This window comes from Streptomyces sp. NPDC008150 (genome assembly GCF_042956945.1).
Classification (GTDB): Bacteria; Actinomycetota; Actinomycetes; order Streptomycetales; family Streptomycetaceae; genus Streptomyces.
The window spans coordinates 56,742-143,548 of sequence record NZ_JBIBHJ010000019.1 but is presented as its reverse complement, the minus strand read 5'-3'; the positions used below and the strand labels follow the sequence as shown (position 1 = coordinate 143,548).

General features: G+C 70.7%; 61 protein-coding genes and 2 pseudogenes (1 of these 63 only partly in view). 30 read left to right on the top strand and 33 right to left on the bottom strand.

Features of this window, described 5'->3' with window-relative positions; genetic code table 11:
- Positions 1–1,625: acetate--CoA ligase (gene acs, locus ACFZA0_RS34010; RefSeq protein WP_391024166.1), on the bottom strand; the 1,625-nt coding region annotated here is incomplete at its 3' end.
- Between the two features lie 753 nt (positions 1,626–2,378).
- On the opposite strand from acs, the gene ACFZA0_RS34005 reads away from it, so the two are divergent.
- Entirely contained in the window at positions 2,379–3,974 is a 1,596-nt protein-coding gene (locus tag ACFZA0_RS34005) for a cation acetate symporter (protein ID WP_391024164.1), read from the top strand.
- Between the two features lie 328 nt (positions 3,975–4,302).
- Here ACFZA0_RS34005 and ACFZA0_RS34000 read toward each other — a convergent pair whose 3' ends face one another.
- Positions 4,303–5,562, bottom strand: a complete 1,260-nt coding sequence (locus ACFZA0_RS34000) for an acyl-CoA dehydrogenase family protein (protein ID WP_391024162.1) — start codon at positions 5,560–5,562, stop codon at positions 4,303–4,305.
- Between the two features lie 751 nt (positions 5,563–6,313).
- Here ACFZA0_RS34000 and ACFZA0_RS33995 point away from each other — a divergent pair.
- Together ACFZA0_RS33995 and ACFZA0_RS33990 are read left to right on the top strand one after the other, a co-directional pair.
- Positions 6,314–6,835, top strand: coding sequence for a nuclear transport factor 2 family protein (locus ACFZA0_RS33995; RefSeq protein ID WP_391024161.1), 522 nt, complete (start codon positions 6,314–6,316; stop codon positions 6,833–6,835).
- Between the two features lie 347 nt (positions 6,836–7,182).
- A complete protein-coding gene (locus tag ACFZA0_RS33990) occupies positions 7,183–7,878 on the top strand; it encodes a hypothetical protein (RefSeq protein ID WP_391024160.1) in 696 nt (231 codons plus the stop codon).
- 941 nt (positions 7,879–8,819) lie between these two features.
- Here ACFZA0_RS33990 and ACFZA0_RS33985 read toward each other — a convergent pair.
- Positions 8,820–9,530 (bottom strand): TetR family transcriptional regulator, encoded by a 711-nt coding sequence (locus ACFZA0_RS33985; protein ID WP_391024158.1) that lies wholly within the window; start codon positions 9,528–9,530, stop codon positions 8,820–8,822.
- 309 nt (positions 9,531–9,839) lie between these two features.
- Here ACFZA0_RS33985 and ACFZA0_RS33980 point away from each other — a divergent pair, with 309 nt between their 5' ends.
- The 4 genes from ACFZA0_RS33980 (at position 9,840) to ACFZA0_RS33965 (ending at position 16,225) form a co-directional block, all read left to right on the top strand.
- On the top strand, positions 9,840–11,516 hold the full coding sequence (locus tag ACFZA0_RS33980; protein ID WP_391024156.1) for an MFS transporter: 1,677 nt from the start codon (positions 9,840–9,842) through the stop codon (positions 11,514–11,516).
- Positions 11,517–11,641: 125 nt separating this feature from the next.
- Positions 11,642–13,150, top strand: coding sequence for an NAD(P)-binding domain-containing protein (locus ACFZA0_RS33975; RefSeq protein ID WP_391024155.1), 1,509 nt, complete (start codon positions 11,642–11,644; stop codon positions 13,148–13,150).
- On the top strand, positions 13,147–14,352 hold the full coding sequence (locus ACFZA0_RS33970; RefSeq protein ID WP_391024153.1) for a zinc-binding dehydrogenase: 1,206 nt from the start codon (positions 13,147–13,149) through the stop codon (positions 14,350–14,352). The genes ACFZA0_RS33975 and ACFZA0_RS33970 overlap by 4 nt, the downstream gene beginning before the upstream one ends.
- 127 nt (positions 14,353–14,479) lie before the next feature.
- Positions 14,480–16,225, top strand: a complete 1,746-nt coding sequence (locus ACFZA0_RS33965) for a ricin-type beta-trefoil lectin domain protein (RefSeq protein WP_391024151.1) — start codon at positions 14,480–14,482, stop codon at positions 16,223–16,225.
- A 278-nt stretch (positions 16,226–16,503) separates the two neighbouring features.
- On the opposite strand, the gene ACFZA0_RS33960 is transcribed toward ACFZA0_RS33965, so the two are convergent.
- On the bottom strand, positions 16,504–17,193 hold the full coding sequence (locus ACFZA0_RS33960; RefSeq protein ID WP_391024150.1) for a TetR family transcriptional regulator: 690 nt from the start codon (positions 17,191–17,193) through the stop codon (positions 16,504–16,506).
- An 89-nt stretch (positions 17,194–17,282) separates the two neighbouring features.
- On the opposite strand from ACFZA0_RS33960, the gene ACFZA0_RS33955 reads away from it, so the two are divergent.
- The 12 genes from ACFZA0_RS33955 to ACFZA0_RS33900 all read left to right on the top strand — a co-directional run bounded on the left by ACFZA0_RS33955 (position 17,283) and on the right by ACFZA0_RS33900 (position 36,871).
- On the top strand, positions 17,283–17,588 hold the full coding sequence (locus ACFZA0_RS33955) for an antibiotic biosynthesis monooxygenase (RefSeq protein ID WP_391024148.1): 306 nt from the start codon (positions 17,283–17,285) through the stop codon (positions 17,586–17,588).
- Positions 17,589–17,738: 150 nt separating this feature from the next.
- Entirely contained in the window at positions 17,739–18,872 is a 1,134-nt protein-coding gene (locus ACFZA0_RS33950) for an alpha/beta fold hydrolase (protein WP_391024145.1), read from the top strand.
- A gap of 159 nt (positions 18,873–19,031) precedes the next feature.
- Complete coding sequence (locus ACFZA0_RS33945) at positions 19,032–20,201, top strand: FAD-dependent monooxygenase (RefSeq protein ID WP_391024143.1); 1,170 nt, start codon at positions 19,032–19,034, stop codon at positions 20,199–20,201.
- Between the two features lie 1,605 nt (positions 20,202–21,806).
- Positions 21,807–24,881 carry a glycoside hydrolase family 3 C-terminal domain-containing protein gene (locus tag ACFZA0_RS33940; protein ID WP_391024141.1) on the top strand — a complete coding sequence of 1,025 codons (3,075 nt, stop codon included), beginning with the start codon at positions 21,807–21,809 and terminating at the stop codon, positions 24,879–24,881.
- 333 nt (positions 24,882–25,214) lie between these two features.
- Entirely contained in the window at positions 25,215–27,335 is a 2,121-nt protein-coding gene (locus ACFZA0_RS33935; RefSeq protein ID WP_391024139.1) for a glycoside hydrolase family 2 TIM barrel-domain containing protein, read from the top strand.
- 88 nt (positions 27,336–27,423) lie between these two features.
- The gene (locus tag ACFZA0_RS33930) at positions 27,424–30,459 is read left to right on the top strand and encodes a TIM-barrel domain-containing protein (RefSeq protein ID WP_391024137.1); all 3,036 of its coding nucleotides are present in this window, start codon (positions 27,424–27,426) and stop codon (positions 30,457–30,459) included.
- 592 nt (positions 30,460–31,051) lie between these two features.
- Entirely contained in the window at positions 31,052–32,185 is a 1,134-nt protein-coding gene (locus ACFZA0_RS33925) for a GDSL-type esterase/lipase family protein (RefSeq protein ID WP_391024136.1), read from the top strand.
- Positions 32,186–32,240: 55 nt separating this feature from the next.
- Complete coding sequence (locus ACFZA0_RS33920; protein WP_391024134.1) at positions 32,241–32,555, top strand: antibiotic biosynthesis monooxygenase; 315 nt, start codon at positions 32,241–32,243, stop codon at positions 32,553–32,555.
- 160 nt (positions 32,556–32,715) lie between these two features.
- Positions 32,716–33,540, top strand: coding sequence for an SAM-dependent methyltransferase (locus tag ACFZA0_RS33915; RefSeq protein ID WP_391024132.1), 825 nt, complete (start codon positions 32,716–32,718; stop codon positions 33,538–33,540).
- A gap of 135 nt (positions 33,541–33,675) precedes the next feature.
- A complete protein-coding gene (locus ACFZA0_RS33910; RefSeq protein WP_391024131.1) occupies positions 33,676–34,134 on the top strand; it encodes a MarR family transcriptional regulator in 459 nt (152 codons plus the stop codon).
- 91 nt (positions 34,135–34,225) lie between these two features.
- Entirely contained in the window at positions 34,226–34,981 is a 756-nt protein-coding gene (locus tag ACFZA0_RS33905) for an SDR family oxidoreductase (protein ID WP_391024129.1), read from the top strand.
- Between the two features lie 141 nt (positions 34,982–35,122).
- A complete protein-coding gene (locus ACFZA0_RS33900) occupies positions 35,123–36,871 on the top strand; it encodes a cation:proton antiporter (protein WP_391024127.1) in 1,749 nt (582 codons plus the stop codon).
- Positions 36,872–37,135: 264 nt separating this feature from the next.
- Here the strand turns inward: ACFZA0_RS33900 and ACFZA0_RS33895 are convergent, their stop codons facing one another.
- Positions 37,136–37,654 carry a MarR family transcriptional regulator gene (locus tag ACFZA0_RS33895; protein WP_391024125.1) on the bottom strand — a complete coding sequence of 173 codons (519 nt, stop codon included), beginning with the start codon at positions 37,652–37,654 and terminating at the stop codon, positions 37,136–37,138.
- Between the two features lie 67 nt (positions 37,655–37,721).
- Here ACFZA0_RS33895 and ACFZA0_RS33890 point away from each other — a divergent pair, with 67 nt between their 5' ends.
- Positions 37,722–38,789 (top strand): amidohydrolase family protein, encoded by a 1,068-nt coding sequence (locus ACFZA0_RS33890; RefSeq protein WP_391024123.1) that lies wholly within the window; start codon positions 37,722–37,724, stop codon positions 38,787–38,789.
- 649 nt (positions 38,790–39,438) lie between these two features.
- Here the strand turns inward: ACFZA0_RS33890 and ACFZA0_RS33885 are convergent.
- Positions 39,439–40,341: a helix-turn-helix domain-containing protein gene (locus ACFZA0_RS33885; RefSeq protein ID WP_391024121.1), complete on the bottom strand. Its 903-nt coding sequence runs from the start codon at positions 40,339–40,341 to the stop codon at positions 39,439–39,441.
- 216 nt (positions 40,342–40,557) lie between these two features.
- Here ACFZA0_RS33885 and ACFZA0_RS33880 point away from each other — a divergent pair, with 216 nt between their 5' ends.
- The 3 genes and pseudogenes from ACFZA0_RS33880 (at position 40,558) to ACFZA0_RS33870 (ending at position 43,491) form a co-directional block, all read left to right on the top strand.
- Positions 40,558–41,535, top strand: a complete 978-nt coding sequence (locus tag ACFZA0_RS33880) for an aldo/keto reductase (protein WP_391024119.1) — start codon at positions 40,558–40,560, stop codon at positions 41,533–41,535.
- Positions 41,536–41,575: 40 nt separating this feature from the next.
- Entirely contained in the window at positions 41,576–42,604 is a 1,029-nt protein-coding gene (locus tag ACFZA0_RS33875) for a zinc-binding dehydrogenase (RefSeq protein ID WP_391024117.1), read from the top strand.
- Positions 42,605–42,643: 39 nt separating this feature from the next.
- Positions 42,644–43,491 (top strand): annotated as a pseudogene (locus ACFZA0_RS33870) (aldo/keto reductase).
- Positions 43,492–44,373: 882 nt separating this feature from the next.
- Here the strand turns inward: ACFZA0_RS33870 and ACFZA0_RS33865 are convergent.
- A complete protein-coding gene (locus ACFZA0_RS33865; protein ID WP_391024115.1) occupies positions 44,374–46,719 on the bottom strand; it encodes a helix-turn-helix domain-containing protein in 2,346 nt (781 codons plus the stop codon).
- A 572-nt stretch (positions 46,720–47,291) separates the two neighbouring features.
- Here ACFZA0_RS33865 and ACFZA0_RS33860 point away from each other — a divergent pair.
- Positions 47,292–48,323, top strand: a complete 1,032-nt coding sequence (locus tag ACFZA0_RS33860) for a glycosyltransferase 87 family protein (RefSeq protein ID WP_391024113.1) — start codon at positions 47,292–47,294, stop codon at positions 48,321–48,323.
- Between the two features lie 667 nt (positions 48,324–48,990).
- Here ACFZA0_RS33860 and ACFZA0_RS33855 read toward each other — a convergent pair.
- Positions 48,991–50,025, bottom strand: a complete 1,035-nt coding sequence (locus ACFZA0_RS33855; RefSeq protein WP_391024111.1) for an AsnC family transcriptional regulator — start codon at positions 50,023–50,025, stop codon at positions 48,991–48,993.
- A gap of 194 nt (positions 50,026–50,219) precedes the next feature.
- On the opposite strand from ACFZA0_RS33855, the gene ACFZA0_RS33850 reads away from it, so the two are divergent.
- Together ACFZA0_RS33850 and ACFZA0_RS33845 are read left to right on the top strand one after the other, a co-directional pair.
- Entirely contained in the window at positions 50,220–51,626 is a 1,407-nt protein-coding gene (locus ACFZA0_RS33850; protein WP_391024109.1) for an MFS transporter, read from the top strand.
- A 207-nt stretch (positions 51,627–51,833) separates the two neighbouring features.
- Positions 51,834–53,246 (top strand): amidohydrolase, encoded by a 1,413-nt coding sequence (locus ACFZA0_RS33845; protein WP_391024107.1) that lies wholly within the window; start codon positions 51,834–51,836, stop codon positions 53,244–53,246.
- A 348-nt stretch (positions 53,247–53,594) separates the two neighbouring features.
- Here ACFZA0_RS33845 and ACFZA0_RS33840 read toward each other — a convergent pair whose 3' ends face one another.
- Both ACFZA0_RS33840 and ACFZA0_RS33835 read right to left on the bottom strand, forming a co-directional pair.
- Positions 53,595–56,414, bottom strand: coding sequence for an FtsX-like permease family protein (locus tag ACFZA0_RS33840; RefSeq protein ID WP_391024173.1), 2,820 nt, complete (start codon positions 56,412–56,414; stop codon positions 53,595–53,597).
- Between the two features lie 5 nt (positions 56,415–56,419).
- Positions 56,420–57,124, bottom strand: a complete 705-nt coding sequence (locus ACFZA0_RS33835) for an ATP-binding cassette domain-containing protein (protein WP_391024106.1) — start codon at positions 57,122–57,124, stop codon at positions 56,420–56,422.
- A 103-nt stretch (positions 57,125–57,227) separates the two neighbouring features.
- On the opposite strand from ACFZA0_RS33835, the gene ACFZA0_RS33830 reads away from it, so the two are divergent.
- On the top strand, positions 57,228–57,857 hold the full coding sequence (locus tag ACFZA0_RS33830; protein ID WP_391024105.1) for a helix-turn-helix transcriptional regulator: 630 nt from the start codon (positions 57,228–57,230) through the stop codon (positions 57,855–57,857).
- A 204-nt stretch (positions 57,858–58,061) separates the two neighbouring features.
- Here ACFZA0_RS33830 and ACFZA0_RS33825 read toward each other — a convergent pair whose 3' ends face one another.
- From ACFZA0_RS33825 to ACFZA0_RS33805, 5 genes are all read right to left on the bottom strand, one after another.
- Positions 58,062–58,319, bottom strand: a complete 258-nt coding sequence (locus ACFZA0_RS33825; protein ID WP_391024104.1) for a hypothetical protein — start codon at positions 58,317–58,319, stop codon at positions 58,062–58,064.
- 203 nt (positions 58,320–58,522) lie between these two features.
- A complete protein-coding gene (locus ACFZA0_RS33820) occupies positions 58,523–61,879 on the bottom strand; it encodes an AAA family ATPase (RefSeq protein ID WP_391024102.1) in 3,357 nt (1,118 codons plus the stop codon).
- Between the two features lie 103 nt (positions 61,880–61,982).
- The gene (locus ACFZA0_RS33815; RefSeq protein ID WP_391024100.1) at positions 61,983–64,937 is read right to left on the bottom strand and encodes an FG-GAP-like repeat-containing protein; all 2,955 of its coding nucleotides are present in this window, start codon (positions 64,935–64,937) and stop codon (positions 61,983–61,985) included.
- Entirely contained in the window at positions 64,937–67,576 is a 2,640-nt protein-coding gene (locus tag ACFZA0_RS33810) for a S8 family serine peptidase (protein ID WP_391024099.1), read from the bottom strand. Before ACFZA0_RS33810 ends, ACFZA0_RS33815 begins: the two co-directional genes overlap by 1 nt.
- A 262-nt stretch (positions 67,577–67,838) precedes the next feature.
- Positions 67,839–68,480, bottom strand: coding sequence for a TetR family transcriptional regulator (locus ACFZA0_RS33805; RefSeq protein WP_391024097.1), 642 nt, complete (start codon positions 68,478–68,480; stop codon positions 67,839–67,841).
- A gap of 68 nt (positions 68,481–68,548) precedes the next feature.
- On the opposite strand from ACFZA0_RS33805, the gene ACFZA0_RS33800 reads away from it, so the two are divergent.
- Together ACFZA0_RS33800 and ACFZA0_RS33795 are read left to right on the top strand one after the other, a co-directional pair.
- Positions 68,549–69,325 (top strand): MBL fold metallo-hydrolase, encoded by a 777-nt coding sequence (locus tag ACFZA0_RS33800; protein ID WP_391024096.1) that lies wholly within the window; start codon positions 68,549–68,551, stop codon positions 69,323–69,325.
- A gap of 50 nt (positions 69,326–69,375) precedes the next feature.
- Positions 69,376–69,985, top strand: a pseudogene (locus tag ACFZA0_RS33795) (transposase); the annotation flags it as partial.
- Between the two features lie 27 nt (positions 69,986–70,012).
- Here the strand turns inward: ACFZA0_RS33795 and ACFZA0_RS33790 are convergent.
- Positions 70,013–70,897 carry an MOSC N-terminal beta barrel domain-containing protein gene (locus ACFZA0_RS33790; protein WP_391024094.1) on the bottom strand — a complete coding sequence of 295 codons (885 nt, stop codon included), beginning with the start codon at positions 70,895–70,897 and terminating at the stop codon, positions 70,013–70,015.
- Here ACFZA0_RS33790 and ACFZA0_RS33785 point away from each other — a divergent pair.
- Positions 70,866–71,414 (top strand): proline dehydrogenase, encoded by a 549-nt coding sequence (locus tag ACFZA0_RS33785; protein WP_391024092.1) that lies wholly within the window; start codon positions 70,866–70,868, stop codon positions 71,412–71,414. The two genes, ACFZA0_RS33790 and ACFZA0_RS33785, sit on opposite strands and share 32 nt — an antisense overlap.
- A 359-nt stretch (positions 71,415–71,773) precedes the next feature.
- On the opposite strand, the gene ACFZA0_RS33780 is transcribed toward ACFZA0_RS33785, so the two are convergent.
- The 17 genes from ACFZA0_RS33780 to ACFZA0_RS33700 all read right to left on the bottom strand — a co-directional run.
- Positions 71,774–71,908, bottom strand: coding sequence for a hypothetical protein (locus tag ACFZA0_RS33780; RefSeq protein ID WP_391024091.1), 135 nt, complete (start codon positions 71,906–71,908; stop codon positions 71,774–71,776).
- A 111-nt stretch (positions 71,909–72,019) separates the two neighbouring features.
- On the bottom strand, positions 72,020–72,649 hold the full coding sequence (locus ACFZA0_RS33775) for a nuclear transport factor 2 family protein (protein WP_391024089.1): 630 nt from the start codon (positions 72,647–72,649) through the stop codon (positions 72,020–72,022).
- 33 nt (positions 72,650–72,682) lie between these two features.
- Positions 72,683–73,267: an NAD(P)H-dependent oxidoreductase gene (locus tag ACFZA0_RS33770; protein ID WP_391024088.1), complete on the bottom strand. Its 585-nt coding sequence runs from the start codon at positions 73,265–73,267 to the stop codon at positions 72,683–72,685.
- 703 nt (positions 73,268–73,970) lie between these two features.
- The gene (locus tag ACFZA0_RS33765) at positions 73,971–75,176 is read right to left on the bottom strand and encodes an oxidoreductase (RefSeq protein WP_391024086.1); all 1,206 of its coding nucleotides are present in this window, start codon (positions 75,174–75,176) and stop codon (positions 73,971–73,973) included.
- 61 nt (positions 75,177–75,237) lie between these two features.
- Positions 75,238–76,092: an NmrA family NAD(P)-binding protein gene (locus ACFZA0_RS33760; RefSeq protein ID WP_391024171.1), complete on the bottom strand. Its 855-nt coding sequence runs from the start codon at positions 76,090–76,092 to the stop codon at positions 75,238–75,240.
- A 42-nt stretch (positions 76,093–76,134) separates the two neighbouring features.
- Positions 76,135–76,779 carry an NAD(P)H-binding protein gene (locus ACFZA0_RS33755; RefSeq protein WP_391024084.1) on the bottom strand — a complete coding sequence of 215 codons (645 nt, stop codon included), beginning with the start codon at positions 76,777–76,779 and terminating at the stop codon, positions 76,135–76,137.
- Positions 76,780–76,868: 89 nt separating this feature from the next.
- Positions 76,869–77,327, bottom strand: a complete 459-nt coding sequence (locus tag ACFZA0_RS33750; protein ID WP_391024082.1) for a hypothetical protein — start codon at positions 77,325–77,327, stop codon at positions 76,869–76,871.
- Between the two features lie 58 nt (positions 77,328–77,385).
- Positions 77,386–78,249, bottom strand: a complete 864-nt coding sequence (locus ACFZA0_RS33745; protein ID WP_391024081.1) for a fumarylacetoacetate hydrolase family protein — start codon at positions 78,247–78,249, stop codon at positions 77,386–77,388.
- A 70-nt stretch (positions 78,250–78,319) separates the two neighbouring features.
- Positions 78,320–79,177 (bottom strand): NmrA family NAD(P)-binding protein, encoded by an 858-nt coding sequence (locus ACFZA0_RS33740; protein ID WP_391024080.1) that lies wholly within the window; start codon positions 79,175–79,177, stop codon positions 78,320–78,322.
- A gap of 103 nt (positions 79,178–79,280) precedes the next feature.
- A complete protein-coding gene (locus tag ACFZA0_RS33735; RefSeq protein WP_391024078.1) occupies positions 79,281–79,841 on the bottom strand; it encodes a VOC family protein in 561 nt (186 codons plus the stop codon).
- Positions 79,842–79,900: 59 nt separating this feature from the next.
- On the bottom strand, positions 79,901–80,755 hold the full coding sequence (locus ACFZA0_RS33730) for an oxidoreductase (RefSeq protein ID WP_391024077.1): 855 nt from the start codon (positions 80,753–80,755) through the stop codon (positions 79,901–79,903).
- 48 nt (positions 80,756–80,803) lie between these two features.
- Positions 80,804–82,015, bottom strand: coding sequence for a substrate-binding domain-containing protein (locus tag ACFZA0_RS33725; protein WP_391024075.1), 1,212 nt, complete (start codon positions 82,013–82,015; stop codon positions 80,804–80,806).
- 76 nt (positions 82,016–82,091) lie between these two features.
- Positions 82,092–83,147 carry an ABC transporter permease gene (locus tag ACFZA0_RS33720; RefSeq protein ID WP_391024074.1) on the bottom strand — a complete coding sequence of 352 codons (1,056 nt, stop codon included), beginning with the start codon at positions 83,145–83,147 and terminating at the stop codon, positions 82,092–82,094.
- A gap of 43 nt (positions 83,148–83,190) precedes the next feature.
- On the bottom strand, positions 83,191–84,750 hold the full coding sequence (locus ACFZA0_RS33715) for an ATP-binding cassette domain-containing protein (protein ID WP_391024073.1): 1,560 nt from the start codon (positions 84,748–84,750) through the stop codon (positions 83,191–83,193).
- Between the two features lie 147 nt (positions 84,751–84,897).
- A complete protein-coding gene (locus ACFZA0_RS33710; protein ID WP_391024071.1) occupies positions 84,898–86,106 on the bottom strand; it encodes an acyl-CoA dehydrogenase family protein in 1,209 nt (402 codons plus the stop codon).
- 53 nt (positions 86,107–86,159) lie between these two features.
- Entirely contained in the window at positions 86,160–86,699 is a 540-nt protein-coding gene (locus tag ACFZA0_RS33705) for a flavin reductase (protein WP_391024069.1), read from the bottom strand.
- A 53-nt stretch (positions 86,700–86,752) separates the two neighbouring features.
- Positions 86,753–86,807, bottom strand: the 3' end of a protein-coding gene (locus tag ACFZA0_RS33700; protein ID WP_391024067.1) for a dihydrodipicolinate synthase family protein. Its footprint extends 923 nt past the window's final position; only the last 55 of its 978 coding nucleotides appear in the window; the start codon falls outside the window, past its right edge — the gene reads right to left on this strand; the stop codon is at positions 86,753–86,755.

The window sequence follows — 86,807 nt, the reverse complement described above, 5'->3', positions numbered from 1 at the left end:
TCGGTGGTGGAGATGTTGTGCCCGGAGACGAGCATGACGTCGTCGACGCGGCCGAGGAGCCAGATGTCGCCGTCGTCGTCCTTCTTGGCACCGTCCCCGGCGAAGTACTTGCCTTCGAAGCGTGACCAGTACGTGTCGAGGAAGCGCTGGTCGTCGCCCCAGATCGTGCGGAGCATCGAGGGCCAGGGCTCGGTGAGGACGAGGTAGCCGCCGCCGCCGTCGGGGACCTCGTTCGCCTCGTCGTCGACGACGGTCGCGGAGATGCCGGGCAGTGCGCGCTGTGCGGAACCGGGCTTGGTGTCGGTGACGCCGGGCAGCGGCGAGATCATCATGGCGCCGGTCTCGGTCTGCCACCAGGTGTCGACGATCGGTGCCAGGTCGGCGCCGATGTTCTTGCGGTACCAGATCCATGCCTCGGGGTTGATCGGCTCGCCCACCGAGCCCAGCACCCGCAGGCTGCTGAGGTCGAACTTGGCGGGGATGTCGTCGCCCCACTTCATGAAGGTGCGGATCGCGGTGGGCGCGGCGTAGAGGATCGTGACGCCGTACTTCTGCACGATCTCCCAGAAACGCCCCTGGTGCGGGGTGTCGGGAGTGCCTTCGTACATGACCTGGGTGGCGCCGTTGGAGAGCGGCCCGTAGACGATGTAGGAGTGGCCGGTGACCCAGCCGACGTCGGCGGTGCACCAGTAGACGTCGGTCTCCGCCTTGAGGTCGAAGACCGCCCAGTGCGTGTACGAGGCCTGGGTGAGGTAGCCGCCGGACGTGTGCAGGATGCCCTTCGGCTTCCCGGTCGTGCCGGAGGTGTAGAGGATGAACAGCGGGTGCTCGGCGTCGAACGCCTCCGGCGTGTGCTCGGTGGACTGGCGGTCCACCACGTCGTGCCACCAGACGTCACGCGTGTCGTTCCACGCGACCTCCTCACCGGTGCGCCTGACGACGAGCACCTTCTCCACGCCTCCGATACGACTCACCGCCTCGTCGACCGCGGGCTTGAGGGCCGACGCCTTGCCGCGCCGGAAGCCGCCGTCGGCGGTGACGACGACCTTGGCCTTCGCGTCCTCGATGCGACTGGCGATCGCGTCGGCGGAGAAGCCGCCGAAGACCACCGAGTGCGTGGCGCCGATGCGGGCGCAGGCCAGCATCGTTATCGCGGCTTCGGGGATCATCGGCAGGTAGACCGCGACCCGGTCGCCGGCCCGTACACCGAGCCCGGCAAGCGCGTTGGCAGCCCGGCTGACCTCGTCCTTCAGTTCCGCGTAGGTGATCGCGCGGCTGTCGCCGGGCTCGCCCTCGAAGTGGATGGCGACCCGGTCGCCGTTGCCCGCCTCGACGTGCCGGTCGACGCAGTTGTACGCGACGTTCAGCGTGCCGTCCTGGAACCACTTGGCGAACGGCGGGTTCGACCAGTCCAGGGTCTCGGTCGGCTCCTTGGCACAGCTCAGCCGGCGGGCCTGCTCGGCCCAGAAGCCCAGCCGGTCGGCCTCCGCCCGCTCGTACGCCTCCGCCGTGACATTGGCGTGCGCGGCAAGGTCGGCCGGGGGTGCGAACCGTCGCTCTTCCCTGCCCGGACCGACATCCGACGCGGGGGCACCCGCTGTCCCACCGACCTGTGACGCAGACATGTTCGTTCTCCCTCGGATCCGTGCTCGGCGCGTTCCGCCCAAGGACCGCGGTACGCCGCTTTCGGCACAGGCCACATCCCTTGCCTGTTCGGCCGACGGTCCGGCATGTCCACACGCCGGGTGCCGTGCCGTGACACACGTGGCAGGCCGGACTGCCTACAACGGCACGCCCGCACAGGTCTGTTGGACCCACGCGGACGTTTCCGGCGCTCACCCCTGTGTGACATTGCTGTAAATGTAGCCTGTAACCGAGTTCCGGTCCATAGGTGAGTGGCCCCAAGAAGCCGGTATGCCCCGTGCGAGGGCAGGGCGGCAGGTGTCGGAGCCCCGTGCCGGCATACGTCAGGTAACGAATGACCTCCGTCACCGCACGGGTATTGGCAGTGACCTTCGGAGCGGCCATGCTGGCCACCGGTCGGCGCCGGTCGACGGCGCGGCCCCCTCGCGGTTCGGCCAACTGCCCTTCTGGCCAAGCCACTTCGCGGCCCGTAGCCGCTCACCCGCACCGCACTCACCGATCGTCCCTGTCGTCGTCGGCCCTGCCGCGCGCTGTCTGTCGTCCCGAAGGGACCGCCGCCGGCCGGCTCCTCGACGGGCAGAACCAGGAGATTCCATGGAGCAGTTCCGCCGTTCTTCCTCGGACGCGGGGCCCGCGTCCCCACCGTTACCGCGCACCGCCCGCGGACGAGCCGCACCGCGGCCCCCGTGCCACCACGCCACCCACGTCAGCAGCATCAACAGGGGAGCCATGCAGTGACGTACCGCACCGACGAACTCTTCGCCGCGCGCTTCTCGGGCCCCGCGCCCCTGACGGGCTTCCTCCTGGTCGTCTGCCTCTCCGTGTTGCTCTACCTGCTCTACGGAGCGGAGTCCGACAGCACCACGGAGATCTACACGGCGGGCAGGTCGCTGCGGCCGGCCGCCAATGCCCTTGCCCTGACCGGGGACTATGTCTCCGTCACCACCCTGCTGACGGTCACCGGCTCGGTCTCCCTCGCCGGCGGTGACGGCATCGTCCTGGCCGCCGCCGGGGTCGGCACCCTCGTCGTTCTGCTCGTACTCGCCCGACCGTTGCGCGATGCGGGGGGAGTCACCCTCGGCGACACCTGGGGAGCGCTGTTCCCCGGCGGTGCCGTACGTGTGGCCGGAACCGTCGCGACGCTCTGCTTCTGTCTGCCCCTGACCATCGTGCAGTTGGAGGTGGCCGGCGCGGCCGTGGCCTACCTGATGGGACTGTCCGACCTCGGCCCGGCGGCGCAGCTCTGCACGGCCTTCATCGGCGTCATCATGATCTGCGCGGCGTCCCTCAGCGGAATGCGGGGCAACAGCATCCTCCAGGCGATCAAGACCGTGGTGCTGCTCCTCGGCATGACGGTGCTGGCCGGGCAGGTCATGGGCGAGTTCGGCTGGAGTCCGCACCGGCTGCTCGCCGCGGCGGCCGACGGGAGCGCGCGCCCCGGGCGGTTCTACACAGGTGTCCTGCTCGGCGGCGACGGAACCGCCGGGGGAGCGTCACGGCTGTCCGAGCTGGTCACCGTGGCCCTCGGCGCCGGAGTCGCTCCTCACCTGCTGATGCGTCTGCGTGCCTCGGACCGCGGTGCGTCCGCACGGCGTACGGTCCGGCACACCATCGTCCTGGTCACGGTCTTCTCCGGTCTCGGCGTCGTGCTGGGCCTGGGCGCCGCGGGTCTCGTCGGAGGGACAGCCGTCAGGGCGGCGGACCCACAGGGCCTGGCGGCCATGCCGATGCTCGCGCTGCAACTGGCCGACGGGAAGTCCGGCGGCGGCGCCATTCTCGCGTTGACGGTGTCCATGATCTTCCTGACCAGCCTCACCGTGGTCGCTTCGCTGACGCTGTCGTCGGCGGCGTCGGTGGCGCACGACATCTACGCGCTTCGTGCGGCCCGCGGTACGACGACGAGTGAGATCCGGGTGGTGCGCTGGTCCGGCGCGGTGCTCGGGGCACTGGCCGTCGTGCCGGCGGTCGTGCTGGAAGGGCAGAACGTCACCTTTCTCGCCGAGTTCTCCGTCGCGACCGCGGCGTCGGCCATCCTGCCCTCCATGGTGCTCGGGCTGTTCTGGCCGCGCTTCACGAGGCGCGGCATGCTGTGCAGCGTCTACGGCGGGATCGTCTGCTGCGTGGTGCTCCAGCTCTTCGGGCCGGGCGTCTCGGGAAGCACCGGGTCGATCCTGCCCGGCTCCGACTTCGCCTGGTTCCCCCTGGAGACGACGGGGCTCGTGTCCGTGCCGGTGGGCTTCCTCCTCGCCTGGGCGGTGAGCCGGACGCGGCAGCGGCCCGGGTCCGAGCACCGTGCGACGCGGAAGCCCGTGAGCACCACGAGGTACTGACGGCCGAGGGGACGGCGCACCGCTCTCCCCGCCTCGGCCCCCGTCGGCACAAGTCGCCGGCGCGGGGGCCGAGTTCGGCTTCGGGGCAGACCGCTCGGCGAGCAGCGGGCCGAGGGCGCCTTCCCGCTCGACAGCCCGTGGCGGCCCACGCGTGCGCGGACTCTGCAGGCGGACATGCCACGAGGGTGTCCACGGCCGGTGCGTGGACACCGACTGGAACACCTTCGTGGCAGCGCTCTGCGCGCCTGGACCGGCGACGCCTTTCAGGCCTGCGGGCCGACGGCCCGCCCGCCGCCGACGCCGTGACCACCGGGTCCTGCCGCCGCGGTCACGGGCGGGCCGGCGCGAAGCGGTCCAAGGTGCTGATGCCTGCGAACTTGTGCGGCTGGGCGCCGGCCATCAGCCGTCCGTAGTTCTCGGAGAGGGCCTCCAGGTTGAGCGCGCCGTGCAGGGTGATGACGCGCGCGTCGCGCCAACTCCGTTGGATCGGCTCGCTGTCCATGATGGCCGTGGAGCCGGAGTTCCGCTGAAGCAGCTCGATGGCCTCGGCGCACCACTTGGCGGCGTAGGCCGTCTCCACGAGCACCCGCGCGCTGAAGTTCTGCATGTACTGCGGGTCGAGCTCCTCGCCGGCGGCGACGAGGGCGCCGATCCGGTCGGTCTCGTCGGCGTTGGCTCGCGTCATCAGCGTCGCGGACCGCAGTTTGGAATGGACCTCCGACAGCATCAGGTGCGTCATGGGGGCTTCGAGCTGGTTCTTGTACGTCGTGCCGCGGACCGGGCGCCCCGCGGAGCGTTCGAGGAACCTGTCCAGGGCGCCCTGCGCGATGCCGATCGACATGCCGGCCATGAGGCTGAACGCCCACCCCAGCGAGGGCGCCTTCCAGAGAGAACCCTTGAGGCCGTTGTCGAGAGTGCCGCCGACGACATCGCGGAAGTCGACACCGCGGTAGTCCGGCACGAAAAGCTCGTCCTGCGCGAGTGTGATCGAGACGCTTCCCGTCGCACGCATTCCGGCGACCTGCCAGTCGTCGAGGAACCGCAGCTCGGAGCGCGGGACCTGGAGACCCACCAGGTAGGGGCCGTCACCGTCGTCGCTGATGCAGCCGAGGTTGGTGAACGGCGCCCACAGCGCGTCGCTCCCGAAGGTCCACGGACCGCCGGTGACGAGCCATCCGCCGTCCACTCGCTTCGCGCGCCCCCGGGAGGCGGGGAAGTGGCTCGAACCGGCGACACGCGGTCCCACCCAGTCGGCGCCGTAGACCTCCTCGACGACGCGTGCGCCCGAGCCGGCCGTGATCCAGTTGGTCGAGGCCCCCGCCCACACGGTCCATCCGGCGGAACCGTCCCACTTGGACACCGCGGCCACCACGTCCAGCTGCTCGCGCACGCTGAGCTCCAGGCCGCCGAACTCGGCGGGGCTGCCGATGTCGAACACGCCGGTCGCGTCGAGGTCGGCGATCGTCTCGTCGGAGTGCCGGCCTGCCCGTTCCGCTTCGAGCGCCCGCTCGCGCAGGGTCGGCCCCAGGGCGTCGACCCGCTGAAGAAGGGTCGCCACCTCTTCGGACGTTCCGTGGTTCTCGGCCATCGTCGTCATCTCCTGTGGTCGTTCGTGCAGCGGGGCGGAAGGGGAGCAAGGCAGGTGCGGCCGACTCCCGGGCAGGTATCGATGGGGGCGGTCCGCAGCAGATCCGCGACGGTTCCGGTGGGCGCTCCCCGGAAGACGTGACGCCCTCGGGCCGACGGCGCCGTGCGGGTCGGTGGCGACCGCACGACGGGCACGAACCGGAGTTGATCCCGCGCGTGTCGCGGAGAGTTCACCGGGCCACCTCTCCTTGACCGGCAGCGGTGCCTTGTGGGCACCGTAGGAGGAGGCGTCACAAAGTGTCAACATTGATTGGCTTCCCGTTGGTCTCGTTTTGCCGCTTAACGGCTTTGGTCCCGAATCACTCACTCCATGTGCGAGGGAAATCGTCCCGGCGACCGAGCACTTCCCGCAAAGTGTTGACAGGTCTCGGTGGGCGCTCAATGATGACGGCCGTACCCACCGCCCTTCGTCAGGGCCCGGCCGCCCGGACGGCGCGATCGAAGACGGGGTCGGACCGCCGGCCCCGTCGGGTGCGAGCCGTCGGTCCGTCCTTCGGCCGGGAGCCGCGCCGGCTCCCGCAACGTTCGTGAGCGAATACGGCCGGGGCGTGTACCGCGCGCCGGTTGGGGCGATGTTCCGCAGCACCGTCGCCACGCGAGTCTTCGGCGTCAACGGGACGGCGGGTCGCGGGGCGCGTCCCGCACCGGGTGGGAATTGTGCAAACGCAACTTGAGCGTCAGGGAGTGCAATCGTGATTGAGAACGACAAAGCGGCCGTCATCGAGGCTCTGAATCTCTACGGCCTCGCGCTCGACGCTCACCAGTGGGACCTGTTCGACCTCGTCTTCGCGGAGGACGTGACCGCGGAGTTCGGCCCGGCCGGCGCCGCCTGGTCCGGACTCGGGAACTTCAAGCGCTCCTTCGCCGAGTTCCACGAGTCCCTGGACAGCCACCAGCACACGATGATGGGGCACTTGGTGCACGTCGACGGGGACACGGCATACGCGTTCAGCTACGGCAACTGGCTCCTGGTGCGCGAAGGGGCCAAGGGCGGCTCGACGTGGACGGGCACGGGCTGGTACGACGACGTCCTCGTCCGTACCGAGCAGGGCTGGCGTATCCAGCACCGCATCTGCAAGCTGATGTCCTGGACCGGCAACCCGTCGGTGCCGGAGCCGAACGCCGAGCACAACCCGGACATGAAGACGAACGTGCTGCGCGAGCACGTCGAGGCGGGAACGGTCCGGTTCGTCAAGGCCCTCCAGGGCAAGTAGTTCACGCCGACGCGGACGCCTTGGCGGCCAAGTTGCCGCGCGTGCACGGCTGTTGGTCCCGACGGGCGGGGTGCGGCACCAGCGGCGGGTCGCGTGCGGCGGCTGGGCGTCCGGGAGCGTCAGGGGCCGGGAGTTCGAGGAGCGGGCGTCCGCCGCGGCGGCGAGCGCCGAGCCCGCTCGTCCCGGGGGCAGCCGTGCACCCCTTGCCCCCGGTCCCTGTCAACTCTGCGCACCGCACCGGTGCCGACCGCCCGTACCGCCCGTACCGCCACCCGCCACGGGCGGGGTGCTGCTTCTCCCCAACCTCGTGAACGCGAGTTCACCTTCACCTCAGTGGGGTTTCGATCATGTCTGACAAGTCGACGGCCGCAACTCCGGTCGTCACGCTCTCCTCGGGGCCGACCGGCGCCGGAAGCATCGACGACTTCGAACTGTTCTATGCGCGCCGCGCCTTGGGCCGCTTCCGATCGCTGCTGGGACGGCAGAATCTGCTCGACCTGCTGGCGGCGGACATCGAGAAGGGCAATGCCTCCCTGGCCGAATACGCCCGGGCCTCCGGCGGCGACTTCACCGGGGGGACGACGGAACTCGCGACCCGGGGCATGGCGGCCGGCGAGTTCCTGGCCTGGATGGACAAGGCGTTCGCGGACGAAGAGGTGCTCCTCGCGGCGCAGCCCGAGCACTACTCGATGGTCAACCAGGCCGACGGCACGGTGCACGTGGTGGAGAACATCGGCCCCCACGTGTGTTCCTTCTTCCTCGGCGACTGGGCCGCGGAGGCCATGGCGTGGGCCGACGACGCGGACGCCCTCCTCCCCAAGGAGGCGTTTCCCTTCAAGAAGGCCACGAACCTCTTCCTCGCGGACGGCACCGTCGTCGGGCGCGTCATGATCCAGTTCGGTGACACCGAGGAGGGCTTCACCTCGAACCTGACGGTCTATCTGCCGACCGCGTGCCCGAGGGAGGTTCTCGACCATCACCTTCGGCACTTCGCGGTCGAGTTCCGGAACTGGATCGTCGCCGCCGGAGCGGCGCGCGGCTGAGAGGTCCGTGCCACGGGGGAGCCGTTCCTGATCAGGACTCGGGGCCGAGGAACACCGTGTCGGACCGTGCGTCAGGGCCACGCAGGGCAGTTGCGATCGAGGACGCTTCGGGCCCGAGGTCGTACGGCGAACGGGACGGCACGGGCCCGTACGCACGCCGGAAGGATCCAGGGGGCCGATGGGACCTTGCCGCGAGGTCCGAGGGGAGGCCGCGGTCCGGGGCGGGCGCGACGGCATGGACGCCGGGGAGCCGAGCACCTGCCGCGCCGTGATGGGGCGGGCCGTGACCCGCGCGACGGTGTTTCCGGCGGGCGGGTCGCCGGCCATGGTGGCTGCGTCCTGCCGAGGGGGAGCGACGCTCGTCGGGTGTTCCGGTCGAGGCGCGGTACGGGCGCCCGCTGTCCTGTGCCCTTCGTGCGGCAGCCGTCCGGCGCAGACAGCGACGGAAGCGACTGACCGAAGCGACTGACCGAAGCGACTGACGGAAGCGACTGGCGGACGGCGTCCGGAAAGGGCGGCTGTCCCGTCGGCCTCGCGCGAGCCGTGCTTCGCGATGCCGACCTTGCGGATCGGCGGCGAGGAAGTTCCCGCCCGGCCCCTGAGCTGCTGCCCGGACGGGGCCGGAGTTGAACCGGGAGGCAGGGAGGATCCGGGGCGGGCGGAGCGTCGACGACGGCGCGCGGATGACGCCAAGGACGTGACGACGCGTCACGATTCGGATCAGGTGCCGGCGCGCACTTCCGGCCCGCGTCGGCAGGGCGGCCGTCGGTGCGGAACCAGCCTTTTCCCAGGCGGAGTTCTGCCTGTGCCGCAACCCGTCGGCCGATCGGCAGGCCCCGAGGCCCTCGGTGATGAAACCTTGTCGCCCGGCGTGCGGGAAGGCGATGACGCCGCGGCGGTGTGCCCCGCGGAGCCCCGCCGTCGGCGGCGACAGGGCGCGGTCAGAAGCCGCCCCGCCGCTCCAGCAGCGCGAGGGTGAACCCGGTGAGGTGGTCGGCCAGGGTGTCGGGGTCGTCCGTCATCCCCCGCTCCAGCCAGTCGATCAGTATCTCGGTGACGCCGGCCACCAGCCCCAGCAGTACACGGTCGTGGCGCAGTTGTTCGGCCGGCCCGGCGTGCTCGGCCGCGCCGAGTCCGACGAGCCGGCCGAACAGTTCGGCGTCCTTGTGCAGGAGCCCGCGGCGTCGAAGCTCCATCCGGGGTGCGTTGATGTAGATGACCCTCGCGGAGTCCGGGTGGTCGGCGAGCAGATGCACCAGCGCCGTCATCATGGGGCGCAACAGCGCCTCCAGATCATCCGCTTCGCGCGGTGTCGCCGCGGCCACGCCCGCCAGCAGCCAGTCGTTCCGCTCCCGGTGGACGTCGAGCAGCAGGTGCTCGCGGTCGGTGAAGTGCTCGTAGAAGTAGCGCTTGGACACCTTCGCGCGGGCGCACACGTCCGCGACGGTGACGTCGTCGAACGCTCGCGCGGCGAACAGTTCCAGTCCCGCCTCGACCAGCCGTTCGCGCCGGTCGGCGACGCGGGCCTCGCGGGAGCGTCCCGCGTAGTTCTCGCCGCGCGCCCGCTCACCGGTCTCCCGCTCGGCGCCCTCACGTCCGTCGTCGGCCCCGCGTCCGCCGGTCGTCTGGCGTTCCGTCGCCCGTCCGCCCACGCCGTTCCCCTTCCCGCCGGCACGCCCGCGCGCCAACTCGGCGGTCGTCCCCGGCTCACACCCTAGCCATCGCCCCGTCCGACCGGTCGCCGGATCGGGAACTCGTGCGTTCCAGACTCTTGTGCGGCCGATGCCCGCGCTCACATACTGCTTGCCACGCCGCTCTCCCAGCCGCTCCGAGGTGCACCGCGGCGCCGCACGGAGCCCCTGGGGAGCAGCCGTGTGCTGAGTGCGTCCGGCCGCCCAGACGCGATCCCGCCAAGAAACCGCTCCACGTCCCGGTACATCCGCACCCACAGGAGCCGCCGCGTGTCCGCTTCCCCACTCGTCGTGGACGAGACCTCGCCAGGAGCCCTCTCCCGGCTCTGGAACCGTGACCTGAGTGCCTATCCCCGGCCGACCGCCCGGTACGCCAACCTGGCGATCGTCGTCGTCACGACCGTGGTGCTGTACTACCTGCTGTACGTCCAGTACGCCGTGGCCACCTCGATCATGGCCCACTACGGGATGACGTTCGGCTACTTCATCATGTTGTCGGTGGCGGGCAACGCGGTCGGCGCCGTCGCCTCGCTGGTGGCCGGCCTCGCCGACCGGTGGGGCCGCGCCAACATGGTCGTCTACGGAGTCCTGCTGGCCGCCGTCCTCGTCCTGCTCCTGCCGAGCGCGCCGGGCAGGACGACGTACCTGCTGATGCTCTGCGCGCTGTACTTCATCGAGGGCATCGTCCTGGTGGCGACGCCCGCCCTGATCCGTGACTTCTCCCCGCAGCTCGGCCGGGCCACGGCCATGGGGTCGTGGACCATGGGGCCGGTCGTCGGCAGCCTCGTCGTCACGACGGTGACCAGCGCGACGCTCGACACGTCGAGCTGGCAGGACGAACTGCGCTACGCGGGCCTCACGGCGCTGGTGGTCTTCCTCGTCGCCCTGGCGGGACTGCGCGAACTCTCCCCCCGGCTGCGTGACCAGGTGATGGTCAGCCTGCGCGACCGCGCTCTCGTCGAGGCGCGGGCGCGGGGCATCGCAGCCGAGGAGCAGGAGCCGACCGCACGGCACTGGCGGCAGATGGTGCGGCCCGCCGTCCTCGGGCCGGCCTTCGCCATCAGCGTCTACCTGCTCTTCTACTACGCCGCCGTCGGCAACCTCGTCATCTACTACTCGGCCGTCTACGGCTACACCGAGCAGCGGGCGAACGCCCTCGGCAACTGGTACTGGGCCGCCAGCGCCGTCGCGCTCATCGCCGGGGGAGTGCTCTCCGACCGGCTGCGGGTCCGCAAACCCCTGATGATCGTGGGCGGCGTCGGATCGGTGGCGTGCACCGCGGCCTTCGCCGCACTGACGACCCGTCAGGACACCGGCTACTACACGTTCGCCTGGCTCTTCGTGGCCATGGGCCTGTTCAGCGGTCTGACCTACGGCCCGTGGATGGCGGCCTTCACCGAGACCGTCGAGCGGCACAACCCCGCGGCCACCGCGACGGGACTGGCCGTGTGGGGCTGGACCCTGCGGGTCGTGGTCGCGGTGTCCGCCGCCTTCCTGCCCGTCGCGGTGACCTCCGTGACGACGGTCGTCGAGCACGGCCACGAGGTCCAGGCCGCACAGAAGCAGGCCGGCCCGGCCCTGGCCGTGGTCGCCGCCCACCAGGCGCTGTTCGCCGAACTCGCCACGCACCCGCCGGGCCAGGTCCCCGCCGATCTCCAGGCCAGAGCGGTGAAGGAGGTCGGTCCAGCCGACCTGGCCCTGGTGCAGAAGGCACAGCCGCAGCTCAAGGTGCTCCAGCAGTACGGCACCAAGGTGCAGAACGCCGCGGACGAGGGTCCCGAGCAGTGGCGGAACTGGTGGCTGGTCTGCATGGGCGGGCAGATCGTGTTCCTCCCCTTCGCCTTCGCGATGAAGGGCCGGTGGAGCCCGCGCCGGGCACGTGAGGACGCCGAGGCGCACCAGCGGGCGGTGGACCGGGAGATGGACCGGCTGGCTCAGCCCGCCTGACGGAACCTCCGCACCTCTCCACCCGCGACGGACCCGGAACAACGCGCGGCGCGCGACCCTCCGCGGCGGGTGGCGCGCCGGGCACCGCCGCCGGCACGACGACGCACACAGAAAGAGAACGCTCCGTGACCCAGCACACCCAAGTCCTCATCGTGGGCGCAGGCTTCTCGGGCATCGCGCTCGGCCGCGCGCTGCGGAGGTCGAGGTTCACCGACTTCCGCATCCTCGAACGCGGTCCCGACGTCGGCGGGGTGTGGCAGTCCAACACCTATCCCGGCTGCCGCTGCGACGTCCCCTCCCACCTCTACTCCTTCTCCTTCGCCCCGAACCCCGAGTGGACCTCGACCTACTCGCCGCAGCCGGAGATCCGGGACTACCTGCGCCGCTGCCTGGACCGCTTCGGGCTGCGACCCCACCTGCACACCGGGGTGGAGGTCGAGGAGGCGCACTGGGACGAGGACGACTGTCTCTGGCACGTGACGACCGATTCCGGCCACTGGACCGCACAGGTGCTGGTCAGCGCGGTGGGACCGCTCACCGAGCCCCGGCTCCCCGACGTGCCCGGCATCGACCGGTTCCAGGGCAAGGTCATGCACTCGGCGCGCTGGGACCACGACCACGACCTGACCGGCAAGCGGGTCGCCTCGATCGGCACCGGCGCCTCCGCGATCCAGTACGTGCCCGAGATCGCCGACCGGACCGGCAGGCTCTTCGTCTTCCAGCGCAGCGCTCCCTGGATCACCCCGCACGACAAGAGGCCCATCACGGACGCGGAACGGGCCGCGTTCCGCAAGAACCCGCGGCGGCAGCGCGTCGAGCGCGGCAAGGCGTACGCGGCCAAGGAACTGCTGGTGCTCGGCTTCGTCAAACATCCACGGCTGATGCGTCTGCTGCAGGGCGTCGCCTCCCGGCACCTGAGGAACCAGGTGGCCGACCCGGCCCTGCGGCGCGCGCTGACACCGGACTTCACCCTGGGATGCAAACGCATCGTGCCGTCCAACACGTGGTTTCCCGCCCTGCAGAAGCCGAACGTCGAACTCGTCCCGCACGCCCTGCGCGAGATACGCGAGCACAGCGTCGTCGACGCGGCCGGCGTGGAGCGCGAGGTCGACACCATCATCTTCGGCACCGGCTTCCACGTCACCGACATCCCCTTCGCCACCCGGGTGCGCGGCCGCACCGGCGAGCTGATGAGCACCGAGTGGGGTGGCTCGCCGCGCGCCTACCTCGGTGTGTCCGTACCGCGCTTCCCCAATTTCTTCATGTTCCTCGGCCCCAACTCCGGCCTGGGACACAGCTCGATGGTCTTCATGATCGAGGCGCAGGCCGAACACGTGAAGAACGCCGTACGCGCGCTCGACACCTCCGGCTCGGCCACCATCGAGGTCGAGCAGCGGGTGCACGACGCCTACAACGAGGAACTCGACCGCAAGCTCGCCGGGACGGTGTGGGAGACGGGCGGCTGCCAGTCCTTCTACCGTGACGCCAACGGCCGCAACGCCACCCTCTACCCCGACTGGACCTTCGCCTTCCGCCGCCGCGCCGCAAGCTGGAAGCCGGACGCCTACCGGTTGGGCCCACCCTCGGAGCGGGCGGGACGGCAGCCGGCGGCGTCGTCCGGGGACGCCTCGTGAAGGCCGCGGTCACCACCGGGGGCCGCATCGAACTGGCCGACCTGCCGGTGCCGCGGCCGAAGGCCGGCCAGCTACTGGTCGACGTACGACGGTGCGGCATCTGCGGCTCCGACCTGCACGCTCTCACGCACGGCGACGAACTCGCCCAGGCGCTGCAACTGTGCGGCTACCCCCGCTACATGCGCTCCGGGGAACGTGTGGTCATGGGCCACGAGATCTACGGCGAGGTGGCCGGCCACGGCCCCTGGACCTCGGGGCGCCTGCGGCCGGGAACCCCCGTGGTCACCGTCCCGCTGGTCCGGCGCGGCCGACAGGTCGACGGCATCGGCCTGTCCGCCCACGCTCCCGGCGGATACGCGGAACAGGTCGTCGTCCAGGAGGCGTTGACCCTGCCGGTCCCCAACGGCCTCGCCCCCGACCTCGCCGCGCTCACCGAACCGATGGCCGTGGCCTGGCACGCCGTCCAGCGCGGCGAGGTCACCCGCAAGGACACCGCCGTCGTGCTGGGCTGTGGCCCGGTCGGCCTCGCCGTCATCGCCGTGCTCAAGGCCCGCGGCGTCGCCACCGTGATCGCCGCCGACTACTCGCCGCACCGGCGCACCCTCGCAGCCCGCTGCGGAGCCGACGTCACGGTCGACGCCGCCACCGGATCACCATGGGAAGAGACCGCAGACCACGGCTTCGTCACCACGATGCCCGACGAGTACAACGCCGGCATCGACGCGCTGGAGAACCTGCACCGACTCCCCGTGCCGTGGTGGACCACCTGGCGCGCCCTGGACGCCGTCGGCGCGACCCGTCCCAAGCGCCCGGTCGTCTTCGAGTGCGTCGGCGTCCCCGGCGTGCTGGACGGTGTGCTCGCGGCGGCGCCGCTGCACTCGCGGGTGGTCGTCGTCGGCGTCTGCATGGGCGCGGACACGATCCGGCCCGCGCTGGCGGTCAACAAGGAGCTGGACCTGCGATTCGTCGTCGGGTACACCCCGTTGGAGTTCCGCGACACCCTCCACGCGCTCGCCGAAGGCACCCTCGACGCCACCCCGCTGGTCACCGGCCGGGTCGGCCTGCCCGGTGTCCCCGGCGCCTTCGCCGCGCTCTCCGACCCCGGCTCGCACGCCAAGATCCTCATCGACCCCACCGCGGACTCCGAACTGACCACGACGACGCCGCCGCCCCGTGCACGCCGTCCCACGGCCCCGCGCTGATCCAGAAGTGAGTGTATTTGTTCGGCTGAGTGTGTTTGCTCGATGTATTGACACTCGATCGAACACTAGGGCTCAATGCAGAACAGTCCGAACTCCTGACGCGAAGTGCTCGACTCGAAGGAGAGTCATGTCCAAACGCGCGCTCGTAGCGACGGTCGCCCTGGTGTCGTCGCTGTTCTTATCCACCCTGACGGGCTCGACGCCCGCGCAAGCGCAGGACAACGGCGCGTCGCGCACGCCGCCGATGGGGTGGAGCAGTTGGAGCTCCATCAGGAACAACCCCACCGAGGCCAAGATCAAGGCCCAGGCTCAGGCGATGCACGACTCGGGCCTGATGTCGGCGGGTTACAAGTACATCAACCTGGACGACTACTACATCAAGAACCCCGGCACCACCGTCGACCAGTACGGGCGCTGGGTCGTCGACACCGGCAAGTTCCCGAGCGGTATGAAGAACCTGGGCGACTTCGTCCACGGCCTGGGTGAGAAGTTCGGCATGTACGTGACGCCGGGTATCCCGAAGGCGGCGTACGACCAGAACACCCCGATCGAGGGCACGTCGTACCACGCACGGGACATCGTTTCGAGCACGTCGACCTTCGAGTCGAACTACGGCGGGTTCGGCAACGTCATGTACTTCATCGACTACAAGAAGAACCCCACCGCGGCGCAGGCGTTCGTGAACTCGTGGGCGAACCTGTTCGCCTCCTACGGGGTCGACTACATCAAGATCGACGGCGTGCACACCAGCGACCAGGACGACGTCATCGCCTGGTCGAAGGCGCTGAACCAGACCGGTCGCACCATCCACTACGGCCTGTCGAACACGCTGGACATCAACAACATCAAGACCTGGCAGCAGTACGCCAACAGCTGGCGGACGGGAGGTGACATCGAGTGCTACTGCTCGACTCTCACCAACTGGAGCAACGTCGGGCCGCGTTGGGCGAATCTGGCCCAGTGGGGGCAGTACGCCGGTCCGGGTGGCTGGAACGACCCGGACTCGATCGAGGTCGGCAACGGTGACCACAACGGCCTGACCGTGAACGAGCGGCAGAGTGTGATCACCCTGTGGGCGATCACGCGGTCGGTGATGATGCTGGGGAGCGACCTGACCAACCTGGACGCCGGTGACCTCAACATGCTGAAGAACGCCGAGGTGACCAACGTCAACCAGACAGACTCCGTGGTGGCCAGTCAGATCTCGAACAACAACGATCTGCAGGTGTGGGCCACGAGGCAGAAGAACCCGGACGGCAGTTACACGGTGGCGTTGTTCAACCGTTCCGACCGGGCCGGCAACGAGACGGTGACGGCCAACTTCTCCGACCTCGGGTTCAGCGGCTCCGCCACGGTGCGCAACCTCTGGGGCAAGTCGAACGAGACCCTCACCAACTCCGTCAGCCGGAGCCTGGCTCCGCACGAGTCCGCGCTGTTCAAGGTCACCCCGTCCGGCTCGGCGACTCCGGTCGGCGGCACCCTGACCAGCGGCCTCTCCGGCCGCTGCGCCGACGACCCGAACAGCACCCTGGTGAACGGCACCCAACTGGCGGTGTGGGACTGCAACGGCGGTACCAACCAGAAGATCACCTACAGCTCCTCGGCCAAGACGCTGAAGGTGCTGGGCAAGTGCTTCGACGCCCACAACAAGGCCACCACCGCCGGTACGCACGTGGAGATCTACGACTGCAACGGCGGCGCCAACCAGCAGTGGAACGTCAACTCCAACGGCACGATAACCGGCGTTCAGTCCGGGCTCTGCCTCGACGTCACCGGGGCCACCAACCCCAACGGCTCGGGCCTGGAACTCTGGAACTGCAACGGCGGCGCCAACCAGCAGTGGACCCTCGGGTCCGGCGTCAAGGTGTCCTGACGGGCCGAGTCGCGGCCAACGTCGCAACACCGCCTGTCCGCCGGACAGTTCACCGGCGGACAGGCGGTGAACTGGTCTCGGGCGGTAGCAACAGGGGCTTCGCCCGGACGGGCCGGCCGCCACCCCCGACGGTGTGCGGCAAAGCGGAACAAGCATCAGTGCCGGGGTCATGCACACGGGTGGACATGGCTCCGGCCACTGAGGTTCCGGTACACGCCGGTCCGGGCCCGTGTGCGGTGCGTCCTCGGTGTCGTGCCTCCGTTCCCGAAGGGCCGCCCTCAGGAAGCGTGCGAGTGGCCGTTGCCTACTGTTCCGGCGAGGAGGAAGCCGATGCCCGCGAGGAACTGCTGCCGGTCGTCGTGCGACGCCATCTGCTCGGCGACCCTGTGGACGAACGGATACCTGGTGTCGTCATGCTCCCGCGTCCACTGTGCGGTGACATTCGTCAGGAAGGCGGTCCTGTCGGTACCGGGCGGCAGAGTGCGCGCGACCGCCGCCCACTGCCCGGCAACCCCCAGCACGTAGTTCACGAACGAGGACGCGGCGTCGAACTGGGCTTCCTCGGGGACACCGAGGGCGTCGAGGTACCTGCCCGTGTCTTCGAAGATCTGCAGCATCGCCGTCTGCCACGGCTCGCTCGAGAGCGCTGCTCCGACCCATGGGCGGTGGTGAATCACATCGAACAGTCCGAGCATGAGAGTGCGTATCGCCTCGTCCGGCCCTGAGGCGGCTGCCGCCGTGCTGGACACATCCGCGACGATCTCGCTGGTGGCCGCACGCAGCAGCTCGGCCTTGCTCTCGACGTGGTGGTAGATCGCCCCGGGGCCGGTGGCGAGGCGGCCGGCCAGGGTGCGGAAAGTGAGCGCGGACTCGCCGCCCTCGTCGAGAAGCTCGATCGCGACGCGGACGATCTGCCTGGCCGTCAGCGCTTCCCTGCGCCGCCCCGTGGGCGGATCTGTCATCGGCATGCTCTCATTTTGACACAGATGGAACCGTGTTCCATACTCAGATTGGAACGCTGTTCCAAGATCCTGTCTCTTCTCCGAAAGGGCGCGCGATGATCAGCAGCAGCCAACCCGGCACCGTCCTGAAGATGCGAGCAAAGCCCGGAAAGGGTGACGCCCTCTTCGAGCTCACCCGCGACCTCCACCACACCGGCGACCCGGACGGCCCGGTGGACTGGGTACTGGCTCGCGACGACAACGACCCCGACACCCTGTGGGCCTTCGAGTTCTACCGGGACCAGGAATCGTTCGAGCGCCACTTCTCCGACACGGTGATCGACAAGAACCACGAGGACGTCATCGCCCTCCTGGCCGAAGCGCCCCTCCGCGTCAACGTCCACCCCTTCGCATCCAGCTGAAGCCCCCGCGGAACCCGCGTCCCCCGGCCCGATCGCTGCCGCGCCACCTGTGAAGTGCTGCTCGGCGGGCCGGGCCCGGCCGCTTCGCCACGGCCCACCGGACCGCGTGCCCGCGTCGGCCATTCCTCCGATGAAGGAACCACGTACCGAATGAGTTCTTCCTCCACCAAAAAGACCTTCGGGGCCGTCTCGGCTCTCGTCTCCGCCGCTTTCGTCCTGTCGCCCGCCGCGTCCGCCCAGGCGGCGGTGGGCGGCGACCCCGATTCCCTGCAGAGCCGGCACCCGAACGCGACCTGCTCGCAGACGCAGGTGCCGGTTTCCGTGCCGGGCGTCAAGGACGGCCACATATACGGGGAGCTGTGCACGCCCCGCCACCCCAACGCGCACAGCCGCACCGTGAACCTGCTGGTCCCCGGCGCCTCCTACGACCACACCTATTTCGATTTCCCTCTCAAGTCGGACAAGTACTCCTACGTCACGCAGGCACTGAACGCCGGGTACTCCACCTTCGCGGTCGATCGGCTCGGTACCGGCCGCAGCAGCCTCCCGCCGAGCGACCTCGACACCGTTCAGAACCAGACCGAGGCCCTGCACCAGGTGATCACCCGTCTGCGTGCCGGTGACGCCGGCCACCGCGCCCTCGGCACGGCCGACAGGCACACCTTCAGCAAGGTCGTGTGGGTCGGACACTCCCTGGGGTCCGCGATCGCCTGGTACGAAGCGCAGAAGCACCACGATGTCGACGCGTTCGTCCTGACCGGGATGCGGCACGTGCCCGCACAGGCGTCCGGCGACTCGGGCAGCGAACCGCCCCAGGGCTTCATACGGGCCTCGGACGACGCGCGGCTGAAGCTCAAGACCACGGATCCCGGGTACTGGACCACGGCTCCCGGAACGCGGCAGTTCGGCTTCTACTACCAGCCCAACGCGGACCAGGCCGTCATCGACAAGGACGAGAGCCTCAAGGACCTGACGAACAAGTGGGACCTGGCCGAATCCGCCACCCCCGGCCTCCCGGCCGCCCAGTCTCCCTCACGCGCGATCACGGTGCCGACCCTGCTGGCGTTCGGAGACCAGGACATCAGCTTCGGCTGCGCCGCGACCAGCCCGACCCCCTGCACCTCGTCCGCCGTCGAGAAGCTGGAGAAGCCGTTCTACCCCAAGGCCGACCTGAGCGTCATGGTCGTCCCCAACAGCGGCCACGACATCCAACTGCACAAGAACGCACCGCAGACGGACGACGAGATCCTCAACTGGATCAGGAGCGCTGCCCCCTCGCACTGAGTACGCACCGCGGCAGGTGAACGAGCCGCAGAGGTGCCCGGCGCCTCTGCGGCCGTCCCGCGGCGCATCCTCCACCACGTGGCCCGGACGCCACATCGCTGGAACGACGTTCCGTCGTGAGAGTGGAACGTAATCCCCATCTTCGAGCAGGGAGCCAACATGACGGCCACCACGACACCGGTCACGATCATCGGGGCGGGCCTCGGCGGCCTGACCCTCGCGCGCGTGCTGCACATCCACGGCGTCCCCGTGACCGTCTACGAGTCCGACCCCTCGCCCTCGGCCCGCACCCAGGGCGGTCAGCTCGACATCCACGAAGAGGACGGGCAGCAGGCCCTCGCGGACGCAGGCCTCACCGAGAGGTTCCTGTCGATCATCCACGAGGGCGCCGACGCCAGCCGCGTACTCGACAAGGACGGCCGGCTGATCCTCGATGTCCCGAGCGACGACTCGAGCCCGCGTCCAGAGGTCCTGCGCGGCGATCTGCGGCAGATCCTGCTCGACTCCCTGCCCGCGGACATGGTCCGGTGGGGCCGCAAAGTCACCGACGTGCGTTCTCTCGGCGAGGGGCGCCACGAAGTGGTCTTCACCGACGGCACCACCGTCACCAGCCGGCTCCTCGTGGGCGCCGACGGTGCCTGGTCGAAGGTCAGGCCGCTGCTCTCGGACGCCAAGCCCACCTACACCGGCACGACGTTCGTCGAGACCTACCTCCACGACGTCGACGAGCGCCACGCCCGCACCGCCGCCGCGGTCGGCAAGGGCGCCATGTACGCGCTCACCCCCGGCAAGGGCATCGTGGCCCACCGCGAAGCAGGAGGCATCCTGCACACCTACGTCGAGCTGAACCGCCCCGCCGAATGGGTCGCCGGCATCGACTTCGGCGACCCGGCCGCAGCCGGCAGCCGTGTCGCCGCCGAGTTCGAAGGCTGGGCGCCCGAACTCACCGCCCTGATCACCGATGGCGAGACCGCCCCCGTCGCCCGCATGATCTACACGCTCCCCGACGGACACCGCTGGGAACGCACCCCCGGAGTCACCCTCATCGGAGACGCCGCACACCTCATGCCGCCATCCGGCGACGGAGCCAACCTCGCCATGTTCGACGGCGCCGAACTCGCGGTGGCCATCGCCTCGCACCCCGGCGACACCGAAGCGGCCCTCACCGCCTACGAGCAGGACATGTTCCCGCGCAGCGCCCGCTTCTACGAGGACGCCCACGACATCATCGAGCGCTGCCTCGGCGACAACTCACCCGCCAGCTTCACCGAACTCTTCACCGGAGGCCCCGCGACGGACGAAGAGCCGGAAGCCCACGACCGCTCCTGACGCCCTCGACCCGCCGCGACTTCGGCACACGAACCGCCGTACGGCCTCCATGCCCCGCGACCGGGAGCCATCGCCAAATGGAACCGTGGGCGACGAACGGCCGGGCCGCCCGAACTGCTCCTTGCCCGCCGGCCGAAGCGGTGACCGATCCCGGCGCACACTCCTTTCGACAGAGGCCCCGGCCTGTCGGCTGCCCCTCCGGGAGAGAGAAAGGCACCCGCTCGTCGCTCCCGGGGGGTGACCGTGCGCTGAGTGCCGGTGTGCTCGGCCACACGGGCGACGAGGACACCGGAGGCCGAGGAGCCGGGCCCGCCGGAAAGGTCGGCTCTCGCCGTTCCGCGTGCAGGACCGGAGTCAGCCGGGCCCCTGCCGATCTGCCCGTACGCGCCGCGGTGCGGCCAGTGCGGGCACAGCCGTGTCCGGCGCGGTCGACGCGATGGGTTTGACGACTGGCGGCGGCCGCCGAGGGAGATGTGTCCCGTCGGCGCGTTGTCGCGTCGCGGGCGAGGTGGGTCGGCGCAGCGCCGAGCAGTGAAGCGGCGACCCGGCCGTCCCCGGTGGTGGTGCGGCGCAACCGGGTGCGGCGCAGGCGTCGCGTCCGGCGGGATTGCGCGGCCGGGGGCGGGCGTGGGGTGGCGTCGTTGTGGCCCATGGTGTTGATCCTCACCGGCCTGCGGGGGCCGAGGTGTTCGATCCGAGCGGCACTGCGCTGCCCACGACCGGGCCCGACGCGGCCGAAGCCGGCCTCGGCCTGTGAGGGATCGACGGTGGACACAGAGCCTCCACGGCGTGATGGACGGACCTGACGCGCCGGCGCTGGAGCAGCCGACGGAAGGGTTCTCCACGGATGTGGCCCCGGCGTGATTCCAACACAACCCACCAAGTTGCAACGGCGGTGTCGGCAGGCGTAGTTGTACGCCTGCCTTCGCGGGACGTCTATGTGCGCGGCACCAAGGAACCTTGGATTTCATGATGTCCAGGCGGTGGTAGGAGGTCGTGGCCTGCGGTTTCTCGGGCGCGGGGCGTATGCGCGTAGTCCCGCTGTGAACACAGAGACTGATGAACCGTCAGTTACAAGTGCGGTGAACGCGCCGGGAGTTGTGTGTCCACCGTGGGACCGCCGTCCCGCGGCGGATGCCCGGCTTCGAGGGTTGAAGACTCAACTTGGTTTTCTGTTCATTCGTGTGCGAAGTGTTGACGGTGAATTGAACACGACATAACACTGTGCGCCGTGCCCCCTCGGTGGGTGAAGGACGCTTCGCCGCGAGGAAACCGCACCACCGGCACATGAGGGGCGGCGACCGCCGTCCGTCCTGCCGCCAACCAAGCCGTCCCCCTCCTTTCGCAGGGTGTCGACCGGCCGGCGGATACCGCCGACGCGCCTCGGAGCGCGGCGGCGCACGCACGTCTCCGGTCGTCCCGAGCCGCGGACGGCCTCAGGGCCAGTGAGCCGAACGGAGAGGTTCTATGTCACGGAAACGTTGGCCGAGCGCTGTGCTGGGCGGTGTCCTCTTAGCGGCGGGCGTCGCCGGGCAGGCGGTCGCTGCCGCCCCCGCCCCGGCGGGAGCAGCCGCCGCGTGCCCCTGGGTCGGGTCGACCGCACCGGTGCCCGACCGGGTCGCGCAGCTGCTCGACGCGATGTCCCAGGACCAGAAGCTGGCGATGGTGGCCGGCGACGGCAACGCCTACGCGGGAGTCGTCCCGGCCCTGCCGTCCCTGTGCGTGCCCGAACTCGACCTGTCGGACGGCCCGTCCGGCGTCGGGCAGCGTCTGACCGGAGTGACCCAGCTCCCCTCGGCGGTCAGCGCCGCGTCGACGTGGGACACCGCCGCGATGCAGAAGTACGGAGCCGTGGTCGGCAGCGAGCAGGCCGGCAAGGGCTCGGAGGTCGATCTGGGCCCGACGGTGAACCTGGTGCGCGACCCCAGATTCGGGCGGGCCTTCGAAACGCTGGGGGAGGACCCCTATCTCGCCGGTGCCATGGGCGCCTCGGACATCCGCGGCGTGCAGAGCCAGGGCGTCATGGCCCAGCTCAAGCACCTGGCGGTGTACAACCAGGAGACCTACCGCAACTCGCCGGACGACAACGCGATCGTCGACGAGAGGACGTTGCAGGAGCAGTACCTCCCGGCCTTCGAGACCGCTGTCGAGGACGGCGCGCCCTCGTCGGTGATGTGCTCCTACAGCACCGTCAACGGCACCTATGCCTGCCAGAACAAGGAACTGCTGACCACCGTCCTGCGCGACCAGTTCGACTTCCAGGGGTACGTCACCTCCGACTGGGGCGGCACCCACGCGGGCGCGGACTCCGCCAACGCCGGTATGGACATGGAGATGGGCAGCCGGAACTACTACGGCACCCCGCTCAAGAACGCGCTGGCCGACGGTTCCGTCAAGCAGTCGACCCTGGACACGATGGCCGGCCGCATCCTCACGCAGATGTTCACCTTCGGACTGTTCGACAAGGCCCCGACCGGTTCGAAGGCGGCCCAGGTGAGCACCGCGGACCACGTGGCCACCGGACGGCAGGTCGCCGAGCAGGGCTCGGTGCTGCTGAAGAACGCCGACAAGGTCCTGCCGCTGAGCCCCGCGAAGGGCTCCTCCATCGCGGTCCTGGGCAGCTGGCAGAACTCCGGCGGCGGCAGCGCCTCGGTCCACGCGGACTCGGTGGTCAGCCCGCAGCAGGGCATCACCTCCCGGGCCGGCTCGGACGTCGACGTCCAGTACGTGCAGGGCTCGACGTCCTCTTCCGCCCTCGCCACCGTGCCGGCCGGCGTGCTGACCCCGGCCTCGGGCGGCGGCACCGGCCTGACCGGCACGTACTACAACAACACCACGCTGTCCGGTACCCCCGTGCTCACCAAGAACATCTCCACGCTCGACGAGGACTGGAACGGCGGTTCACCGGGCTCCGGGGTGAACTCCACCAACTGGTCGGCGAAGTGGACCGGCACTCTGAAGGCCCCCGCCTCCGGCGTGTACACCTTCGCCACCACCAGCGACGACGGAAGCCGCGTCACCGTCGACGGCAAGAGGATCGTCGACCAGTGGGGCGACCAGCAGGAGACCACCCGCTCGGCGAGCGTCAAGCTCACCGCGGGCCAGTCGGTCCCGGTGGAGATCGACTACTACAACAAGAGCGGTGGCAGCGGCCTCACCTTCTCCTGGACCCCCGCCGACTACAGCACCAGTGCGATCCGCTCCGCCGTGGACCTGGCGAAGAAGTCGTCCGTCGCCGTCGTCTTCGCGAAGGCCGACACGTCCGAGGGTTCCGACCTCAAGGACATCGAACTGCCCGGCGACCAGAACCAGTTGATCGCCCAGGTCGCCGCGGCCAACCCGCACACCGTCGTCGTCCTCAACACCGGCTCCGCCGTCACCATGCCCTGGCTCGACGACGTCGACGGCGTGCTGGAGAGCTGGTACGCGGGCCAGAGCGAGGGCACCGTGATCGCCTCGCTGCTGTTCGGCGACGTCAACCCCTCCGGGAAGCTCCCGGTGACTTTCCCCAAGTCGCTGGCCGACGTCCCCGCGCGGACCGCCGCGCAGTGGCCGGGCCAGGGCGGCAAGGTCCAGTACTCCGAGGGCCTCGCCATGGGCTACCGCTGGTACCAGTCCAAGGGCATCACGCCCCTCTTCCCGTTCGGATACGGCCTCTCTTACACGTCGTTCGCCTACAGCGACCTGCACGTCACCGGTCCGGACGCGCACGGCAACTCGACGGTGACCGCCACCGTGAAGAACACCGGGAGCCGTGCCGGAGCCGACGTGCCGCAGCTCTACGTCACCGCCCCCGCCTCGACCGGTGAGCCCGGCAGGCAGCTCAAGGGATTCCAGCGGATCGACCTCCAGCCCGGCGCGAGCAAGCAGGTCAGCTTCTCCGTGCCGATGCGCGCCCTGTCCACCTGGAACACCGCCGGCGACAAGTGGGCCGCCACCACCGGCACCTACGGGATCGCCGTCGGGAACACCTCGGGCAGCCCTCAGTTGAACGGCAGCCTGACGGTGGCGTCCACCGCCACCGGCAACACGGTCCAGGTCGCCGACCTGGCCGGAATGAGCAGTGAGGTCGGCACCCAGGCGAGCCTGACCCTGCACGCGACGGACTCGGCGTCGGGCCAGAGCCTGCGCTGGAGCGCGGCCGGCCTGCCCGCGGGACTGGCCATCGACGCCGCGACCGGCAGGATCTCCGGCACCGCGACCGCCGCCGGGACCAGCACGGTCACCGCCACCGCGACGGACGGCACCGGCGCGGCCGGAAGGACGACCTTCGTGTGGACCACCACGCCGACGGCCAGGACGGGCCCGGTCGTCTCCGGCCTCTCGTCCTCCCTGTGCCTGGACGACAAGGCGGCCGACACCGCCGACGGCAACCCGATCACGATCTACACCTGCAACGGCAGCGCGGCCCAGCAGTGGACCGTGTCCGGCGACACCCTCCAGGTCCTCGGCAAGTGCCTGGACATCACCGCCGCCGGTACCGCCAACAAGACGCCGGTCCAGCTCTACACCTGCAACGGCACCGGCGCCCAGGTCTGGCAGGCCCGCTCCGACGGCACCCTGCGCAACCCCGCCTCCGGCCGCTGTCTGGACGTCCCGGCCGCCTCCACCACCCCGGGCACCCAGGTCCAGATCTTCGACTGCAACGCGTCCGACGCCCAGAAGTGGAAGCTGCCCTGATCCCGCGTCGCCGCGAGGACATGACGCGCGCCCGGAGGGCGCCGGGCACGAGGGCGGTACGGGTCCCGATCCCGCAACTGGCCCCTGACCGACCTTAGTTGTCATCCACCTCGGGGGCGTCCACGCCCATGGGTGTGCCGCGCCTGCCGGTCCGGCCGGACCGGCAGGCGCGGCACCACATCCGTTGGAACACATATGTGAATAGCGGTCGGTCTGCTGTCGCGGGGGTTGCCCTCACGGGCAGGCTGATCTAACTTCCCCGTGAGTGAGTTCACATGGAAGCTCGCTGTTCATGTACATGACCCGTGACCCCCACCGTCGGGAAGGCACGTCATGAACGACATCCCCAGCCGTCGGCGCATCCTGAGCACCATCGCAGGGGGCGCTCTCGCCACCCTGGCGGCCGGCGGCACCTCGGCAGCCGCCACTCCGGCCGTCCCGCAGACCTACAGCGCGCCCACGCCGCGCACCCGGCTCGACCTCAACTCCGGCTGGCGCTTCCACCGGGGCGACATCACGGGGGCACAGGCGCCCGCCTACGACGACAGCGCGTGGAGCACCCTCGACGTCCCGCACACCTGGAACGCCCAGGACGGCGCCGACGGCGGCGGCAACTACTACCGGGGCGTCGGCTGGTACCGCAGACGCGTCACCGTTCCGGCCGGCCTGGCGGGCAGGATGCTCTTCCTGCAGTTCGCGGGCGTCAACCAGGTCGCCGACGTGTGGATCGACGGCACTCACCTGGGTCAGCACCGAGGCGGCTACGCACGCTTCCGCTTCGGGGTCACCGCCCAGCTCGCACCCGGCCGGGAGAGTGTCCTCGCCGTCAAGGTGAGCAACGCGCACGACCCCGACATCGCGCCGCTGAGCGCCGACTACACCTTCCAGGGCGGCGTCTACCGCAACGTCAGCCTGCACGCGCTCGACAAGCTCGCGGTCCGGATGCTCGACTACGCGGGCCCGGGTGTCTATCTGAGCCAGCGCAGCGTGACCTCCGCCTCCGCCACCGTCGATGTCAGAGCGACGGTCTTCAACAACAACAGCACCAGCCGCTCGCTGGTGGTGCGCGCCGTCATCACCGACGCGGCCGGCACGATCGTGGCCGACCGGAGCAGCACGTCGCAGCGCATCGGTCCCAACTCGGGCCTGGACGTGACGCAGACGCTCACCGTCGCCAACCCCCGCCGGTGGAACGGCCTGGCCGATCCCTACCTGTACAGCGCCCATGTCGAGATCCGCGACGCCGCCGCCGGGACGGTCACCGACGTGGTCACCGAGCCGCTCGGGCTGCGCAGTTTCGGCCTCGACCCGACCTCGGGCTTCACGCTGAACGGCAAGCACGTGAGCCTGCACGGCGTCAACCTGCACCAGGACCGCGCCGACCGCGGCTGGGCAGTCAGCGACGCCGACCACATACAGGACTTCGCCCTCATCAAGGAGGTCGGCGCCACCGCGGTCCGGATGGCGCACTACCAGCACGACCAGAAGGAGTACGACCTCGCGGACGCCGCGGGCCTGGTGGTGTGGTCGGAGATCCCGCTGGTGGACGCCGTCACGGACTCGGCCGCCTTCAGGGACAGCACCGCATACCAACTGCGCGAGCTGATCCGCCAGAACCACAACCACCCGTCGATCGTCTTCTGGGGGATCGGCAACGAGCAGCGCACGGACAACGCCACCACGAACGCCCTGCTCGGCGAACTCGCGTCGATCGTCAGGAGCGAGGACCCGGGGCGCATCAGCACCTACGCGAACAACCTGGGCAACGACGCCGGGGTGGCGGGCCACGCGGACACCACCGCGTACAACAAGTACTTCGGCTGGTACGGCGGTTCGTACGACGACCTGGGCGGCTGGGCCGACGGCCTGCACAAGGCCGAGCCCCAACGCACCTTCGCCGTATCGGAGTTCGGTGCCGGCGCCAACCCGGCGCAGCACGCGCTCAACCCGTCGCAACCCAGCTCCGGCGGCTCGTTCCACCCGGAGGAGTACCAGGCGCTGCTGCACGAGGCGTCCTGGAAGCAACTCTCCGCCCGGCCCTTCGTCTGGGGCTCCTTCGTGTGGAACATGTTCGACTTCGCCTCCGACGGGCGCAACGAGGGCGGCCGGCCCGGCATCAACGACAAGGGACTGGTCACGCGCGACCGGTCGATTCGCAAGGACGCCTTCTACTGGTACAGGGCCAACTGGTCCGCCGCACCGACCCTGTACATGACCAGCCGCCGCTGGACCGCGCGCACCGACGCCGCCACCGAACTGAAGGTCTACTCGAACGCGTCGGAGGTCACCGCCTCGCTCAACGGCGCCTCCCTCGGCAAGCGCGGCAGTACGGATCACATCTTCAGGTGGGACGGCGTGACACTCCGCCCGGGCCCCAACACCCTGACCGTCACCGCCACCATCGCCGGCGCCACGCACACCGACACGGTCACCTGGATTCTCACCGCGTCCTGAGGACACCTCCGGCGGCACGTCGTGCGGCGGTGTCGGCCCGCTCCGGCCCCGACAGGGCGGCCGGAGTCATCAACGCATCGGAGAGACAATGAAGCACGAACCCATCAAACGCAGGACCGTGCTGTCGACGGCCGTCGGGGTCATGGCCGCGGGCGCGGTCACCGCTCTGCCGCAACAACCCGCCCGCGCGGCGGCCGCGGAGCGCGAACAACTCACCGACTACGCCAAGCACACCGTCGACGGCGGCCGGAGCCTCACCATCACCAGCGCGACCGGCCAGCGGCTGCGGCTCACCGCGTACGGCGATCAGATGGTCAGGGTGCGCGCGACCCGCGCGGGCGAGGACTTCTTCGCCGACACCCGCTACGAGATGGTGCAACCGTCGAGCCACACCTCCCTGGGCGGCAGCCTGAGCGTCAGCGCCACCGCGGACACCCTGGAGATCCGTACCGGCGCGACGGACGGACTGCGCGTCGTCCTGCGCAAGAAGCCGCTCCGGCTGGAGTTCTACTCGCGGGCCACGGGCGCCCTGCTGGCCAAGGAGGACAGCGCACACGGCATCACGTGGGACGGCTCGAACCTCACCGTCGCCCGCGAAGTGTTCGCCTCTCCGCAGGACGGCGAACGCTTCCTGAAGGCGGGGCACGGAGCCCTCGGCCGCACACCCCGACTCGACCGCACCGGCGACACGGTCTCCCACAACTACTCCGGCGCGGTGGAGAACCCCGGCAACCAGGCACCGGCGATCGTGCCGTTCTACCTGTCCAACAAGGGGTACGGCGTCTTCTTCAACACCACCTTCGACACCACCTTCAGTTTCGGCGGCAGCACCGGGTACGCGTTCTCCGCGGACGGCCACGATGCCGGGGGAGCCCGCCCCCAGCTCGACTACTTCCTCGTCAACGGCCCGCGGTTCGCGCAACTCCTCGACCGCTACACCCAGCTCACCGGCCGTCCGAGGCTGCCGCAGCGGTCCATCTTCGGGCTCCAGATGTCCGACAAGAACTTCGCCGACGTCAGTGACCAGAACTGGTGGCGGCAGAAGATCACCCAGCACCGCGCCGCGGGCTTCCCGTTCGACCACCAGGTCAACGACAACCGCTGGCGCGAGGGCTCCGGCTCCTGGTCCGGATCGTGGTTCGAGTTCAGCCACGAACGCTGGCCCGACCCGGCCGGATATCAGAAGTGGGCCGCCGCGAACGGCGTCACCGTGACCCTGGACTACAACCGCAACAACACCAACGAGATGGCGGGCTGGAAGGGCGGACCACCCCCTGGCTACAGCTTCGCGGCGGCCGACCTCAAGAACGTGAAGGAGAACGACGCGGTCCCCGACTGGAGCAACCCCGACACCCGCGCCTGGGTGTGGAAGGTCTTCTGGGACAAGGCACTCGACCCGACACTCCGATACCCGGGCGACGCCCTGTGGATCGACGAGGTCGACGACCTCGGGGCCATCCCGTACACGGCGAGGACGGCCGACGGCCGCACCTGGTCCGAGGACCGCAACGCCTACTTCCTCAACGTGCACAGGGCCGTCGGCGAGGAAGGCTGGGACCCCTCGGGGAGCGGGCACATCGGAGCCGCCAAGCGTCCCTGGACGTGGAGCCGCGGAGCCACCGCGGGCCAGCAGCGCTACGGGCACTACTGGTCGGGCGACATCGACTCCACCTACGACGAGATGCGCAACCAGATCCGCGGCATGCAGACGGCCGGGCTCGGGGGATTCCCCTTCGCCAACATCGACGGCGGCGGCTTCGGCCACGGCGAGGTGATATCCGACGCCCTGTACCGCAACTGGCCCGCCGGCTGGTCCAGTCTCGCCCCGATCTGGCGCCCGCACGGCACCGCCTCGACCAAGGACAAGGGCAAGCGTGCCTCCCGCTGGCCGCTCGACCAGAGCGCCACGGTGCAGGCGGACTTCGCGAAGTACGGACAGCTGCGCTACGGCCTGATGCCGTACATCTACACACTCGCCCACCAGGCCGCCGCCACCGGCATGCCCATGGCCCGGGCCATGGTGATCGACCACCAGGACCGGCCCCAGGCCTATACCCACGACCTGCAGTACATGTGGGGCCCCTCGTTGCTCGTCGCCCCCGTCACGTCCGACGGCGGGGAGGTGCAGAAGATCTGGCTGCCGGCCGGAACCGACTGGTACAACTTCTGGTGGGACGGGCGCCACGCGGGTTCCGACACCGAGGACTTCTCCTACACGACCCGCACCGGAGAGGTACCGCTGTTCGTGAAGGCAGGGGCGATCCTGCCCCGGTATCCCTACGCACAGAGCACCGCCCACCTCACCAAGCGGCAACTGGAGGCGGATGTCTACGCCGGGGCGGACGGCGTCTTCGAGGTCGTCGAGGACGACGGGGTGACCGAGGCCTACCGGACGGACAAGAAGACAGCCACCACGCGCCTCGCCTACACCGACAGCTCCAAGCGGGTCGTCGTCGCACACCCCACGGGCACGTACGAGGGCGCGCCGGACAGGCGCCGCTACGTCGTGCGCTTCCACGGCCTGGCGTCGGCCGTGGGCATGCGGGTCAACGGCGGGCCGACACTGCCCGCGTTCACCAGTGAGGCCGCCGCCCTCATCAACGGGAAGGCGGGGGGCTGCGCATGGGACGCCCGGGCGAAGGTCCTGAGCGTCGTCACCACGGAGATCCCGGTCGGCACGAGTGGCGGTGACGCGGCCGTCGTCGAACCCAGTGGAGGGGCGTTCCCGCCCGTCGGCGGCGGTACGGTCCACCAGGCCGAGAGCGCACGGCTCGACAGCACCTTCGCCCTCGACACCAGCCACCCCGGCTACACCGGCACCGGCTACGCCGACTTCGTCGGGACGTCCGCCGGAGCCATCCTGGCGTGGACGATCCCCGTGGCGGCGGCCGGAACGAAGCAGCTCGTTCTCCGTTACGCCAACGGCGGCAGCGGGGACCGCCCGGTGACCGTCGACGTCAACGGCAAGAAGGCCGGCACGCTCGACCTTGCGCCCACCGGGAGTTGGGACACCTGGGCGACGGCCTCCGTCACCGCGGACCTGCCCAAGGGAGACGCCGTCACCGTCCGCGCGATCCTCGTGCAGTCCCAGGGCGCGAACATCGACTGCCTGATCGTGCAGTAGCGCCGGTCGCACCGGCCTCCCGTCGAGCCGGGCGATCCGCGCCCGGAGGCACGAACGAGAACCGGACGCATAGTCGTCCGGGCTCGCGCACTCACCATCCCGGGAGCCGCTCGGCGTCGCGGCGGGCGATGCCGAGCTTGGCGCAGGCGGACTCCAGCGGCGGTTGTCCCGGCGGATCCGCCGAGCGGGTCCGGGCGTCCGGGCGGGCTGGAGCAGCCGTGACCAATACCGACCCCGGCGCGTCGCCGTAGCGGGCACCCGTCCCCGGCCGGCCCCTTCACGAGCGGGTGGATCCTTGTCCCGGCAGCCGCACCGGGACAGATGTGCCGCGGCCCGCCGCAGACCCTGGACCTCCTGCTCCAGCAGCCTGATCCGCCGGTGCTTCGCGCGGTTCCGCGCTTTCACACCCGCTCCACGGTCACTCGCCTGCCTGATGCCCACGACTTGATAGTTAGAACTCTATGTGTTTGACTTCTAATGATTCGAAGCCGAAGGGTCGTCGGATCCCGCCCGGAATCGACTCCGGGCCGGGAGGCCCGGCATGGCCTGCGGCGTTAGCGTGAGCGCGCCGAATCGCAGGAGAGGAGGCATCGTGAATCAGTGGCGGACAGGCTGGATGCAAGGGGTCGCGGACTTTCGCGACCTCGGCAGGGCCGGTGCGGACGAGACGCTGCGCGTGCGTGTGGTGTCGGCGGTCGCCGGTGAGCGAGCACGGGTGAAACTGAGCAACCGCTTCGGTGACGGGCCCCTGAGCGTGGGAGCGCTTTCCGTCTCGGCAGGAGACCGGGTGATCTCCGCCCGGTTCGCGGGGCGGACGGATGTCACGCTGCCGGCAGGGCAGGAGTGCTGGACCGACCCGCTCGACGTGACGGTCCAGCGCGGCGGCGAGGTGACGGTCGACCTGTACCTCCCGAAGCCGACGGTGCAGGCGACGGGCAACTACTCACGGATGCTCATGGAGGTCTCCGGGCCGGGCGACCACGTCGGCTCGCCCGACTTCCCCGCGGTCGGGATCCCCACCGTCGAGGCCCCTGACGGCAGCCGCCTTCCCCTGCCGGTGCCCTTCGTCTGCGGCTTGGAGGTGTTCGGGCCCGAGGTCGCGGTCACGGCCGTGTGCCTGGGTGACTCGATCACCGCCGGCGGCTGGCCCGAGGGCGCCCAGGAGTTGCTCGCGCCGCGGCTCGACGCGGTCATGCTGAACGCGGGCATCGCCGGGAACCGGCTGCGGACCGATTCGGGCGGGCCCGTGGCCTCGTTCGGCCCGTCCGGGCTGTCGCGCTTCGAGCACGACGTCCTGTCCGTCACCGGGGCGAGCGACGTCGTCATCGCACTGGGGACCAATGACCTCGGGCTTCCCGGCGTCGACGCTCCGCTCGCCGACCTGCCCTCGGCCCAGCAGATGATCGACGCGTACCGGCGTCTGTCCGACCGGGCCGCGGAGGCGGGACTCGACGTGACGATCGTGACGATCACGCCGTTCCTGGGATCGGAAGGGTACGACGACAGCCGGGAAGGGATCCGGAGCGTCGTGAACGACTGGATCCGCACGGCGGCGCCCCACCACGTCGACTTCGACGCGGCACTCCGGGACGCGGAGGAGCCGCGGCGACTCGCGGAGGCGTACGACTCGGGCGATCACCTGCACCCCAACGACGCCGGTACCGACCGCCTGGCGCACGCCATGGCGACACACCTGGCGCACCGTCACGGCTCGGCCGTCGGCTGAGCACGCGGCCAGGCGTCCGAGAACCATCCGAACCACCAGAGATCGGGAGATCGACATGCAGGAAAAGCAGCCCGGATTGGTCATGCGACTCAAGGCCAAGCCCGGAAAGGGGGACGAACTGTTCGAGCTGTGCCACGTGATGCACTTCAACGGCGACCCGGACGGCCCCGTGGACTGGGTGCTCAGCCGCTCGGACGAAGACCCGGACATCATGTGGGCCTTCGAGTTCTACCGGGACGACGAGTCGATGAACCGCCATTACACCAACCCCGAACTGGACGCGGGGCACCAGCGGGTCATGGACCTCCTCGCCGAGGGAGTCGAGGAGTGGGGCGTGCGGGTGCCCGTCCACATCGTCACCTCCAGCTGAGCGCGCCAGCGACCCGGCGTTGACATCCGGGCCACCGACGGTGCGTCACCTCGCCGGTGGCCCGGACGGAGAACCCCGGCCACCGGCGGGACCGGCGCCGGCCACGACGGGATCACCGCGATCCACAGATCGTGAACGCAACGAGAAAGGCCATCAGGGCATGCAGCAGGAAAACCCCACTCTGACGATGATCCGGGAGTTCGTGGCACTCGGCCGGGCGGAATTCGAGCGCCCGCGCTCGCCGTCGGGCGACGACCACGGCCAGCGGAAGCTGACAGAAGGCATGACGGCAGCGGGCCCGGACGGCGAGCCCGTCAAGATGAGCGAGCCGCTCCTCCAGCTCCTGGCGCCCCGAGCGCCCTACTTCGACCAGTTGGTCCAGGGCGCCCTGGAATCCGGTGTCACGCAGATCGTGAACGTCGGCGCCGGCTACGACGATCGGGCGCTGCGCTTCCGCTCGCCCGACGTGCACTTCTACGAGATCGATCTTCCTCACGTCATCGCCGACAAGAAGCGTCGGCTGGACGCGTCCGGCCTGGACACCCGCGGGATCACGCTCGTCGAAGCCGATCTGGCGACAGACGATACGGGTGACGTGCTGGCCGCGGCCGGACACGACCCCCGCGAGCGCTCCCTGTTCCTGCTGGAGCACATCGTGCTGTTCCTGGAGAACAGCGCCGTCGACCGTCTGGTCAGGTCTCTGGCCGGCCGAGCGGCCCCCGGCAGCACGCTGGCCCTGACCGCCGAAGTCCACCCGCAGGGCCTCGACTCGGCGCAGGTGCTCGCCACGACGGATCAGGTCATGTTCGGCGGGACCAGCCCCCTGCGCACCATCCTGAGCCGCGACACCTGGCTCGCCCTTCTGAAGAACGCCGGCTGGACCGTTCTCGACCCCGGCCACGTCACCGCCGTCGACCACTTCCAGGTCCCGATGGACGGCGGCGCGGCTCAGATCCAGACCCAGTTCCTCACCGCCACGGCGTAGGACGGCCTGAGAGACGGTACCCACCGGTGGGCAACCGGTGGGTACCGCTGAGGGCGCGGCACCAGCGCCCGGTCACCACAACCGCCAAGACTGCCGACTTTGACTGTTAGATGGCTAACTATTAGGGTGGGCGTCATGGCCGAGGCACGGGGCGCATCGAATCGCGCGTTTCACAGCACCTTCGAGATGATGCGCTGGATCGTGTGGGTCCAGCGCAAGGGGGGCGAGGAATGGTTCCGGGAGCGCGACCTCAGTTCCGAGCAGGCCTTCGTACTCGGCTACCTGATCCAGAACCCCGGTTCGATCCAGCGTGACATCGCCCGGGTGAGCCGTACGAGCGCTGCCAGCGTCTCGTCCCTGTTGAAGGGCATGGAAAGACGCGGCTTGGTCGAACGTCGCACGGAAGAGGGCGACGACCGCAGCAAGCGGGTCTTCGTGACGTCGCACGCCAGAGACCTCATCGACGGCCTCGAACCGGTCATGACCGAGGTGGAACAAGGCATCCTCGCGCCGCTGGACGACGCCGAGCGCGCTTCGTTGCACGCTCTGCTCACCAAGATCACCACGGAGCTCGGCGAACCCACGCTCCCGTGATCCGCCCCCGCTCCCGTCGACCGCCGCAGATCCCGTCGGCCTCCAGTTCCACGAGTCGGCCTCGACCACCCGGACACGTCTGGACCCCGTGATGAACGAGCAGCGCAAACTCGACAACAAGGTCACGGTCGTCACCATCGGCAGCAGCGGCATCGGACTCGCCGCGGCCCGCCTCTTCCACCAGCACGGCGCCCAACTGGTCCTTGCGGCACAGGACGAGGCCAAGCTCGACGCCGCAGCCGTGTTGCTCGGCGGCCCCGTGCGTCCGGTGGCCTGCGACCTGTCCACGTCCGACGGCGTCGATCGCTTGATCGACGCGGTGGAGGACCGCTTCGGGTTCATCGATGTTCTGCTGGTCGACACCGGAACCGCCCGCACGCCCGATCCGTGCGAGGTGGACGAGGCCGCCTTCGACCAGCACATCAATGTGCACCTCAAGAGCGCCTTCTTCACCGTGACGAGGTCCCGGGACCTGCTCAACGACAACGCGTCCGTCATCCTGACCGCAGCCGCCCCCCGGCGCGGTGGCCCTGCCGCACCCCTGCACATGCTGACCAGAGCGGCGCTGACCGGGTTTGCCCGCAGTCTTGCCGCCGACACCCAACTACTGGCCCGCGGCATCCGGGTGAACTCCCTCAGCCCGGGCTCCCTGCACACCCCGTCGGTCACGGGCGGGGATCCCGCAGCCCGGCAGGCCATGGATGCCCACGTCACCGCCACCGTGCCCATGCGCCGCCTGGGCACGACCGAAGAAGTGGCCCGAGCCGCCCTGTACCTGGCCGGCCCTGATTCGGCCTACACCACCGGTTCCGACCTTCCCGTCGACGGCGGCCTTGCCCGGCTCTGAGGCGCAGCCGCGGCCCGTGCGCCCGGGTTCGTGCCCGCCGCGGAACCGGCGTGCTTCACCACGCGCCTCCTCCGGCGCACGCCCCACGGATGTTCACAATGCCCCCATGCACAACACTGCGCGCTTGGCCGGGAGCCTGTCATGGAAGTGACCCTGATCGCCGTCGTCGGCGTGGCCAGCATGGTCGCGGTCGCCGCGTTCTCGCAGCGCCTGGGGCTCGCCGCCCCGCTGAGCCTGGTCGTGGTGGGTATCGCCCTGAGCTTCGTGCCGGGTGTGCCGGTTGTGGAGATCGAACCGGAGTGGGTGCTGGCCGGGGTGCTGCCCCCGCTGCTGTACTCCTCGGCGGTCAACATGCCGGCCCAGGACTTCCGGCGTGACATCAAGGCCATCACCGGGCTCGCGGTACTGCTCGTCGTGGTGTCCACGCTGGGCGCGGGCTGGCTCGTCCACCTGCTGATGCCGGACATCGGCTGGCCGGTCGCGTTCGCGCTGGGCGCGATCGTCAGCCCCACGGACGCGGTGGCCGCAACCTCGGTGGGCCGCAAGCTCGGCCTGCCCAGACGCCTGCTCACGCTGCTGGAGGGCGAGGGCCTCGTCAACGACGCGTCCGCGCTCGTCCTGCTGCGCTCAGCCGTCGCCGCGATGGCCGGCACCGTGTCGCTCTGGGGCGTGGCCGGGAAGTTCGCCTTCTCGGTACTGGTCGCGGTCGCGGTCGGTGTCGTCGTCGGCCTGGTCAACGTACGGGTGCGGGCGCTGCTCGACGACACCGTGCTGAACACGGCGATCTCCTTCGTGGTGCCGTTCGTCGCGTACCTGCCCGCCGAGGAACTCGACGCGTCGGGCGTACTGGCGGTCGTCGTGACCGGAGTGGTGACCGGGCATCTGAGCCCGAAGCTGCTGAAGGCCCGGGACCGGCTCGGCGAGGCCATGAACTGGCGCACTCTCGCCTTCCTCCTGGAGAGCGCGATCTTCCTCCTGATGGGGCTGGGCGTGAAGTCGCTGATCGACGAGGTGCAGGCGCACGAGGACGGGCTCGGCGCGGGCCGAGTCCTCCTCTACGGCGTCGCACTCAGCGGACTGGTCATCCTCGCCCGCATGGTCTTCGTGGCCCCCCTGGTGGCGATGCTGCGCCAGGACGAGCGCCGGGCGGCCGCGGCCAAGCCGCTGCTGGAGCGCATGCAGGAGCGGCTGGCCCTGTTCGATCTGAGCGACCGCCTGACCCCGAGCAGGAAGGCCCGGATCGAGCGGCGGGTCTCCCGCACGAGTGCCGACATCGAATTCCGGCTCAACGAGACGCTCGGCTGGCAGGGCGGAGTGGTGCTGGCCTGGTCGGGCATGCGCGGGGCGATCACGGTGGCCGCGGCCCAGACCCTGCCCGAAAGCACCCCGCATCGGCCGCAGTTGATCCTGATCGCGTTCGTCGTGGCCGTGACGACGCTGCTGCTGCAAGGCCTCTCACTGCCTGCCGTGATCCGCGCCGTGCGCATTCCGGGCGACGACCCGAAGAGGTTGCGCACGGAGTACGGACAGCTGGTCACCGAGATGTCGCAGGCGGCGACAGAGGCCCTGGACGACATGGCCGACACGGGCACGGCTGCGCCCGAAGTCATCGACCATGTGCGCGCGGACAGTCTCATCCGGCCGCAAAAGCCCGCTCGTCCCGAGGAGACCGGGCCGGACCACGCCGCTCTGCTGGCGGCCCGCACCGACTACCTCCGACTGCGCCTCGCGGTCATCGCCGCACAACGCGACGCCCTGCTCGCCGCCCGCACCCGCGGGGCCTACAGTTCGCGCGCACTCACGGACGCCCAAAGCGCTCTCGACCTCGAAGAAGCACGTTTGGAGCAGCTGGGCGACCGGGTCGCGGACGCGCGGCAAGGAGATGCGTGATCGCCGTGTCAGTTCCGTCGGGCAAGCGGCTCCGCCAAGTTCCTCGCAGGCGTTGAACGGGTGCGTGGCGTCGGCCGGTCCGGTAGCTCGGGGCGGCAGGGCGGTGGCGTGTGATGTCGAACCGACGGACCTGCTCCCGCATCTCGCGTCGGTGCCGGCCGAGACCGTGGTGCGCGCAGGACACGGTGACGGCACGACGATCGGCGCGGGGACGCCGAGCTTCGACGAGGAAGCCCGCGCGGCCGCCGAAGAGGGCGCCTGCCGCTATGCCGGCTCGGGAGCCTCCTGGACGTGCCGCGTCGTGGGCATGGCGGGCGGAGTGTCGCCGATGGCGCCGAGGACCGACCGCAGCTGACCGAGTGTGTCCCGCAGCGTCGCGGCCGGCACCGCGGACAGGGCGCCGTGCAGTGCCGCGGTCGCCTCGGTGGTGACGGCCTCGGCGATGCTGACTCCCGCCGGGGTGAGACGCATGGTGTGACTGCGCCGGTCCTGGGGGTCGGGGACCCGGGACACGAGGTCGCGGGCCTCCAGTCGGCGCAGCACATTGCTCAGCCCGCCGGTGGTCAGCAGCAGGCGCTCCGCCAGTTCCTTGGGCCGGAGCTGAATCGGGCTGCCGCCGGCACGCAACGCGCCGAGTACGTCGAGGTCCGCGGCGGTGAGGCCCTGTGCCGCCAGGGCGGGGGCGATGGCTCGTTCGAGCAGGCCGTGCAGGCGAACGACGTGTTGTGAGAGCGCCAGCGCCAGGAGTTCATCGCTGAGGCCGTTCGCACCTATGGGAGTCATGGTCCGATGATAGCCAAGATTACTTTCATGATACCTTTCAAGAAAGGTAATATCGTAGGAGGTTCTGATGGCGACAGTCACGGTTTTCGACGGCGTCCGCGTCTTCACCGGTGACGGTCTGACGGAGCCCCGACGCGTATACGCGGAGGGGGAGCGGATCGTCGCCGACGGAGCACCGGATGCCGTGGTGGACGGTGCGGGCAAGGTGCTGCTGCCCGGCCTCATCGACTCGCACATGCACACCCTCGGCCGGGACGACCTGGCGAACCTCGCGCAGTGGGGTGTCACCACCGGCCTGGACATGGCGGCCTGGCCGCTCCCGTTCGTCACCGAGATGCGCGGACAGGCGGACGTGGCACAGATCCTCAGCGCGACGACTCCCGCGGTCGGGCCCGGCGGCAACCACGCCAAGATGCCCGGATTCCCCGCGGACGGCATCGTCACGAGCCCGAAGGAGGCACATGCCTTCGTCGAGCGGCGCGTCGCCGACGGCGCCGACTACATCAAGATCGTCACGGAGGCCGCGCCGCCGGAGGGCATGGACCAGGCGACCGTCAACGCCATCGTCGAGGCCGCGCACGAGCGCGATCTCCTCGTCGTGGCGCACTCGATCACCACCGGTGCCTTCCGGGTCGCGGTCGAGGCCGGCGTCGACATCAGCACCCACGCACCCTTGGACGCCGTCCTCGACGATGAGACCGTGGCGCGGATGCGGGAGGCCGGGATGGTGTCCTCTCCCACCCTGACGATGATGAAGGGCATCGCCGGCGCCAGGGCCGGTGCGGGCCTCAAGTACGAGTACGCCCGCGACACGGTGACCAAGTTCCACGAGACCGGCATCCGCCTCCTGGTCGGCACCGACGCGAACTCCGCGCCCGGCGTCCCCTTCGCGCCCAAGCACGGCGAGTCCCTGCACGACGAACTGGTGCTCATGACCGAGGCCGGGCTCACCCCTGTCGAGGCGCTCCGGAGCGCCACGGCGATGATCGCGCAGACGTTCGCGCTCCACGACCGCGGTGTGATCGAACCGGGACGACGGGCGGACCTGCTCCTCGTCGACGGCGATCCGACGACCGACATCACCGCGACCCGCGCCGTCGACGGCGTCTGGATCGCCGGCAAGCGGGTCCGGTAAGTTCCGGCAGCGCCGGTTCACCGACGCCCGGTCCGACGTTTCGTTCGCGCGTCACCGGGGCGAGGGCCTGCGCGCCTTCGTGGACGGGCCGACTTCCGGGCACCGGGTACGCACCGTCGACGCCGCCCCGTCACCGAAGCGCTTCTGGGTTCAGGCGCGGCATGCGTGGCCTGACGCCGTCAACGACCATGGCGCAGGCATCGGGCAGACGGTCGTGCCCGGAGGCCCGCGCGACTTCCCGCACATCCTGGGCGCGCCGCTGATTGCCGACGGCGGAACGAAGCCGCAGGCGGGGCGGCCGGCACCGCGTCGCACCAAGTACCGACACGATGTACGGCCCGTTCAAGGTCCACGGCCGCGACTCGGCCCCCGGGTCCGCGACCCGGACGAGCAGAGGTCCGGGCGGCCACCACGCCGTGGCTCTGCTGCCCCGTGGCTGGCCCGCACCGGCCGCCCGGACCCCGTTCCGCGACGTCTCGAAACTCGTCCCCGGCTCGGCGGCGACCGGCCCGATCGTCACTTCGGCCGCGACGCGGACAGCGCGACCGCAGCCGCCCCGAACTGCGGGCGAGAGTTCGTCGGACCACGAGATGTCCGTTCTCAGACCCTCGGGATCCAGTGTCGCGTGGACCGTGGGTGACAACAGTGCTCAGGGTGACGTGTGCCGGATGTCCTGGCGGGGCTCGGCCGCGGGCGCGGTCATGTCGAGCAGCGTCATGGCGTCGTGGTCGGGGGTGTGGGGTTCGGCGGTGTAGACGCCGATGCGCTGGCCGGGGGTGCCTTCCAACTGCATGGACTGCGAGGTGAGCGTGAGGGTGCCGACACGGGGGTGCTGGAAGGTCTTCTGCGCGGGCTTGCGGCCGGTGACCTCGTAGCGTTCCCACAGCCGTGCGAAGTCGGGACTCTTCAGGAGGAGCTCTCCGACCAGGTTGGTCAGATCGGGGGCGTCAGGGGCGGTGCCGGCGACGGCGCGCAGCCGGGCGACGCAGGCGGTGATCTGTCGGTCCCAGTCCGGGAACAGATCACGGGCTGCCGGGTGGAGGAAGAGATAGCGGGCGAGGTTGCGGTGCTTGGCCGGCCAGTCCTCCAGGCCCGCGTAGAGGGCGAGGCCGCCGGGGTTCCAGGCCAGCATGTCCATGCTGCGGCTGATCACGTAGGCGGGATTCGGACGCAGTGAATCGAGCAGCAGCTTGAGGTGCGGACGCACGGTACGGCTGGGCGCGGGCGGAGGTTCGGGGGCGTAGCGGGCGGCCCGGGCGGCGAGCTCGCGCAGGTGCTGGTGTTCCTGGTCGTCCAGGCGCAGGGCGCGGGCGAGTGCGTCGAGGACGGCGGGGCTCGGCCGGGTCTCCTTGCCGCGCTCCAGGCGCACGTAGTAGTCGATGCTCATCCCGGCGAGCGTGGCCAGCTCCTCGCGGCGCAGTCCCGGGGTGCGGCGGATGCCGGTGCCCACGGTGAGCCCGGCCTGCCGCGGGCTGGTCTGGGTGCGGCGGGCGCGCAGGAAACGGCCCAGTTCCGCCCCCTCGCTGGTGCCGGTGGGGTGCTGGGATGCCATGACCTCAGTGTCACACCGCGCTGAACCGCGGGCAGCCACGTGGGGGGCCCTGTCATTACCCCCGAACGGTCCGGCCTGCCTGCTCGGGCCTGAAAGCGCGAGGGTGGACACATGACGAGCTGTGCCCCTGGCCGTCCGAGCGCCGAGCTGAGCGAGGACGCGACGGGTGGCCGAGGTGGGAAACGGCCGGAGAAAGACGACGGAGCGGAGAGAGCGATGCGGTACATCAAGCTGGGTGACCTGGAGGTTTCCCGGATCGGTCTGGGCGCGATGGGCATGTCCCACGGCTACACCGGATCCGGCACCGATGACGCGGAGTCGATCCGGACCGTGCACCGAGCCCTGGAGCTGGGTGTCACGCTGATCGACACCGCGGAGATCTACGGCCCCTACACCAACGAGGAACTGCTCGGACAGGCGCTGAAGGGCCGTCGGGACCAGGTGGTGCTGGCCACCAAGTTCGGCCTGGTCTCGCACGGCGGCGACGGGGCGTGGAACCTGGACTCCTCCCCGGCCAACATCCGCACCGCCGTCGAGGGCTCCCTGCGGCGGCTGGGCACCGACCACATCGACCTGTACTACCAGCACCGCGTCGATCCGAACACGCCGATCGAGGAGACCGCCGGCGCCGTGAAGAAGCTGATCGCCGAGGGCAAGGTCCGCGCCTTCGGGCTCTCCGAGGCCGGTCCGGACACCATCCGCCGGGCCCACGCCGTCCAGCCCGTCACCGCGGTCCAGTCGGAGTACTCCCTGTTCACGCAGGGAATCGAGGAACGCGTGCTGCCCGTCCTGCGGGAGCTGAACATCGGCCTGGTGCCGTTCTCCCCACTGGGCCGGGGCTTCCTGACCGGCACCGTGCGCTCCACCGACCAGTTCGACGAGAACGACTTCCGCCGCGACAACCCGCGCTTCACCGGCGAGAACTTCCGGCGCAACCTGGCCCTCGCCGACGAGGTCAAGGCCCTGGCCGACGAGGCCGGTGCCACACCCGGTCAGGTTGCGCTGGCCTGGCTGCTCGCTCAGGGCGACGACATCGCCCCCATCCCCGGCACCAAGCGTGTCAGCCGGGTCGAGGAGAACACCGCCGCCGACGCGGTCACGCTCACCGCCGAGCAGCTCGACCGGCTCTCCAGCCTGCCGCCCGCCGCCGGCGACACCCACACCGAGGCCCAGGCGCGGATGCTCGAACGCTGATCAGCCCGCCCCCCGGCACCCCCTTCGAAGGAGTACCCCCATGCGTGCAGCAGTGATGTACGGAGCCGGCGACGTTCGCGTCGAGGACCGGCCCGACCCGAAGACCGTCCAGCCGACCGACGCCGTGGTGCGCACCGTGGCCGCGTGCGTGTGCGGCAGCGACCTGTGGCCCTACGCCTCAATGCCCGCCACGGCCACCGGCCGCCCCATGGGCCATGAGTTCCTGGGCGTCGTCGAGGAGACCGGCGCGGACGTGACCGGCATGAAAGCGGGTGACCTGGTCGTCGCGCCGTTCACCTACAGCGACAACACCTGCGACTACTGCGCCAAGGGCCTGCACATCTCGTGCCGCAACGGCGGCCGCTACGGGTTCGACGGCGTCGACGGCGGCCAGGGCGAAGCCGTCCGCGTCCCGCAGGCGGACGGAACCCTGGTCAGGCTTCCGGTGGCCGCCGACTCCGCGCTGATCCCGTCGCTACTGGCGCTGTCCGACGTGATGACCACCGGCCACCACGGCGCGGTCACCGCCGGCGTCGGCCGCGGCGACGCGGTGCTGATCGTCGGCGACGGCGCGGTCGGCCTGTGCGCGGTGATCGCCGCGAAGCGGCTCGGCGCCGAGCAGATCGTGCTCGCCGGCCGCCACGAAGCCCGCACCGATCTGGGCCGCGAGTTCGGCGCCACCGACGTGGTCGCCGAGCGCGGCGAGGAGGGCGTCGCCCGCGTCCGCGAGCTGACCGGCGGCGTGGACAAGGTCATCGAGGCCGTGGGCACCCGGCAGGCCCTGGACACCGCACTGGGCGCGGTCCTGGACGGCGGCACCATCAGCCGCCTGGGCGTCCCGCAGTACGAGCAGGGTCCGATCGGTCCGGCGGAGTTCATGCGCAACATCACCCTGACCGGCGGCGCCAGCCCTGCCCGTGCCTATGTCGAAGAGCTGCTGCCCGACGTCCTGGACGGCACCATCACCCCCGGCCGCGTCTTCGACCGCACCTTCCCCCTCGATCGGGCTCCGCACGCCTACCGGGCCATGGCCGACCGCGAGGTCCTCAAGGCACTCATCCGCCCCTGACCACCGGCCGTCCCGAAGAACAGACAAGGACTTCCCCCCATGCAGCACGTGACCTTGAACAACGGCGTCAAGATGCCGCTGCTCGGCTTCGGCGTCTACCAGATCCCCGCCGAGGACACCGAGCGGGCCGTCTCCGAAGCACTGGCCGCCGGCTACCGCCTGCTGGACACCGCCGCCGCCTACGGCAACGAGGAAGCCGTGGGCCGCGCAAGTCCAGCGGCATCGCCCGCGAGGACCTGTTCGTCACCACCAAGCTGTGGGTTCAGGACGCCTCCGCCCAGGAGAACACCCGCCGCGCGTTCGCCACCTCGCTGAACAGGCTGGGACTGGACTACCTCGACCTGTACCTGATGCACCAGCCCTACGGCGACGTCTACGGCCAGTGGCGTGCCATGGAGGCACTCAACGCCGAGGGCGTGGTCAAAGCGATCGGTGTCGCCAACTTCTACCCCGACCGGCTGATCGACCTGATCCTCAACAACGAGATCACCCCGGCCGTCAACCAGATCGAGACCCACCCCTTCTTCCAGCGTGCCGACTACCAGGACCTCATGCGCGAGCACGGGGTGCAGATCCAGTCCTGGGGCGGCTTCGCCGAAGGCAAGAACGACCTGTTCACCAACCCGCTCCTCGCCGAGATCGGCGAGCAGTACGGCAAGTCCGTCGCCCAGGTCGTGCTGCGCTGGCTCACTCAGCGCGGCGTCGTCGCCATCCCCAAGTCCGTACGCGCCGAGCGCATGGCCGAGAACCTCGACGTCTTCGACTTCCGGCTCACCGACGAGCAGATGGCCCGGATCGCCGCCCTGGACACCGGCGGCTCCCTGTTCTTCGACCACCACGACCCCGAGATGGTCACCTGGCTCGCGGGGCGCCGCCTGGACGGCTGAGCACCGTACGGTGCGGCGGCGGGGGCGGCGGGGGCGGCGAGCGCCGGGAGACCTCCGCGGCGGAGACCGCGGAACCGCCGGCCCGCGCCTCGACGGCCGGCGGCTGCGCGGGCGTGCGGAACCCGCTGTCCTTCCGCGAGAACACGGCGGGCCTCCGGCGACGCGAAGGCGGGGAGCGACGGGACCATCGGCGTGCCTGCCGCACTCCAGTCCGAACTCGCGTCCTTCCAGGGACTGTTCGGCGGGAAGTTCCCGTCCCGCTGAGCGGCCCCCGCAGCCTGTGTCCCCTGTCGTCGGCGGCACGATGGCCTGGCCGCCGAGCGGGGACGGCATCGTTCACGGACGCGGCGGTCATGGGGAGGGAGAACCCTGCGGCTCGTCGGGCCCGTGCCCGCCGGCCGGTGTGCGTCGTGACCGAACCGGCCGCCGGGCCGCGCTCGGTGAAACCACCCGGCCGTAGCCCAGGACGCACACGTGGAAGGTCGCGTCAGGGGAGTGGTGTAGGGGTCAGCGACGAACGCGGCAACCACCGGAACGGCTACCGCCCACGCGAGTGGGACACCCGAGCCGGAACCGTCGATCTCGCCATCTCCCGGTCGCGGCGGGCAACCGAACCTGAACGATTGATGTCGGGGCGCTGGGTCCCCCGCCCCTCTCCACCTATGGCTCAGCCCGTTAGGGGCAGGCGGGTGCCGGGCAGGCAACCGCCGCTGCAGCGCCGGATGTTCGGCAGGGCCGACCGCGATCTCCTTGGCAATTGCGTCCTGCTCACGCGATGAGCCCCGGCCACCGGACCACATGTTCGTCGGAGGAACCGAGCGCCGTCGCGGGACACCGGTTCCACGATGCGGGCCGCGCTCGCATCTGGAAGAACCGGGTGTCTCAGCCGACCGACTGGCCGGCGACGCCGAGCCCCGCGGCGACTTGCCTCAGCTCGTCGGCGGCTTCGCGCCGGCGGGGATTGTTCAGCCCGACGAGGGCGAGGTGGGCCGTGGTCAACGTCGCGCGGGCCTCCTTGTGGCGGTTGAGGTGGCGCAGGGTGATGCCGAGGTCGAGGCGGACGGGTTCGCTCCAGGCAGGCACCCGGCCTGCCTCGAAGTGGGCCAGGGCGGAACGCAGAGGCGATTCGGCCTGACCCCATCGCCCGAGGGCCATGAGGTCGCTGCCGAGGTGATGGCGGGTCAGCGCCAGGTAGAAGGCGACGAGGTCGTGCGACTTCCCCGGCACTCCGGCGAGGCAGAGAGCTTCGCTGCGCCGGTGGATGACCAGGGCCTCGTCCGTGCGGTTGGCGTGGCGCAGGTGCTGGCCCAGGGTGTTGAGAATGGTGAGTTCGGCGAGGCGGACCTGCGCGTCCGGATGGTTGCTGAGACAGGCGGCTGCTTCGTACAGCTGGACGAGGGACTCCTCGGTCCGTCCGAGCCGGCGGAGTGCTCCTGCCGCGTAGCCCAGGGCCCATCCCGCTTGGAGCTGGTCTCCGGCGTCGCGTGCCGCCGCCAGGGCGGCCTGCGCGGCGGCCAGGGCGGCGGGGTGGTCGTGGATGCAGAAGTTGCAGGCCCAGGCGAGGAAGTTGAGGTGGACGGCCTCGTCGCGCCTGCTGCCGAGCGCGCGGGCGGAGTCGACGGCCCGCTGGAACACCTCCGCCCACAGCTCCCAGTGCGCTGTCATGTCGGAGAACCAGTGCATCGCTTCGGCGGCGTCGATGACCTGCTGGTGTCGGCCTGCCGCCTGGGCCTGGGCCAGGGCGGCCAGCCACTGGGGCCGCTCGGCTTCCAGCCAGATCCGGGCCTGCTCGCGGTCGGTGGGTGCGGTGGCCGGGTCGGGGTCGCCGTCTGGTGCGTCCTGGTGGCGGTCGGCATCGAAGCGCAGTGCGGCGACGGTGGCCCGGCGCAGGATCCAGTGGGCGGCCCGGTCCTGGGCGGCGGCGATCTGGGCGGGATCGTCATCCGCGACCAGTTGTTCGGCGGCGAACAGGCGCAGGAGGTCGTGGAAGCGGTAGCGATCGGCGGTGGAGTGGGGCTGGAGCAGCCCGGCGTCGGTCAGGCGTTCCAGGCAGCGCGCGGCCTGGCGCGGGGGTATGCCTGCCAGCAGGGCTGCGGTGGTGGGGCTGAAGTCGGGGCCGCAGGCGAGTGAGGCGCGGCGGAAGACGGTGCGGGCGACTGGGCTGAGCTGTCGGTAGGACAGGGTGAAGGCGGACCGTATCCGCAGGGACCCTGCCTGGAGGGTGTCCAGGCGGTCCCCGTGAGCGGTGAGCTGGGTGACGAGCTTGGCCAGGGTCTCGCCGGGCCGGGAGGCCAGCCGCTGGGCGGCGATGCGCACCGCCAAGGGCAGGTACCCGCAGAGTTCCGCGAGGTCGCGGGCGGCCTGTGTCTCCCGCTCGACCCGCTCCGACCCTATGACGCGGGTGAGGAGTTCGACCGCTTCCTCCCGGCGCAGCAGCGCCAGCTCCGTGCGGTGGACTGCTTCCAGGCCGGCCAGCGAGCGGCGACTGGTGACCAGGGTCAGACAGGCGCCGTGGCCGGGCAGCAGGGGACGGACCTGGTCCTCGTCTGCCGCGTTGTCCAAAAGGAGGAGCACCCGGCGTTCGCGCAGCACCGAGCGCAGCAGACCGCTGCGCTCGTCGGTGGCGGCCGGGACAGCGGTCTCGGCCACACCGAGTGCGTACAGGAGCCGGGCGAGCACCTCGCGCGGTGGTACGGGCTTCGGGTCCATGCCGCGCAGGTCGACGGCGTACTGGCCGTCCGGGAAACTCGGCGCCAGAACATGGGCGGCGTGCACGGCGAAGGCTGTCTTGCCCAGCCCGGGCTGCCCGCAGATCACGGCGACCGGCGGGCGGGCGGGATCGAGGTGCTCGACCAGGACCCGCAGCCCGGCCAGGGCGGGGCCGCGGGCGGTGAAGTCACTGAGATCACGGGGCAACGCCAGCCCGTGCCCAGCCGCCACCCCCGCGCCTGGCCCCGTCGCGGCCGCGGGCCTGGGCCCCGCCCCGCCGACGGACCGCGGACGACCCGACCGGGCGGCGTCCTCCAACTCGTGGCCCACAACGCCGTCCACCCCCAAGGCCGCCACCAGAGCCTCCACCGTGCGCTGCCGCGGCCCCCGCGTCCGCCCGCGCTCCATGTCCGACAGCGCCCGCACACTGATCCCGGCCCGCTGCGCCAACTGCTCCTGGCTGATGCCCGCTCCGGTGCGCAGTGTGTACAGCCGCTCGCCGAACTTGCTGTCGCTCACAGCTGTGATCCCCCTGGTCCCGCGGCACGGCCGCAATGGCGCACCTACTGGAAGTAGCCACCGGCAGAAGTATGGGGCCCTTCCACCTGCCGGTCGAACTTCCTGGTCCCCCCGACCTGCACTGCGTTGGATGAGGTGTGTCGGGCGCGGACCTCTGCGCTCCTGTGCGGGGGCGGACCTCAGGACGCGGATCGGCGGCATGCACGGAAACGTGCCTCACGTTCCGCGGGGTGCCGCGCCGGCCACCGACGGCGGGCGCCCGGTTCGCCGGCGCATCCAACCGGTTGCCGCGCGTCTGTTCACTTGCGCGGACGACTTCCTAGCCAAGGCCCTTTTACATGCATATATCAAGATTCCCCGATGCTTCCCGTCAACGTCCGGGTCGCCTCTCCGACGTGGCTGTCCGCCGGTGGGACCTGTGGGCGTTGGCGGCGAGTTCCATGATGGCCCTGGGCGTGGGGCTTGCCTCCGCATCGAACACATCGCAGCACCGGTGGGGACTTGCCGCTGCTGTCGGGTATGCCTGTGCCGCCCTGGTGTCGCTGGGGTCCCGTGTCCGGTGGTCCCGTGCGGTGGCCCTGATCGGCGTCGTCGGCGCGCTGGCGGTCCCGCTGGTGTGGCTGACCGCCGTGCACCTGCAACAGATGGAGGTCGGCGTCGTCGAACGGTCCGCCCAGCACTTCCTGGAGACCGGTACCCCTTACCTCTCGCATCCGGTCGCGGTGCCCGACTTCAACCCCTACCTGCCCGGCATGGCCCTGTTCGGGCTCCCCCACGCGCTGTTCGGCGGGGCGGTGTTCGCCAGTGCCCGCCTGTGGTGCCTGGCCGGGTTCGTCGCCGCGCTGGCCGCAGCCGTGGCCGTGCTGGTCAAGGGCCGGCCGCAGGCCCGACGCACGGCGGTGACGGGGGCGGCATGGATCGCGGCCTGCCCCGTGGTTGCGCTGCCGCTGGCCATAGGCGGGATTGATCCCGTGGTCGTCGCCTTCGTTCTGCTGGCTCTGGCATACGCGCACCGGGGCCGTTCTGTGGGTGCGGGTCTGGCACTGGGAGCGGCAGCCATTCTGAAGTGGACCGCGTGGCCGGCCATACCGGTCGTCGTCGTCCTGCTGGCCGTGACCAGGGGACCACGCGCGGCCAGGACGGCCGCCGCGGTGGCGGTCGCCATGGTGGCGTTGGTGGTCGTGCCGCCGCTCCTGGCCGACCCGCACGCCTTCCTCGACAACGCGGTGCTCTATCCCTTCGGACTGAGCGATACGGTCTCGACCGCCGCCAGTCCGCTCCTGGGCGCCCTCCTGTCCGCCGTGCTGCCTCACGGCAAGAGCATCGCCGTGGCGCTGATAGGCGTCGGCGCCATGGCCACAGCCATGTCGCTCGTCGTTCAGCCGCCGAGGACCGCGGCGGCCGCCGCCCACCGGCTCGCGCTCGGCCTGACCATCGCCATCCTGCTGTCCCCGGCAACCCGCATCGGCTATGCCGTCTACCCCCTCACCCTTCTGATCTGGGCCCGCTGCACCACCCTGGCCGGCCCGCAACCCGCCCCGGACCTGACGCCGGACCAGGGCACCAGCAGCCCTGTGCCGCACCCGGTCGTGGAGCGGCTCTGAAACCGGTCGAAGCCACCCCGGGCGTGCGACCCGTCGTGGTGCAGCCGATCGTGCTCGGCTGTCGCCGCCTCCGGGCCGGGCGGTACGTGCCGCTGCGGGGCGTGGCGTGATCACCCCCGGTCCCGGCCCGCCGCGCCCCAACCGGGCCTCCGGCGAAGGTGATTCGGGCCCCTACCCACGGGAATCCGCCGGCGTGATCGGCTACCCCCTCGGCGGGACACCATCGCCGCCCGCACGCCCGTCGCCGGATGCGAGGTGCGACCGGCTCGCCTCCCGGGGCTCCGGTGGTCCCCGTCCGAGGGGGCCACCGGACGGTGTCCTGCGGGCACTTCACGGCGGACGAGGACCCGGTGTGGATCACGCGGGAGACCCGGGCCCCCGCCGAGAGGCCGAGAGCCGAGCGCCGCCCGCCGAGCGGGCACCGCTCTGTCCCTGGCTGCCGGCTGACCCGTTCGGTCCGCCCGTCTGGCCGGTAGGAAGCCCGCTGCATCGCGTCATCTGTGCGACGGCCGTCAACTGCGTTGCCTGGCACCCATGTTGAGAACGCCGCACCGGTGCGGTCCGAGCGTGGGCCGTGTGCATGGATGGCGCGGACGCGGTGGTCTCGACGGCCCGGGATCTTTCGGAGCGGGCGGCTTCCGCCTGCCGGCCGGGAACGCCTCGGCGATCAGCAGTTGGCCGACTGCCGGGTCCACAGGTCGGCCGGCACGGCGGTGACCGCGCGGCCGTCCCGGTCGAGCAGTCGCGCACTGTGCTTGATCGGTCGGATGGTGACCGCCCGGTCCACGATGTTGAGTTCGGGTGCCCGTTGGGTGATGTCCCTTTCGAAACCGGGGAGTTCACGCAGCGAGGAGAGCCAGGCGATGCAGAACAGGTTGCTCGGGCCGGCCACCGCCGCGGCCAGCCGTACCTGCGGCATCCGGGCCAGGGCCCTGCCCGCGAGCGCCAGGTCTCCGGGGCGGGTCGACGCCCACAGCGAGGCGGTCACCGGGCGGCCCACCGCGCTGCGCGCCACCTCGCACCGCAGGAGGACGGAGCGGGTCGCGACGAGCCGGCGGAGCCTGCGGGCCGCGGTGCTCGTCCCGATGCCGAACCGCGCGGAGAGTTCGGTGGCCGTCACTCGGCCGTCGCGGCTGAGTTCGACGGTGATCCTGCGGTCCAGTTCGTCGCGCAGGCCCGGTGACCACGTCGACGGGATCGGGCTGTTCGGCGCGGCGGCGATCACCCGGCGGCCCTCGCTGTCGAGCGCGCCCAGCCGCCAGCGTGCTCCCTCGGTGAACCCCTGGGTGAAGAGGTTGGTCCGCGTCGCGCGTACGCCGGGCAGCCGCCGCAGGCGGCCGGTGACGTATGCGACGAGGCGGGCAAGGTCGGGAGCGGTGACGGTCACCAGCAGGTCCCGGCCGCCCGCCGTCTCCTCGACGGTGATCGCCTCCGGGTCCTGGGCCACGGCGCCCGCCACGGTGTCGGTGGTGGATGCCTCGCATTCGACCTCGACCACGGCGCTGACGCTGTCGTCCAACGTGCCGGGATAGCCGGTGACCCAGGCAAGGCCCTTGTCGGAGATCCGCTGCCAGCGCCGGGCGACGGTCACCGCGTCCGTGCCAAGTGCCTTCGCCACCACGGCCCATGGGGCACGCGGGGAGATCTGCAACGCGTTGATCAGCTGGAGGTCCGTTTCGTCCAGGTCGGCAGAGATCTGCATTCGACGGCCCCTCCTCGACAGGATCCTGCGGTGATACGGGAAAACAACACCCGGTGGCTAGCTTCTGTCAATCTCAGCGCCCCAGCGATCCATTGGAGCCAGCCATGGAGCCTTCTCTCTCGGCGTCCCCGCCCCGGTCCGGCGACCCCGCCAGGCCCGGCAGGGACGATGGTCCGGCCGTCACGTCCTCAGCGATGAAAGTCGTCGGACTGCTGGTCGGAGTGGAACTCGTCAGCGGCATCGTCCAGGGGATGATGGCCACGCTCACCCCCGCCCTCGGCGCTCACTACGACGTGTCCGCCTCGGCCCTGACCTGGGTCAACACCCTGTTCTACGTGTCCGCCGCGATCTGGGTCCCGCTGCTCGGGCGCCTGGGGGACATCCACGGACACCGCCGCCTGCTCCGGGTGGCCGCCACCCTGTTCGCCGTCGGCACCGTCGCGGTCGCGATGGCGCCGGGCTTCGGCACTCTGCTGGCGGGCCGGGTGCTCCAGGCGGGGCTGCTGGCGCTGCTGCCGCTGGAGATGGCACTCGTCCGGGACCAGCTCGAACCTGCCCAGGCCCGCGCCGGCATCGGCATCCTCATCGGGGCACTGACCACCGGAGTGTCACTGGGTCTGGTCGTCGCCTCCGAACTGTCCCGCGCGCTCGACGGACTCACGCAGGTGCTCTGGGTACCGGCCGTGGCCACGGTGCTCGTCCTCGCGGTGCCCTTCTTCTTCGTCCCGGAGTCCACCCGCAGGGCGAAGGCGGGCATCGACTGGGCCGGTACGGCGGCACTGTGCCTGTTCCTGATCGCGCTCCTGCTCGGAGTCGGCCGCGGCCCGGCCTGGGGCTGGGGCTCCGCACGGACGATCGGGCTGTTCGTCCTCGCGGCGGCGCTGCTGGCGTTCTTCGTCAAGCACGAGCGCGGGACGCCCGAGCCCGCGGTGGACGTACGGCGTCTGGGGCAGCCCCGGATGCTGGTGCTCTTCCTGGCCGCCGCGCTGATCGGCGCCGCATCGTTCGGGTCGCAGACGGCCCTGATCACCTTCGTCGCCAGCCCGCCGAAGCAGCTCGGCTACGGGCTGGGCATCAGCACGGACCAGTTGGGCTGGTACATGCTGCCGACGGGCATCGCCGCCCTGGTCGGAGCCGCCCTGATGAACCGGGTCGGAAGGACGGTCGGCCACCGTGCCACGCTGTTCGGGTCCCTCGCGGTCACCGCCGCCGGCTTCGCCGTCCTGGCGGTGTGGCACGACACCCGGCCCGAGTACCTGATCGGCACGATCGTCATGGGCGTGGGCAACGGCGCGGCGATCGCCGCCCTTCCGGCCGCCATCCTGGAACGCTCCACCGAGACCGAGAGCGGCATCAACGCCGGCCTGTACAACACGCTTCGTACCGTGGGCGGTTCGATCGCCGGTGCGATCTTCGCCGCGGTGCTGTCCTCCATGGTCCTCACGGGATCCGCCGTGCCCAGCGAGAGCGCCTACGTCGTGGTGCTGTGGCTGTGCGCCGCAGCCTGTCTGCTGGCCGCCTGTCTGACCCTCGTCGCCGGCCGCACACCCGCCGGGGAGCCGGCCGCGTCACGGGCACTGCCGGAGCCGGCGACAGCCTGACGCCGCACCGAACTCCCTTCCCCGCCAATCCCGTTGGCCTCGCCTAAAGGCACGAGTACCCACCCACCAGTACTCACCCCACCTGCGCGCCCCTACCCATTGCGCACACCCCTGTCCGCACACCCGGTTCACACACCGGTCTACCGCCACACGTGAGAGCCGGGCGCGGACACACACCCGCAACGCACATCGCAGAAGAGGAAACACATGACCGACAGCATCAAGGCCACCGGCAGTGACACCCACAACGAGGCCCGCACGGACGGTGGTCCGGCGAGTGACCCGGCGGAACTCCGGGCGAAGCTCAAGGCCGAGGTGTGCGCCGAGATCGACCACTGGGCAGACCACATCACGGCACTGAGTGACGACATCATGCGCCACCCCGAGACCGGCTACCGGGAAACCCGTACCGCCGCGGTCGTCGCCGAGCAGTTGCGCGGGATGGGCCTCGAACCGGTGACCGGGCTCGCCCGTACCGGCGTCAAGACCCGTATGAAGGGCCGTAGTTCGGGCGTGACGGCAGCGGTGCTGGGCGAGCTGGACGCCCTGGTGATACCCGGGCACCCACACGGAGATCCCGAGACGGGGGCCGCGCACGCCTGCGGGCACAACGCCCAGATCGCCTCCATGGTCGGCGCGGGTCTCGGGCTGCGCGCGGTGATGGACCGGCTCGACGGCGACGTCGTCCTCTTCGCCGTTCCGGCCGAGGAATGCGTCCAGGTCCAGTGGCGCCTCGGGCTGGTCGACGACGGGGAACTGCACCACACCGCCGGCAAGGCGGAACTGATCCGGCTCGGGGAGTTCGACGACGTCGACATGGCGCTGCTCACCCACGCCGGTGCCGCAAGCCCGGCGATCGGTGTCGGCGGCGAGGGCAACGGCTCCCTGGTCAAGCGGGTCCGCTTCACCGGTCGTTCGGCCCACGCCGGCGGTACTCCCTGGCTCGGTATCAGCTCCTACAAGGCGGCCACGATCGCCGTCGCCGCGATAGACGCGCACCGCGAGTTCTTCAAGGACGAGGACAGCGTCCGGGTGCATCACCTGATCACCAAGTCCGGTGACTCGGTGAGCGCGATCCCCGCCCGCACCGAGATGGAGATGCTCATCCGCGCCGCGAACGTGGAGGCGATGCGCGACGCCTCCGACCGCATCGACCAGGCGCTGCGCGGGGCCGCACTGGCCATGGGCGCCGACGTGGAGATCACGACCGGCGTCGCCTTCCTGCCCTTCCGCAACGACGGCCCTCTCGCGGAACTGGCCCACGCCAACGGCTGCGAGCTCGTCGGCGAGGACGACTGCGCGCTGGTCAGCGGCAACTTCGGTGGTTCCACGGACATGGGCGACCTCGGGTACGTCATGCCGGTGGTGCAGCCCTTCGCCTCGTCCGGCCGCGACGGGGCCGCGCACGGACCGGAGTTCTGGACGGAGGACCACTACGCTGCGGCGGTCGTCCCCGCCAAACTGATGGCGATGACCGTGGTCGACCTGCTGGTGGACGGCGCGACGCAGGCCCGGCGCGTCATCGAGGAGAGCGGTCCCAAGATCGGCCGCGAGGAGTTCGTCGCGCTCCACGACTCGCTCAGCGGCACCCGCACCTGGCCTGCCGCCGCCCAGCAGTAGTCCTGTCACCCGCCGGACCTGGCCTGTCACCCGCACGGCTCTCGCCGTCCTCGACCAGCGGCTGCGGTCGCACGGCAACGCCTTGAGCGCTCAAACACGGTAGCGCGCCCATGAGTTGGCCGACGGCCGTCAGCCGTCGGCCGCCGGGAGTCCGCGGGGCCGTGAGGCCATGAGTCTGGGGTTGCCGTGGTGCGGCTGTTGTGGGCCTGTCTCCCGTCGGGAGGGCTACCGTCGGCGGGGGAGGGGACGACCGCTGAGCGTCCGCCATCGCCTGCGGCGGAAGACCCGGCCGGCCAGGACGGGCGGGTCTTCCGCTCGTGAAGCGGCCGAGGGGCGCGGTGGTCCGCCTCAGTCGGCGGCGAGGAGATGGGCGGGGGCGATGCGGGACAGTCCCCGGATCGGTACCGCCAGCGCCGCCACCACCAGGGCGGTCGCCGCGAGTGCGGCCAGCAGCGCGGAGCCCGTGATCGTGAACAGGTGTCCGTGCAGCACGCCCCGGCCGAGGGCCAGCACCCCGGCCAGACCGGCGGTCGCACCGGACAGGCCGCCCAGCAGGGCCAGTCCGACTCCCTCGTAGAGGGTCAGCTTCGCCAGTTCGCGGTTGGTCCAGCCGGTGGCCCGCAGCACCGCGAGGTCGGCGGCGCGTTCGCGCTGCGAGATGACCAGGACGTCGACGGCGCCGGCGGCACCCAGCAGCAGGGACAGGGCGACGCTGAGATAGTCGGCCGAGCGCGCCTGCGCGACCACGGCACTGCCGAGCAGGGACCCGGCGACCTCGCCCCGGAAGGCCAGCGTCAGGGCGAGCAGCACCGTGAAGGCGGCCACTCCCAGCGCCAGACCTGCCGCGCCCAGGAGTGTGCGGCCCCGTACCCGCAGCAGGTTGAGCGCGGCCATCGCGGCCACCGAACGCACCGGGCGGGCGCGGCGGGCGGCCGTCACCGGGGGGCGGACGGCTTCCATCGGTCCCAGTCGGGTGGCGAGCCATGCGGGTATCAGTCCCGCCGCCGTGGCGAGCACGAGCGCAACCGGGAGCACGAGGAGCGACTTGGCACCGGCTTCGGGCTGTCCCAGCACGCGGCCCAGCACGTACGCGAGCACCGCGCCCGCGGCGCCGGCTGCCAGCCCGATCATCGCCAGTTCGCCGAGGATCAGGCGGAGCACCTCGCCGCCGCTCCAGCCGAGGCAGCGCAGCGTGCCGATCTCGGTGCGGCGCGAGCGCACCGACGCCAGCGCCGCCTGTCCCAGGAAGAGCGCGCACACGACGAGGACCAGCACGAAGAGCACCGCACTCTTGGTGTCCACCGCCCGCAGGATGCGCAGGGCCACGCCTTTGGCGACCCAACGCTCCGTCACCTGCGCCGAGGCCAGGGCCACCGTCTGCGGCGCGGGCGAGCTGCCGACGGTGACGTCGACCTGGAGCCGGGGGTAGGCGGCCCGGATCTTCCCCGCCACCGCGTTCACCCGCGCCCGGGAGGCGGGATCGACGCCGGTCACTCCGGCCACCCGGATACGGATCGCGCTGACCGGCGCCTTGTCCTGGAGGCCAGGGACGCGGCGGCTCTTGGTGAGGGCGGTGATGGAGTCCATCGTCGTCAGCATGGTGGGCGGCGGGCTGACGTAGCCGCCCAGGTTGCGGTCGGGCTGCAGCGGCTTGCCGTGAAGCTTTGTCCGGGTCGCGGCGTCCGCTCCGGTGACCTGCGGTGCCTGGTAGGTCTCCAGCGGGGTGTCGGACAGGGGCGAGAAGCCGGGGAGCCTGGCGGTGTCGTAGCGGCCGACCAGGCGGACGAAGGGATTGGGCAGGCGCCCGTAGTCCACGTTCTGGCAGGTCCCCAGCCCGACGCAGTCCGTGGCGGCGTGGCTGGTGACCTTTCGGTACTGGGTGCCCTGGTGGTTCTCCTCGGGGACGCCGGGGAACGGCTGCAGGTTCGTGTTGATCCACAGGCCGGCCTTCTGCGGCGGCTGCGGCTGCGCGGCGAGTTCGCCGTCGGAGGTCCGGCGGTAGGTGACCGGGCCGACCGTCCAGTAGGCCCCGGTGTCGAACGAGTCCTCGTTCAGTGCCTTCCGGTAGCCCTTGCTCAGATCGACCCGGGTGCTGCCCACCGTCGTGCCGTGCAGGCTCCGGACGAAGACGTCGGCCGTCGGGTTGCCCAGCTTCGAGGGCAGTTGGGCCGGGTCGCCGACGTCGAGCCGTTCGACGGTGGCGTCGAGGGTGCCGGTGGTCAGCGGGCTGTTACTGAGCAACGCCGGTATGTAGGAGTCGTGTTGTCCGTGGACGCTCTTGGCGGACGATACCTTCCACGGCTTGTCCTGCTCGGTGAGCATGCGTCCCGAGGTGATGGTGCCGCCCAGGCCGACCAGCCGGTCCTCGGCGACGGGGTCGACGGCGGACAGCAGTACGGGGTAGCTGACCGGAACGTTGACGGTGGCCTTGTCCTGGCCGGACTGGCAGTTCATCCGCGAGCTCAGGTCCGGGTCGAAGGGCGACCTGTCCATGAGGTCCTCGGCGATGATGTTCGGCTTCAGGGGCAGAGTCGTGTTGAAATCCGTCCGCCCGGTCTTGTCCCAGTTGAAGTAGAAGCAGACGTCGTACTTCCCCTTCAACTGGTACCGCCGGGTGCTCTTGTCGAGCGCACCCTTCTCCAGGGTGTCGGACTCGAAGAGGTCGTCCGACTCCGTCGCCGAGGTCAGGGGGGAGCGAGTGAGGTAGACGTACTCGTCCGAGGTGCGGTAACTGCCCAGTCCGGAGGTGAGCGTCGGGCTGATGCGCAGGATCTGCCGGGACGCCTTGCTGTCCAGGAAGCGGGAGACGTCGACCGTGACGGTGCTCGCCACCATGAGGTAGCCGATGTTGGCGACCGGTGCGGCCACGTCGACCCCGCCCATCCCGCGGATGCGTCGGTACTGGTCCATGGTGATGCCGCCGAACGTGCCGGACAGGAAGTTCGGCGCGACCAGTCCGCTCTGCCGCTCCACGTCCGTCTGCGCGTCGGGCGGGCGCACCAGGACGTCGTACGCGGACCGTGCGTTCTTGCGCACGGTGCCCACGGTGGTCGCCTGGCTCGTGCTCGCCGTCGCGGTCAGCAGGGTGAAGCCGGTCGCGGCCACCAGGATTCCGGCGGCCAGTGCCATCGCGCGCCCGCGCCGCCGCCGTATCTGGTCGAGGATCATCGTGATCACGGGCGCAGGCCCCCCAGCCGGTTCAGCACGTCGCCGGACGGCGTGACCCGCTGGTCCGAGGTGATCCTTCCGTTCTGCAGCCGCACCACCCGGTCGCCGTTGGCGGCGACCTCCGCGTCGTGCGTGGCGATCAGCATCGTCATCCCGTACCGCTCGCGCAGTGACATCAGCAGATCGAGCAGCTCGCGCCCCGTGCCGCTGTCCAGGTTGCCCGTGGGCTCGTCGGCCAGCAGCAGTCCCGGCCGGTTGATCAACGCGCGTGCGACGGCGACGCGTTGCTGCTGGCCGCCCGACAACTGCGAGGGCAGCGCGTCCGCCCGCCGGTCCAGGCCGACGGCTTCGAGCAGTTCCATGCCCCGCGCACGCCGGTCGAAGTCCACCCTGCGCGGCAGGACGGGGGCGAGCACGTTGTCCAGCGCGGTCAGTGCGGGCAGCAGGTGGAAGCGCTGGAACACGAAGCCGATACGCCGCCGGTGACGGTCCAGGTCCCGGCGCACCAGTTCGACGCCGTCGATCTCCACGTGTCCCTCGTCGGGCTGGTCCATGCCACCCGTCACATGCAGGACGGTGGACTTGCCGGCACCGGACGGCCCGGTCAGCATCACCACCTCCCCGGCCGCGACCTCCAGGTCGACCTCGTCCAGAGCGGTCAGCCCGGGATACCGGCGGCTCACCCCGCGCAACGCCACGCTCACAGCCATTTGATGCGGCCTCCCCCTCGTACATCGCGCCACAACGCGGCCCAACGCGCACCTGCATTGCGACAATTCAGGGGTATGTTGTCACAATGTAGAAGGGACGTATATGCCGCTCCACCACGCCGTGCTCGCGCTGCTGACCCGGCGGCCGAACCACGGATACGAACTCAAGGCCCGCTTCGAGGAGGCCATCGGCCCCCAGTGGGGCGGCCTGAACATCGGCCACCTCTACCAGATCCTCGAACGGCTGGTCCGCGACGGCTACGTCTCCCGCTCGCAGGTCACGCAGACCGACCGGCCCGACAAGAACCTCTACACGCTCACCGAGGCGGGCGAGACCGAACTGCGCTCGTGGGCGACCACCGCCTGGGTGCGCGTCGGCGGCTTCCGCGACGAACTGTTCCTGAAGCTCCTCGGCGCCTGCGCCCTGGGCCCGCAGACCCTGACCACCCTGATCGAGTCGCAGCGGCGGACCTACCTGTCCGAGCTCGCGGGCCTGGCGCAGCAGCGCCGCGCCCACGCCGACGAACCGCTGGTCGCCGTCCTGATCGACGCCGCCATCGCGCACACCAAGGCCGACCTCGGGCTGCTGGACAGCGCCGCACAGCACCTGGGCCCGCTGGCCGCGGCACAGGGCGCGACGGCACCGGAGCAGGCACCGTCGCAGGCGGGGAGAGACGGCGACGAGACCGGAGGGGGCGAGGGGACGATGGGGGAGCGTACCGAGTCCGCGTAGGGGCAGGGTGGCGACTCGTCAGCGGTGTTGCCAAGGTGCTGACTCTGCGCCACGTGGATACGTGGGTACTGCTCCGCAGGCGGTGGACCTCCCCACCGTCCGCCGACGCGCCAAGGACGAGGCCGCACCGATGATGTGGGGGACCCGGAGGCACCTGGCCACGTTCCACGACCGAGGCCGAGCGCCCCGCACTCTGGGACCGGATCAAGAACGACTACGAGGGAGGCGAGGAGGTGGCAGGGCCTCGGCCACCGACCGGCCCGCCAGCGCCTGGCACAGCCGGTCGGCATGCGGCTCGTCGACGACCGCGGCCAGGGCGGGGGCCTCGATGACGTAGGAAGGCACGAGCAGCTTCACCGGCCGGGACGCCGGCAGGACCGCGCAGGGCGCACCGTCCGTGTCGACCACCAGCACCCCGGGCAGCCGTTGGGACGCCGGCGTCCGGGGCCGCTTCCAGGGCATCGCTGTCCAGGGCCACCGTGGGGTACCCGGTGGCGAGTTCACGTGCGCGCATCGCCAGTCTTCTCCGCTCGTGCCGTGTGCCGCGGCATCCGGTTGTGCTCCGCAGTCTCGCCCGGCGTGGGCCGGCTGTCGCCGAGGGCAGTTTGCGACGGCGGGGCTGGGCGTCGTCAGGAATGCCTCCCGGCCGTCGACCCGGACGGGGCTCAGGAGCCGTCCGTTCCGCCCGCCTGCGCCGGCCGCGCGCCCAGACCCCGCGCCCACCGGGCCCGGTCGGACCCCGCCGGGTACGGCAGCGCCTCCGCCATGGACTCGGCCCGCGTCAGTTCCGCCTCGCCCTCCTCCGTGCGGGTGAGGTGGGTGAGGGACGTGCCGAGGGCTATGCGGGCCTCGACCTCCGCGAGGCGTTCGCCGGTCTGCTGGGACCGGGTCACCTCGGCGCGGGCCAGGCGGCGGGCCGTTTCGGGGCGGCCCGAGAGGAGTTCCGCCCAGGCGGCCAGGACCGGAGCGTCCGTGCGAGCGTCGCCGAGGGCGCGCAGGGCGTCCTCGGGACGACCGGCGGCCAGGGCCAGTTCGGCACGGGCGGTGCTCACCTCGTACCGGGCCTGGCGGTCTGCGAGGCTGTCGGCCGAGGTCGCCGCGCGGTCGAGGAGTTCGGCGGCGTCGACCGCGTCGCCGGTACGGGTGCGGATGCGGGCCAGCGTGGCCAGCGCGTACGGCAGGCACCAGATGTCGTCGTCCTCGGCGCTCGTGACCGCCGCCTCGGCGAGTGTCCGGGCCGCATCGAACTCCCTGAGCAGCAGGCGGAGTTCGGCGAGGTTTGCCCGTTCGAACGCGGCGGCCGTCGGGTCTCCCGAGCGGTCGGCGAGGTCCAGCGCGCGCCTGCCGTACCCGACCGCCTCGCGCAGCCGCCCGTAACGCCGGGCGTTCTCCCGCAGGGTCGACAGGACCCCGCCGAGCAGCGTCGGGTCGCCGTACGCCTCGGCCGGCGGGAGGGCCAGGTCGCCCGCCTCCCGTGCCTCGCCGAACCGGCCCGCGAGCCCCAGGTTGGTGGCCTGAAGGGCGTACGAGCGCGCGAGCAGGCCCTGACCGGGCAGGCCGGGGACCTGCCCGGACGCCGACTGGGCGCGGCGGGCGGCGTCGTACCCGGCCGTGTACCGGCCCTGGACACCGCAGAGCATCGCCCGGGCCAGGTGGTGCGCGGCGACCGACTCGGCGGCGGTTCCCGGGCCCGGCCGGTGGGCGCGCAGCAGGGTGATGCCGGACCGGGGGACGCCGGTGCGGCCGATGATCTCGGCGAGGCGGGCCGCCGTGAGGACCTCGTCGTCGTGGTCGCCGCGCCGGACGAACTCGGCGAGGGCGAGGCGCAGTCCGGCAGCCGCCTGCTCGAAGTGGCCCATTCTGCGCAGCACTTGGCTGTGTGCGAGACGGGCGCGGGCGGCGTCGACGTCGAGGCGGGCGACGAGGTCGCGGTAGTAGCGGTCGGCGGTGTCGTTGGCGTAGAGCGCGGCGGCGCGTTCGGCGGCGCGGCGCAGGTACTCGGCCGCCCGCGGGTCGTCGGCGCGGGCGAAGTGCGAGGCGAGCGTGTCGACCGCGTCGGGGCGGCGCCGCAGTACGGTCCGGCCGAACGCGGCGTGCAGCCGACGGCGCCGGATCGCGCTCAACTGCTCGTAGCAGACCAGGCGGACCAGTGGGTGCCGGAAGGCGAGGCCGGCCTCGGGGCGACCGGCCACCACGACCTGGCGTTCCTCGACGAGGGAGGCGGCGATGGCGAGTTCGAGCGCGTCGGTCGCGGCGGCGCCGGTGACCGCGGGGTGCAGGCCGTGCTCGGCGACGTCGAGGAGCTCGGACAGGGCGGCGTCACCGCCCGCCGCCGACAGTGCCTCCACGATGCGGCGGGCGTCGGGGGCCAGCCGGACGAGCCGTTCGCCGACGATCCCGCGCACGCTCTCCGGGGCGACCGTGCCGAGTTCGCCCCCGTCCTGGTCGGCCAGCCCCTGGGCCAGTTCGAGGGCGAACAGCGGGTTGCCCAGGGAGAGTTCCCACACCCGGGGGTCGGGTGTCGTGCCTGCCGTGTCGCGCACCACCGCCAGGCACGCGGCCCGGTCCAGGCGCCCCACCTCCTCGCGCGCGGCGAGTCCCTGGCGCAGCAGGTGCGCGAGGGACGCCCGGCGGGTGTCGCCGTCGGCGAGTTCCTCCTCGCGGTAGGTCACGAGGAACCGCAGCGGGGTGCCGCGGTCGGCGGTGCGACGGGCCAGATGGCTCAGGAGCTGGAAGGAGCCCGCGTCGGCGGCGTGCAGGTCGTCGAGGACGAGGAGCACCGGCCGGGCCGTGGCGAGGTCGCCGAGGAGGGCCGCGCTCGCCCGGAACAGCCGGTCGCGTTCCTCCTCGGGGCTGCGCTCGCCGGCCGGCGGGACCTGCCCCAAGGACGGCAGTACGGAGGCCAGTTCGGGATACTCGGCGCCGACCCGGGCCCGTTCCCGTGCCTCGTGCTCGGCGAGCCAGCCGTCCAGTGCCTCGGCGAACGCCCCGTACGGCGCGTGCCCCTGGGCGTCCTGGCCGCCGCCCCACAGCACGGCGGTGCCGGCCTTCGCGGCGCGCCGGGCGACCTCGCCGACCAGCCGGGTCTTGCCGATGCCGGCCTCGCCCGTGAGCAGCCGGACCGGGGGCCCGCCGGCGTCGAGCAGCCGGTGGAGCAGTTCGTCCCGGCCGCGCAGCGGGGTCGCCGACCGCACCCGCAGCGGGGCGGGCAGGGAGGCGGTGACGGGGACGGCGGCGGGCGTGGCGGCCAGCGCCGCCCTGTGCAGCCGTTCGATCTCCGGGCCCGGCCGCACGCCGAGTTCGGTGTCGAGGATCTGGCGGCAGGCGTGGTACTGCTGCACGGCGCGGCGGCGCAGGCCCTGCCGGATCGAGGCGTCGATCAGGACGCGGTGGGCCAGTTCCTCGGCGGGGCTGGCGGCGAGCACCTGCTCGGCGAGCGCGGCGGCCTCGGCGGCGGCGCCCTCCGCGAGGCGGGCCTCGGCGAGCCGCAGCAGCAACTGCTCGCGCTGGAGGGCGAGTCGGGAGCGGCGGGCCTCGGTCCAGACGGTGTACCGGTCCTCGGGGAGCAACTCGCCCGTGAACAGGGCCAGGGCGGCACCGAGTTGGGCCGCGCCGCCGTCGGTGAGGGCGGCCGTCGCGGCGTTCTCCGCCTCGTCGGCGTCTATCCGTACGGACGTGGGAGCGAGGAACAGCATCCCCGCCTCGGAGATCAGGTACGACGACGCGGCGCGCGGGGCGAGTTCGGGTTCCAGGGCGCGGCGGGCGGAGTGCAGCGCGACGCGCAGGCTGCCCGCCGCGGACTGGGTGTCGGCGCCCGGCCAGCAGGTTTCCATGGCCTGTTCGCGGTGGAGACGGTGTCCGGGGACGACGGCGAGAAGTTTGACGAGGGCTCGGGCGCCGGGCCGCGGCCAGCGTTCGGCGAGTTCGGGGCCGCTGTCACGAGTCGCTCGGAATCCACCGAAAAGGCGCAGAAGCAGCAGCGGAGCAGCGGAATCGCTTCCTCCGGTCCGTGGTGCGTTCATGTAGTCGCACTGTAATCGACCGCGCGCCGGACCCCCCGGGCGAGGCCCGGGGGGTCCGGTGGAGCGGTTCAGCAGGTGCTCGGAAGAGTGTTCAGCCGGGTGTTCAGGAGAGCTTGAACGTCGACACCTGGTGGATGGCGTTGTCCGTGACGAGGTAGCGGCCGCCGAGGTTCTCGGCGAGCCGGTCGTAGCCGGTCACGTCGGAGTTGAGGGAGAGCACCTCGTCGACGCCGTCCCCGTCGAGGTCGGCGGTCAGGTAGTTGCGACCGCCCATCGGGCCGGTACTGCCCACGCTGGCCGCGTAGGAGTCGGTGGAGGAGAAGATGCTCGGGTCCCAGGCGTAGAGGCCGCCGAGGACACCGCCGATCAGGAGCTTGCGGCCGGCGGGGCCGGTCGCGAAGTTGCCGCCGTGGGACTCGGGGACGGTGAAGATCGTGAAGTCGTCCGTGTCCGTGCCCTTGAAGGCGCGGAAGGACGCGGTGCCCGCCTGGTAGAGGATGCCGCCGTCGGTGAAGAAGTTGGAGTGCGTCCACAGGCCGCCGACGGTGGTGGAGTGCACCACCTCGCCGGTGCGGCCGTCACGGATCTCCATGTACTGGTGCGGGCCCGACGCGTCGGTGGAGCCGACACCGGCCTGCGACTGGATGTCCCACAGGTAGACGACCGCGTGGCCGTCCGCGTAGGGGATGTCCTTGGAGGCGAAGGTGCCGTTGTAGGTGAGCGCGGCGTGGATGACGCCGTCCGTCGACACGGCCGGCACCGGCGGGGCGACGTCCCACTTGGCCTTGCCGGTCTTGGCGTTGAGCGCCACGGCGTCCGCACCCGGGTCGGTGGTGAGGTCGACCGAGTTGGTCCGGGAGAACGACGTGTAGACCCTGCCGTCCAGGACCGACGGGTCGGAGAACACCGCGTCGTCACCGAGGGCCTTGGAGGCGTACGACCAGATCTTGTGGCCGTCGCCGTAGTAGGCGTTCAGCGTGTTCGTGGGGACCAGGATGTCGAGTTCGCCGTCGCCGTCGAGGTCGGCGAGCTTGGCGGAGTGGACGAACTGGCCGCCGCCGTCGATGGTGGCGATGGTCTTGCCGGTCCTGCCGTTGAGGACGACGACGGCCTTCTCGGCGGCGACGACGATCTCGGGCTTGCCGTCGCCGTTCACGTCACCGGTCTCGATGTCGTGGACCGCGCCGGGCACGGTCGCCTGCCACAGCTTCTCGGGCTTCCCGGCGGCGAGCGAGGGGCCGTCGTAGGCCCACACACCGTCGGAGGAACCGCCCATGACCACGTCCGGGTCGCCGTCCTTGTTCAGGTCGGTGGCCTTGGCGTAGGCGATGTCGGCCTGGAGCGGCGTGAGGGTCTCCTGCTTGCCGTTGCCCAGCTTGTAGGTGTGGATGTTCTCCGACTGGTCGACGACCCGTACGTGGGTGCCGTCGGCGTCGGTGAACACGTCCTGGTACATCGGCGCGGCGTCGAGGCCGCTCGACTGCCAGGCGACGGCGCCCTTGGCGGAGAACACGGTCAGCGAACCGTAGAGGTCGCCGCCCGGGTTCTTCGCGCCGCCCATGTTCACGTCGCTCTGCCCGGAGGTGACGAGCTTGCCGTCGGCCACCGTGAGGCGCCAGACGCTGGGCCCGTCCTCGGCGTTGGCGGCGTCCCGCTTGACGGTGCTCGACCACAGCGCCTTGCTGGGGTCGTCGCCGTTCAGCACGCGCACCGTGCTGGCGTTGACGTACAGGTCGCCGTCGACGGAGGACTCGGCGACCGCGTACTCGTCGCCCTCCTTCGCGGTGAGGTCGCCGACGGTCAGCGCGGTGGGGACGACGTTGGTCCGGTCGGCCAGCGTCGAGCGGAGGCCCTTCTTGATGTCGTACGCGGCGACCTCGTAGGACACGGAGTCGGTGGCGTCCGCCTGTTCGACGGCGACGAGCCGCTTGCGGCCGGCGTCGAGCCGCATCTGGCGGTTGTACAGCATGGTCTCGGTCTGCCAGGTGACCGAGCCGTCGGCGGTGTCCAGGGCGAGGACGTGCCCGCGGCCGTCGGCGGTGGCCGTCTTGGCCCTGTTCCAGGAGACGGCGACCTGGCCCTTGCCGAGGTCCTGGATGTCGCCCCAGTTCGCGCTGCCGGTCTCGCCGGTGTCGTACGTCCACGTGGACGCCGGGGTCAGCGTCCCGCCGGCGTAGGTGAAGCGGGTGCCGGTCAGCTTCGCGGTGTCGGCGGCGGGCGAGTTGAGGCTGAGCCGGGGTGCGTCGGCGACGAGCAGGGTGCCGTCGACGATCTTCACCATGGTCGCGTAGTCGTAGATCTTCGAGTACAGCGTCCTGCCGGTCTTGCCGTCGACCACCGTGACGAACGTGCCGGTGGTCAGTGACGAGCCGGGGGAGGTGAACGGCCGGTAGGGCGAGCTGCCGACACTGGCCGAGAAGACCAGGTCGTCCGTGCCGTCCCCGGTCAGGTCACCGGTGGAGTAGCCCGAGTCGGAGTTGGGCGAGAACGGCGAGACCGCGTTGTAGCCCATCAGGATGTGCGCGGGGTACGGCTCGGTCTGCCACACGCGCAGCGGCTTGACGCCCCAGTCCGCGTACAGCGACGTGTTGGTGCGCTCCCACACGGAGGTGCCGTCCGCGGTGCGGCGCTGCACGGTGCCCAGGCTGGTCAGCGTGAAGTAGTCGCCGTCCTTGCCGACCGGGACGGTCGCGCCCATGCCGCGCGCGCCCTCCAGGGTGGACGTGCCGGTGAAGGTGACCTTGGTGGTCGGGTCCGCGTCGGTGGAGGCGCCGTCCAGCGACGAGCCGCTGCCGGAGCCGGTGGACGAGCCCGCCGAACCGCCGGCCGAGCCGGTGGTGTCGTCACCGGACTTCGGGCTGACGGTGGAGGCGGTGTCGTCACCGTACGGGTCGAGGCTGACGTTGGCGGCCAGCGTCTTGGCCTCGGCACTGCTCAACTTCATCGCCGAGCCGCTGTCGTCGGCGGCCATGGCCTGCGGTGCGGCGCTCAGGCACAGGCCGGCGGCGACCAGGGCGGAGGCGAGCTGGAGTGCCCGCCGCGAGGATTGCGGTCTCATCACTTGGCTCCCTGCGTGAAGCGGATGGCCGAGCCGTCGGCGATGACGGACTGGTTGTAGGAGTACTGGAGTGCGTCGCTGCCGGCCTGGTTCTCGATGCCGACGGTGGCGCCGGCGCCCTTGTCGGCGAGCGACTTGTACTGGAAGGTGACGGCGCCGGTGGCCTCGTCGAAGACGGCCTCGAAGGTGGCGCGGCCCGAGGTGCCGGTGGCGTAGGCGGCGTCGGTCCACACGACGGCGAACTTGCGGCTGCCCTTGGCGCCGGTGGTGGCGGTCTGCACGGTGGACTTCTTGTCGAGCGTCAGGTCGTCCCAGAGCGGGGCGACGAAGCCCTTCACGCTGTTCGAGCCGGCGGTCGGCAGGGTGGTGTTGGTGTAGTCGCCGACGCGTGCCGACAGGAAGTTGACCAGACCGTCGGTGGTGACCGAGGCGGTCGAGTAGGAGACGCCGTAGTGCTTGACCGGGAAGGGCAGCGCGATCGTGGTGGCGTCCTCGTCGCCGCTCAGCGCGACCTTCTTCGAGCCGGCGATCCAGTCGTACGCAGCCGGCGCGCAGCTGTTGCCCGCGGTGTCCGAGCGGGCCGGTACCTGGACGTCGGCGGTCAGGTTGGCGGCGACGGTGACCGAGCCGGTGTAGATGCCGTTGCACAGCGTCGGCGCGGTGGGCTTCACCGTGAGCGTGTAGGTGCCCTCGGCGACCGCCGGGAAGGTGTACTTGCCCTTGGCGTTGGTGACCACGGACGCGACGGGGGAGCCGGTCAGTTCGACGGTGGCACCGGCCAGCGCCTTGCCCGTGACGTCGAGGACGGTTCCGGTGACCTTGTGCGAGGGCACCGAGGACAGCGTGGTGTTCTGCGTCAGGCTCTGGTTCTCGGCCACCTCGACGCCGGCGAGCGACGCCGTGCCGTAGCCGTAGCCGCTGAATGTGAAGTCGTACGTGCCCGGGTTCAGGGCGATCGAGTACGTGCCGTCGGTGCCGGTGGTGACCGTGCGGGTGCCGGTGGTGGCGTTGGCGGCCTTCACGGTGACGCCGCTCAGCGCTGCGCCGGTCGCCTTGTCGGTCACCTTGCCGCTGACGGTGCCGGCGGTGTGTGGCGCCAGGTCCACGGAGTTGAGGATGTCGAGCTTGCCGTTGCCCCACACGTTGTTCATGTCGGCGGTGCCGCCGCAGTGGGTGTCGTCGACGTTGCGCGCGCCCTCGTTGAGCAGGTCACGCGTCTCGTCGATGTTGCCGATCAGCGAGGGGGCAGCCGACCAGAGCAGCGCGACAGCGCCCGCCACGTGCGGGGTGGCCATCGACGTGCCCGACTCGGTGTTGTACGAGGAGCCCGGCCAGGTCGACTCGACCGCGACGCCCGGCGCCGAGATGTTCGGCTTCGCCGAACCGTCGACCAGCGACGGCCCGAAGCCGGAGAAGGAGGCGATGGTTCCGGTGGAGTCGTACGCGCCGACGCCGTAGGAGGTCTCCTGCGAGCCGGGGGCGTGCGTCGTCGAGCAGGTCACGCCGTCACCGTCGTTGCCGGCCGCGAACGCCTCGAAGATGCCCGCCGCGTTCCAGGCCTCGACGATGTCCTGGTAGAACGTCGTGTCGTCGCCGCCCCAGGAGTTGTTGACGATGTTCGGCGCCAGGTCGGGGCGCGGGTTCTGGCCGTTGTGGTCGGTCGGCGCGAGGATCCACTGGCCGGCCGCGAGCAGGTTGGTGTCGGAGCAGGAGGACGACTCGCAGCCCTTGGCGGCGATCCAGGTCGCGTTCGGCGCGACGCCGATGCCGTTCTTGCCGACCATCGTGCCCATGGTGTGGGTGCCGTGGCCGTTGTTGTCGCAGGGGGTGCCGTCGGAGGGGCAAGTGCCCGACGGGTCGTAGAAGTTGTAGTCGTTGGTGAAGGTCCCGTCACCGTTGTTGCCCCGGTACTGGGCCACCAGGTCGGGGTGGTCGTACTGGACGCCCGAGTCGACGCTGGCGATCACGATGCCCTCGCCGCGCGCGCCGTACTTGTCCCAGACCTTGTCCGCCTCGATGTCGGACACGCCCCACTCGGGGGTGTCGTCACCGGTGGCGGAGGAGTCGGTACCGGTGGTGCCCGCGGTCTTGGCCTTGGCCTTGGTGCCGGTGGTGGTGGTCGCGGTGCCGGCGGACGTCGGGTTCGTGCGGGTCCCGGTGATCGCGCTGTCGGCGGTCTCGAGGTCGTCGAGCTTGTACTTCTGCTCCTTGACGATGCTCGCCACGTCCGAACGCTTGGCCAGCTTGGCGATGAGGTCCTCGTCGCCGGTCACCTGGACGGCGTTGGCGATCCAGTAGTCGGTGTGGCCGACCTTCTGGTCGTCGAGGAAGGAGTTGATCGACTTCTGGCTGGTCTTCGCGTGCGAGGTCAGCGTGCTGTAGGCGGCCTTGGCCCGCGCCGCGTGCGACTTCTTCTTCTTGGCCGTGGACAGGTCGGCCTGGTCCTTGAGGACGACGAAGAAGGTGGCGTCGCCCCCCTTGGCGACGGCGGCGGAGAGCGCGGAGTCGACCTTGGCGGAGGTGGTGGGGCCGGCGTCGGCGGCGGCCGCGGGAAGTGGTGCGGACAGCAGGGCGGCGGCGGTGAAAGCGGCCGCCGCCCAAACAGCGTTTCTGCGCCGAGGCGGTCGGGGCAGGTGCATCGGGGGTGTCCTCCGGGAACGTCAGTAACGGGGGAGCCCGGACGCTAGACAGGGGCCGTTACTCCGGCATTACAGGGCCCGGCGGGGGGCAACGGCGCGGGCCGCCCCTGTTCTGTCCGGCGCCTTCGCCCGGAGCGGTGAAGGGGGGTTCCTGCTTCGGCCGGATCGGCGGAGGTCGCCGAAGCCGTTAGGGCGCCGTGAGGGGCGGCGCAGGCCCCGGTGGGCCGCGGCTGCGGCCGACGGAGGTGTGATGAATCCGTGCTCAGGTCGCGTCCGGAAGAGCCGAGACGAGCATGCCCGTCAGCCAGTCCTCGTAGGTGTTCGCGTCCCAGCCGCGGCCGGCGGTGAGCTCGGTGTAGAGGTGCGGCCCGGTCAACGCCCACCAGGAATCCGCCAGACGGGCAGCGTCGGCGTCCGGGGGCAGCACGCCCGTGTCGGCGAGGTGGGCGACGAAGGCGCTCACGCCGGTCATCCGCTCCTCTTCGCTGAGGGCGAGGAGCCGGCCGGCCTCGGGGCCGGCCTGGGCGAGAAGGGCGGACAGGGCGGCGAGGCGTTCGTGGACGCCGCGGACGAACGCGGCGTACAGGCGGAGCTTGGCGCGGGCGTCGCGGGTGGCCAGGACGGCCTGGAGCTGGGGCCGCTCGGCCATGGCCAGGGGCTCGTCGTCCCCGGCCTGGGTGACGTCCCACAGTGCCTTGACCAGCCCCGGCTTGCCGCCGAACGCCTTGTAGAGGGTCTCGGGGGAGACACCGGCACGCTCGGCCACCGCGCGGACGGTAGTGGCCTGGTAGCCGTCGCGGAACAGCAGCTCCCGGCCGGCCGCCAGAATCGCGGCACGGTTGCGGCGCGCGGCCTGCTGCCGACGTCCCGAGTCGTACGGCCTGCGCGGAGTCCCGTCGGGCATCCCGTTTCCCTCTCATCCATTACAGTCGACTGTATCCAAATATGCCGGCCCCGTCTCCGGAGGAACGCATGCCCCGCTCCACCAGCTCGGACCGCCGCGTCGCCCCCGGCGTGGACCGCCTCGGCGACGACATCGTCAACTTCTACCTGGTCGAGGAGCCCGCCGGCCTGGTCCTCGTCGACGCCGGACTGCCGGCCCACCTGAAGCAACTGCGCACGCACCTGGCCGGCTCCGGCCGCTCCCTGACCGACATCCGCGCCGTGCTCCTGACCCACGGACACCCCGACCACACCGGACTGGCCCACACCCTCCAGCAGGCGGGCGCCGACATCTGGGTCCACCAGAGCGACGCCGCGATCCTGCGCGACGGCCCGCGCAGCGCCCTGCGCCACGCCAAGCCGGAACGCTCCGCACTGCCCTACCTCCTGCGCCGGCCCGCCGCGATCACCACCCCGCTGCACCTCGCCCGCACCGGAGCCTTCACCGCCCCTGCCACCCCCGGCGTGCGCGTCTTCGGCACCGGCCAACGGCTGAACGAGGTCCCCGGCGCCCCGCGGCCTGTCCTGCTGCCCGGCCACACCCCGGGCAGCACCGGCTACCTCTTCCCCGACCGCGGACTGCTCTTCACCGGCGACGCCCTGGTCACCCACGACGGTCTGACCGGACACACCGGCCCCACCCTGGTCTGCCGGGGCTTCACCCATGACAGCCACGCGGCCCTGACCTCCCTCGACCGCATCGACGAACTCACCGGCGCCACGCTGCTCCTGCCCGGCCACGGCCAACCCGTCACCGGCGACCCGCGCACCGCCACACGTCTGGCCCGACAAGCCGGCTCACACTGAAGCACGCCTCAAAAGCCGACCGAAGCCCGATCGATGTCAGATGCCGCTGCCTGCGGCGGGCAGCGGCGCCCTGGAGGGCCGCACACCGATCGCTGCTGCCGAAAGTGGAGCGTCGGATCCGGCACCCCGGGCGCAAGCGGCATTCGGACCGGCTGGTGTTCCGAGGCATCCGGTTTGTCTTGCGCACCGGGATCGCTTCGGAACACCTGCCGGGGAAACTGGGCTTCGGCTCGGGCATGACCTGCTGGCGCCGCCTGGCCGAGTGGACCGAGGCCGGGGTGTGGCCCCGGCTGCACGAGGTCCTCCTCGCCAAGCTCCGCAGCGCGAGCGCCCTGGACTTCTCCCGGGCCGCCCTCGGCGGCTCCCACATCCGAGCGTTGAAAGGGGCTCCAGGACAGAACGAAGCCCCGTAGACCGGAGTAGGACGGGCAGCAAACACCACCTGATCACCGACGCCACCGGCATCCCGCTCGCCGCCACCCTGACCGGAGGCAACCCGCAATGACGTCACCCAGCTGATCCCGGACTCGGCACCCAACGCTGGGTCGTGGAAGGCGCGTTCGCCCACCTTCGCGGGTTCCGCCGCCCGCGGATCCGCTGGGGGATACGCGACGACATCCAGGAAGCCTTACTCATCCCGGATGCGCACTGATCGGCTGGCGACGCCTGGACTCGCGCCAGGTGTTCTCACAGTTCGGCGTCGCCCCACTCCTGGACGACCACGTCGTCGCCGACCGACAGTTTTCCCGGCCGTAGTACGGAGAACTTGGCGCCGAACACCACGCCCCCGCTCGCCGCTCTCCGGTAGGTCGCGAGCGTGCGAAGGGGTTCCCGCCCTCGCCGCGCCCCGGCCTCCTGCTCGACCAGAGTGACCGCACAGCGCACCGCGAGCTTGGCATAGCCCAACTCGGCTTCGCCGATGGTGATGCGGCGTGCGCGGTCCTCGGCGTGCGGTACGGCTGCCCAGTCGCCGCCGCTGTCGTGGCCGTGGAGGCTGTCGATGACGATGTTCGGGCGGAAGCGGTTCATCGGCAGGGGCGGGGCGCCGCGCTCGGCCATCCGCCGGTTGAGGAGGGTGCGGGAAGCGTGGGACAGCAGGTGCACAGCACTGCTGTCGGCGTAGCCCGAGGGGCCGGGGGTCAGGCCGTCGGCGACGCGGTCGTGCTCCGGCGGCACACGGACCAGACGGCTGGGGATGCCGAGGAACTCGGAGAGCCAGGCAGCGGCGCCGTCGCCCTGGTCAATCCCCTGGAAAGCGGCGCCGAAGAGGTCAACGTCGCGGCGCGGCGCGGACGTTGTCACGTCGAGGCACACCGCGCCGTAACGGCCCGTGGCGTCGGCTGAGTCGAGCATGAGCTGGGTGCCGTCGGCGCTGACGGCGGGTCGGATCAGGGCGAAGCGGGGGTGGCGGCGCTGGGTGCGGTAGACCCCGTCCTCGCTGATGACCATGAAGCTGCGGTCGTGCGCGAGGCCCGCCGGTGTGAGGAGCGCATCGCTCATCGACGTGCCTGCGCATGCCACGAAGCCTCGGCGGAACTGGATGAACAGCAAGAACGGCAGACTGGAGCCCATGGACTCAGGACTCGCCGCACTGCTGGGCGCCGCTGTCGGCTCCGCCACCACCCTCGGGGCCGCAATCATCAACGGCCGTGCTCAGGCACGGTCCCAGCACGCCCAATGGAGCCGCCAGCATCGCCGCGACGCGTACGCCGGCTACCTGAGCGCTCTCCACAGCCGCGACATCGCCATGGACGCCGTCCTCGACGCGCTGCGTTCGGAACAACCCGACCTGCCCGACATCGACGAGAAGACAGGCCGCTTCATCACCCTGGCCCGCGAGGTCCACCGCGCCTGCGAAATCGTCATCCTCGAAGGACCGGCACCCCTTGCGGCGGTCGCGGAACGCGTCACCGTCGCCTCCAGTGACCTCTCACACGTCATGCGACGGATGGCCGAGGACGCACACGCGAGAAATACCGCTCACAAGGCCGAAGACATTGCCCTTGCCGCCGAACGAGAGCGGGCCCTGTACGAAGCCGTCAAGGACTTCCGCGTCGCGGCCCGCAACACCATCGGCAAAACCAACTGATGCAGTAAGTACCCGCGTGTCAGCGGCGGTGGTCGCCAGGGCGTATCGGCCCCGTGTTCCTCCGGCTTCGGTGACCAGTCGGGTGGCGGTCCTGTCGTGGTGGCCGAGGGCTTTCGCGATGACGGGATCGGGGACTGGAGGACGAGTTGTCGGATCGCGGAGGTCCGGCCGCGCTGCGGAGGGACACCGATCTTCCGCAGGTGGACCCAGCGGCCCCTTCTCCGCCTTCGTCGAATACGAGACCGACTACTACCGCGAGGCCACCAAACAGCAGGCCGAAACCACAATCCGAAGTCTCAACCGAACCTGTAACGGTTCAACCTGTTCAAGAGCACTGTGCCGCATGCGGGCGGCACATGTCAGGTCTGTCGTGAGGCCAGTTCGACGACGCGGCCCGACCTGCTGCGAGGCCGGGCCGCCTTCTTGTCGTTGCCGTCGGACCGGCCCGGCTGTGACCGTGGGGGCACCACGAGCGCTACGAAGGTGGCGACCATCGCTTACGTCGTCTCCTCCGCCCGGGTGGCTGGAGAGCCGCGCGGGCTGCAAGGCGTCCTGGAATCGAAGGGGCCAACGAGCGGGCGAGCGTCCGCTGCCGCGGCGGCAGTTCATGCGGCGTCGAGCCATGCCCAGATGGACGCGTAGAACGCCGCCAGTTCCTCGGGGCGGTCGTCGCCGAGTTCGTCCTGGCTGGGGGTGCGGCCCTCGCGGGCGATGTTCCAGGCGAGCAGGGCATAGCTCTGCCGGTACGGTGCGAGGTCCGCCGGGTCGATGTCGATCGTCCGGCCCGGAACGGACGGGTCCAGTGTGACGTACTCGTACACGGCGTCCAGGGTGAGGATGCGCCAGAGCGCCTCCCGGCGTTCCAGGCGGTAGTTGAGACGGGTGTAGGAGACCAGGTCGCCGCGGACGCCGTCCACCTCGATCGTCATGCGCATCGCCAGGGACAGCTCGACGTAGGCCCTGGCCCCGCGCACGTGGACCACCGGGGCGAACAGGTGATGTGTCGCCATCTGCCCGCGTTCGGCCATCGCGGCGGACCCCGTCACGAAACCGGCTCCGTCGCCGTCGTACCAGCTGAGGCGGACGCTGGAGTCGTCCCAGAACTGGGCCGCCATCTGGTCCCACCACCCGCGGTCGCGGCCCTGGCGCTCGGCCAGCACGACCTGGGTGACCAGGGCGATGTCGGCGCTGCTGTCGGCAGGGTTCTGCATGCGGGGCGCTGCTGTCGTACTCATGGGTTGCCTTCCATCCTGCTGTTCGCGTCCCGGTCAGTTGTCCGACGTGCCCGTTGGCCGGAGTTTCGCGGACATCCGGGCCAGCTCGTCGAGCATCACCTTCGCGGCCTCCTCCAGGCCGGCATCGGTGATGGCCTCCCCTTCCGCCGTGAGCTTCTGCATGGCGAAGGGGATGTTCACCGATTCGAGCACGGGCACCATGCGCAGGGTGGTGACGACCTGCTTGAGCTGCTGGACCGCCCGGGTGCCGGCGCCGACACCGCCGTAGCTGACGAATCCCACGGCCTTGTCGCCCCACTCGTGGCACAGGTAGTCCAGCGCGTTCTTCGTGGCGGCGCTGTAGCCGTAGTTGTACTCCGGGGTGACGATGACGAAGGCGTCCGCGCGGTCCACGGTCGCGCTCCAGTCCTTGGTGTGCTGGTGGACGTACTGGCGCAGCCTTGGGTGGTTCGGCTCGTCGAGGAGCGGCAGACCGACCTCGGCGAGGTCGACCACCTCCACGTCGAAGCAGTCGTGCCGGGTGGCGACGTCGGCGAACCAGGCCGCGAAGGCCGGGCCGATACGGCCGGGACGCGTGCTGCCGATGTGTATCTGGAGGAGGGGACGGGCGTCAGGCACGGTGTTCCTTCGCAGGGGTTGGTGGTGATGGACATGTGGCGATCGGCGCGAGGGCCGTCGGTTCGCTGGATATGAAGGCATCGCAGGGCGGGGCGGGGGGAAAGACGGGCATGTCGCCGGCCGAGGAGTTCGGGTCGCGTTCCGTCGTTGGCAGGGCCGGTGATCACGCGGTCCGGGCGCCGCGCTCGCGTGGCGCCGCTTCATCCGGACGGCCTTCGGGCCGTTTGCCTCCCGCGCCGGACCAGTGGGCCCGAACTGGCGGGGTGTGCAGGTCGGTTGCTCTCGGATGCCGGACAGCACCGCTTGCAGGCCCAGGCTCTGGACTTCGGTCACGAGCGTCACAGCATGCGCACGGTGTACGAGGCTCACCGCGACGTTCACGGGGCGCTGCTCACGCCCGCCGGCGCCGACTGGGACCGCCGCACGCTGAACCCGCTGTGGCAGGCGGTCGAGCGCCGCATCCGGGTCGGTTCCGGCGCAACCGCACCGGCCCCTGTGTGCAGGCGCCGGCGCCGGGATGTCCACGAACATTTTCTCGTTGCCTTCCCTACGCGTGACGCCGATGTCGTCGGCGAGCCCGGCTCCGGCGCATCTCGCCCGTGGTGGAGCGGACCGCGCCGGGTGCCTTGAGTGACGATCCGCGTGTGGCGACCGAGACCGGGGGTGCCGGGAGAGGTGGGTCCCGGTCGGCGGCCGTCCCGGATCAGATCATGTGCGTGATCTTCACGTCGGAGCCGACGAGAGCCTTGCCGTAGATCTCGTAGCAGACCATCGGCAGGATTCCGGCGTGGCGGGAGGCCACCTCGGAGTCCCGCCAGATCCGTTGCAGGGGGTTGACCTCGGCGAACGCGCCGGAGCCGTGGGCGGAGAGCAGGATGTCAATCGCCTTGACGACGTTCTCGATGGCCCAGCCGACATCTGCGCGGATCCGCGCCCGGTCGAGCAGGTCGAGCTTGCGGCCCTCCTGGGCCGCGCTGTCCATGTCCTCGGTAACCCGGTGGGCGTGGAAGTGTGCGGTGTCGAGGTGCATGCTCGCCTGAGCCAACTGGAGCTGGAAGGCGACCGAGTCGGCCTGACGGGTGTAGATCGTGTTGGTGACGCCCTTGGTGGCCGCCTTCTCCTTCACGATCTCCAGCGCGGCCCGCCCGAGCCCGAGCTGCGGCCCGACCATGCCGACGGTGAAGAACGGACCGAGCGGCGACCGGTAGAGCAGCTCGTCGGTGTGCTCGGTCGGGAAGTCGCCCTCCATGGCCGGGCCCACCGACATGACGCGGTGCTCCGGGACGAAGACGTCGGTCGCGATCAGACAGTTGGAGCCGGACGCTCGCATGCCGGCGACGAACCAGGTGTCCTCCAGGTCGAGGTCGCTGCGCGGTACCAGGGCCATGCCCATCTCCACGACCTCTCCTGCGTCGTCCGTGACCGGAATGCTGAGGACGGCCCAATCGGCGTGCCAGGAACCGGAGTTGTAGAACCACTTGCCGGTGACCTGGAATCCGCCCGGTATCCTCTTCGACTCCACGCGGGGAGAGAACACGCCCGACACCAGGGCCTGCGGGTTCTCGCCCCACACGTCGTTCTGGGCCCGGTCCGTGAAGCAGCCCGCGAGCCAGGCACCGGAGTTGAGCAGGGACACCACCCAGGCGGTGCCGCCGTCGGCCTCGCCCACCGCGGCGGCGACGTCGACGAGGGCCCTCATCGAGGACTCGTAGCCGCCGAAGCGCCGGGGCTGGAGGAGCCTGAAGAGGCCGGCGTCCTGGAGCTTCTGGATGCTCTCCTCGACGACACGGCGGTTCTTCTCGCCCTCGGCGGAGTTCTTGCGCAGCAGAGGCTGGAGTTCCCTGGCCCGGGCCACGAGTTCGGTGACGCTCGGGAGCGGCGACTCTTTCGGGTCGACTGGACTGCTCATGGGGTGTCCTTGATGGTCATCGCCCGATCAGGGCGTCGTGGGACAGTGGGGAGGCGGGGCGTCAGACGTGCGAGGAGGCGGCCCGGAGTTCCCGGGTCACGTATTCGCGCAGCGTCGTCGGAGGGCGGCCGAGGAGCCACCCGAGCACGTTGGGATTGCCGGTGATGCCGTACCGGCTGTAATGGCCCCACAGCCGGTACATCGCGTCGTACGGAAATTCGTCCTCCGCCTTCGGCTGCCGGTCACTGCGGGCGAAGTCGCTGATCGGCAGCAGCTCGGTGCCGATGGTCCGTCCGGCCAACTCGCCGATGACGGCCGCGATCTCGTGACCGTTGACGTAGTCGGATCCGCACATCTCGTACGTCGCGTAGTGGTGGTCGGGGTTGCCGACGACCCGGGCGGCGACCGCGGTGACATCCTCCAGGTCGACCTGGGCGAGGCGGGTGTCGTGGGAGAACGGTTTGCGGTGCATTCCCGACTCGACGGTCGCGGCGACGTCGATGTTCTGCAGGTAGTGCATGGGTTGCAGGATCGTGAAGGGGATTGGCGACTCGATGACGGCCCGTTCCACCGCCAGCTTCGCCTGGTGGTTGAGCAGCGCCTCGATCTGCGGGTGCACGACCGAGAACTGCACGAAGTGCCCCACGTCGGCCCGCCGTGCCTCGGCGACGACGGCGCGGCCGATGTCGGCCTCGCGGTGGTGGAACAGCGGTCCGATGTGGATGACCGACTCCGCCCCGGCCATCGCCTTGCGCAGTTCGGCGGGTTCCAGGAGGTCCGCCACCACGGTCTCCTCGGCGCCCAGGTCGCGCAATTCGTGGACGGAGGGCGCGATGTCCGCGGCCCTGACGCTCTTGCCTTCGCGGACCAGGGCGCGTATGAGGCTGCGGCCCGTTCGGCCGCTCGCCGCTGTCACCAATATCAAGGGGGACCTCCTGAGGGTGGTGCCGTACGTGGATCAGTAGGCGACGGTGAAGCGGGTGCGCCGGTGGGCGGGGTGCTCGATCTCGTCGACGAGGGCGACCGCGAGGTCGGCGGCCGAGATCGCGGACCGACCCTCGGCGTCCTTGAGGAGGACGTCGCCGCCGAGGCGGAAGCCGCCGCGCTTCTCGCCGGGCGCCCACCTGCCGAAGCCGAGGGGCGGGCTCAGCACGAACCAGTCCAGTGCGGGATCGCCGCCGCGCAGCGCCTCCAGGACGGTGTCGCTGATCAGGGAGTGGGCGCGGAACTGCGCGGGGAACTCCGGCGTGTCGAAGACCTTGGGCCCGTCCGGCGAGGCCAGGAGGGAGCCGGCGCCGCCGATCACGCCGAGTCGGGCGCCGTGCGAGAGGGCGAGGCCGGCGATCTCGCCGATCACTTCCTCGAAGCGGTCCTCCAGTTCGCCGACGGCGGCCAGGGCGCAGACCACGACGTCGGAACCGGTCACGGCCGACTCCAGATCCTCGCGCTTGAGCGCGGAGCCGGCGACATGGGTGACCTTCTCGCGGGTCTCCTCGGGGGCGTGGCGGCTGAAGGCGACCACGTCGTGGCCTCGTGCGGCGGCCTCGGCGACGACGGCGCCGCCTGCGTAGCCGGTGCCGCCCAGCACGGTGATGCGGGTCATGGGGTTCCTTAGGAAGAGGGGGCGGTCCGCTGGGACCGGGTGCGGCCGGCGCGGCGATCTCGCGCCGCGCCGGCCCGAACGGATGTGGTTCAGCGCTTCTGGCCGAGGGCGGAGCCGTCCCGTGCGACGAGGGCTTCGTAGGCCTGGCGGACGGCCGGGACGAGGGCGCGGGACTGCTCCAGGTCCGCCCGCTCGCCGCGCAGCTTGAGGATGTCGCCGCCGCGGCGTTCGGCGGGTATCTCGGCGGTGCGTGCCGTGACCAGGGTGTGGAAGTGGGGGAAGGCCTCCCCGAACATGAGCATGTAGGTGGCTTCCGATCCCGTGGCCTCGGTGACGGCGGCGACCAGATCGGCGGCCCGCTTGCCGAAGGTCTCCCGCTCGGCCTCGTCCAGGCCGGTGATCTTCTCCGCGTGGCGCTGGGCGCGCAGGAAGTACCAGCCGGGGACGTCGTAGCCGGGCACGATCTCTGCCGCCCACAGGTCGTCGCGGAAGACCACGTCCGATTCGGGGGCGTTCCCGAGCTCGCAGATCAGGCAGTTCTGTTCCATGAGCAGGTGTTCCAATCAGCCGAGTGCTCGGCGGGTGTGTGGTGGGGGAGTGGTGTGTTCAGGGCCGGGCGCGGAAGGTCGTGCGCAGCGAGCCGATGCCCTCGACACTGGTGACCAGTTCGTCGCCCGGGCCGAGCAGCACCTTGGGATCGCGGGCGAAGCCGATGCCGGCCGGGGTGCCCGTGAAGATCACGTCGCCGGGCGCGAGGGTCACCGTCTGCGAGAGCCGGGCGATGATTTCGGCGACGGGGAAGATCATGAGCTTCGTGCGTGACTGCTGCATCGTCACGCCGTTGAGGGCGCAGCCGATGGCGAGGTCGTCGGGGTTCTCGAACTCGTCGACCGAGACGACGGCCGGACCCAGGGGGGCGAAGCCCGGGAAGGACTTGCCCATGTTGAACTGGGGGGTGGGCGGCCGCAGTTGTGTCTCTCGTTCGGACAGGTCCTGTCCCACGGTCAGCCCGGCCACCCGGTCCCAGGCTTCGCCGGCGTCGATCCGGTGGGCGTACTGGCCCATCACGACGACCAGCTCTGCCTCGAAGTCGACCGCCCCCGGCGGCAGTTCGACCTCGGCGTCCGGTCCGGTGATCGAGGACGGGAACTTGGTGAACACCACCATCGAGTCGAGGGACGTGTCAAGCCCCGCCTCCTCGGCGTGGTCGTGGTAGTTGAGCCCGATCGCGAAGACCTGGCTGGGCCGCGGCACGGGGGAGCCCAGTTTGACGTCGCCCAGCGGCCGTGCCGGGAACGCCTTGTCCGCCGCGGTCGCGGCCCAGGCCCGGAATTCCTCCCACCTCTGGTAGACGGCCTGGACGTCGGGGGAGAACAGCCCGTCACTTGCCTGGGCGACGTCGATGACGCCCTGGTCGGTCAGCAGGCCCAGCGTGCCCGTGGCGTTGACGATCTGCATTCCTGGACTCACCTCTTCTCTATATGTGATAACAAAATCGTTTCCGGTATGGGGCGGTCAGCCGTGCTCAAGGGGGAGGAGGTCAGACCTTCGCGGAGGCGAGCTCGCGCCGGACGTACTCGCGCAGGGTGGTCGGCCGGCGTCCGAGCAGCCAGGTCAGCACGTTGGGATTGCCCGTGATGCCGTAGCGGCTGTAGTGACCGAAGAGGCGGTACATGACGTCGTAGGCGAACTCGGCCTCCGCCGGCCTTTGGCGCTCCGGACTCACCAGGTCACTGAGATTCTGCACTTCCGCGACGACCGGACGCTGCGACAACTCGGCGATGGTCTCGGCGATTTCGTGCCCCGTGACGTAGTCGCTGCCCGACAGCTCGTAGGTGGCGTAGTGGTGGTGCGGGTCGCCGACCACACGTGCCGCCACCTCGGTGACGTCTGCGAGGTCGACGTGCGCGAGCCGGGAGTCGGCGGAGTGCGGCTTGGCGTACACGCCGGACGCGACAGTCCGGGAGACGTCGATGTTCTGCAGGTAGTGCATCGGCTGGAGGATCGTGAACGGGATCGGTGACTCGATGACGGCGCGCTCGACCGCGAGTTTGGCCTGGTGGTTCAGCAACTGCTCGATCTGCGGGTGGACCACGGAGAACTGCACGAAGTGCTGGACGTCGTGACGCCGTGCCTCGGCGACGACGGCGCGGCCGATGTCGGCCTCGCGATGGTGGAACAGCGGTCCGATGTGGACGACCGACTCGACTCCTTCCATCGCCTTGCGCAGCTCGGCGGGCTCCAGAAGGTCCGCCACGACGGTCTCGGCGGCGCCCAGGTCGCGGGTCTCGTGCACCGACGGGGCGATGTCGGCGGCCCGGACCTCCTTGCCCTCCCGGGTCAGTGCGCGGATGACGCTACGGCCGGTGCGGCCGCTTGCGGCGGTGACGAGGATCATGTGCCCTCCAGGTGATCGGCCCGGCGTCGGCCGGGACTTGGGGCGTGCGGGTGGCCGCGGGCGCCGGGAGGCGCAGCCGCCTCCCGGATGCCCGGGCCTGCTGTCAGTCGGCCATCGGGTGCGGCAGCTCGGGGCTGGTCCGCAGGGCCCACGCCCGCGTCTGCAGGTCGCCGGCCGGTGCCCCCGCCCGCAGTGCCTCCACCATCAACTCGGGTCGGTAGCGCACCCCGATGGGGTCGTTGTCGTACTCCTCGCCCTCCATGTACGCGGTGGCCTCCTCCGCGGTGGCGAAGTTGTCGACCTGCATCTCGACGTGGTTGCCGTCCGGGTCCTCGTAGTACAGCGACGTGGTGACACCGTGCTGGACGGGCTTCCACGGCTCGATGCCCTTCTCCTTCAACTCCAGATAGCGGTCGAGGAGGTCGTCGAGCGAGTCGAAGGTGTACGCGACGTGGTTCACCAGCGACGCGTCCTTCGGCCTGGGCTCCAGGTTCGGGATGTGGGCGAGGGCGATGCGGTGGTGCTCGTCGTCGAAGGTGAGGAAGGTCAGCCCGTGGTTCTCGTAGACGACGTGGGCGTCCAGCAGTGAGCAGTACCACTCACGCATCGCGTCGGGCTGAGAGGTCTGGAACACCACGTGGGCGAATTTGGGTGCGGACGACATGTCTCTGGCCTCCTGTGTGTCGGGCGGGTGTGTCGTGCCCGCGGACCGGGCGCGGCGGTTCAGTCCGCGATGGCGTCGAGTTCTGCGACGACGTCGGCGGGCAGCTTCAGTGCGGCGCTTCGGACGTTCTCCCGCAGGTGTGCCACCGACGAAGTGCCGGGGATCAGCAGGATGTTGGGGGAGCGCTGGAGGAGCCAGGCGAGGGCGACGGCCTTCGGCGTGGTCTCCAGGCGGGCGGCCACGTCGTCGAGCACGGCGGACTGCACGGGGTTGAAACCGCCGAGCGGGAAGTAGGGCACGTAGGCGATGCCCTGCTCGGCGAGCGAGTCGATGAGTTCGTCGTCGGCGCGGTTGGCGATGTTGTACATGTTCTGCACGCACACCACGGGCGCGATGGTCTGCGCCTCGGCGACCTGCTCGGCCGTCACCGTGCTCAGCCCCAGGTGCCGGATGAGGCCCTGCCGCTGGAGTTCGGCCAGCGCGGAGAACGGTTCGGCCATCGCCTCCTTCGGCCCGCCCATCCGGAGGTTGACGATGTCGAGGCAGGCCAGACCCAGTCGGGCCAGGTTGTCCCGGACGGCCCTGCGCAGTTGCTCGGGCTCTGCCGCCTGCGGCCACCCGCCGTGTTCGTCCCGCAGGAAGCCGACCTTGGTGACGAGGTGCAGTTGCTCCGGGTACGGGTGCAGCGCCTCGTTGATGATCTCGTTGGTGACGTGCGGCCCGTAGTAGTCGCTGGTGTCGATGTGGGTGATGCCGAGGGAGACGGCCTCGCGCAGCACCGCGACGGCCGCGGCGCGGTCGGTCGGCGGGCCGAAGGCCCCCTTGCCGGTCAACTGCATGGCCCCGTAGCCCATCCGGGTCAGGGTGAGGTCCCCGCCGACCACGTAGGTTCCGCCGGCGATGGTGTCAGTCATGTCGAGTGCTCCTTGTCGATGCCCGTGTTCGTCCGTCCGCGTCGAACATCAGCCGACGCCCCAGAGCTTGCGGTAGGTGTCGCGGAACGAGCCGTCGGTGAACCAGGCTCCGTTCTTGAACTCCCGCACGCTGCTGCCGTGGACGGAGTCGATGTTGGTCTTGTTGAAGATACGCCGCGGGATCGTGTACTCCGAGGCTTGGGGCACGTCCGCGCCGGACATCAGGCGCAGCATGCGGTCGGTGTTGTTCCAGGCCACGAGGGCGGGGTCGACGGCGGTGTCCGCCAGTTGGGATCCGCGGGCGAGGCGTTGCATGGCGGTGACGTCGGAGCCGTAGCCGACCAGTTTGACCTTGTCGGCGCGGCCGGAGAGCCTGATGCCCTGGATGGCGGGCAGGCCGGCCGGCTGGTCGTAACTGACGTAGACGTAGTCGACGGCGGGGTGGGAGTTGAGCGCGACGCTGACGGTCGTCGGGATCTTCTGCACAGCCGTCGTCTCCCAGTCGGCGGTGGTCACTTCACAGCCCGGGCAGCGCTTCTTGAACTCGTCCAGGACGGCGTCCGAGGACTCCTTCGTGGTGCTGGTCGAGGTCGTGTTCGCGAACAGGACGTGGGCGTCGCCGCCCGAGTCGGCGATGATGGCGTCCGCCATGAGGCGGCTGCCCACGTCCTGGCCGTTGTCGGTGGTGACGACGCGGTCCGCCCACGCGCTGGGGACCGGGTCCGACACGTCGGAGGCGACGATCGGGATGCCTGCCTTCGCGGCCGCACCGTAGGCGTTCCTGGCCAGGTCGAACGGCAGCGAGTCCGTGATGATGCCGGCCGAGCGGGCGGAGACGGCCTGGTTGAGGCACTGGGTTGCCACGGTGGGCTGCGCCTGGGCGTCGCAGACCTGCACCTTGATGCCGAGGGGCTTCGCGGCCTCGGTGATCTGCTCCAACTGCGCCTGGAAGTAGGTGGCCTTGAGCGTGATGGGCACGTAGGTGATGGTCCGGCCCCGGAACTTGTCCAGTCCGGACACCGCCGCGCCCGGTACCTTGACGTTGCTGAGCGCCGGCAGGTGCTTGTCCACGGCGGCCTTGGCGTAGGCGACGCCGGCCTCGCTGGGCGCACCGCCCGCGGCGGTACCGGTGCTGTCGGTGCCGGTGCCGCACGCGGTCAGTGCGGCGGCCGTGAGCGCGGCCACGGCGGCCAGGCTGATCCTGGTCCGTTGCGTTGCCCGGCGCGGCGCCGGACGGTTGCGGCTCGGGTTGATCTTCATTGACGTACCTCGAGTCGGGAAGGGCCGACCGCCGCCGTCCCGCTGCGGCGGTCGGCCGTGGGCGGTCAGGGGGCGGTCAGGACTGGCGCCGGTCGCGGCGGAACAGCGTGGACAGGACGATGGCGATGATGAGGGCGGAGCCGTAGAAGACGTCGCTGATCCAGCCGGCGAAGCCGAGGAGCTGGAGGCCGACGATGCCGGTGGCCAGGAAGTAGATCGCGATCATGCTGCCTGCCGGGTTGAACCGGCCGGGCTGGATCACGGCGGTGCCCAGGAACGTCGCCGAGAGCGCGGGCAGCAGGTAGGAGGGGGCGCTGGCCGGGTCGAAGCCGCCGACGCTGCCGACGAGGAGGACGCCGCCGATGCCGCACAGCAGCGACGACGCGAGGTAGGCGCCCAGGCGGATCCGGTTGACCCGAACCATGGCGAGCCGCGCCACATTGCGGTTGGAGCCCACGAACAGCATGTGGCGTCCCAGCGGCGTGGACGTCATGACGTAGGTGAAGAGGACGGCCACGGCCAGTCCGTAGAAGAAGCTGACCGGCAGCCCGAGGATGTCCGTCGCGGCGAACCTGGTGAGCGCGGGGCTCTCCAGGAAGACGCTGCCGCCGTTGGAGATCCGCGAGGAGATGCCGGTGAGCAGGGTGGCGACGCCGAGGGTCGTCACGATCGGGTTGATGCCGATCTTGATGATCAGCAGGGCGTTGAAGGCGCCGATCCCGACGGCTGTCACCACGGCGACCAGGGCCGCGAGCCAGACGTCGAGACCGCCGTCGCTGACGAGGACGGCGACCAGGGTGGCGGAGAGGCCCGCCACCGCGGCAACCGAGAAGTCGAACTCGCCCACCGCGAAGGCGCACAGTGCGCCGAGCGCGATGAACACCAGGGCTTGCTGCGACCCGAAGATGGTCTGGAGCGTGCCGACGGTGAGGAATTTGTCGGGTGTGAGCAGTCCGAAGGTGAGGAACAGCAGGGCCCAGACCACGATCAGGCTGCCGCGGCGGGCGGTGTCGGCCGCCAGCGCCCGGCCCCGGCCGGGTTCCGTGTCCTGGGGCGGGGAGCCAGCGACGGCGGTGGCGGGCCCGGCCTTCCGCTCGTCCTTCGAGGTGGTGAGGCTGTCGTTGGCGGTCACGGAGGTCTCTCCCTCGTGGGTCGGTGCCGGCCGGCGGGTGCGCTCAGGCATAGGTGGCCTCCGTGATCGCCTCGGCGGAGACGTCGTCCCGCAGTTCCAGCGGATCCTGGTCGGAACGCAGGACGATCACTCGGTCGCACAGCACCGCGAGGTCCTGCACCTCGATGGAACAGATCACGACGGCCTTGCCCTCGTTGGCGGCCTCCCGCAGGGCCCGCAGGATGTCGAGGCGCGCCCCGACGTCCACGGCCTGGGTCGGCTCGCACGCCACGAGCACGCTCGGCGCGTTCATGAGCCACTTCGACAGCAGGAGTTTCTGCTGGTTGCCTCCGCTGAACGAGGCGGCGGGCGCGTGCGGCTGGGCGGGCGTGATGCCGAAGGTCTCGGCGGCCTTGCGGAATTCCCGCTGCTGCCAGCCGGGGCTCAGGAACAGCCACCCCCGCTTCGTCACCCGTGGCAGGGTCACGTTCGACATGGCTCCCACCTCGGCGGCCAGGCCGTCCTGCATCCGCTTCTGCGGGATGACCGCGAGACCCGCCTCGTGCAGCGCGGAGGGATCGACGCCCGGCAGCGAGAACTCCCGCTCCCCGAGTGTGAGCCGTCCGGCGCCCCCGGGGTGACGTCCGCTCAGGAGTTCCTCGATCTCCTCCAGTCCGCTGTCCGCCGTCCCGGTGAGGCCGACCACCTCGCCGGCGTGCACCGTCAGGTCCAGGCCCCGCAGGGCGGTTCCGGACATGGCGGTGGCCCGGAAGGCGATCTCGGGCAGCGCACCGTCCTCCCGGGGTGCCGCGCCGATGCGCCCGCTCGCCAGCTCCCGGCCGAGGATGAGCCGGCTCAGTTCCGCCTCGTCGAGGTCGGCGACGGGTACGCCGGTGGCGGCCGTCCGGCCGTCCCGCAGCACGGTCACGCGGTCGGCGAGGCTCATCACCTCGTCGAGGCGGTGGCTGACGATGAGGATGCCGGTGCCGGAGTGGGCGACGGACCGCAGGATCTCGTAGAACTCCGGCAGGGTCTCGCGCGGCAGCGACTGGGTCGACTCGTCGAAGACGATGCAGCCGGTGCCGGGGTGCTGGCCCTGAACGGCCCGCGCGATGGCCACGACCGCCCGTCGGCCGATCTGGAGCGTCCCGAGCCGGGCGTGCGGCGAGATGTCCGCGTTGAGCCGGGCGAAGGTCGTCTCGGTGCGCCGGTACTCCTCGTCCCAGTGGATCCTCCGGGACAGACGTCCCGGCGCGTACTGGCCCACCCGGACGTTCTCCACGACGGTCAGGTCCTCGACCAGACCGAGGTCCTGGTGGACGAAGGCGAGGCCGTGACGGCTCAGGTCGGCGGGGTGCACCGGGTTGGAGAGCTCCTCGCCTCCCACCCGTATGTGACCGGCGTCCGCGGTGTGGACTCCGGAAAGGATCTTGATCAGGGTCGATTTCCCGGAGCCGTTCTGACCGACGAGCGCGTGGATCTCGCCCGGCGCGATGGTGAGGTCGACGTCGCTCAGGACGGTCGCCCGTCCGAAGCGTTTGGTCAGTCCACGGATCTCCACCGCGGCCCGGCCCCGTTCACCGGCCCCGGCGGCCATTCGCACCTGGGGGTTCGTGCTCCGCATCTGCTCTCCTGCCTCCGGGTCGTCACTGACCTTGGGGCTCATTCCGCGGTGATCTCGTCACGCGGAAGCCGGAAATATATGTGATAACAGCTAACGGTGTCCGTGCGCCCTGTCCGGGCGTGCGGCGGGACCCGGGGGTCGACGATCTCAGAGCATGGGGGTGATGTTGCCGTCCTGGGCCAGCAGGGCCGTCCCGTACATCTCCAGACTGACGGCAGGCACGATGTACGCGTGCCGGCCCGCGACCGCGGAGTCGCGCCAGTGGCGCTGGATGACGTTGTTCTCGCCGAAGCCGGCCGCACCGTGCGCGAACAGCAGAAGGTTGATCGCCTCGGTGATGTTCTCCACCACCCAGCCGGCGTCCGCCCGCGCCCGCGCCCGCGCGACCTCGTCGGGGAAGACGCCGTCACGGGCCGCGGCGTCGACCGCGTCGACGGCGCGCTCCAGGTGCAGGGCGGCGGTGTCGACGAGCATGGCGGCCTTGGCGATCTGGTGCCGGAAGACCGCGGACTCCGCCTGCGTCTTGTAGAAGGTGAAGGTCAGCGGCTTCGAGGCCGCCTTCGCGGTCACCAGCTCCAGGACCTTGCGGCCCATGCCGAGTTGCGGAGCGGCGACACCCAGGGCCAGCACGGGGGTGAAGGCGCTGCGGTAGAGCACCTCGTCGGTGTGCTCGGTGGCCACTTCCCCCTGCCACGCCCTCGGCGCGGAGATGATGCGGTGGTCGGGGACGAACACGTCCTTCGCGATGAGGCAGTTGGAGCCGGAGGACTTCATCCCGGCGACGAACCAGGTCTCCTCGAAGCCGAGGTCGCCGCGCGGGATCAGCGCGATGCCGTGGTCGACCGCCTGGCCGGCCTCGTCCACGATCGGCATGCCCAGCACGGCCCAGTCGGAGTGCCAGGAGCCGGAGTTGTAGTACCAGCGGCCGTTGACGACGAAGCCTCCGTCGACCTTCACGGACTGCGAACTCGGCGTCACCACGCCGGAGATCCTGGCGTCCGGGTTGTCCTTCCAGACGTCGTCCTGCGCCTGCTCGGGGAAGAGCCCCGTCATCCAGGCGCACTGGTTGCACAGGGTCACCACCCAGGCGGTGCCCCCGTCGGCCTCGGCGACCGCCGCCGCCACCTCGATCTGCGCGCGCACGGACATCTCGTGGCCGCCGTACCGCTTCGGCTGGGCGATCTTGAAGATCTCGGCCTCGGTCAGCGCGCGGATGCTCTCTTCGGCCACGCGCCGGTCCTGCTCGCCCTGGGCCGCGTTCTTCTCCAGGAGGGGGTGCAGCGCGCGGACCCGCGCCACCATCTTCTCGATGCTCGGAACACTCGTCGTGCTCGGCGCTTCGGTCACGGATGCCATGTGGTGGTTCCTTATCGGTCTCGGGCCCGGTGGGAAGGCTCGGAGTCGGGGCGTCAGCGGGTGAGCGCGGCGATCGAATCGGTGATCGGCGGACGCCGACGCTCGTGATAGTGGGAATGGGTGCCGAAGGTGCGGTAGGCGTAGACGAGGGGCGGGAGTTCCGCCCGGCTCGCTCCGACCACGTGTCCGAGCAGGAGGATGTGGTCGCCGCCCTCCACCGCTTCGTGGAGGTCGCAGTCGAGCCAGCCGGCGGCGCCGTCGAGGCGGGGCAGCCCGTCGTCGTAGTGCCAGTCGACGGCCGCGAAGCGGTCCACGTCGCGGGTGGCGAACAGCACCGCGAGGTCCTCCTGGGCGTGGCCCAGGAGATTCACGCCGAACCGGCCCTCGGCGCGGATGCGTTCCAGGACCCGGGAGTTGCGGTCGAACGCCACGGTCACCAGCGGGGGATCGAGGGACAGCGAGGCGAACGAACTCACGGTGGCGCCCACGGGGATGCCGTCGCCTACCGTCGTGACGACGGTGACCGGCGCGCAGACTCCGGCCATCATGTCGCGGAACACCTGTGGCGGGACGCTGTGACGGAGGGCCGTCATGGTGTGCTCCTTCGACTCGGTGGGAGAAAGGTGGCGGGGCAGGCGCCCGGCGGTCATACGAGGCCCTCCGCCTCGCGCAGCCCGACGGCGTCGATGATCCGGGCGAGT

Coding starts and splice junctions, on each gene's coding strand:
- ACFZA0_RS33875 (WP_391024117.1), top strand. CDS start 41,576: ATGCGTGCAGCAGTGATGTACGGAGCCGGCGACGTTCGCGTCGAGGAC.
- ACFZA0_RS33825 (WP_391024104.1), bottom strand. CDS start 58,319: ATGCCCTGGAAGCGGCCCCGGACGCCGGCGTCCCAACGGCTGCCCGGG.
- ACFZA0_RS33790 (WP_391024094.1), bottom strand. CDS start 70,897: ATGGGCTCCAGTCTGCCGTTCTTGCTGTTCATCCAGTTCCGCCGAGGC.
- ACFZA0_RS33805 (WP_391024097.1), bottom strand. CDS start 68,480: ATGCCCGACGGGACTCCGCGCAGGCCGTACGACTCGGGACGTCGGCAG.
- ACFZA0_RS33910 (WP_391024131.1), top strand. CDS start 33,676: ATGGCCGAGGCACGGGGCGCATCGAATCGCGCGTTTCACAGCACCTTC.
- ACFZA0_RS33905 (WP_391024129.1), top strand. CDS start 34,226: ATGAACGAGCAGCGCAAACTCGACAACAAGGTCACGGTCGTCACCATC.
- ACFZA0_RS33775 (WP_391024089.1), bottom strand. CDS start 72,649: ATGAGTACGACAGCAGCGCCCCGCATGCAGAACCCTGCCGACAGCAGC.
- ACFZA0_RS33830 (WP_391024105.1), top strand. CDS start 57,228: ATGCCGCTCCACCACGCCGTGCTCGCGCTGCTGACCCGGCGGCCGAAC.
- ACFZA0_RS33800 (WP_391024096.1), top strand. CDS start 68,549: ATGCCCCGCTCCACCAGCTCGGACCGCCGCGTCGCCCCCGGCGTGGAC.
- ACFZA0_RS33930 (WP_391024137.1), top strand. CDS start 27,424: ATGAAGCACGAACCCATCAAACGCAGGACCGTGCTGTCGACGGCCGTC.
- ACFZA0_RS33935 (WP_391024139.1), top strand. CDS start 25,215: ATGAACGACATCCCCAGCCGTCGGCGCATCCTGAGCACCATCGCAGGG.
- ACFZA0_RS33710 (WP_391024071.1), bottom strand. CDS start 86,106: ATGGCATCCGTGACCGAAGCGCCGAGCACGACGAGTGTTCCGAGCATC.
- ACFZA0_RS33755 (WP_391024084.1), bottom strand. CDS start 76,779: ATGACCCGCATCACCGTGCTGGGCGGCACCGGCTACGCAGGCGGCGCC.
- ACFZA0_RS33920 (WP_391024134.1), top strand. CDS start 32,241: ATGCAGGAAAAGCAGCCCGGATTGGTCATGCGACTCAAGGCCAAGCCC.
- ACFZA0_RS33945 (WP_391024143.1), top strand. CDS start 19,032: ATGACGGCCACCACGACACCGGTCACGATCATCGGGGCGGGCCTCGGC.
- ACFZA0_RS33890 (WP_391024123.1), top strand. CDS start 37,722: ATGGCGACAGTCACGGTTTTCGACGGCGTCCGCGTCTTCACCGGTGAC.
- ACFZA0_RS33725 (WP_391024075.1), bottom strand. CDS start 82,015: ATGAAGATCAACCCGAGCCGCAACCGTCCGGCGCCGCGCCGGGCAACG.
- ACFZA0_RS33855 (WP_391024111.1), bottom strand. CDS start 50,025: ATGCAGATCTCTGCCGACCTGGACGAAACGGACCTCCAGCTGATCAAC.
- ACFZA0_RS33815 (WP_391024100.1), bottom strand. CDS start 64,937: ATGAGACCGCAATCCTCGCGGCGGGCACTCCAGCTCGCCTCCGCCCTG.
- ACFZA0_RS33765 (WP_391024086.1), bottom strand. CDS start 75,176: ATGAGCAGTCCAGTCGACCCGAAAGAGTCGCCGCTCCCGAGCGTCACC.
- ACFZA0_RS33960 (WP_391024150.1), bottom strand. CDS start 17,193: ATGCCGATGACAGATCCGCCCACGGGGCGGCGCAGGGAAGCGCTGACG.
- ACFZA0_RS33885 (WP_391024121.1), bottom strand. CDS start 40,341: ATGGCATCCCAGCACCCCACCGGCACCAGCGAGGGGGCGGAACTGGGC.
- ACFZA0_RS33780 (WP_391024091.1), bottom strand. CDS start 71,908: ATGGTCGCCACCTTCGTAGCGCTCGTGGTGCCCCCACGGTCACAGCCG.
- ACFZA0_RS33845 (WP_391024107.1), top strand. CDS start 51,834: ATGACCGACAGCATCAAGGCCACCGGCAGTGACACCCACAACGAGGCC.
- ACFZA0_RS33715 (WP_391024073.1), bottom strand. CDS start 84,750: ATGCGGAGCACGAACCCCCAGGTGCGAATGGCCGCCGGGGCCGGTGAA.
- ACFZA0_RS33915 (WP_391024132.1), top strand. CDS start 32,716: ATGCAGCAGGAAAACCCCACTCTGACGATGATCCGGGAGTTCGTGGCA.
- ACFZA0_RS33900 (WP_391024127.1), top strand. CDS start 35,123: ATGGAAGTGACCCTGATCGCCGTCGTCGGCGTGGCCAGCATGGTCGCG.
- ACFZA0_RS33785 (WP_391024092.1), top strand. CDS start 70,866: ATGAACAGCAAGAACGGCAGACTGGAGCCCATGGACTCAGGACTCGCC.
- ACFZA0_RS33835 (WP_391024106.1), bottom strand. CDS start 57,124: ATGGCTGTGAGCGTGGCGTTGCGCGGGGTGAGCCGCCGGTATCCCGGG.
- ACFZA0_RS33965 (WP_391024151.1), top strand. CDS start 14,480: ATGTCCAAACGCGCGCTCGTAGCGACGGTCGCCCTGGTGTCGTCGCTG.
- ACFZA0_RS33840 (WP_391024173.1), bottom strand. CDS start 56,414: ATGATCCTCGACCAGATACGGCGGCGGCGCGGGCGCGCGATGGCACTG.
- ACFZA0_RS33990 (WP_391024160.1), top strand. CDS start 7,183: ATGTCTGACAAGTCGACGGCCGCAACTCCGGTCGTCACGCTCTCCTCG.
- ACFZA0_RS33735 (WP_391024078.1), bottom strand. CDS start 79,841: ATGTCGTCCGCACCCAAATTCGCCCACGTGGTGTTCCAGACCTCTCAG.
- ACFZA0_RS33705 (WP_391024069.1), bottom strand. CDS start 86,699: ATGACGGCCCTCCGTCACAGCGTCCCGCCACAGGTGTTCCGCGACATG.
- ACFZA0_RS33740 (WP_391024080.1), bottom strand. CDS start 79,177: ATGATCCTCGTCACCGCCGCAAGCGGCCGCACCGGCCGTAGCGTCATC.
- ACFZA0_RS33880 (WP_391024119.1), top strand. CDS start 40,558: ATGCGGTACATCAAGCTGGGTGACCTGGAGGTTTCCCGGATCGGTCTG.
- ACFZA0_RS33730 (WP_391024077.1), bottom strand. CDS start 80,755: ATGACTGACACCATCGCCGGCGGAACCTACGTGGTCGGCGGGGACCTC.
- ACFZA0_RS33750 (WP_391024082.1), bottom strand. CDS start 77,327: ATGGAACAGAACTGCCTGATCTGCGAGCTCGGGAACGCCCCCGAATCG.
- ACFZA0_RS33850 (WP_391024109.1), top strand. CDS start 50,220: ATGAAAGTCGTCGGACTGCTGGTCGGAGTGGAACTCGTCAGCGGCATC.
- ACFZA0_RS33955 (WP_391024148.1), top strand. CDS start 17,283: ATGATCAGCAGCAGCCAACCCGGCACCGTCCTGAAGATGCGAGCAAAG.
- ACFZA0_RS33810 (WP_391024099.1), bottom strand. CDS start 67,576: ATGCACCTGCCCCGACCGCCTCGGCGCAGAAACGCTGTTTGGGCGGCG.
- ACFZA0_RS33820 (WP_391024102.1), bottom strand. CDS start 61,879: ATGAACGCACCACGGACCGGAGGAAGCGATTCCGCTGCTCCGCTGCTG.
- ACFZA0_RS34000 (WP_391024162.1), bottom strand. CDS start 5,562: ATGGCCGAGAACCACGGAACGTCCGAAGAGGTGGCGACCCTTCTTCAG.
- ACFZA0_RS33950 (WP_391024145.1), top strand. CDS start 17,739: ATGAGTTCTTCCTCCACCAAAAAGACCTTCGGGGCCGTCTCGGCTCTC.
- ACFZA0_RS33895 (WP_391024125.1), bottom strand. CDS start 37,654: ATGACTCCCATAGGTGCGAACGGCCTCAGCGATGAACTCCTGGCGCTG.